The sequence below is a fragment of the Bacillus sp. AM1(2019) genome (genome assembly GCF_009906915.1).
Lineage (GTDB): Bacteria > Bacillota > Bacilli > Bacillales > Bacillaceae > Bacillus > Bacillus velezensis.
In genome coordinates this window covers 3,800,858-3,916,200 of record NZ_CP047644.1, presented here as the reverse complement: position 1 = coordinate 3,916,200, position 115,343 = coordinate 3,800,858, and the positions used below count along the sequence as shown (strand labels likewise).

The 115,343-nt window shown below is 46.4% G+C and carries 120 protein-coding genes and 1 pseudogene (2 of these 121 running past the window's edge); 91 read left to right on the top strand and 30 right to left on the bottom strand.

Going from position 1 to position 115,343, the window contains the following annotated elements; translation table 11 throughout:
- Positions 1–70 carry the start of a GlsB/YeaQ/YmgE family stress response membrane protein gene (locus GNE05_RS19500; protein WP_014419187.1) on the bottom strand. It extends 176 nt beyond the left edge of the window, so only the first 70 of its 246 coding nucleotides appear in the window; its start codon is at positions 68–70; its stop codon lies off the left edge, out of view.
- A gap of 503 nt (positions 71–573) precedes the next feature.
- Between GNE05_RS19500 and qoxA the strand changes: the two genes are divergently transcribed.
- Genes qoxA through qoxD form a run of 4 tightly spaced genes read left to right on the top strand, consistent with a single transcriptional unit; the run spans position 574 to position 4,515 of the window.
- Positions 574–1,539, top strand: coding sequence for a cytochrome aa3 quinol oxidase subunit II (gene qoxA / locus GNE05_RS19495; RefSeq protein WP_012118744.1), 966 nt, complete (start codon positions 574–576; stop codon positions 1,537–1,539).
- Between the two features lie 27 nt (positions 1,540–1,566).
- Complete coding sequence (qoxB, locus tag GNE05_RS19490) at positions 1,567–3,516, top strand: cytochrome aa3 quinol oxidase subunit I (RefSeq protein ID WP_014419186.1); 1,950 nt, start codon at positions 1,567–1,569, stop codon at positions 3,514–3,516.
- 14 nt (positions 3,517–3,530) lie between these two features.
- Positions 3,531–4,145, top strand: a complete 615-nt coding sequence (qoxC, locus tag GNE05_RS19485) for a cytochrome aa3 quinol oxidase subunit III (RefSeq protein WP_003150930.1) — start codon at positions 3,531–3,533, stop codon at positions 4,143–4,145.
- Between the two features lies 1 nt (position 4,146).
- Positions 4,147–4,515, top strand: coding sequence for a cytochrome aa3 quinol oxidase subunit IV (qoxD, locus tag GNE05_RS19480; RefSeq protein ID WP_014419185.1), 369 nt, complete (start codon positions 4,147–4,149; stop codon positions 4,513–4,515).
- 43 nt (positions 4,516–4,558) lie between these two features.
- Here the strand turns inward: qoxD and ywcE are convergent, their stop codons facing one another.
- Positions 4,559–4,819, bottom strand: a complete 261-nt coding sequence (gene ywcE, locus GNE05_RS19475) for a spore morphogenesis/germination protein YwcE (protein ID WP_007614574.1) — start codon at positions 4,817–4,819, stop codon at positions 4,559–4,561.
- A gap of 291 nt (positions 4,820–5,110) precedes the next feature.
- Between ywcE and GNE05_RS19470 the strand changes: the two genes are divergently transcribed.
- The 4 genes from GNE05_RS19470 to GNE05_RS19455 all read left to right on the top strand — a co-directional run bounded on the left by GNE05_RS19470 (position 5,111) and on the right by GNE05_RS19455 (position 8,975).
- On the top strand, positions 5,111–5,569 hold the full coding sequence (locus GNE05_RS19470; RefSeq protein WP_029972914.1) for a GNAT family N-acetyltransferase: 459 nt from the start codon (positions 5,111–5,113) through the stop codon (positions 5,567–5,569).
- Between the two features lie 201 nt (positions 5,570–5,770).
- Positions 5,771–6,958 carry an FtsW/RodA/SpoVE family cell cycle protein gene (locus tag GNE05_RS19465; RefSeq protein ID WP_014419183.1) on the top strand — a complete coding sequence of 396 codons (1,188 nt, stop codon included), beginning with the start codon at positions 5,771–5,773 and terminating at the stop codon, positions 6,956–6,958.
- A 102-nt stretch (positions 6,959–7,060) separates the two neighbouring features.
- Positions 7,061–7,810 carry an oxygen-insensitive NADPH nitroreductase gene (gene nfsA / locus GNE05_RS19460; protein WP_137987911.1) on the top strand — a complete coding sequence of 250 codons (750 nt, stop codon included), beginning with the start codon at positions 7,061–7,063 and terminating at the stop codon, positions 7,808–7,810.
- A gap of 163 nt (positions 7,811–7,973) precedes the next feature.
- A complete protein-coding gene (locus GNE05_RS19455) occupies positions 7,974–8,975 on the top strand; it encodes an LLM class flavin-dependent oxidoreductase (protein ID WP_053573941.1) in 1,002 nt (333 codons plus the stop codon).
- A 41-nt stretch (positions 8,976–9,016) separates the two neighbouring features.
- On the opposite strand, the gene GNE05_RS19450 is transcribed toward GNE05_RS19455, so the two are convergent.
- Complete coding sequence (locus GNE05_RS19450; protein WP_160183113.1) at positions 9,017–11,428, bottom strand: S8 family peptidase; 2,412 nt, start codon at positions 11,426–11,428, stop codon at positions 9,017–9,019.
- A 525-nt stretch (positions 11,429–11,953) separates the two neighbouring features.
- On the opposite strand from GNE05_RS19450, the gene GNE05_RS19445 reads away from it, so the two are divergent.
- The 5 genes from GNE05_RS19445 (at position 11,954) to GNE05_RS19425 (ending at position 16,499) form a co-directional block, all read left to right on the top strand.
- Positions 11,954–12,268: a hypothetical protein gene (locus GNE05_RS19445; protein ID WP_003150952.1), complete on the top strand. Its 315-nt coding sequence runs from the start codon at positions 11,954–11,956 to the stop codon at positions 12,266–12,268.
- Between the two features lie 23 nt (positions 12,269–12,291).
- Entirely contained in the window at positions 12,292–13,122 is an 831-nt protein-coding gene (locus tag GNE05_RS19440; protein WP_014419179.1) for a PRD domain-containing protein, read from the top strand.
- A 219-nt stretch (positions 13,123–13,341) separates the two neighbouring features.
- Complete coding sequence (locus GNE05_RS19435; RefSeq protein WP_014419178.1) at positions 13,342–14,724, top strand: sucrose-specific PTS transporter subunit IIBC; 1,383 nt, start codon at positions 13,342–13,344, stop codon at positions 14,722–14,724.
- Positions 14,721–16,160: a sucrose-6-phosphate hydrolase gene (locus tag GNE05_RS19430; protein WP_160183112.1), complete on the top strand. Its 1,440-nt coding sequence runs from the start codon at positions 14,721–14,723 to the stop codon at positions 16,158–16,160. The genes GNE05_RS19435 and GNE05_RS19430 overlap by 4 nt, the downstream gene beginning before the upstream one ends.
- A gap of 63 nt (positions 16,161–16,223) precedes the next feature.
- A complete protein-coding gene (locus tag GNE05_RS19425; protein ID WP_236654852.1) occupies positions 16,224–16,499 on the top strand; it encodes a hypothetical protein in 276 nt (91 codons plus the stop codon).
- Positions 16,500–16,529: 30 nt separating this feature from the next.
- Here GNE05_RS19425 and GNE05_RS19420 read toward each other — a convergent pair whose 3' ends face one another.
- Entirely contained in the window at positions 16,530–17,342 is an 813-nt protein-coding gene (locus GNE05_RS19420; RefSeq protein WP_095271322.1) for a bifunctional hydroxymethylpyrimidine kinase/phosphomethylpyrimidine kinase, read from the bottom strand.
- Positions 17,343–17,491: 149 nt separating this feature from the next.
- Between GNE05_RS19420 and GNE05_RS19415 the strand changes: the two genes are divergently transcribed.
- From GNE05_RS19415 to GNE05_RS19380, 8 genes are all read left to right on the top strand, one after another.
- Positions 17,492–17,830, top strand: a complete 339-nt coding sequence (locus tag GNE05_RS19415; RefSeq protein WP_003150960.1) for a PadR family transcriptional regulator — start codon at positions 17,492–17,494, stop codon at positions 17,828–17,830.
- Complete coding sequence (locus tag GNE05_RS19410) at positions 17,823–18,458, top strand: permease prefix domain 1-containing protein (protein WP_160183110.1); 636 nt, start codon at positions 17,823–17,825, stop codon at positions 18,456–18,458. The genes GNE05_RS19415 and GNE05_RS19410 overlap by 8 nt, the downstream gene beginning before the upstream one ends.
- Positions 18,459–18,502: 44 nt before the next feature.
- Positions 18,503–19,030, top strand: a complete 528-nt coding sequence (locus tag GNE05_RS19405) for a hypothetical protein (protein WP_046560132.1) — start codon at positions 18,503–18,505, stop codon at positions 19,028–19,030.
- Between the two features lie 84 nt (positions 19,031–19,114).
- Positions 19,115–19,921 carry a glycosyltransferase family 2 protein gene (locus tag GNE05_RS19400; protein ID WP_007407698.1) on the top strand — a complete coding sequence of 269 codons (807 nt, stop codon included), beginning with the start codon at positions 19,115–19,117 and terminating at the stop codon, positions 19,919–19,921.
- Positions 19,922–19,935: 14 nt separating this feature from the next.
- A complete protein-coding gene (locus GNE05_RS19395; protein WP_021494756.1) occupies positions 19,936–20,619 on the top strand; it encodes a uracil-DNA glycosylase in 684 nt (227 codons plus the stop codon).
- Positions 20,620–20,678: 59 nt separating this feature from the next.
- A complete protein-coding gene (locus tag GNE05_RS19390) occupies positions 20,679–21,101 on the top strand; it encodes a YwdI family protein (protein ID WP_160183220.1) in 423 nt (140 codons plus the stop codon).
- Positions 21,102–21,119: 18 nt separating this feature from the next.
- On the top strand, positions 21,120–22,439 hold the full coding sequence (locus tag GNE05_RS19385) for a purine/pyrimidine permease (protein ID WP_003150968.1): 1,320 nt from the start codon (positions 21,120–21,122) through the stop codon (positions 22,437–22,439).
- A gap of 63 nt (positions 22,440–22,502) precedes the next feature.
- Positions 22,503–22,874 carry a DUF423 domain-containing protein gene (locus tag GNE05_RS19380; protein ID WP_003150969.1) on the top strand — a complete coding sequence of 124 codons (372 nt, stop codon included), beginning with the start codon at positions 22,503–22,505 and terminating at the stop codon, positions 22,872–22,874.
- A gap of 46 nt (positions 22,875–22,920) precedes the next feature.
- On the opposite strand, the gene gerQ is transcribed toward GNE05_RS19380, so the two are convergent.
- Positions 22,921–23,517: a spore coat protein GerQ gene (gene gerQ, locus GNE05_RS19375; protein ID WP_014419171.1), complete on the bottom strand. Its 597-nt coding sequence runs from the start codon at positions 23,515–23,517 to the stop codon at positions 22,921–22,923.
- A gap of 280 nt (positions 23,518–23,797) precedes the next feature.
- On the opposite strand from gerQ, the gene GNE05_RS19370 reads away from it, so the two are divergent.
- The 20 genes from GNE05_RS19370 (at position 23,798) to GNE05_RS19275 (ending at position 45,186) form a co-directional block, all read left to right on the top strand.
- Positions 23,798–24,568, top strand: coding sequence for a glycosyltransferase family 2 protein (locus tag GNE05_RS19370; RefSeq protein ID WP_003150972.1), 771 nt, complete (start codon positions 23,798–23,800; stop codon positions 24,566–24,568).
- Positions 24,569–24,572: 4 nt separating this feature from the next.
- Entirely contained in the window at positions 24,573–25,997 is a 1,425-nt protein-coding gene (locus GNE05_RS19365) for a capsular polysaccharide export protein, LipB/KpsS family (protein WP_160183109.1), read from the top strand.
- A 22-nt stretch (positions 25,998–26,019) separates the two neighbouring features.
- Positions 26,020–27,189, top strand: coding sequence for a DegT/DnrJ/EryC1/StrS family aminotransferase (locus tag GNE05_RS19360; protein ID WP_160183108.1), 1,170 nt, complete (start codon positions 26,020–26,022; stop codon positions 27,187–27,189).
- Entirely contained in the window at positions 27,190–28,053 is an 864-nt protein-coding gene (locus GNE05_RS19355) for a GNAT family N-acetyltransferase (RefSeq protein WP_072176926.1), read from the top strand. It abuts the gene before it with no gap.
- Positions 28,053–29,174 (top strand): N-acetylneuraminate synthase family protein, encoded by a 1,122-nt coding sequence (locus GNE05_RS19350; protein WP_160183107.1) that lies wholly within the window; start codon positions 28,053–28,055, stop codon positions 29,172–29,174. Before GNE05_RS19355 ends, GNE05_RS19350 begins: the two co-directional genes overlap by 1 nt.
- Entirely contained in the window at positions 29,167–29,907 is a 741-nt protein-coding gene (locus GNE05_RS19345; RefSeq protein ID WP_201741799.1) for a cytidylyltransferase domain-containing protein, read from the top strand. Before GNE05_RS19350 ends, GNE05_RS19345 begins: the two co-directional genes overlap by 8 nt.
- 1 nt (position 29,908) lies before the next feature.
- A complete protein-coding gene (locus GNE05_RS19340) occupies positions 29,909–30,913 on the top strand; it encodes a PseG/SpsG family protein (RefSeq protein ID WP_160183105.1) in 1,005 nt (334 codons plus the stop codon).
- A 27-nt stretch (positions 30,914–30,940) separates the two neighbouring features.
- Positions 30,941–31,678 carry a sugar phosphate nucleotidyltransferase gene (locus tag GNE05_RS19335; RefSeq protein WP_029972897.1) on the top strand — a complete coding sequence of 246 codons (738 nt, stop codon included), beginning with the start codon at positions 30,941–30,943 and terminating at the stop codon, positions 31,676–31,678.
- A 2-nt stretch (positions 31,679–31,680) separates the two neighbouring features.
- On the top strand, positions 31,681–32,628 hold the full coding sequence (gene rfbB / locus GNE05_RS19330; RefSeq protein WP_160183104.1) for a dTDP-glucose 4,6-dehydratase: 948 nt from the start codon (positions 31,681–31,683) through the stop codon (positions 32,626–32,628).
- Positions 32,629–32,648: 20 nt separating this feature from the next.
- The gene (gene rfbD, locus GNE05_RS19325; protein ID WP_015418465.1) at positions 32,649–33,497 is read left to right on the top strand and encodes a dTDP-4-dehydrorhamnose reductase; all 849 of its coding nucleotides are present in this window, start codon (positions 32,649–32,651) and stop codon (positions 33,495–33,497) included.
- Positions 33,494–33,949, top strand: a complete 456-nt coding sequence (locus GNE05_RS19320; protein WP_003150986.1) for a dTDP-4-dehydrorhamnose 3,5-epimerase family protein — start codon at positions 33,494–33,496, stop codon at positions 33,947–33,949. Before rfbD ends, GNE05_RS19320 begins: the two co-directional genes overlap by 4 nt.
- A 358-nt stretch (positions 33,950–34,307) precedes the next feature.
- Positions 34,308–35,234: an ABC transporter ATP-binding protein gene (locus GNE05_RS19315; RefSeq protein WP_025649399.1), complete on the top strand. Its 927-nt coding sequence runs from the start codon at positions 34,308–34,310 to the stop codon at positions 35,232–35,234.
- Between the two features lie 64 nt (positions 35,235–35,298).
- Positions 35,299–36,003, top strand: a complete 705-nt coding sequence (locus GNE05_RS19310; RefSeq protein ID WP_053285333.1) for an ABC transporter permease — start codon at positions 35,299–35,301, stop codon at positions 36,001–36,003.
- Between the two features lie 20 nt (positions 36,004–36,023).
- Entirely contained in the window at positions 36,024–36,890 is an 867-nt protein-coding gene (locus GNE05_RS19305) for a DUF4097 family beta strand repeat-containing protein (protein WP_160183103.1), read from the top strand.
- A gap of 190 nt (positions 36,891–37,080) precedes the next feature.
- Positions 37,081–37,779 carry a response regulator transcription factor gene (locus GNE05_RS19300; protein ID WP_160183102.1) on the top strand — a complete coding sequence of 233 codons (699 nt, stop codon included), beginning with the start codon at positions 37,081–37,083 and terminating at the stop codon, positions 37,777–37,779.
- A gap of 1 nt (position 37,780) precedes the next feature.
- Positions 37,781–38,716, top strand: coding sequence for a sensor histidine kinase (locus GNE05_RS19295; protein ID WP_160183101.1), 936 nt, complete (start codon positions 37,781–37,783; stop codon positions 38,714–38,716).
- Between the two features lie 231 nt (positions 38,717–38,947).
- Positions 38,948–40,234: a Glu/Leu/Phe/Val family dehydrogenase gene (locus GNE05_RS19290; protein WP_014419156.1), complete on the top strand. Its 1,287-nt coding sequence runs from the start codon at positions 38,948–38,950 to the stop codon at positions 40,232–40,234.
- Positions 40,235–40,441: 207 nt separating this feature from the next.
- A complete protein-coding gene (gene pruA / locus GNE05_RS19285) occupies positions 40,442–41,989 on the top strand; it encodes an L-glutamate gamma-semialdehyde dehydrogenase (RefSeq protein ID WP_022553947.1) in 1,548 nt (515 codons plus the stop codon).
- 71 nt (positions 41,990–42,060) lie between these two features.
- Positions 42,061–43,743 carry a M20 family metallopeptidase gene (locus GNE05_RS19280; protein WP_022553946.1) on the top strand — a complete coding sequence of 561 codons (1,683 nt, stop codon included), beginning with the start codon at positions 42,061–42,063 and terminating at the stop codon, positions 43,741–43,743.
- A 24-nt stretch (positions 43,744–43,767) separates the two neighbouring features.
- Entirely contained in the window at positions 43,768–45,186 is a 1,419-nt protein-coding gene (locus tag GNE05_RS19275) for an amino acid permease (protein WP_012118711.1), read from the top strand.
- A 32-nt stretch (positions 45,187–45,218) separates the two neighbouring features.
- Here the strand turns inward: GNE05_RS19275 and GNE05_RS19270 are convergent, their stop codons facing one another.
- Positions 45,219–46,421, bottom strand: a complete 1,203-nt coding sequence (locus GNE05_RS19270; protein ID WP_014419153.1) for a multidrug effflux MFS transporter — start codon at positions 46,419–46,421, stop codon at positions 45,219–45,221.
- A gap of 222 nt (positions 46,422–46,643) precedes the next feature.
- On the opposite strand from GNE05_RS19270, the gene GNE05_RS19265 reads away from it, so the two are divergent.
- The 7 genes from GNE05_RS19265 (at position 46,644) to GNE05_RS19235 (ending at position 53,942) form a co-directional block, all read left to right on the top strand.
- Entirely contained in the window at positions 46,644–47,882 is a 1,239-nt protein-coding gene (locus GNE05_RS19265; protein WP_021494769.1) for an MFS transporter, read from the top strand.
- Between the two features lie 161 nt (positions 47,883–48,043).
- Positions 48,044–48,658 carry a bacilysin biosynthesis protein BacA gene (locus GNE05_RS19260; protein ID WP_017418682.1) on the top strand — a complete coding sequence of 205 codons (615 nt, stop codon included), beginning with the start codon at positions 48,044–48,046 and terminating at the stop codon, positions 48,656–48,658.
- Positions 48,648–49,358, top strand: a complete 711-nt coding sequence (locus GNE05_RS19255; protein ID WP_003151000.1) for a 3-((4R)-4-hydroxycyclohexa-1,5-dien-1-yl)-2-oxopropanoate isomerase — start codon at positions 48,648–48,650, stop codon at positions 49,356–49,358. The genes GNE05_RS19260 and GNE05_RS19255 overlap by 11 nt, the downstream gene beginning before the upstream one ends.
- Entirely contained in the window at positions 49,355–50,116 is a 762-nt protein-coding gene (gene bacC / locus GNE05_RS19250) for a dihydroanticapsin 7-dehydrogenase (protein WP_160183100.1), read from the top strand. The genes GNE05_RS19255 and bacC overlap by 4 nt, the downstream gene beginning before the upstream one ends.
- Before the next feature lie 17 nt (positions 50,117–50,133).
- Positions 50,134–51,552, top strand: a complete 1,419-nt coding sequence (locus GNE05_RS19245; RefSeq protein WP_014419149.1) for an alanine--anticapsin ligase — start codon at positions 50,134–50,136, stop codon at positions 51,550–51,552.
- Positions 51,549–52,730 (top strand): bacilysin exporter BacE, encoded by a 1,182-nt coding sequence (locus GNE05_RS19240; protein ID WP_007407671.1) that lies wholly within the window; start codon positions 51,549–51,551, stop codon positions 52,728–52,730. Before GNE05_RS19245 ends, GNE05_RS19240 begins: the two co-directional genes overlap by 4 nt.
- 12 nt (positions 52,731–52,742) lie before the next feature.
- Positions 52,743–53,942, top strand: coding sequence for a transaminase BacF (locus tag GNE05_RS19235; protein WP_021494772.1), 1,200 nt, complete (start codon positions 52,743–52,745; stop codon positions 53,940–53,942).
- Between the two features lie 16 nt (positions 53,943–53,958).
- On the opposite strand, the gene GNE05_RS19230 is transcribed toward GNE05_RS19235, so the two are convergent.
- Positions 53,959–54,738, bottom strand: coding sequence for an NADPH-dependent reductase BacG (locus GNE05_RS19230; RefSeq protein WP_007407669.1), 780 nt, complete (start codon positions 54,736–54,738; stop codon positions 53,959–53,961).
- A 281-nt stretch (positions 54,739–55,019) separates the two neighbouring features.
- On the opposite strand from GNE05_RS19230, the gene GNE05_RS19225 reads away from it, so the two are divergent.
- The 4 genes from GNE05_RS19225 to GNE05_RS19210 all read left to right on the top strand — a co-directional run bounded on the left by GNE05_RS19225 (position 55,020) and on the right by GNE05_RS19210 (position 56,999).
- Positions 55,020–55,430, top strand: a complete 411-nt coding sequence (locus tag GNE05_RS19225; protein WP_160183099.1) for a thioredoxin family protein — start codon at positions 55,020–55,022, stop codon at positions 55,428–55,430.
- A complete protein-coding gene (locus GNE05_RS21575; protein ID WP_366935525.1) occupies positions 55,354–55,821 on the top strand; it encodes a MauE/DoxX family redox-associated membrane protein in 468 nt (155 codons plus the stop codon). The genes GNE05_RS19225 and GNE05_RS21575 overlap by 77 nt, the downstream gene beginning before the upstream one ends.
- Positions 55,822–55,893: 72 nt before the next feature.
- The gene (locus GNE05_RS19215) at positions 55,894–56,652 is read left to right on the top strand and encodes a hypothetical protein (protein ID WP_160183097.1); all 759 of its coding nucleotides are present in this window, start codon (positions 55,894–55,896) and stop codon (positions 56,650–56,652) included.
- 152 nt (positions 56,653–56,804) lie between these two features.
- Positions 56,805–56,999: a response regulator transcription factor gene (locus GNE05_RS19210; RefSeq protein ID WP_017418691.1), complete on the top strand. Its 195-nt coding sequence runs from the start codon at positions 56,805–56,807 to the stop codon at positions 56,997–56,999.
- Positions 57,000–57,396: 397 nt separating this feature from the next.
- On the opposite strand, the gene GNE05_RS19205 is transcribed toward GNE05_RS19210, so the two are convergent.
- Together GNE05_RS19205 and hemQ are read right to left on the bottom strand one after the other, a co-directional pair.
- Positions 57,397–57,594, bottom strand: a complete 198-nt coding sequence (locus tag GNE05_RS19205) for a helix-turn-helix transcriptional regulator (protein ID WP_017418693.1) — start codon at positions 57,592–57,594, stop codon at positions 57,397–57,399.
- A 143-nt stretch (positions 57,595–57,737) separates the two neighbouring features.
- Positions 57,738–58,502, bottom strand: a complete 765-nt coding sequence (gene hemQ / locus GNE05_RS19200; protein ID WP_003151011.1) for a hydrogen peroxide-dependent heme synthase — start codon at positions 58,500–58,502, stop codon at positions 57,738–57,740.
- A gap of 256 nt (positions 58,503–58,758) precedes the next feature.
- On the opposite strand from hemQ, the gene pta reads away from it, so the two are divergent.
- Entirely contained in the window at positions 58,759–59,730 is a 972-nt protein-coding gene (gene pta / locus GNE05_RS19195) for a phosphate acetyltransferase (RefSeq protein WP_003151012.1), read from the top strand.
- A 37-nt stretch (positions 59,731–59,767) separates the two neighbouring features.
- Here the strand turns inward: pta and GNE05_RS19190 are convergent, their stop codons facing one another.
- A complete protein-coding gene (locus GNE05_RS19190; RefSeq protein WP_160183096.1) occupies positions 59,768–60,745 on the bottom strand; it encodes a YeiH family protein in 978 nt (325 codons plus the stop codon).
- 115 nt (positions 60,746–60,860) lie between these two features.
- Between GNE05_RS19190 and GNE05_RS19185 the strand changes: the two genes are divergently transcribed.
- From GNE05_RS19185 to GNE05_RS19160, 6 genes are all read left to right on the top strand, one after another.
- Positions 60,861–61,760, top strand: a complete 900-nt coding sequence (locus GNE05_RS19185; protein ID WP_007407666.1) for a cysJI operon transcriptional regulator CysL — start codon at positions 60,861–60,863, stop codon at positions 61,758–61,760.
- Between the two features lie 46 nt (positions 61,761–61,806).
- A complete protein-coding gene (locus GNE05_RS19180) occupies positions 61,807–62,670 on the top strand; it encodes an octanoyl-[GcvH]:protein N-octanoyltransferase (RefSeq protein ID WP_014419142.1) in 864 nt (287 codons plus the stop codon).
- Between the two features lie 153 nt (positions 62,671–62,823).
- The gene (locus tag GNE05_RS19175; RefSeq protein ID WP_003151018.1) at positions 62,824–63,003 is read left to right on the top strand and encodes a hypothetical protein; all 180 of its coding nucleotides are present in this window, start codon (positions 62,824–62,826) and stop codon (positions 63,001–63,003) included.
- Between the two features lie 48 nt (positions 63,004–63,051).
- Positions 63,052–63,975: a DUF6895 family protein gene (locus GNE05_RS19170; RefSeq protein WP_014721963.1), complete on the top strand. Its 924-nt coding sequence runs from the start codon at positions 63,052–63,054 to the stop codon at positions 63,973–63,975.
- On the top strand, positions 63,944–64,741 hold the full coding sequence (locus GNE05_RS19165; RefSeq protein ID WP_160183095.1) for a hypothetical protein: 798 nt from the start codon (positions 63,944–63,946) through the stop codon (positions 64,739–64,741). The genes GNE05_RS19170 and GNE05_RS19165 overlap by 32 nt, the downstream gene beginning before the upstream one ends.
- Positions 64,732–65,568, top strand: coding sequence for a hypothetical protein (locus GNE05_RS19160; RefSeq protein ID WP_160183094.1), 837 nt, complete (start codon positions 64,732–64,734; stop codon positions 65,566–65,568). The genes GNE05_RS19165 and GNE05_RS19160 overlap by 10 nt, the downstream gene beginning before the upstream one ends.
- Here GNE05_RS19160 and GNE05_RS19155 read toward each other — a convergent pair.
- From GNE05_RS19155 to GNE05_RS19135, 5 genes are all read right to left on the bottom strand, one after another.
- Entirely contained in the window at positions 65,558–66,511 is a 954-nt protein-coding gene (locus tag GNE05_RS19155) for an ABC transporter permease (RefSeq protein ID WP_014419138.1), read from the bottom strand. The genes GNE05_RS19160 and GNE05_RS19155 overlap by 11 nt on opposite strands.
- Positions 66,508–67,428, bottom strand: a complete 921-nt coding sequence (locus tag GNE05_RS19150) for an ATP-binding cassette domain-containing protein (protein ID WP_088056390.1) — start codon at positions 67,426–67,428, stop codon at positions 66,508–66,510. The genes GNE05_RS19155 and GNE05_RS19150 overlap by 4 nt, the downstream gene beginning before the upstream one ends.
- A gap of 97 nt (positions 67,429–67,525) precedes the next feature.
- Positions 67,526–68,080 carry an HAAS signaling domain-containing protein gene (locus GNE05_RS19145; RefSeq protein ID WP_022553942.1) on the bottom strand — a complete coding sequence of 185 codons (555 nt, stop codon included), beginning with the start codon at positions 68,078–68,080 and terminating at the stop codon, positions 67,526–67,528.
- A complete protein-coding gene (locus GNE05_RS19140) occupies positions 68,081–68,395 on the bottom strand; it encodes a PadR family transcriptional regulator (RefSeq protein WP_026092292.1) in 315 nt (104 codons plus the stop codon).
- A gap of 260 nt (positions 68,396–68,655) precedes the next feature.
- Positions 68,656–69,429 carry an RsfA family transcriptional regulator gene (locus tag GNE05_RS19135; RefSeq protein WP_012118695.1) on the bottom strand — a complete coding sequence of 258 codons (774 nt, stop codon included), beginning with the start codon at positions 69,427–69,429 and terminating at the stop codon, positions 68,656–68,658.
- 202 nt (positions 69,430–69,631) lie between these two features.
- On the opposite strand from GNE05_RS19135, the gene GNE05_RS19130 reads away from it, so the two are divergent.
- The 3 genes from GNE05_RS19130 to GNE05_RS19120 all read left to right on the top strand — a co-directional run bounded on the left by GNE05_RS19130 (position 69,632) and on the right by GNE05_RS19120 (position 71,857).
- Positions 69,632–69,856, top strand: a complete 225-nt coding sequence (locus GNE05_RS19130) for a YuzB family protein (protein WP_003151034.1) — start codon at positions 69,632–69,634, stop codon at positions 69,854–69,856.
- Positions 69,857–70,015: 159 nt separating this feature from the next.
- Positions 70,016–71,317 carry an HD domain-containing protein gene (locus tag GNE05_RS19125; RefSeq protein ID WP_003151035.1) on the top strand — a complete coding sequence of 434 codons (1,302 nt, stop codon included), beginning with the start codon at positions 70,016–70,018 and terminating at the stop codon, positions 71,315–71,317.
- Positions 71,318–71,356: 39 nt separating this feature from the next.
- Entirely contained in the window at positions 71,357–71,857 is a 501-nt protein-coding gene (locus GNE05_RS19120; RefSeq protein WP_007407653.1) for a YwgA family protein, read from the top strand.
- Between the two features lie 64 nt (positions 71,858–71,921).
- Here the strand turns inward: GNE05_RS19120 and GNE05_RS19115 are convergent, their stop codons facing one another.
- On the bottom strand, positions 71,922–73,316 hold the full coding sequence (locus GNE05_RS19115; protein WP_050496158.1) for an amino acid permease: 1,395 nt from the start codon (positions 73,314–73,316) through the stop codon (positions 71,922–71,924).
- Between the two features lie 368 nt (positions 73,317–73,684).
- Between GNE05_RS19115 and GNE05_RS19105 the strand changes: the two genes are divergently transcribed.
- The gene (locus GNE05_RS19105; protein ID WP_007407650.1) at positions 73,685–74,104 is read left to right on the top strand and encodes a MarR family winged helix-turn-helix transcriptional regulator; all 420 of its coding nucleotides are present in this window, start codon (positions 73,685–73,687) and stop codon (positions 74,102–74,104) included.
- 37 nt (positions 74,105–74,141) lie between these two features.
- Here GNE05_RS19105 and GNE05_RS19100 read toward each other — a convergent pair whose 3' ends face one another.
- On the bottom strand, positions 74,142–74,330 hold the full coding sequence (locus GNE05_RS19100; protein ID WP_003151042.1) for a 2-hydroxymuconate tautomerase: 189 nt from the start codon (positions 74,328–74,330) through the stop codon (positions 74,142–74,144).
- 105 nt (positions 74,331–74,435) lie between these two features.
- Here GNE05_RS19100 and GNE05_RS19095 point away from each other — a divergent pair, with 105 nt between their 5' ends.
- The 3 genes from GNE05_RS19095 to GNE05_RS19085 all read left to right on the top strand — a co-directional run bounded on the left by GNE05_RS19095 (position 74,436) and on the right by GNE05_RS19085 (position 76,201).
- The gene (locus GNE05_RS19095; protein WP_003151043.1) at positions 74,436–75,095 is read left to right on the top strand and encodes a site-2 protease family protein; all 660 of its coding nucleotides are present in this window, start codon (positions 74,436–74,438) and stop codon (positions 75,093–75,095) included.
- A gap of 12 nt (positions 75,096–75,107) precedes the next feature.
- Positions 75,108–75,626 (top strand): YwhD family protein, encoded by a 519-nt coding sequence (locus tag GNE05_RS19090; protein WP_007407649.1) that lies wholly within the window; start codon positions 75,108–75,110, stop codon positions 75,624–75,626.
- Between the two features lie 143 nt (positions 75,627–75,769).
- Positions 75,770–76,201, top strand: coding sequence for a hypothetical protein (locus GNE05_RS19085; protein ID WP_088056391.1), 432 nt, complete (start codon positions 75,770–75,772; stop codon positions 76,199–76,201).
- Positions 76,202–76,225: 24 nt separating this feature from the next.
- Here GNE05_RS19085 and GNE05_RS19080 read toward each other — a convergent pair whose 3' ends face one another.
- Entirely contained in the window at positions 76,226–78,298 is a 2,073-nt protein-coding gene (locus GNE05_RS19080; protein WP_014419133.1) for a transglycosylase domain-containing protein, read from the bottom strand.
- Between the two features lie 199 nt (positions 78,299–78,497).
- On the opposite strand from GNE05_RS19080, the gene speE reads away from it, so the two are divergent.
- From speE to GNE05_RS19065, 3 genes are all read left to right on the top strand, one after another.
- Positions 78,498–79,328 (top strand): spermidine synthase, encoded by an 831-nt coding sequence (gene speE, locus GNE05_RS19075; RefSeq protein WP_003151052.1) that lies wholly within the window; start codon positions 78,498–78,500, stop codon positions 79,326–79,328.
- A 58-nt stretch (positions 79,329–79,386) separates the two neighbouring features.
- A complete protein-coding gene (speB, locus tag GNE05_RS19070; RefSeq protein ID WP_160183093.1) occupies positions 79,387–80,259 on the top strand; it encodes an agmatinase in 873 nt (290 codons plus the stop codon).
- A gap of 154 nt (positions 80,260–80,413) precedes the next feature.
- Complete coding sequence (locus GNE05_RS19065; protein WP_003151056.1) at positions 80,414–80,632, top strand: helix-turn-helix transcriptional regulator; 219 nt, start codon at positions 80,414–80,416, stop codon at positions 80,630–80,632.
- Positions 80,633–81,222: 590 nt separating this feature from the next.
- On the opposite strand, the gene GNE05_RS19055 is transcribed toward GNE05_RS19065, so the two are convergent.
- The 7 genes from GNE05_RS19055 to GNE05_RS19025 all read right to left on the bottom strand — a co-directional run bounded on the left by GNE05_RS19055 (position 81,223) and on the right by GNE05_RS19025 (position 84,333).
- Positions 81,223–81,735, bottom strand: a complete 513-nt coding sequence (locus tag GNE05_RS19055) for a stage II sporulation protein M (RefSeq protein WP_031304384.1) — start codon at positions 81,733–81,735, stop codon at positions 81,223–81,225.
- Positions 81,736–81,778: 43 nt separating this feature from the next.
- Positions 81,779–82,060, bottom strand: a complete 282-nt coding sequence (locus GNE05_RS19050; RefSeq protein ID WP_007407643.1) for a hypothetical protein — start codon at positions 82,058–82,060, stop codon at positions 81,779–81,781.
- 186 nt (positions 82,061–82,246) lie between these two features.
- Positions 82,247–82,432, bottom strand: a complete 186-nt coding sequence (locus tag GNE05_RS19045) for a DUF4177 domain-containing protein (RefSeq protein WP_007407642.1) — start codon at positions 82,430–82,432, stop codon at positions 82,247–82,249.
- Between the two features lie 34 nt (positions 82,433–82,466).
- On the bottom strand, positions 82,467–82,670 hold the full coding sequence (locus GNE05_RS19040; RefSeq protein WP_007407641.1) for a hypothetical protein: 204 nt from the start codon (positions 82,668–82,670) through the stop codon (positions 82,467–82,469).
- Between the two features lie 13 nt (positions 82,671–82,683).
- Complete coding sequence (locus GNE05_RS19035) at positions 82,684–82,887, bottom strand: helix-turn-helix transcriptional regulator (protein WP_003151064.1); 204 nt, start codon at positions 82,885–82,887, stop codon at positions 82,684–82,686.
- Between the two features lie 197 nt (positions 82,888–83,084).
- Positions 83,085–83,204: a PhrC/PhrF family phosphatase-inhibitory pheromone gene (locus tag GNE05_RS19030; protein ID WP_021494790.1), complete on the bottom strand. Its 120-nt coding sequence runs from the start codon at positions 83,202–83,204 to the stop codon at positions 83,085–83,087.
- Entirely contained in the window at positions 83,188–84,333 is a 1,146-nt protein-coding gene (locus GNE05_RS19025; protein ID WP_014419129.1) for a response regulator aspartate phosphatase, read from the bottom strand. Before GNE05_RS19025 ends, GNE05_RS19030 begins: the two co-directional genes overlap by 17 nt.
- Before the next feature lie 291 nt (positions 84,334–84,624).
- Between GNE05_RS19025 and GNE05_RS19020 the strand changes: the two genes are divergently transcribed.
- The 4 genes from GNE05_RS19020 (at position 84,625) to GNE05_RS19005 (ending at position 88,858) form a co-directional block, all read left to right on the top strand.
- On the top strand, positions 84,625–85,053 hold the full coding sequence (locus tag GNE05_RS19020) for a YwiB family protein (RefSeq protein WP_014419128.1): 429 nt from the start codon (positions 84,625–84,627) through the stop codon (positions 85,051–85,053).
- Complete coding sequence (argS, locus tag GNE05_RS19015; protein ID WP_014419127.1) at positions 85,050–86,720, top strand: arginine--tRNA ligase; 1,671 nt, start codon at positions 85,050–85,052, stop codon at positions 86,718–86,720. The genes GNE05_RS19020 and argS overlap by 4 nt, the downstream gene beginning before the upstream one ends.
- Before the next feature lie 133 nt (positions 86,721–86,853).
- Positions 86,854–88,044, top strand: coding sequence for a nitrate transporter NarK (narK, locus tag GNE05_RS19010; protein WP_154817753.1), 1,191 nt, complete (start codon positions 86,854–86,856; stop codon positions 88,042–88,044).
- Between the two features lie 97 nt (positions 88,045–88,141).
- On the top strand, positions 88,142–88,858 hold the full coding sequence (locus GNE05_RS19005; RefSeq protein ID WP_007407631.1) for a fumarate/nitrate reduction transcriptional regulator Fnr: 717 nt from the start codon (positions 88,142–88,144) through the stop codon (positions 88,856–88,858).
- Between the two features lie 30 nt (positions 88,859–88,888).
- On the opposite strand, the gene GNE05_RS19000 is transcribed toward GNE05_RS19005, so the two are convergent.
- Positions 88,889–89,608: a YwiC-like family protein gene (locus tag GNE05_RS19000; protein ID WP_154817752.1), complete on the bottom strand. Its 720-nt coding sequence runs from the start codon at positions 89,606–89,608 to the stop codon at positions 88,889–88,891.
- Positions 89,609–89,750: 142 nt separating this feature from the next.
- Between GNE05_RS19000 and GNE05_RS18995 the strand changes: the two genes are divergently transcribed.
- From GNE05_RS18995 to GNE05_RS18960, 8 genes are all read left to right on the top strand, one after another.
- Positions 89,751–90,227, top strand: coding sequence for a cyclic nucleotide-binding domain-containing protein (locus tag GNE05_RS18995; RefSeq protein ID WP_022553929.1), 477 nt, complete (start codon positions 89,751–89,753; stop codon positions 90,225–90,227).
- A 176-nt stretch (positions 90,228–90,403) separates the two neighbouring features.
- Positions 90,404–94,090 (top strand): nitrate reductase subunit alpha, encoded by a 3,687-nt coding sequence (locus GNE05_RS18990; RefSeq protein ID WP_160183092.1) that lies wholly within the window; start codon positions 90,404–90,406, stop codon positions 94,088–94,090.
- On the top strand, positions 94,080–95,543 hold the full coding sequence (gene narH, locus GNE05_RS18985) for a nitrate reductase subunit beta (RefSeq protein ID WP_160183091.1): 1,464 nt from the start codon (positions 94,080–94,082) through the stop codon (positions 95,541–95,543). The genes GNE05_RS18990 and narH overlap by 11 nt, the downstream gene beginning before the upstream one ends.
- A gap of 25 nt (positions 95,544–95,568) precedes the next feature.
- Positions 95,569–96,126, top strand: a complete 558-nt coding sequence (gene narJ, locus GNE05_RS18980) for a nitrate reductase molybdenum cofactor assembly chaperone (RefSeq protein ID WP_160183090.1) — start codon at positions 95,569–95,571, stop codon at positions 96,124–96,126.
- Entirely contained in the window at positions 96,123–96,794 is a 672-nt protein-coding gene (narI, locus tag GNE05_RS18975; RefSeq protein WP_007407624.1) for a respiratory nitrate reductase subunit gamma, read from the top strand. The genes narJ and narI overlap by 4 nt, the downstream gene beginning before the upstream one ends.
- Positions 96,795–96,933: 139 nt before the next feature.
- Positions 96,934–97,563, top strand: coding sequence for a YitT family protein (locus tag GNE05_RS18970; protein ID WP_160183089.1), 630 nt, complete (start codon positions 96,934–96,936; stop codon positions 97,561–97,563).
- A gap of 95 nt (positions 97,564–97,658) precedes the next feature.
- Positions 97,659–99,161: a cardiolipin synthase gene (gene cls, locus GNE05_RS18965; protein WP_021494799.1), complete on the top strand. Its 1,503-nt coding sequence runs from the start codon at positions 97,659–97,661 to the stop codon at positions 99,159–99,161.
- A gap of 80 nt (positions 99,162–99,241) precedes the next feature.
- Positions 99,242–100,969: an ABC transporter ATP-binding protein gene (locus tag GNE05_RS18960; protein ID WP_160183088.1), complete on the top strand. Its 1,728-nt coding sequence runs from the start codon at positions 99,242–99,244 to the stop codon at positions 100,967–100,969.
- 67 nt (positions 100,970–101,036) lie between these two features.
- Here GNE05_RS18960 and GNE05_RS18955 read toward each other — a convergent pair whose 3' ends face one another.
- The 3 genes from GNE05_RS18955 to cls (GNE05_RS18945) all read right to left on the bottom strand — a co-directional run bounded on the left by GNE05_RS18955 (position 101,037) and on the right by cls (GNE05_RS18945) (position 103,552).
- Positions 101,037–101,309 carry a hypothetical protein gene (locus tag GNE05_RS18955; RefSeq protein ID WP_003151087.1) on the bottom strand — a complete coding sequence of 91 codons (273 nt, stop codon included), beginning with the start codon at positions 101,307–101,309 and terminating at the stop codon, positions 101,037–101,039.
- A 68-nt stretch (positions 101,310–101,377) separates the two neighbouring features.
- A complete protein-coding gene (gene uvsE, locus GNE05_RS18950) occupies positions 101,378–102,340 on the bottom strand; it encodes a UV DNA damage repair endonuclease UvsE (RefSeq protein WP_154817746.1) in 963 nt (320 codons plus the stop codon).
- A gap of 12 nt (positions 102,341–102,352) precedes the next feature.
- On the bottom strand, positions 102,353–103,552 hold the full coding sequence (gene cls / locus GNE05_RS18945) for a cardiolipin synthase (RefSeq protein WP_160183087.1): 1,200 nt from the start codon (positions 103,550–103,552) through the stop codon (positions 102,353–102,355).
- Between the two features lie 138 nt (positions 103,553–103,690).
- Here cls (GNE05_RS18945) and GNE05_RS18940 point away from each other — a divergent pair, with 138 nt between their 5' ends.
- From GNE05_RS18940 to pyrG, 3 genes are all read left to right on the top strand, one after another.
- Positions 103,691–105,799: a (Fe-S)-binding protein gene (locus tag GNE05_RS18940; protein WP_160183086.1), complete on the top strand. Its 2,109-nt coding sequence runs from the start codon at positions 103,691–103,693 to the stop codon at positions 105,797–105,799.
- A 227-nt stretch (positions 105,800–106,026) separates the two neighbouring features.
- The gene (gene rpoE, locus GNE05_RS18935) at positions 106,027–106,554 is read left to right on the top strand and encodes a DNA-directed RNA polymerase subunit delta (protein ID WP_014419114.1); all 528 of its coding nucleotides are present in this window, start codon (positions 106,027–106,029) and stop codon (positions 106,552–106,554) included.
- A gap of 240 nt (positions 106,555–106,794) precedes the next feature.
- Positions 106,795–108,402, top strand: a complete 1,608-nt coding sequence (gene pyrG, locus GNE05_RS18930; RefSeq protein WP_003151098.1) for a glutamine hydrolyzing CTP synthase — start codon at positions 106,795–106,797, stop codon at positions 108,400–108,402.
- 47 nt (positions 108,403–108,449) lie between these two features.
- Here the strand turns inward: pyrG and GNE05_RS18925 are convergent, their stop codons facing one another.
- A complete protein-coding gene (locus GNE05_RS18925) occupies positions 108,450–108,971 on the bottom strand; it encodes a DUF2529 domain-containing protein (protein ID WP_014419112.1) in 522 nt (173 codons plus the stop codon).
- Positions 108,972–109,135: 164 nt separating this feature from the next.
- On the opposite strand from GNE05_RS18925, the gene spo0F reads away from it, so the two are divergent.
- From spo0F to rho, 7 genes and pseudogenes are all read left to right on the top strand, one after another.
- Positions 109,136–109,510: a sporulation initiation phosphotransferase Spo0F gene (spo0F, locus tag GNE05_RS18920; protein WP_012118670.1), complete on the top strand. Its 375-nt coding sequence runs from the start codon at positions 109,136–109,138 to the stop codon at positions 109,508–109,510.
- Positions 109,511–109,685: 175 nt separating this feature from the next.
- The gene (locus GNE05_RS18915; protein ID WP_003151102.1) at positions 109,686–110,543 is read left to right on the top strand and encodes a class II fructose-bisphosphate aldolase; all 858 of its coding nucleotides are present in this window, start codon (positions 109,686–109,688) and stop codon (positions 110,541–110,543) included.
- Positions 110,544–110,661: 118 nt separating this feature from the next.
- The gene (fsa, locus tag GNE05_RS18910; protein WP_003151103.1) at positions 110,662–111,300 is read left to right on the top strand and encodes a fructose-6-phosphate aldolase; all 639 of its coding nucleotides are present in this window, start codon (positions 110,662–110,664) and stop codon (positions 111,298–111,300) included.
- A gap of 309 nt (positions 111,301–111,609) precedes the next feature.
- Positions 111,610–112,899, top strand: a complete 1,290-nt coding sequence (locus GNE05_RS18905; RefSeq protein WP_007407612.1) for a UDP-N-acetylglucosamine 1-carboxyvinyltransferase — start codon at positions 111,610–111,612, stop codon at positions 112,897–112,899.
- A gap of 33 nt (positions 112,900–112,932) precedes the next feature.
- On the top strand, positions 112,933–113,898 hold the full coding sequence (gene glpX, locus GNE05_RS18900) for a class II fructose-bisphosphatase (RefSeq protein WP_003151105.1): 966 nt from the start codon (positions 112,933–112,935) through the stop codon (positions 113,896–113,898).
- Positions 113,899–114,099: 201 nt separating this feature from the next.
- Positions 114,100–114,308: pseudogene (locus GNE05_RS21570) on the top strand (hypothetical protein).
- A protein-coding gene (gene rho / locus GNE05_RS18895; RefSeq protein ID WP_003151107.1) for a transcription termination factor Rho crosses the window boundary here: on the top strand, positions 114,305–115,343 show its 5' portion. The gene runs 248 nt beyond the window's last position; the window shows 1,039 of its 1,287 coding nt (coding positions 1–1,039); its start codon is at positions 114,305–114,307; the stop codon falls past the right edge of the window. The pseudogene GNE05_RS21570 and the gene rho overlap by 4 nt, the downstream one beginning before the upstream one ends.

Genomic DNA, 115,343 nt, shown 5'->3' with positions numbered 1-115,343 from the left:
TGCCTTTTACAAATAAACTTCCGATCCAGCCGATAATAATAGCGACAATCAGAGATACGATAAAACTCATAAATATCACTTCCTATTTTTTATTATTTATGCCTATATGTTTCCTTCGTTTTGTCCATATTAAACATATGAATGCGTTTTTTATAATGAACATACTCAAGGCGCGTTCCGGTCTTTTTTTTCACAATGCGTTGCGTTAAAATGGAAACCGTGTGAAAAGGTGTGAGCGAAGGAAAAAATATTTCTTTTGTAGAATGTTTAACAAAATGAAACTTTTTGTTGACCAGCGATTTTTATTATGGTAAACCTTTATTTGGTATTATTCGTTCTCACTATCTTTTTTCTCTATATATGCTAAATGATCTAAAACTTTTTATGTTTGATTTGCGCAAGTGGAAAAAGTTCATGCATTTTTTGACGATTTTGTGACATTAGGTCGAAAAAAAGATGAACTTTAGAAAAAAATAAAGCTAATAAGGGCAGATTTTGATAGCATAACAAGGTAGATAGAGAAAAGATTTTGAGAAAGTACATTTCAGATTCACTACATCAATAGGAAGGATGGTGATCTTCTTGTTCAGAGCATTTAAACCGTTACTTTTATTAGCGATGTTGGCTGTTGTTTTCGTACTGGGCGGATGCAGCGACATTTCCGTTTTAGATCCGAAAGGACCTGTAGCAGACCAGCAGAAAGATCTGATTCTCTTGTCAATCGGATTTATGCTGTTCATTGTCGGCGTCGTATTCGTACTATTTACAATCATTTTAGTGAAATACCGCGACCGCAAAGGCAAAGACAGCGGAAATTACAAGCCCGAGATGCACGGCAACACGTTCTTAGAAGTAGTCTGGACAGTGATCCCAATTTTAATTGTTATTGCACTTTCTGTGCCTACCGTACAGACGATATATTCGTTAGAAAAAGCGCCTGAAGCGACAAAGGATAAAGAGCCTCTTGTTGTTTATGCTACTTCGGTAGACTGGAAATGGGTATTCAGCTACCCAGAGCAGGATATTGAGACGGTTAACTACCTGAACATTCCTGTAGACCGTCCGGTTTTATTTAAAATTTCTTCAGCCGATTCAATGGCATCGCTATGGATTCCTCAGCTTGGGGGACAAAAATACGCGATGGCGGGAATGCTGATGGATCAATACTTACAGGCTGACAAAGTGGGAACATATGAAGGCCGCAACGCGAACTTCACCGGCGAACACTTTGCCGACCAGAAATTCAACGTAAAAGCTGTTACGCAAAAAGACTTTAACAGCTGGGTGAAAAAAGCCCAAAGCGATTCTCCAAAGCTGACGAAAGAGAAGTATGACGAACTGATGCTTCCGGAGAATGTCGGAAAATTAACGTTCTCTTCTACACACTTAAAATACGTTGACCACGGCCAAGATGCCGAATATGCGATGGAGGCGCGCAAACGCCTTGGCTACAAAGCCGTATCACCGCACTCTAAAACAGATCCGTGGGAAAATGTAAAGAAAAACGAATTTAAAGTATCCGACGATAAACAAGATTGAAATTGAACAAGAAAGGAGGAAGCCCGAATGAAATTGAGATGGGATGAATTTTTTGTAACAGGTGACCCATTAATTCTGGGCGCACAAGTTTCCATTGCGCTTTCCACTATTGCTATCATCGTTGTACTCACATACTTCAAAAAGTGGAAATGGCTCTGGTCTGAATGGCTTACGTCTGTAGACCATAAGAAACTTGGAATCATGTACATTATCTCTGCTGTTATCATGCTGTTCCGCGGCGGGGTCGACGGCTTGATGATGCGCGCCCAGTTAGCGCTTCCTAATAACAGTTTTTTAGACTCAAACCACTATAATGAGATCTTTACGACTCACGGTACGATCATGATTATCTTCATGGCGATGCCGTTTTTAATCGGTCTGATCAACGTTGTCGTACCTTTGCAGATCGGTGCGCGCGACGTAGCATTCCCTTACTTGAACAACCTGAGTTTCTGGACGTTCTTCGTAGGTGCGATGCTTTTCAATATTTCTTTCGTTATCGGAGGTTCTCCGAACGCAGGCTGGACGAGTTACATGCCGCTGGCAAGCAACGACATGAGTCCCGGGCCTGGTGAGAACTTCTACCTGCTCGGTCTTCAGATTGCCGGTATCGGTACGCTGATGACGGGTATCAACTTTATGGTGACGATCCTGAAAATGCGTACGAAAGGCATGACGCTGATGCGTATGCCGATGTTCACATGGACGACGCTGATTACAATGGTTATTATCGTATTCGCCTTCCCTGTTTTGACAGTGGCATTGGCGCTGTTATCATTTGACCGTTTGTTCGGCGCTCACTTTTTCACGCTGGAAGCCGGCGGTATGCCGATGCTTTGGGCTAACTTGTTCTGGATTTGGGGACACCCTGAAGTATATATCGTTATCTTACCGGCATTCGGTATTTTCTCTGAAATTATTTCAGCGTTTGCAAGAAAGCAGTTATTCGGTTACAAAGCGATGGTCGGCTCAATTATCGCCATTTCCGTCCTGAGTTTCCTTGTATGGACTCACCACTTCTTCACAATGGGGAACAGTGCGTCTGTTAACTCTTTCTTCTCGATTACAACGATGGCGATTTCGGTTCCGACCGGGGTTAAAATCTTTAACTGGCTCTTTACGATGTATAAAGGCCGAATCAGTTTTACAACACCGATGCTGTGGGCGCTTGCGTTCATCCCGAACTTCGTTATCGGCGGGGTAACAGGGGTTATGCTTGCGATGGCTGCAGCGGATTATCAATACCATAATACGTACTTCCTCGTATCTCACTTCCACTATGTGCTGATCGCGGGTACGGTATTTGCATGTTTCGCAGGTTTTATTTTCTGGTATCCGAAAATGTTCGGCCACAAGCTGAACGAAAGAATCGGAAAATGGTTCTTCTGGATCTTTATGATCGGATTTAATGTATGTTTCTTCCCTCAATACTTCTTGGGGCTGCAAGGTATGCCTCGCCGTATTTACACATACGGACCGAATGACGGATGGACTGCATTGAACTTTATTTCAACTGTCGGAGCCTTCATGATGGGTGTCGGATTCTTAATCCTTTGCTACAACATCTACTACAGCTTCCGCTACTCTACTCGCGAGATCAGCGGAGATTCATGGGGCGTGGGACGTACGCTTGAGTGGGCGACTTCATCTGCGATTCCGCCGCATTACAACTTTGCGGTGCTTCCTGAAGTGAAATCTCAAGATGCGTACCTGCAATTGAAAGAAGACAAAACGGATATTCATCCGGAAAGCAAGTTCAAGAAAATCCATATGCCGCACAACTCCGGAAGACCGCTTATTATGTCAGTGGCGTTCGGTATTGCAGGCTTCGGACTTGTATTTGAATGGTTCTGGATGGGCATTGTCGGCTTGATCGGCATTCTGCTTTGCATGGTGCTTCGTTCATTTGAATATGACAATGGCTACTATATACCTGTTGAAGAAATAAAAGAGACGGAAAGAAAGATTTCCGAATAAAGGAGGCGTGATTTATGGAACATGCAGAACACGGCAATTCTAACGCGCCTATGGAATATCAATCTGAAACCGGCAGACTCAATATTCTCGGGTTTTGGATCTTTTTAGGGGCAGAGATTGTGTTGTTCTCAACACTATTTGCAACCTTCTTCGTTCTTCAAAGAAGAACAGCAGGAGGAGTCTTACCGGCTGAATTATTTGAAGTGAAGCTTGTCATGATCATGACATTCCTGCTTCTGATCAGCAGTTTCACCTGCGGGATCGCTGTTCATGAAATGCGTCGCGGAAGTTTAAAAGGCGTCGTCATTTGGACGATCATTACGCTTCTTCTCGGCGCGGGCTTTGTCGGATGTGAGCTTAACGAGTTCATCCACTATGTACATGAAGGAGCATCTCTCGGTACAAGTGCTTTCTGGTCTGGATTCTTCGTCCTTCTGGGAACGCACGGAACGCACGTAACGATCGGTATCTTCTGGATTGCCGGCATCTTACTGCAATTGAAGAAACGCGGATTAACGCCGCAGACGTCTTCAAAAATCTTTATCTCAAGTTTATACTGGCACTTCTTAGACGTTGTTTGGATCTTCATCTTTACAGGCGTCTATCTCATCGGATTGGGGGGACTATAATATGGCAAACAAATCTGCTGAACACAGCCACTTTCCGTGGAAGCATATCGTAGGTTTTGCGTTGTCTATTATTCTGACCCTGCTGGCCCTTTGGGTTGCGGTATATACGGAATTAAGCCCATCAGCAAAACTCTGGATCATTTTCGGATTCGCATTTATCCAAGCCGGTCTTCAGCTTCTCATGTTCATGCACATGACAGAAAGTGAAAACGGCGGAATTCAAGTCGGAAACACGCTCTTCGGATTTTTCGGAGCGATTGTTATCATCCTTGGTTCCATCTGGATCTTTGCGGCGCACTACCATCACGGTGACCATATGGATGGAAACCCTCCTGGCGGTGCGAAGCAACATTCCGAACATCAGGAATAAAAAGAAACCCTCTTCGTTTATGCGAAGAGGGTTTTTTGTGCCTTTATTGGCTTCTTCTCCGGCGCAGGCGCGGAAGGCCGTAAATGATAAAGGCGGCGATATGGGCAACGATGACGTTGGCGGCAAACAGGATGATCATGAGTGTATGGCCGAGAGGGGATAGGCTGCTGGTTGCGTAAAAGTAGAAGAAAACCCACATGAGAATAATTGGCGGTATGGCCGAAAGAGCCACTTTTTTGTTATCCAGCCAGATAAAGAGGGGTGTTGCGCTTGCGACCAGTAAATAAGCAAAAAACATGTCCATCTTACGTGTCTCCTTTCATTTTATGGGAGCGTTTCCAAAATGAAATACAGAGAATAAAATGTGTCTGTTTTGTGGTCGTTTTTTGAACATTTTGTTACAATTATTATACCATGTTTTCCAATTTTTGATACCGCTTTTTCGAGAAATGTATTGCAACTATTGCCTCATTTTTGGATAGGTACAAGAAACCGGAAAGGCCAAATACCCTGTCACATTTCCGGACAATGGAATGGCGCAGGCTGTGAACCTTTGCTATGGTCAAAGAAACATGCACAGCAAGGGTGGTTTGAAGTGGACGTAAGGAAAGAAGATGTCACAGCACCGGATGTCATTGCGCTTTTGCAGGATCATCTGAAGAGCATGACCATGCATTCTCCTCCGGAAAGTATACATGCGCTCAATGCGGACCGGCTGCGTCAGCCTGACGTTACGTTTTGGAGTGCGAGGGAAAACGGCATCCTGCTCGGCTGCGGTGCCTTAAAGGAGCTAAACAGCCGGCACGGTGAGATCAAATCAATGAAAACCTCTCCGCATCATGTCAGAAAAGGCGCAGCCAACCGGATCCTCCGCCATATGCTTGAAGAAGCAAGGCGGCGGGGCTATCAGCGGATCAGCTTAGAAACCGGTTCTATGGAGGCTTTTCTCCCCGCCAGACGCCTGTATGAAAAAGCCGGGTTTCAATATTGTGATCCGTTTGCACATTATAAAGAGAACCCGAACAGCTTGTTTATGACGTTAAACATAAGCTGAACCCCCTTTTCTGATGAGAAGGGGTTTTTTATCGGAAAAGTTTCATCATGACCGAAACATTTCCTTTTCTGACACGTCATATGTCGTGTAGTCCCCAAACCGTAAAAAATAAAAAGGAAGCAACCTCATCATGTTTTCTTGAACTGTGTTCATGTATAATAAACAATAGTGACTTCCGATGAAAATGTAAGGCGGGATAGAATGAGTCGATATAAGAAACAGCAAAATCCCTATTATCAGGGGGATTTGATTTTTATATTTGGTGTGTTTTTAATAATTAGTGTTGCGGCGATTTATGCGGCCGGACAGTTCGGGCAGTACGGAGGCAGTGCCTGGATGAAACAGATTGTCTTCTATGTTATAGGTGCGGGATTCATCGGATTATTGCTGTACTTTGATTTAGAGCAGCTTGAGAAACTGAGTCTGTACGTATTGATTGCCGGCGTGCTGTCGCTGCTCCTTTTGCGTGTGGCGCCGGAATCCATCGCGCCGATTAAAAACGGAGCGAAGAGCTGGTTTCAAATCGGAAACTTTACCCTCCAGCCCTCTGAGTTTACGAAAATAGGAATTATGATGATGGTCGCGTCCATTATATCGAAGGCGGGCCCGAAGGATCAAAGATCACTTCGGGAAGATGTGAATCTGCTCTTGAAAATTGCGGCATGGACGGTCATTCCGCTCGGGCTGATCGTTTTGCAGGATGCCGGAACGGGTGCGATCTGTCTGTTTATCGTTATGGTGATGGTGTTTATGTCGGGTGTAAACTGGAAGCTGATCACCATCATCGGCGGTTCGGCCGCGCTTGTGCTTGGCCTTTTCTTAGTTCTCGTGATTGAATTTCCCCATGTGGCGAATTCAATCGGCATTGCGGATTATCAAATTAACCGGATTACATCGTGGATGTCTGACTCCAGTGCGGCAACGACTCAGGCAGAGAGCGATAAAAGCTGGCAGGTGGATCAGGCCGTTATGGCGATCGGATCGGGCGGCATTACCGGAAACGGCGTTCATAATCTGAAGGTGTACGTACCTGAGGGACAGACCGACTTTATCTTTGCGATTTTGGGTGAAAGTTTTGGATTTTTAGGCTGCGCCATTGCGGTTGTCATGTTTTTCTTTTTAATTTACAGACTTGTGGTGCTGATTGACCGCTTGCATGCGTTTAACCGATTTGGAGCGTTTTTTTGCGTAGGATTTACTGCACTTATCGTGATTCACACCTTCCAGAACATCGGGATGAATATCGGCATTATGCCGGTTACCGGTATTCCGCTGCTGTTTGTCAGTTATGGGGGGAGCTCGGTGCTTTCTACATTAATCAGCTTCGGGATCGTATATAACGCAAGTGTGCAGCTGACGAAATATAAAAGCTACTTGTTCAATTCTTAATGTGAGACGGCTCGTTTTTCGGGCTGTCTTTTTTTGTTTAGAGCATTTCGCTTTTGACATGATTCCCTTTCGGATATGATATATAAAGAAGGAGGCTTTTATATGAACAATACCATCGAAACTATACTTAATCATCGGTCGATCCGATCATTTACTGACGAGCTTCTGACAGCAGAAGAGATAGATACATTAGTGAAAAGCGCCCAGGCGGCGTCAACGTCCAGTTACGTGCAGGCTTACTCCATCATCGGTGTAACCGATAAAGAGAAAAAGCGGAAGCTGGCGGCACTGGCCGGAAACCAGCCTTACGTCGAAAATAACGGGCACTTGTTTGTGTTCTGCGCTGATTTGTATCGTCATAAAAAACTTGCTGAGGAAAAAGGTGAAAACATTACCGAGCTTCTTGAGAATACGGAAATGTTTATGGTCAGCGTCATTGATGCCGCACTTGCCGCACAAAACGTAAGTGTTGCCGCGGAATCAATGGGACTTGGCATTTGTTATATCGGAGGCATTCGAAATGAACTTGATCAGGTGACAGAAGTGCTTGGAACACCTGACCATGTGCTGCCGCTGTTCGGCTTGGTAGTCGGTCATCCCGCTCATCCGTCCGGTCAAAAGCCGCGCCTGCCGAAACAAGCCGTATATCATGAAAACACGTACGATACGAATGAAGAACACTTCCGCAGTTATATGAAGGAATATGATGAAACCATTTCCGCTTATTATGATAAACGGACAAACGGCAAGCGGGTTGAAACGTGGTCTGATCAAATCCTCCAGTTCATGAATCAAAAACCGAGAACCTATTTAAATCAATATGTAAAAGATAAAGGTTTTCAAAAGAATTAAGAAAAAACCTCTCCTGACCGGGAGAGGTTTTTTTATGTTTCACGTGTAACATATTTCGACAAAATGGAACAAGGTATATAAATGTTTATCATCAGGGATGCTTATAAGCATACAGAAAGAAAAAACGGCTTAGCAGTGGTACGATGTTGATGAGGTGACAGTGATGATTTCATTAAGCATATTAGATCAATCTCCTGTATCAGAAGGGAGTTCTGCGGAAAGTGCTCTGCGGAATACAGTAAGACTGGCGCAGGAGGCGGAAAAGCTCGGATATAAGAGGTTTTGGGTGTCAGAGCATCATTTTTCAGAGCGGTTGGCGGGTTCAAGCCCTGAAGTGCTGATCAGCCATATTGCGGCGAAAACGAATGAGATTCGTGTAGGATCGGGCGGTGTCATGCTTCCGCATTACAGCGCATATAAGGTGGCGGAGAATTTCCGCGTGCTTGAAGGTTTGACGCCGGGCAGAATCGATCTCGGATTGGGACGGGCGCCGGGCGGAATGCCGATCGCATCATGGGCGCTGAATGACGGCGGGAAGCGGAATGCTGATCAATATCCGCAGCAGATTCGTGAGCTGGCGATGTATTTGCATGATGCAGCCGATGACAATCACCGTTTTCCGAATCTGACTGCATCACCCCTTATTAAGACGGCGCCTGAAGTCTGGCTTCTCGGTTCATCGGGGGAAAGCGCGCTTCTGAGCGCAGAAACGGGAGCAGGCTATATGTTTGCCCATTTTATTAATGGAGAAGGCGGAGAAAGCACGACGGCACAATATAAGCGCAGATTTAAACCTTCTCTATTAGGAAAAGAACCAAAAACGGCCGTGGCGGTGTTTGTGCTGTGCGCGGATACGGAGGAGAAAGCGGAGGAACTCGCGGCTGTCATGGATTATACACTGCTTGCGGGTGAACAGGGGATTCCGCTTCACGGCGTACCGTCTTACGAAACCGTCCGCGGAAATACGTATACACCGTATGAACAAAGACGAATTGCCGATAATCGGAATCGAATGATCATCGGAACGAAGCTGCAAGTGAAAGAACAGATTCTGGCTCTCAGTAAAGCATACGGAACAGAAGAAGTGATGGCTGTAACCATTACTCATCATTTTGAAGATAAACTTCAGTCATACCGCCTGCTTCGAGAAGCTTTTGCCGAATGATCAGAAAGAAACCCTGCTGATGCTCCAGCAGGGTTGTTCGGTTATTCAATGATAAAAGGTTTTTCAGTCAGCACCTGGCTTGATTTCCCTTTGTTCGCGGCATAGGCCAGCATATAATATTCTCCTGCCGGCAGTGCGGTGTCACCATTGACTTTGCCGTTCCAGTCGAAATATTGATAGCCTTTATCCTGCTTTTTATAAATGCCGGCTTGGCCGGCAAAGTCAAGATTACTGTCATATACAAGGAAGGCAAGCTCTTCAGCTCCCGCCGGAAGATAGGTTTCAATTTGGTAGGTTCCCTGCGTTGTGCCGTCCTGCACGTCGATTGACGTCACGCGCGGATAGTCCGGCTCTTTTACAATCAGCAGCGTCGGCACTTTTGCGACTGTTTTTCCGCCTTCACGCACTGTGACGGTTCCCTCATAGGTGCCTGCCTTTACTTTTTTGGCATTGACCTTTACTTTCGCATTGACCTTTCCGGTTTGATGAGCGGGGATCACGACCCGGTCTGTGCCCGAAACGGTAATGCCCGTGCCGTTGAAAGAGTACTCGAGCTGATATGATTTTCTGATGGACGATTGGTTTTCAATCGTAAAGGTTTCTTTTTTCGTTTCATTGCCTTTGTCTTTCATAAACGTTCCGTAAGAATAACTTCCCGGGGCGACAAGGGAGTCTGCTTTGATCGCCTTCATGATTCTGATGCTTCCGGCGCCTTGCGCATTATGCGGGTATACGTCACCGTCCGCGTCCGTTAAGGTTTCCGCGGTGTTCATGAGAGCGGCTTTTATTTGTTCCGGGCTCCATTTCGGTTTGGCCTGCTTGATAACGGCAGCTGCGCCGGCTACATGCGGGGAAGCCATGCTCGTTCCCTGCTTCGATCCGTAGCCGTACGGGTCGGCCGGATCATGGGTCGGAATGGTGCTGACGATGTTTACGCCGGGAGCGGAGACGTCAGGTTTAATCATCCACGTGTCCATAACCGGACCGCGTGACGAAAAGTCTGCCATTTGTTCAGTGAGCGATTTAGCCACGGATAAATTGAATGTCGCTTTTGTGCCGCCCGCTTTTAATTGGCTGACGAGTTTTTCGCCGTCTTCTGATGAAAGCTTAATCGTCGGCACTGACATGCCCGGTACGTTGGCTTCAATTTCTCCCGGGGCATTGTTATACACAACCATACCGATCGCGCCCGCTTTTTTGGCGTTGTCGGCTTTATCGACAAAGGCGATGCTGCCCCGTTTGACGACAGCGACTTTTCCTTTCAGATCTTTGCCTTCAAAATCCTTTTGCTCGCCGATACCCGCCTCTATGAGCTCTGTTTCTTTTTTATTCAGTGCTTTTATGTCATCTTCTTTGTTGTAGCCCATTACTTTCGCTGAGGAATAGGAACCGAAGGAGACGGCGTACTCGTTCAGCGGCAGCTGGGTCGCTCCGACGGAGATGGCTTCTCTGGACGTTCCCGGAGAGCCGACGGTCCAATTGTTCGGCCCGCTGTTTCCGTTTGATGTAACGGCCGTGACGCCTTCTGACATAGCCCAGTCAAGCGCCGTGCTTGTCGCCCAGTCTGGGTTATTCACAGAATTGCCGAGAGAGAGGTTCATGACATCCGCTCCGTCCTGTACGGCGCGTTCGATGCCGGCGATGACGTTCTCCGTTGTTCCGCTTCCGCCCGGACCGAGCACACGGTAGGCAAGGAGTGTAGCATCCGGCGCGACGCCTTTAATCGTTCCGTTTGCCGCTACCGTGCCCGCGACATGGGTTCCGTGGTCAGTCGACGCGCCTCTCGGATCACCGGACGGCGTTTCTTCAGGATCGTAGTCGTTATCCACAAAATCGTATCCTTTATATTGTCCGAAATTTTTCTTTAAGTCAGGGTGTTTATATTCGACACCGGTGTCAATAATGGCAACCTTGACGCCTTTACCCGTATAGCCGAGCTTCCACGCGTCATTTGCCCCTATATAAGGCGCGCTGTCATCCATCTGCGGAGACACGGCATCCTTAGATAGGGTGATGTCTTTATCTTTGAGCTGATCGGTATGATAGGTGACATTCGGATAAACCGCTTTGACATCCTGATCACTCAGCAGTTTGGGGATTTCATTTGCCGGGAGTTTCATGGAGAAGCCGGAAAACACTTGCTCATATTCCCTGTTGATTTTTCCGTGTTTAATGGTTTTGAGCGCTTTCTTTTTCACTTTTGCGCGTTCGCTTTTCAGCTGGCTTTTTGTCTGTGCTTTGCCGAGTTCCTTTGCTTCCGCCAGTGACTTTTCCTTCAGCTCCACGATGACTGTCGTTTGTTTGCCGGTGGTCATATCAATGTCACCGAACACCTCAGCCTTCTCAAGATCAGGAGTTTGCGGTTTTGAAGCCGGCGCAGCCTGTGAACTTGTGGATAAGGTAAAGGATAAGACAAAAGCCGGAAGCAGATAACGGATGATTCCTTTTTTCAATCGTGTTTCCCCCTTTTTCTTTATCTAAATTAGAAATCTAGTATATATTTCTTGAAAATTCAAAATAATCCTTGTGACATATGACTCATTTATGGAAATTGGTCTGTGAATAAGGAGGGAGTTATACACAGAATCCTGTGTATAACTGAATAAATTTGTGTATATATATTGTTGGGAACGAGTGTTCCTATACAAAATATAGATCGAGTTTGTGGATATGTGGATATACCCTGTGTTTAAGCTGTGCTTAACCAAGGGATAAGGTGTGTATAACTTTTTTTATCGGCTTTTCCATTTTTCAGGTCATTTCCATCAGCTTTCAACAAAACTTCTGAAAACTAGTTTGTTTTTTCACTCATATTGTGACAAACAATTCGCCCGGCCGCGTCTATCATAGAGTCATAGGGTTGCTAGACCCGCTAGTTTTTAGCGGAGAAGGATCGGCCGCCTTTTCCGTTAAAGCGGAGAGAAAAACAGGCCTGCGAACAAGCTGTCTGTCAAAAAGAAGCGGAGGGATGATTTGCAATGAAACGTTTGCTAGTATCTTTACGGGTGTGGATGGTCTTTCTGATGAACTGGATGGCGCCGGGTAACGGAAGATATCCATTAGCCGCCGTGTACGGAAACCAAGCGGCTTATCATAAGAAAGCGAAGCGGACGGCTGGGGCTTTTTCGTTTGTGAGCCGTGTCCGATCGGCGGATTTGACCGATGAAACGAAATCGGCCCGCGGCAGGCTGGATAAAAACCGATGGATGCCTGTCCGCAAAGAATTGCCGAAACGGGAGCGCGCGGGTCCGGCACCTTTACATCATATGAAAAAGAGGGTACAATCCCACTAAACATATGAACGGGAGCGAACCTCTTGAGAATAGACAAAGTATTAAACAACAATGCGGCGTTAATAAAAGAAGACGGACGGGAAAAGATCGTAATGGGTCCCGGAATCGCTTTTCAAAAGAGAAAAAATGATGTGATTCAAAAGCATAAAATTGAAAAAATATTTGTCGTGCACGACGAAAATGAAAAGTTCAAACAAGTGTTAGAAACGCTTCCCGAAGAGCATATAGAGGCGGCTGAAGATATCATCAGCCATGCGGAGGGAGAGCTTGCGGCACCTTTGAACGATCACATCCACATTGCGCTGGCGGACCATTTATCCTTTGCGATCGAAAGGATTCAAAACGGCCTTCAGGTGCATAACCGATTGCTTCATGAAATTAAGGCGCTTTATAAAAAAGAATATGAGATCGGCCGCTGGGCGGTTGAACACGTGAAACAAACCCTCGGTATATCATTGCCTGATGATGAGGCGGGGTATATCGCGCTTCATATCCACACTGCCAAGGCGGATGCCAAAAGCATGTATTCGGCGATGAAGCATACAACCATGATCAAAGAAATGATCGAAAAGATCGAATCCTTTTTCGAACAGAAGGTGGATGAAGACAGTATTTCCTATCAGCGCCTCGTCACGCACTTACGGTATGCGGTCAGCCGGTTGGACTCAAATGAAGCACTCCATTCCATGGACGAGGAGATGCTTTATTTCATCCAAAAAAAGTATCCGTTTGCTTATCGGTGTGCGCTTGAACTGGCGGCGTTTTTAAAAACTGAATATGATTTGGAACTGCCGGAATCCGAGGCCGGCTATATCACGCTGCATGTCCAGCGTCTGCAAAAAAACCCGGAATAACGCGTCTGTTTCGAGAAACAGACTTTTTTTTTGAAAACATATTGACGAAAGCGCTATCATGGAATAGAATGAAAGCGCATTAAAAAAACTGAATCCGGCGGGATTGTGACTGGTAATGCAGGCAAGACCTAAAATTTGCGTACATGAAAAAGGGATCATGCTGACCTTTTTCATTGGCGAATTTTAGGTCTTTTTTGATTTTAGAAAGGGGGATACATAATGAATTATCAAGAAACGGCAAAACAGCTTATCAAACACATCGGAGGGAAATCAAATATCATCAGCGCGACACATTGCGCCACACGGCTCAGGCTCGTCATTCAAGATGAACAGAAGATCAGCCAGGCCGGCATTGAAGAGACAGAAGGAGTAAAAGGGGCTTTCAGCAGCTCGGGGCAATATCAGATTATATTCGGCACCGGCCTCGTGAATAAAGTGTATGACGCTTTTTCAAAAGAAGCCGATTTGGAGCGGGAGGATCGTGAGACACATCAGGACGCAGCGAAAAAAAAGCTGAATCCGGCCGCAAGATTTGCGAAGACACTGTCTAACATATTCGTTCCCATCATTCCGGCTATCGTGGCAAGCGGACTTTTAATGGGGCTGCTCGGCATGATGAAGGCTTTTCACTGGGTGTCTGAACAATCATCGCTGTTTAAGCTTCTAGACATGTTTTCAAGCGCGGCGTTTATCTTCCTGCCCGTATTCATCGGGTTCAGCGCGGCGAAGGAATTTGGCGGTAATGCCTTTCTCGGTGCCGTGCTCGGGGGAATTATGATCCATCCGGCGCTTTTGAATCCGTGGGGGCTTGCGGATGTACCGCCTGATTTTATGCAGCTCTTCGGCTTCGACATTGCGCTGCTCGGCTACCAAGGGACGGTCATCCCCGTACTGTTAGCCGTTTACATTATGAGCAAAGTGGAAAAGGGCACGAGAAAAATTGTGCCTCACGCATTCGATTTATTGGTCACGCCGTTTGTCACGGTGATTGTCACAGGATTTATCACCTTTATCGCAATCGGTCCGCTTGGCAGGGCGATCGGATCAGGCATAACCGTCTCGCTGACGTATGTGTATGATCATGCGGGCATTGTTGCCGGACTGCTTTTCGGAGGTCTTTATCCGCTTATTGTGCTTACCGGTGTGCATCACAGCTTTCATGCGATTGAGGCCGGCCTCATCGCTGATTTGGGCAGAAACTATATCCTTCCTATCTGGTCGATGGCGAATGTCGCTCAGGGCGCGGCGGGACTGGCTGTATTTTTCCTGACGAAAAAAGCGAAAATGAAAGAAATCGCTTTGCCTGCCGCATTTTCCGCTTTTCTCGGCGTAACCGAACCAGTCATTTTCGGTGTGAACCTAAGATACCGCAAGCCGTTTATCGCGGGAATGATCGGCGGAGCGCTGGGCGGAGCCTATGTCGTGGTGACCGGTGTCGCCGCCAATGCCTACGGTCTGACCGGAATTCCGATGATTGCCATCACGGCTCCGCTCGGTTTAGGAAATCTTATAAACTATCTGATCGGAATGGGCATCGCCTCTGTCTCGGCGTTTATTGCCGCTTATATTATGGGAGCTAAAGAAAAGGAGGCCGTCAAATGAGGACACCGGATCAAGAGCTGCGCCTGCAGGCTGAGGAAGCGAAAAAGAAGCGGCAAGAAACAGCCGCGTCAGATCCATACCGCCAGAACTATCATATTATGCCGCCGGTCGGGCTTTTAAATGATCCGAACGGCGTGATTCAATGGAACGGCGTATATCACTTGTTTTTTCAATGGCAGCCATTTCATACGGGGCACGGCGCGAAATTTTGGGCGCATGTGACGACGAAGGATTTCGTTAATTGGAAAGAGGAAGAAATCGCGCTTGCGCCGGGTGAGTGGTATGACAAAAACGGCTGTTATTCCGGAAGCGCCATCGAAAAAGACGGGCGGCTCTGCCTAATGTACACAGGCAATGTCCGTGACGGAGAAGGCAATCGGGAAACGTATCAATGCCTCGCCGTATCCGAAGACGGGATCGTGTTTGAAAAAAAAGGAGTCGTCGCGCGTCTCCCGGAAGGCTATACCGCTCATTTCCGTGATCCGAAGGTATGGAAGAAAGACGGAGCGTATTACATGGTGCTCGGCGCGCAGACAGAAAAGCTCACCGGAAGCGCTGTGTTGTTTACATCAGAGAATTTGACGGATTGGACGTTTCTCGGTGCGATTGCGGGGGCGGACTCCGGCGGTCTCGGGTCATTCGGCTATATGTGGGAATGTCCCGACCTGTTTTCCCTTGACGGAACCGACGTGCTGCTCGTATGTCCGCAGGGGCTTGAAGCCGACGGGATAAAATATCATAACAGTCACCAGGCGGGCTATTTCCTCGGCAGGCTGCATACAGAGCCGCCAGAATTTAAGCACGGTGAATTTACGGAGCTTGACAGAGGATTTGATTTTTACGCGGCGCAGACGCTGGAAGATGATAAGGGACGGAGAATTCTGTTCGCGTGGATGGGCGTTCCGGATCAGCATGAGGACAAACATCCGACACATGCGTATCACTGGATTCACTGCTTAACGATGCCGAGACAGCTGTCACTGTCCAACGGCAGAATCATACAGCGTCCGCTTCCGGAAATGAAATTACGCCGCACGGATGAGCAAAAGCGCCGTCTTCAATTGAATTGCTCGTCTGTAAGCCTGCCGGTGAAAGATGCATCCCAGGCTGAAGTGCTGCTGGAAGACATCACTTGCGAATCCGGTTTTGAAATCTCAATTCGGGACGCGGCCCGGTTTATATTTCATCAGGAAGAGGGGCTGGCTGTGCTGGAGCGCACCGCTTTCAGCGGAGAAGAAAAAGAAACGAGAAGCTGCGCCGTCAGCGGGGTGCATTCCGTGCAGCTCTTTCTGGATGCATCCTCCATCGAATTGTTTTTGAATGATGGAGAAGAGGTATTCAGCGCCAGATATTTTCCTTTCCCGGGAAATGATGACGTAACCGTCACTTCGATAGGAAAAACGGAAATAAATGGCTCGATTTGGACGCTTTTGTAGAAAATCGTTCTTTTTTCTTATGTGAAACCTATGCCATCTGTGCTATTCTTCAAACGAAAGACTATGATTCCAGGAATAAAAGGAGTTGTTTTCTCAGTTTTGAAAAATCAGAAGATGACGCCGAAATGTTTACTTGTCAAAGCCGCAGAGCAAGTGGAAGATAAGCGGGAAGAATATAAAGAAGTATTGCTTCAGCTGAATCGCATGCTCAAGAGGGCTGAGCCGCACAATGAATGGAGTGAACGGCTGATGCATACATATGAACAGATGAAGGAATATGCGCTGTTTGTGCAATCGATTGAGATGTTTTTACGGTCATCCGCGAAAAAAATGAAATAATCCCCCTCGATCATGAGGGGGATATTTATTTTATTTTCCGCTAAGACGCATCGCCGAATGTTTAGTCGGTCCGATGTATTGGTTCAGCGGGAAGGATTCTTTGATTGCCGCGGTGATAAATTCTTTCGCCGCATAGATGGCTTCCTTCACTTCAGCGCCTTTGGCCAGTTCTGCCGTCACGGCGGCGGAGAATGTGCATCCGGCTCCGTGCGTGTAAGGTGTATCAATCATTTCGCTTTCTAATACTTCCGCGGTTTCTCCGTCATACAGCACGTCGATCGCTTTTTCATGTTTCAATTTGCCTCCGCCTGTAATCAATACATATTTCGCGCCGAGTTTGTGAATTTTCTTGGCCGCTTCTTTCATGTCTTCCACCGTTTTTAATTCATCCATACCGCTCAGCTGGCTTGCTTCAAACAGGTTTGGCGTGATGACGGTTGCCAGCGGCGCCAATTGGGTGCGAAGCGCTTCGGCATGCTCCGGATACAGCACTTCGTTCGCTCCTTTGCAGACCATGACAGGATCGATAACGACATTCTTCAGCTGTTTTTCTTTAATCGTTTTCGCCGCAAGCTCTATGATCTCCACGGTAGGGAGCATTCCCGTTTTCATGGCGTCTACGCCGATTCCGTCAACAATCGTCGCCAGCTGTGCGCGAATCGTATCAGCATCGATCGGAAATACTTGATGATCCCAGCTGTTCTCCGGGTCCATTGCTACGATCACGGTCAAAGCCGTCATTCCGTATACGTTTTTTTCTTGAAATGTTTTTAAATCGGCCTGAATTCCCGCGCCGCCGCTGGAATCAGAACCGGCAATAGTAAGTGCTTTGTGCATTGACATATCAATGGCCTCCATCAGTGTTTTATATCTCATTATAGTTAGATTTTCTCCCGATCACAATACGGAAGGCTTGGAGGAATGATTTGACAGCCGCGGGGGATGTGCGTACAATACCTACATAAGATTACTAGGTAAGGGTGAAAAAATAAATGCTCAACAGGGAGCTTGTAAAGGGAAGCACGGTCATTCTGGTGCTGACGCTGCTGAATGAACGGCCCATGTACGGGTATGAACTTGTGAAAGAAATGGAGAAAAGAAGCGGGAATGAACTGCAAATGAAGGAAGGCACGCTGTACCCATCGCTTCATAAGCTTGAACGCCAAAGCTATATTTCTTCTTACTGGGAAAAGCAGACCAAAGGGCCGGACCGAAAATATTACCGGATCACCGATGAAGGAAAAAACATTCTAGCCGAACGGACGAAGGAATGGAATCTGTTCTCTGCTCTGATGGACCGGATGCTGAAGCGGGGCGGGCAGAATGGATAAAGACCTTTATGTGCAGGAAATCAGAAAAGGGCTGGAAGGCAAGGCCGGAAGCCGTGAATTATTAAAGGAAATCGAAAGCCATATTCATCATGCCATATGTGATCATCTGGAAAAAGGCAAAACCGAAAGCGAAGCGATGGCGCTTATTCTGCGGGAAGTGGGGACTCCGTCTGAGATTATCTCTGCTTTTCAAAAAGCTTCGGCGGTGCCCGCGCGGACTTTTATGTTCTTTTATCTGTTCTGCAACTGCGGTCTTTTTGTGATGGGGGCGATGATTACGATGATGCACGCGTGGAAGATTCATCCCGCTGTTGACGCGCTGTGGAAAGGGATTTCCGTGTCAGTATGGCTGATTATGATCGGTTATGTGCTGTATTGGTTCCAAATCGGCTATCAAGCTGGCAAGGAGTTCGGGGCTGGCGGCAAAAAGCTTGCTGAGCGGACGGTATGGGCTTCAATGGTGCCGAATCTATGTTTTATGTTTGTCTTTTTGTTCAATCTGGTTCCGGCTGGGCTGTTTCCTTCGGCGGTCACACCGAGTTTTGCGGCAGTATGCGCTGTTGTGACGGTATGTTTTCCGTTTTGCGGCAAAATAGGTTTTTATGCAGGCAGGCAGAGACTTGCCTGATCTTTTTCACTATATACATAGGGAATCTATATAGGGGTGTTAAAATGAGATTAGGTTCGTGGATGTACGGCGCGTGCGCCCAAATAGCCGTTACCGTATTTACCGTCTGCGGCTTGGTTCTTGCATTGCCCGTTGGGAGTCTTTTTATTATGGTTCTGAATGGGATGCAAGACGCTATTTTTGTTGTTTTCAGTATTTTGCTTCTTCTATTGTTTTATGCGCTGGGATGGATTTGGGCCGTTTCGTTTGCGCGTGAGTGGAAGGTGAAACTTTTCGAGCTGCAGATCAGTTCGCTCATTCCGCTGGCGGGTATATTATACTTGTACATTGACAGCGGAGTGAGTATACCGGAACTGATTCATGATTGGCATGAGGATGGATGTGCGCTTGTCCCGCCGGCTTTTGTCTGCTTGTGCACATGCTATGCGATGGTGTTGGTGCCTGTTTATCAATCAAAACTTTGGAACGCCATGGAGGCGGGCAGACTTAATGCCAAGGCGGTATGCACTGTTTGGGGAGACCTTCTGATCATTCTCGTTTTGCTGGCGGGCATGACCTGGATTTGTTTCTGAATGGGCCGAAATCAAAAATCCCCCCTGATCTCTCCGCCGCTTTATGTTTTAATAGAACATGAGAAAAAGCAGAAGGAGCGGGTCATGAATATATCAATTGTCATAGTCACGTATAACCGGATTCCGGCTTTGTGTGAGCTGCTGGAGTCGATTTCCATGCAGACCATAAAGCCTTATGAAGTCATCATCGTAAATGATGCCGGGGAATCGGTCGAACAAGCGAAGCAGCTGTACAGCGATCTGCCGATTCAGATTATTGATTTAGAACAGAATGCCGGACATGTGGAAGCGCGGAACGCAGGTGTGAAAAAAGCGTCGGGTGATTGTATCATGCTGTGCGATGATGATGATTTCATTACGCCGGGCCATTTGGAAAGAATGGCGGCTGCACTTGCTGATGCGGATTTTGTCCATTCTGACGCGGAAATTGTGTCATTTGAAGAACGGGGCGGCACGAGATACCCGGTGTCACGAAAGCCGTTCGCCTATACGGCGGATTATGCGGATATGCGGGTGTTTTCCACGTACGTTCCGTCGGGCAGCATGTACAGGCGTTCTCTGCATGACACGTTAGGGTATTTTGATCCGGATGTCCATAATTATTGGGACTGGGACTTTTATTTGCGCGCCGCGAAACAGCACCGTGTGAAGCGTGTTCCTTGCGCGAGCGTCATATATGCGTTTTTTGAGGGAGGCGGCAATCAGTCCGCGGATCTCGGCGGCAAACGGAAGCGGTACTTAGACCGGTTAAGCGAAAAGCACGGGCTTGGGGAGCTCCCGACGAAAAACTTCGCGGTTCTTCTTGAAGAGCCGGACATGAAGAGGCGGGAGGCGCCGACTGACATTGTGTGGGACGGAAAGCCCGTCCATTCAAGACTGCACAGTTCATAAGGGGGACGGACAGTTTGAAACAGCTTTTAAAGGACAGCTGGTGGAATCAGCTGAAAGATGAATTTGACAAACCGTATTATCAAGAGCTGAGAGAGATGCTGAAACAAGAATACAGCAGCCAAACGATTTATCCTGACAGCCATGATATTTTTAACGCCTTGCATTATACGCCCTATGAGGATGTAAAAGCGGTCATTCTCGGACAGGACCCGTATCACGGGCCAGGACAGGCGCACGGGCTTAGTTTTTCCGTTCAGCCCGGGGTCAGACAGCCGCCGTCTTTGAAAAATATTTTCATAGAGCTTCAGGAAGATATCGGCTGCTCCGTACCGAACCACGGATCGCTCGTCAGCTGGGCGAAGCAGGGAGTGCTTTTGTTAAACACAGTGCTTACGGTTCGCCGCGGTCAGGCCAATTCCCACAAAGGCAAGGGATGGGAGCGGCTCACTGACCGCATCATTGATGTGGTGAATGAAAGAGAGAAGCCGATTGTCTTTATCCTGTGGGGGCGTCACGCGCAGATGAAAAAAGAGCGCATTGACACATCGAAACACATTATTATTGAATCGACTCATCCGAGCCCGTTTTCGGCAAGGAACGGTTTTTTCGGGAGCAGACCGTTTTCCCGTACAAACGCCGCCCTTGAAAAAATGGGGGAGCAGCCGATCGATTGGTGCATCCCCGACCTGCCGCAATAAACGTTTTTTTTGAGGCGCTTCCGCCCGGCGGAAGCGTCTTTTTTGACGTTCCGGGCGGTATGCGGTCAGAAAAAATAACAAACTCAATTCTGCGATTCGCTCAGAAATTTGATAAAATGCAGGAAGAAGACAAATTACTGCTGGAGGATTTACTCATGAACATACATATTTCTGCTCTGATTCAGAAGATGGAAGAAGAACTGAGGCAGGCGAAAACGGCGACCCGCACCGAGGAGGTCAAAATGCACGCGGCCGCCATCCGCTCTCTGTGTGATGTCGTGCTCGGCACTCAGACGCACACCGCTCCGGCGCCTGTGCAGAATCCGATTCCGAAAGCGGCGCCGAAACCTTCCGCGTCTCCTTCGACAGACCCGCTGCTGCTTGAAAAAATGATGGGCAGCGCCGGGCTGAACCAATATCAGAAAAAAGCGAAAGACGAACGTGAGGAAGACGGAAACGGGGATTCCATTTTCGATTTTTAACAGGAGAGGTTGATTGACTTGAAACTGATACTCGGGGGTTTGCAATGGACGGCATTTATGATTGCGGCTGCGATTGTAGTTCCTGTCGCCATCGCACAATCATTTCACTTGAACCATGCCGATTCTGCCGCATTGATTCAGAGCACATTTTTTGTGCTTGGCGTCGCTGCGGTCATCCAATGTCTCCAGGGACATCGTCTGCCGATTAATGAAAGCCCGGCAGGCTTATGGTGGGGCGTATACACGATTTACGGCGGACTGACGGGCACGGTGTTTGCGACATTCGGCGAGACGCTGCGGGCGCTGCAGGGGGCGCTGTTATTAAGCGCTGTCTTTTTCTTTTTGTTCAGCCTTTTTAAAGTGATTGAACGGCTGGCCGTGCTGTTTACGCCGGTTGTGACCGGTGTGTATCTGCTGCTGTTGGTCATGCAGCTGAGTCAGCCGATTGTGAAAGGCCTTTTGGGCATCGGCTATTTAAAAAACAGCGTCGACGGCCTTGTATTCGGGCTCGCCATGGTTGTGACGGCGGCGATGTTCATCATGTCCCGATCAAATGTTACGTTCTTAAGACAGTATGCGATTCTCCTTTCGCTTGCCGGCGGATGGATCTTATTCGCCGTCTTCGGCGCTGCCAAACCGATTCAGATACCGGATCGCGTGATTCAGCTGCCGGTTCTTTTTCCGTTTGGAAAACCCGTGTTTGACAGCGGCTTGATCATTACGTCACTCTTCATTACCGTGCTTTTGATTGTCAACATGCTCGCGAGCATCCGGGTTGTAGAAGCGGCGGTGAAAAAATTCGGCGGCACCGTTGGGAAACGGCGTGAGCGTCCGGCAGGGTTTGCGGCTTCGATCAGCCACCTTTTGAGCGGGCTGTCAGGGGGCATTGCGCCTGTGCCGATTTCAGGGGCGGCCGGTTTTATTGAGACGACGAAGCTTCCTTCGAAAAAGCCGTTTCTTTTGGGAAGTGTATTTGTCATGATCATCAGTATGATCCCGCTATTTATGAATGCGTTTGCGAGTCTGCCCTCACCGGTCGGCTTTGCGGTAAACTTCGTCGTTTTCTCCACGATGGCGGGTCTTGCCTTTACAGAGTTTGACTCTTATGAGAAAGCGGAGCAAAAACGAATCCGCTCCATTATCGGTCTGGCGCTCCTCACGGGGGTCGGCGTAATGTTTGTGCCGGAGAGCGCGTTATCAGGGATGCATCCGATCCTGATTTCGCTCTTAAGCAACGGCCTTGTGCTCGGGACGCTGCTGGCGATAGCGATTGACCGAATCCAGCTTATCAAAAAGAAAAAATCCGACAATCTCGTGTCATCGGATGACGGACGTTGAATTTTGCCGATGTTGGGTTATGATTGAATTGGAAACTTTAACGAAAAGGCGGGAGAAAAATAGATGAAAGTGTTTATTATTCTTGGTGCGATTAACGCTTTATTGGCCGTGGCGCTGGGCGCTTTCGGCGCGCATGGGCTTGAAGGGAAAATCCCCGATAAATATTTGCAGGTGTGGCACACAGGCGTGCAATATCATATGTATCACGCGCTCGGTCTTCTGGCTGTCGCGTTTTTGGCCGAAAAGCTTTCTGGCGCAGGCAGTGTTTCTGTTGCGGGCTGGCTGATGTTTGCAGGCATCGTTCTGTTTTCAGGAAGCCTGTACGTATTGAGCGTGACGCAGATTTCCATTCTCGGCGCGATTACACCGCTCGGCGGCGTGGCGTTTATCATCTCTTGGATTATGATTATCGTCGCGGCCGTCAAATATTTATAAAGAAAAAAAGCCAATCCTCTGTCAAGTGAGCGATTGGCTTTTTGATTTATCTCGGAGAATAAGAAGACATGGAGTACGGATAAGTATAAGCGATTTCCTCATCAAACGTGATGTAATCAAGGTAAATGGTCAGAAGCAGATAGCGGGTGCCCGTTTTCGGATCGCTGATGATGATATGGTCACGTCCCGCCGCCTGAATCACACCGCGGAAAATCTTTGAATTCCATTCTTTGCTGTTTTCAAATGTCATATAAATCGTCGCCGTTTTGCCCCGGTTCAACCGCAGAATATTTTCAATGTATGACTCTTCAATCGGCAGCATGCCGGGAACGTTTTGTGACGATGATGGACCTGACGGAATCTGAAAGCTGCCGCCGCCCTGCTGCTGCGGCTGGCCGGGGAACCCCCCGCCGAAGCCCTGCTGGCCCTGCTGCTGCGGCTGGCCGGGAAACCCCCCGCCGAAGCCCTGCTGACCTTGCTGCATCGGCATTGTCATTTGCTGCTGCATCGGCATCATTTGCGATCCTTGGCCGCCCTGAGGCTGCGGATAAGGATTAGGCCCGAGCTGCGGCTGGTATCCTTGCATATCCATTCCCATCCCCATCCCTTGCATTTGCTGATATTGATTCTTTTTCGGTTTCATATTGTTCCTCCTTTGATGAAAACCTCTTCATGCTGAAACCTCCTGACAAGTATCAGACAGCCGACAGAGAAGCTGCTGTTTTTATCTATTCCACCATATGAGCCCGCAGAAAGATTTATGCGAAAAAAGAAAATACGCTCCAATGAGTCCGGACATCAGAGCCGGCTTTTTTTGTGCGCGCAATGCTGACTTTTCACATAATAGTCTGTATTCCTATCGCATCTTCCGCATAATGAACATATGATAGCGGTAGTTTCAGGTGCGAAAAGGGGGTGACGAGTTGCCTAAAGTGTCAGTGATCATGACGAGCTATAACAAAAGTGACTATGTGGCCCGCTCTATTAAAAGTATTCTGTCTCAGACGTTTACGGACTTTGAGCTGTTCATTATGGATGACAACTCAAATGAAGCGACATTGGCGGAAATACGTCCTTTTCTCACGGATGACCGCGTCCGGTTTTATCAAAGCGATGTATCGGGCGTCAAAGAAAGAACGGAAAAAACACGCTACGCCGCCTTGATTAATCAGGCAATAGAAATGGCGGAGGGCGAGTACGTGACATATGCGACCGACGACAACACGTATGTGCCGGAACGGCTTGAGAAAATGGTGAAAGAGCTTGATGAAGACCCGGAAAAAGCCGTCGTGTATTCAAGTTCCAAAACCTATCATCTGAATCAGCGGAAAGAGACGGTGAAGGAGACGGCCAGGCCCGCCGAACGGATCGTGTGGAACGCGCCGTGCGCCATTGACCATTGTTCGGTCATGCACCGGTTTTCCGTGCTGGAACAGGTCAAATCGGCATTCGGTTCCTATTGGGATGAAAGCCCCGCGTTTTACCGGATCGGTGACGCCCGTTTCTTCTGGAGAGTGAATCATTTTTATCCGTTTTACCCGATTTCTGAGGAGCTTGATATCAATTATATTACCGATCAATCCATCCATTATCAGCTTTTCGCGGCGGAGAAAAACGAGTTTGTGAACAGCCTTCCGCAGCAGACCACGTGCCGGGAGCTGAGGGAATCATTAAAAAAGCTTGGAAAGGGGTGAGGGCTTGTCGGCATACTTAGCGAATTATTGGGTGCTGTACCGGCAGTATATTGACCTTTTTCAGTCACTTCGCTACAAAGACATCCCGCTCGCATTGATCAGTAATTTTTATCAATATATCAGTCCGGCGCTTCGGGAGAGCATGGAGCAGAACCCAGAGCTTTTCGGTCCGGCTGATCAGCATATTCCTGAAGCCGGTATACAGCCATATTATGATCAAAAAAGGCAAAACATTAAGAAAACAGATGAGAAACCGGTAAACGGAAAAGTCATTCTGCATTTCGATCATATTCGGTTCACCGAGAGAAACTACCGGCAGTTTGATCCGGCAAAAACAGCGGTACTGGCCAGATGGAGTCTGCCTGACCACTACGGGCTGCCCGTTATCTGCAAATTGGAGCTGACGGGAATGGGGCAAAAAGGGAACCCCGTCCCTTATATTGAAAAAGCCCATTCCATTTTGAAAGAGCTTCACAGCCATCCCGCTTTCGGAAACAGAGAATTTCAGGAACGTTTGTATAAAGACATTCCATTATTTATTGAAGCGATTGACGCCGTTGATATTTTGTTTGCGGCCGAGAAGATTTCCGCCGTTGTAGTCGGCACGACGGAGGATATTTACAGCCGTGTGCTGGCGCTGATGTCAGCGAAAAAAAACGCCGTCAGCATCTGTCTGCAGCACGGAGCGCTCATGGGAGATGAAGCGTTTCTGCCCGTATTTACGGACTATCAGGCTGTATTCGGGGCTTATGAAGCGGAGTGGTATAAAGCAAAAGGCTGCAGGGATGAACAAATCATCATCACGGGGCATCCCCGTTTCGACGAGATTTTCTCAAGAGAGCCGATAGATCAAGACACGTTTTACCGCAAACTTTCTTTTCTCCCGTCACAGCGGACGGTGCTGATCGCCACGCAGCCGTTTTCTGATGAATTTTATACGGGCGTGCTTGAAGAGCTTGCCGGCCAAAAGAACATGCAGCTCATTATTAAACCGCATCCGTGGGAAATCGGCAAAAACAAGCTGGATGCTTACAATCAGGTGCTGCGGAAATATAAAGCAGGCAAAATCATCAAAAAAGAGATGGAGCTGTATGATATTCTACCGTATGTTGACGCTGCGGTGACACAGACATCAACGGTCGGTCTTGAAGCGATGCTGTTTCAAAAGCCCGTGCTGATCGGAAAATCAGCGGGAACCCGCCGATACCCTTATTATCATTCACTTGGAGAATTTGTTTTTGAGGACCCGCAGGCACTTGCTCAGGAATTAATCCGGATATGCGAAAGCCCCGCGGAATATCAAAAAGCGGAACAGGCGCGCCGTGCTTTTGTCGCCGCGAACTACCCGGTTCAGGATTCGCTTGCCGCTTTATGCCAAGTGCTTCAGGAAAAAACCGGAGTCAGCTTCAGACGGGTTGACCCTTCATAAAAAAGATAGGAGCGCAAAGAAAATGGTGCAAAAAAGATCAGCTTTTCTTCCTTATTCATTGCCCATGATCGGGAAGGACGAAATTCAGGAGGTTATTGATACGCTTGAATCGGGCTGGCTTTCAAAGGGACCGAAAGTAGAGGCGTTTGAAAAAGCCTTTGCCAACTGGACGGGGGCAAAGCACGCGATCGCGCTGAACTCATGTACCGCCGCTTTGTTTTTGGCCCTGAAAGCGAAAGGAATCGGTCCCGGTGACGAGGTCATCACGTCTGCCGTGACATTCAGTTCAACAGCCAATACAATCGTGCACACAGGCGCCGTTCCGGTGTTTGTTGACATCGATCCGCTTACGCTGAATGCGGACCCTAAAAACATTGAGGCGGCCGTCACCCCGCGGACAAAAGCGATTGTACCCGTTCATTTCGCCGGCCAGTCATGTGATATGGATCGGATTCTGGACATTGCCGAAAAGCATCAGTTATTTGTCTTAGAGGATGCCGCACATGCCGTGTATACCACTTATAAACAGAAAATGATCGGATCAATCGGTGATGCGACGGCATTCAGCTTCTACGCGACAAAAAACCTGGCAACCGGTGAAGGCGGCATGCTGACGACGGACGATGACGGGCTTGCCGATCAGATCAGGGTGCTCAGCCTTCACGGCATGAGCAAAGGCGCGTGGAACCGCTATTCTTCAAACGGAAGCTGGTACTACGAGGTCGAAACGCCCGGCTATAAAATGAATATGTTTGATCTTCAGGCAGCGCTTGGGCTTCATCAGCTGAAACGGATTGACAGCATGCAGCAAAGAAGAGCCGACATTGCGAGCCGCTACCAAGACGCCTTCAGACACATGAAAGGGCTGACCGTCCCGCATGTCAGTGATGACGGGCGGCATGCATGGCATCTGTATGTTCTTCAAATAGAGGAGCAGGAGGCCGGGGTCAGCCGGAACGATCTGATTTCCGCTTTAAAAGACCAATATCATATCGGCACAAGTGTTCATTTTATTCCGGTTCCGTTCCATCCGTATTATCAAAAAACGTACGGATATAAGGAAACTGACTTTCCGGCCGCGGCAGCGTATTATCACCGCACCGTGTCACTCCCTCTTTATCCGTCAATGACAGATGACGACGTTGAATACGTCATTGCAGCCGTTACGGATATCGTCAAAGGGGCTGATTAGGTGTACAGACTGAGGGAAAATCTTGCTCAGGACATGATTCATGCCTTCCTGCATCAGAAGGGCATCCAGCCGGAAGCCTATGAATCGTCGCTCTGTTTATTGGAAGAAAACAGCCTTCAAGGCGTGATTTTATATGAAAACTCTTCGTGGGAAAGTCAATTGTTCCGAAAAAATATCATCAATGTGAAGATTGCAGCCGCAAACAGCACCGGACAGCTCAAAAGGCTGTTTCAGGAATTTTACGCGGCAAGGCGGGCGGCAGGCACTGATTTTATATTTATTAAAATACCGGCTGAAGATATCGGGGCGATGCAGGTCGTTCAGCAGCTTCCGAACGCTTATTTTGTAGGGAGTCTGCTCAAGCTCGTCAGCCCGGTGCGTGTATATAACAGCACGCCGCCGTTTGAGATTACAGAAGCCGGACCCGGCGACATGGAAGCGATCAGCCGGCTGGCCCGCGACGCCTTTACAAAAAGCAGGTATTACCAAGATCCCCGCCTCAGCTATGAAAGTGCAAACCGCCTGTTTGAAGAGTGGGCGCGGAATAACGCGGGAGGCAGAGCTTCGTTACAATTCGCCGCCACATATAAGGGAGAGACCGTGGGCTTTGTTCAGGGGCTGTCTAAAGGCGATGAATTCGTCCTTGATCTGATGGCGGTAAAGCCGGGCTTTGAAGGAAAAGGAGCGGGATTCCATTTAGCGGCGCACGTGATTGAACAATCATTGCGCTTTCAGCATAAGACTGTATCAGCGGGAACGCAGCTCCACAATGTAAGAGCCATCCGCCTGTATGAAAGAATGGGATTTAAAGCGGATGCGTCCTATTACTACTATCATGTGTGGCCCGGGAAGGAGGCGGACTGATGGCATCATGCAAAATCGGAACGAAGTCAATCGGCGAAGGTTCGCCCGTATTCATCATCGCCGAAGCCGGAATTAATCATGACGGAAAACTGAGCCAGGCGTTTGAATTGATAGATGCGGCCAGTGAGGCCGGCGCGGACGCGGTCAAGTTCCAAATGTTTCAGGCTGACAAAATGTATCAGAAAGACCCCGGCTTGTACAAAACCGCTGCGGGAAAAAACGTCTCTATTTTTTCTTTGGTGCAATCCATGGAAATGCCCGCCGAGTGGATCGAACCGCTGCTTGAATATTGTAAGAAAAAAGGCGTGCTGTTTTTAAGTACGGTATGTGACGAAGGCTCTGCCGACTTACTGTATGCGACTTCCCCTTCAGCCTTTAAAATCGCCTCCTACGAGCTGAACCATCTGCCGTTATTGAAATATGTCGCGGGGCTGAAGACCCCGATTATTTTTTCCACCGCGGGCGCTGATATTTCAGATATTCAGGAGGCTTATCAAACCATTACCGGCGAGGGGAACACAGAAATTGCGATCATGCATTGTGTGGCGAAATATCCCGCGCCGCCTGAATACAGCAATCTGAGCGTCATTCCCATGCTTGCCGCCGCATTCCCGGATGCAGTGATCGGTTTCTCCGATCACAGCGCCCATCCGTATGATGTGCCGTGCGCGGCTGTCAGGCTCGGAGCGAAACTGATTGAAAAGCATTTTACGATCGATAAAAACCTGCCCGGTGCTGATCACTCCTTCGCTCTCAATCCGGATGAATTAAAAGAAATGGTTGCGGCGATCCGCTCAGTTGAAGCGGAGCTGCGGCAGGGGCATCATGCTCCGGTGCCGGAAGTGCTGTCGGGAAGCTCCCATAAAACGACGACCCCGATTGAAGGGGATATCAGAAGGTTCGCTTACAGAGGCATTTTTTCAACAGCGCCGATTCAAAAAGGCGAATGTTTTACGGCGGAAAACCTTGCCGTCCTTCGTCCCGGCCAAAAACCGCAGGGGCTTCACCCGAGATATTTTGAGCTTTTAACTGCCGGGGCGCGTGCGGTCAGGGATATCCCCGCCGACACGGGCATCACTTGGGATGACCTTTTGACGAAAGGCAGCCCATATGATGACTGACATTTTGTTTATCATTCAGGCGCGGATGGGAAGCGGGCGTCTTCCCGGTAAAGTGCTGAAACCGATCGGCGGGTATACGATCCTCGATATGATTGTCAAAAGGGTTCGGCAAAGCGAGTATTATGATCAATCGCGGGATAATCTGATCGTCGCCGCGTCTGACAGCAAGACCGACGACATTCTGTCTGCGCACTGCATCAGCAACCACTACCGTGTGCACCGCGGCAGCGAGCAGCGTGTGCTTGACCGGTTTGCACAAGTCATCGAACAAGTAAAACCGGACATCGCCATCAGACTGACGGGGGATAACCCGTTTGTCGACCCTTCGCTGCTTGATTTTCTGATTCAATCGCATTTAAATCAGCACGCAGACTACACGTATATCTGCGGTACACCGCTTGGCATCGGCGGCGAGGCGGTTAACGCGCGCCTTTTAACGGAGATCAATGCCGACAAAACGCTGGCGGACAAATATCAGGAACATGTCACCCTTTTGATAAGAGAATCTCCTGAGAAGTACCGGCTTCTCTTTCCTGAGCCCCCGCAGGAACTCCGGGCTCCTCACTTGCGGCTGACCGTCGATACAGAAGAGGACTACAGGCTGGCCCGCGAGCTGTACGTAAAAGCGGGCTCGCGTCCTGATATTCCGGCAAGAGAATTGATCCATCTGCTGAATAGTGATCCGGAGCTCAGGGCCATTAATCAAATGATCCGGCAAAAAGAGGCTGATTAGCATGCGGGTTTTGATTTTCGCGGACGGGGGCCGTGACATCGGCATGGGGCACGCGGTCCGGATGAAGCTGCTTGCCGATGCCATTAAGAACAATTGCTCAATAACGTTCTACACAAATAAAGAGGCTTCTTCTTATCTGTCTTCTGATCAATGGGAAGTGATCATCAAGCCTGATAAGGGACAGAAGGAATTTATTGTCCGGGAAATAAACAGGCAGGCTCCTGACCTTCTCATATTCGATCTGCTCGATATGCCGTGTGAATGGTTAGAGGAAGTCAAAAAGCATTCATCGGCACGTATCGTTTTATTTGAAGAAAAACGGGAACATGTCATTCATTTATGCGATGCCGTTATAAACGGCATTTACGGAGGGCTGAAAAGCCGGACGGTTCAAATGGGCAGCGCCGTGGTATATGAAGGCCCGGAATATATCATTCTTCATCCGGGTTTTGAAAAAGCAAAGCAGCTCTATCAGCTGAGAAAAGAATGCCGGACCATATTGGTCTCATTAGGAGGAAGCGACCCGAAGAAGCTTGTCTTTAAAGTGATGGAAGCATGCCGCCGCATCCCCGATATTCAGCGAAAACGAGTGATCATCGTCATGGGCGGCGCCGCGCCTCATGCTGATGACGTGCGCGCGCATCTTACACAAATGCCTTATGCCGAGATGGTAAGGCAGACAAATGACATGGCCGCGCTTCTTTCGAGGGCTGATATGGCCGTCGTGTCCGGCGGGATCACTTTATATGAGACCATTTGTACGGGTGTGCCCTGCATCGTACTTTCTCAAGTGGAGCATCAAACTGAGACGGCGGAAAAATTCGCCGCACGGGGGGCCGCCGTTCATCTCGGCCTTGGTGAATGCATATCAGCGGACGTTCTCGCACGGCATATGTCTGACATGGCCGCTGATTATCCGATGCGGTCCGGACTTCATCAAAACGGAAAGCCGCTGGTTGACGGCAGGGGCATCAAACGGGCGGCGGCGATTCTTTATGATTTGTGATAAAACCACACGTAAGGAAGTGTTCATGTGAAAGGTGTTATCTTAGCCGGAGGCACCGGCTCACGCCTTATGCCGCTGACAAAAGCGGTCAATAAGCATTTACTCCCTGTCGGTCCATATCCGATGATTTACTGGTCGATCATGAAGCTGGAAGAAGCGGGGATTACGGATATCTTGCTGATTACGCAAAAAGAATATATTCCGCAATTTCATAAACTTCTCGAAACCGGAGAAGAACTCGGCGTCTCAATCACATATCAGGTTCAGCCAGCCGCATCCGGCATTTCCGACGGTTTATCATACGCAAAGCGGTTTACCGGGCGCGACCCGTTTGTCCTGCTTTTGGGAGATAATATTTTTGAAGATTCATTAAAACCTTATACGGAGCGTTTCGCAAAGCAGGGAAAAGGAGCGAAAGTGCTGCTGAAAGAAGTGGACGATCCGGAGCGCTTCGGCATCGCCGAGATTGATGAGGAAAACAAACGGATCAAGTCGATCATTGAAAAGCCGGAGCAGCCGCCGACCAGACTATGCGTCACAGGGATCTACATGTACGACGCAGAAGTGTTTTCTTATATTGAACAGATTTCCCCTTCAAAACGCGGCGAACTGGAAATTACAGATGTCAATAATTTATACATTGAACACAGTGAGCTGACGTATGATGTGTTAACGGGCTGGTGGGTGGATGCGGGCACGCATGAATCGCTCTACCTCGCCGGAAGCCTGGCGCATCAGGCAATACAGAAAGGACAGGAGCATTAATCATGCCAAAATCATATTTAATTACAGGCGGCGCCGGATTTATCGGCCTTACCTTCACAAAGATGATGCTGAAAGAAACGGACGCGCAGATTACCGTCCTGGATAATCTCACGTATGCAAGCAGGCCGCTTGAAATAGAAGCCTTAAAAAAGAACGGCCGTTTCCGTTTTATCAAAGGTGACATTTCTAAAAAAGAGGACATTGACAAAGTCTTTTCCCACATGTATGACGCTGTCATTCATTTTGCGGCTGAATCCCATGTGGACAGAAGCATAAATCAGGCAGAGCCGTTCATCACAACAAATGTGATGGGCACATACCGACTGGCGGACGCGGTGTTGCAGGGAAAAGCCGGCAGGCTGATTCACATTTCCACAGATGAGGTGTACGGAGATTTGGCGCCGGATGATCCCGCTTTTACAGAGACGACGCCGCTTTCTCCGAACAATCCGTATTCCGCCAGCAAGGCAAGCTCAGACCTGCTCGTCATGTCTTATGTGAAAACTCATAAGCTTCCAGCCATCATTACAAGATGCAGCAACAATTACGGGCCGTACCAGCATCACGAGAAAATGATTCCGACCATTATCAGGCATGGCGTAAACGGCACGCCGGTTCCGCTGTACGGCGACGGATTGCAGATCAGAGACTGGCTGTTTGCCGAAGACCATTGCCGCGCCATTAAGCTCGTCCTGGAAAAAGGAACACTCGGTGACATTTACAATATCGGCGGAGGAAATGAACGGACGAATAAAGAGCTTGCGTCATTTATCATGAAGGAGCTCGGTGTCGAGGAACGGTTTGCTCATGTCGAAGACAGAAAAGGGCATGACCGCCGCTACGCCATCAATGCTTCAAAGCTGAAAAATGAGCTGGGATGGCGGCAGGACGTCACATTTGAAGAAGGAATGAGAAGAACCATTCGCTGGTATACAGACAGCCAAGACTAATCGGAAAGAAGGTGATCCGATTGACGAAGGTATTAGTAACCGGAGCGGCCGGCCAGCTGGGGCGGGAGTTATGCCGCCAGCTGAAGCGGGAAGGGTATGAAGTGATCGCCTTGACAAAAGCGATGATGAACATATCCGACCAGCGTTCGGTGCGGCACTCGTTCAGCCATTACAAGCCGGATATCGTCGTCAATACGGCGGCATACACCTCCGTTGACAAATGTGAAACGGAGCTCGACAAAGCGTATTTAATAAACGGAATCGGCGCTTATTATGCCGCGCTTGAGGCTGAAAACACCGGCGCGAAATTCATTCACATCAGCACCGATTACGTCTTCAGCGGCAAAGGAACACGGCCATACCAGACCGACGATCCCGCAGATCCGGGCACGATTTACGGAAAAAGCAAAAAACTCGGCGAAGAACTGATCCGGTTAACGGGAAAAAACCACACCATTATCAGAACATCGTGGGTGTACGGCAGCGGCGGGCACAACTTTGTCAATACGATGCTGAAACTTGCGGATACACATGATCAGGTGCGTGTCGTTAACGATCAAGTCGGCGCACCGACGTACACAAAGGATTTAGCCGAAACGGTGATCGGTCTGTTTGACAGGCCGCCGGGCTTATATCACGCCGCAAACAGCGGAGTGTGCAGCTGGTATGAATTTGCCAAGGCTATTTTTGAAGAAAGCGGCAGAACCGCCGCCGTGCTGCCCGTCACGACGGAGGAATACGGAAATGAGACGCCGCGCCCCGCTTATTCGGTGTTGAGTCTTGAGTCGATTGAACGGCAGGGGCTCGGCATGAGGCATTGGCGGGAAGCGCTGCATGATTATTTACAAAGGGAGGGACAGTGCAAGTGATCGAAGGCGTAAAAATCAAAAAGCTGATCAAACACAGCGATGACCGGGGTTTTTTCTCAGAACTCGTCCGTGACGATGAACATCTCTTAGAGCGTTTCGGGCAGGCTTCCTGGTCCAAAAGCTATCCCGGCGTCATTAAAGCATTTCACTATCATGAGAAACAGGATGACCTGTGGTTTTTTCCGACGGGTCACGCCCAGGTCGTGCTCCATGACCTTCGCGAAGAGTCGGCAACCAAGGGAGAAACGGATGTCTACTACATGGGAGAAGACAATCCGATGCTCCTTCTCATTCCCAAAGGCGTCGCACACGGGTACAGAGTGCTGGGCGAAACCCCGCTGACCATTATTTATTTCACGACGATGTCCTACAATCCGGATCAGCCTGACGAAAAAAGAATTCCGTGGAATGATGACACCATCGGATTTGACTGGCAGACGGCTCACCGGTAGCGCACAAGACGAAGACAGCGGATGTCTTCGTTTTTTTGTGCTGATGTTAGCATTTGCTGTGAATGGAGCTAGTGAATAAGATACGACCGTCGACTATCATGATTGCTGGCCTGAAGGACAATTTCATCAAAAATGTCTTGGAAGATGTCGGTTAATCCTTAATGGAACCAAAAATTAAAAGATTCTTATTTTCTTCTCCTATGAAGAACATACATCCTAAAAAACAATAAATGATTTATAGAATGGGGATAGGATTAGGATTTAATTAGAAAAATCTTAAGAAAAAAGTAATATTTGCTTAAGGGAAAAGAGAACTTTCCTTTATATAGTAGGAGTATATATGGAAAGGGGAAAGCGAATGACATACATCTTAAAAACGAGTCAGCTTACAAAAACATTTAAAGGAAAAGAAGTTGTTTCCGGGGTTAATATGCACGTGAAAAAAGGGGAGATTTATGGATTCTTGGGTCCCAATGGTGCAGGTAAAACAACCATTATGAAAATGATTACCAATTTAATCAAGCCAACAAGTGGGGAAATAGAAATTTTCGGTGAGAAATTAACAGATACGTCATTTGAAGTTTTAAAACGAATGGGCACCATTATTGAATATCCCATTTTCTATGACAACCTCACTGCTAAAGAAAATTTAGATTTCCATTGTGAATATATGGGCTATTACGATAAAAAATCCATTGACCACGCTATCGAGCTTGTAAAGTTACATAATATTGATAATAAAAAAGTGAAAGAGTTTTCTTTAGGAATGAAACAAAGGTTAGGAATAGCCAGAGCTATTTCTACAAGACCAGAACTTCTCATTTTAGACGAGCCGATTAACGGTCTGGATCCAATAGGTATAAAAGAGTTGAGGGATCTCTTTAAGTTACTTTGCAGAGAATATGGAATTACATTATTAGTCTCCAGTCACATTTTAGCCGAAATGGAACAAATGTCAGATACTGTTGGTATCATACAGAATGGCAAGTTAATAAAAGAAGTTTCTATGAAGAGTATAAACGGAAAACAAACAGAGTATGTGGAGGTAAAAGTCCAAAATATAAAAAAAGCGTTATATATTTTAGAGCAAAATCTGGGGATAAGAAATTTTAAAATGATTGACCAGCAATTAATTCGTATCTATGAAACAGCAGTTACACAACAAGAAATCTCTAAAGCACTTATTCTGAATGACATTGGTATAGAAAGTATAAATAAAAAACACAGTTCTTTAGAAGAATACTTCTTAAATTCTATGAATGGGGAGGGAATACACACTAGATAGATTGCCTGTCTGTGTTATGCACCTATTTGCATTGTCTTAAATTCTTCTGCTGGAGGCTATTAGCATGTTAAAACTTATGAAATTAGAGTACAAAAAACATCACTTATCACAGTATTTTAAATGGGTGGCACTTTGGATATTCATCATCTTTGCCTTAGTGGCTCTTATGGGATGGGAATCTAAAAATGAAAATGAACTTATGTTTCGTGATTATGCAGATTTTATATCTCTAACTAATATTTTAATCAGAATTGTGTTTATTTGTTTTTCTGCTGTGATTTTATCCCGTTTAGTTATTGATGAATATAAAAATAAAACAATACAATTGCTGTTTACTTATCCTTTACAAAGAAAAAAATTAATGCAAGCTAAACTATCTATTGTCTTCCTATTCTGCTTTGTAAGTATTGTTATTGCTACGTTTGTTATTAACTTGTTAATTCTCTTCGTGAGTCCGCACTTATATTTATTCGAGAAGCCTGTTGAAATGAGTGAAGTTATTTCCGCTATGCCATCGACTCTTCTCACCGCTTTTATGATGGGAGGAGTGAGTCTGATTCCTTTATTTTTCGGCATGAGAAAAAAATCAACTTCTGCTACAATCACTTGGGCTGTCATAATCGGGGTCTTTATCAATGCAACAGTTTCCGACGGAGGAGAAACAGTCAGTTTAAGTCAATTTATTATCATTCCAATTATACTTTGTTTATTTGGTTTTTTAGTGGGTTATCTTTCTTACCGTAAGGTGGATCAGAAAGATTTATTGTAGATAAAAGGAGAAATTATACAATGAAGAAGATTATAGCATCATGTGCAGTGTTAATCGTAATCGGCGGAATTGTTTTAAGCCTTTATAAGACAGATACAAAAAACTTTAAAAAGAACGTGTCCTACAATGTTGAAAAAATTGATACTTTAAAAGTATATACTGACTCATGGGATGTGAAGTTTAAAAAGAGTAATTTAAATAAGGTAACAATATCTGCTGAGGGGAAACAGAAAGATAAGGCTCCAGTTACATTTCAAGAAAATGGGAGAGATTTGGTCGTTAGTCAAAAAGAACAAAAGAATGGCGGCTTTTTGGATGGATTTACTTTTGGGAAGCAGGACGGCACAATCTATATTAATGTTCCCGATTCAGGTATGAACAATATTGAAATAACCAATAAAGATGGGAATATACAATTAAGTGAAATTTCAGCTGAACATATTGTCGCTGATAATCATTCCGGTGATGAAAAAATCAATAATGTTTCGGCTCATACTGGAAAGTTTTCATCCAAGGATGGGGCGTTAAGCGTTGAAAATAGTTCTTTTGAGAAATTAAATATAACATCTGCAAGCGGCGATAACGAGATGAAGGAAATACATAGTTCCAATATAAAGGTTACTTCTAAAGATGGAGCGGTTTCAATCAAGGACATAACAGAAGGAAAATCTTTATCAGTAAATACGAAATCAGGAGATATAGGTGTATCTTATAAAAAAGCGCCAACTTCACTTGCTGTTTTTGCTCAGAGTAATTCTGATGTAACGTTTGATCTAGATGGGCTTAATAAGAGCCATGATGGCGTAAAACTGAAAAAAGGTGAAATTGGCGCAGGAAGTAATAAAGTGAGTCTATCTAGTGAAGATGGTTCGATAAAGGTGAGATAAAAAGAGAAAAACACAAGACAACAATTCCCGTATTGAAGAATGGTTGTCTTATTTGTTTGTATTTAAAATGTTTTGGAATATTTATCTCCTTTTGTATAAAAAATAATTATAATGAGATTAATTATCTGTATAATGATTGAAATAAACAGTGAATTAAGAATATCAGTTTTATATTTAAGGAGCGGAAAGCTTGGGTTACAAAATATTAATTGTAGAAGACGACCAATTCATAAGCGATATGGTAAGCGAAAGCTTAACGAAAGAAGGGTTTGAAGTAACAGCAGCTTTTGATGGTGAAGAAGCTTTAGACATATTGAACACCCAAAAGTTTGAGGTTATATTGTTGGATTTAATGCTTCCGAAGATAGATGGGATGGAATGTTTAAGAATGATTCGTTCCAAAAGCATGGTTCCCGTTCTTATCATGTCTGCAAAAGATGAAGATGTAGATAAGGCACTTGGTCTCGGCCTCGGGGCTGATGATTATATTTCTAAACCTTTTTCTATGCTGGAGGTAATAGCCAGAATTAAAGCAACCATTAGAAGAGAAAGACACTATAAGAGCTCCCTGTCTTCAGAGGAAGAAAAAATCATTAAAATAGGTGATTTAAGTGTTGACCTGCATGGCTTTTCTGTTAAAAAATTCAATGAAAAGATTAATCTCACGGCAAAAGAATTTAATATTTTAAAACTCTTTATTTCTAATCCTTCACAAGTATATACTAAGTCTCAACTTTATAAATCCGTATGGGAAGATGAGTATCATGGAGATGAGAATGTAATTAATGTTCATATTAGACGGCTTAGAGAGAAAATTGAGGACGATCCATCTCATCCAATGTACATAAAAACTTTGTGGGGAATCGGTTATAAGTTGGGAGATTTTTAAATTGTTTTATATGTTGGTTATTTTATTCATATGCTCTGCAGCAGTAAATATATTTCTTTTCCGAAGCCGATTAAATCTAAGGACTGAGATTAAATATATAAGAAATAAACTTCGAAAAGTTGTTAATGAAGAGACAGGCGAAAGATTATTGCTTAACACGGAAGATAAATATATAAAATCCTTGTTAATTCAAATAAACCGTCTTTTAGACCATAATCAAAAGATCAAAGGGAACTACAATAGTATTGAACTGTCCATGCGAAAAATGTTATCAAATATTTCACACGATTTAAAGACGCCTTTAACAGTTATACTAGGTTATATTGAAATGATAAATAACGATAAAAGTCTGACTTCGGAAAAGGTTATGAGTTTACTAAAAACAGTTAATTTAAAAACGGTCCAGGTATTAGCGTTAATAAACCGTTTTTTTGAACTTGTAAAATTAGAGTCAGGAGATAAAAAATTAAATTCTTCACGAATTGACATATGTGAAGTCAGCCGAAAAATAATTTTGGATTACTACGAAATTTTAATCAGCAAAGAATTTGAAGTAGTGATTGATATACCCGATGATTCTGTCTTTGTTAGCGGAGATGAAGATGCAATTGAGAGGGTTCTGAATAATTTAATTACGAATGCAATTCAATATGGTTCCGATGGTAAGATGGTGGGTTTAAAGATCAGAATAACTGATAATGATGTTTTTGTAGAAATATCAGATAAAGGAAAAGGAATAAATGAAATGCATAAAGACCGTGTCTTTGAACGAATGTACACATTGGAGGACTCGAGAAATACCAATTATCAGGGAAGCGGATTGGGGCTGACGATTACTAAGAGATTAGTAGAGCAAATGGAAGGAAGTATATCTCTAAATAGTGTCCCCTTCAAAGAAACAACGTTTTCTGTACGTTTAAGACGTATTAAATTTTAATAAATGCAGTAAGGTTTCTTCTGTATACGTCTTCAAATCCCCTTTCTCTTTAATCTGAGAGGCTGACAACAGCCTCTTTTTTTACACACAAAAACCTGGCATGAATCTTGCATATAAAAAGGGGCGTAACGACAATGTGAAAGGGATTGATGGGTTTTGGTGTAAAAGCGCTTACATTTTGTTCTGCCGGTAATTGAAGCTTACACGTAAAATACGATGAGGTGATAAAACATGTCAGCCAACCCGCTTTCTAAAAGCAATCAGAAAGATGAAGAAAAAGAAGTTCTTAATTTGTTCTTGTCCACACAATCGATCATAAAAGAGGCCCTGCGCAAACTGGGCTATCCTGACAATATGTATGAACTGATGAAAGAGCCGATGCGGCTTTTGACCGTACGCATTCCCGTCAAAATGGACAATGGCTCAGTACAGGTTTTCACGGGCTACCGCTCACAGCATAATGACGCAGTCGGCCCGACAAAAGGAGGCGTGCGGTTTCATCCGGAAGTCAGTGAAGAAGAGGTTAAGGCGCTTTCGGTCTGGATGACTTTAAAATGCGGCATCACAAATCTTCCTTACGGGGGCGGAAAAGGCGGCATCATCTGTGATCCGCGGACGATGTCATTCGGAGAGCTGGAACGGCTGAGCCGCGGATATGTGCGCGCGATCAGCCAGATCGTCGGTCCGACAAAGGATATTCCGGCTCCCGACGTATATACCAACTCGCAGATTATGGCATGGATGATGGACGAATACAGCCGCCTGAGAGAATTTGATTCACCGGGATTCATTACGGGCAAACCGATCGTTCTCGGCGGTTCACAGGGGCGGGAGACGGCGACCGCGCAAGGCGTCACGATTTGTATTGAGGAAGCCGTTAAGAAAAAAGGGATTCCATTGGAAAATGCGCGGATCATCATTCAGGGGTTCGGAAATGCGGGGAGCTTTCTCGCTAAATTTATGCATGACGCCGGCGCCAAGGTGATCGGCATCTCAGACGCCCACGGCGCTTTGTATGACCCTGACGGCCTTGACATTGATTACCTGCTGGATAAGCGGGACAGCTTCGGCACGGTGACGAATCTCTTCTCGGATGTCATAACGAACCGGGAGCTGCTGGAAAAGGACTGTGATATTCTCGTGCCTGCCGCAATCTCCAATCAGATTACGGCTGAAAACGCCCATCACATTAAAGCCTCAATCATTGTGGAGGCGGCGAACGGGCCGACAACGATAGACGCCACGAAAATCCTGAATGAAAGAGGCGTGCTTCTCGTGCCGGATATTTTGGCAAGCGCCGGCGGCGTGACGGTGTCTTATTTTGAATGGGTGCAAAATAATCAAGGCTTTTACTGGTCTGAGGAGGAAGTCGCCGGAAAACTGCGCAGCGTCATGGTGAATTCGTTTGAATCCATTTATCAGACAGCGCATACCCACAAAGTCGATATGCGTTTGGCCGCCTATATGACGGGCATCAGAAAGTCGGCTGAAGCGGCCCGGTTCCGCGGCTGGGTATAAGTGTTATCCGCAAAGAGATTTTGCGTCAGTTATATAGCAGATCGCAAAATTTCTTTGCGTTTTCAGATTGCAGCTGACAGATTCGGACAAGCTTCGTCCGCTTTCGGCAAAGATTTTCTTATTTTTATCACAAATTGCTATGCTGGTATGCTTCTTGCATCTTCATAAAGCGTGAGCACACATTACAAAATACGGGGAGGAATTCTAATGACAGTTTCATACGCACACGAACCATTTACAAATTTTCAGGAAGAGACAAATAAACAATCGTTTCAGGAAGCGCTGGCTTATGTGAATTCACAGCTCGGCAAGCATTATCCGCTTATCATCAACGGTGAAGCGATTGAAACGGATAAAAAGATCATTTCCGTCAATCCGGCAGATAAAAAAGAAGTGATCGGTTCTGTATCGGCAGCCGGAAAAGAACTTGCGGAAAAGGCCATGCTGGCTGCGCTGCAGGCATTTCAAACATGGAAAAAAGTACGGCCGGAACACCGCGCGAATGTGCTGTTTAAAGCGGCGGCGATCATCCGCAGAAGAAAGCACGAATTCTCCGCGTATCTAGTGAAAGAAGCCGGAAAACCGTGGAAGGAAGCGGATGCTGATACGGCGGAAGCGATCGACTTTTTAGAGTATTATGCCCGTCAGATGCTGAAACTGAAAGACGGTTCCCCTGTAAAGAGCCGTGACGGAGAATTTAATCAGTATCACTATGAGCCGCTTGGGGTGGGAATCGTCATTTCTCCATTCAACTTCCCGCTTGCGATCATGGCGGGAACGGCGGCGGCAGCCATCGTAACAGGCAACACGATACTGCTGAAACCGGCGGATGCGGCGCCTGTCGTGGCGGCGAAATTTGTTGAAGTGATGAAAGAAGCGGGCCTGCCGGACGGCGTGCTCCAATTCATACCGGGCGACGGAGGAGAAATCGGCGACTATCTGGTTGAGCATCCGAAGACGAGATTTGTGTCGTTTACAGGCTCCCGCGCGGTCGGATGCCGCATCTATGAACGCGCCGCAAAAGTACAGCCGGGCCAAAAGTGGCTGAAACGGGTCATTGCCGAAATGGGAGGGAAAGATACGGTGCTTGTAGACAGAGATGCTGATCTTGATCTTGCCGCTTCCTCAATCGTGTATTCCGCCTTCGGATTCTCAGGCCAAAAATGTTCAGCCGGTTCGCGTGCGGTCATTCATCAGGACGTCTATGATGAAGTTGTTGAAAAAGCCGTCGCTTTAACAAAATCACTCACCGTCGGAAGTCCGGAAGATTTTGATACATACATGGGGCCAGTCATCCACGAAGCATCTTATAATAAAGTCATGAGGTATATCGAAATCGGCAAAACAGAAGGAAAACTCCTGACGGGAGGCGAAGGTGATGATTCAAAAGGATACTTTATTCAGCCGACCATTTTTGCGGATGTTGATGAAAACGCCCGCCTGATGCAGGAGGAAATTTTCGGGCCGGTCGTCGCGATCTCAAAAGCCCGTGATTTCGACCATATGCTTGAGATTGCCAATAATACCGATTACGGACTGACGGGCGCTCTGTTATCGAAAACCCGCGCGCACATTGAACGCGCCCGCGAAGATTTTCACGTCGGGAATCTATACTTCAACCGCGGATGTACGGGAGCGATTGTCGGATACCAGCCGTTCGGCGGCTTCAATATGTCAGGAACCGATTCAAAAGCCGGAGGACCTGACTATCTGATTCTTCATATGCAGGCAAAAACAACGTCTGAAGCCTATTAATCTTTCGGAAATAGCGCGATGAAAAAGAGAGTCGCGCTATTTTCTCTATATTAGGGTAAGGAGGATGGAACATGTATCAGCAGCTCAGCAAAATGCTTCCGGAGGAGAAAATAGAAGCCATTACAAAATCACTGGTAGCGTTAAACAGCATCAACGGCACATTGGGAGAAGGAAAAAAAGCCGACTATATCAAAGATATGATCAAGAGCTTTCCCTACTTTCAGGAGAACCCGTCACATGTGTGGGAGCAGGCGATTCCTGAGGACCCTTACGGCCGCAAAAATATTTTCGCATTTATTGAGGGAAACGGCGACAGCCTGAATACGGTCATTTATCACGCTCATCTTGATACGGTCGGCATCGAGGATTTCGGCCCTTTAAAAGATATCGCTTTTGATTCCGACCGTCTCGCGGAGTATTTCTCAAACTATGAATTTGATCGTGATGTGCAGCGGGACGCCCGCTCAGGCGAGTGGATGTTCGGAAGGGGTTCGGTTGATATGCAAAGCGGTATTGCCGTTCATCTCGCCAATCTGCTTCACTTTTCTGAGCGGCGCGATCAGCTGCCGGGCCATATTCTGTTCATGGCAAACCCGGATGAAGAAAGCCAGCATTCCGGCATTTTAACGAGCATTTCTGAATTAAAACGGCTGAAACAAGAAAAGCAGCTTCGTTATTTAGCAGCGATTAATAACGATTTTATCACCCCGCTGTATGAAGGTGACACGACAAGGTACATCTACACGGGCGCGGCAGGGAAGCTTTTGCCTTGCTTTGCGATTTACGGGCGGGAGGTGCATGTCGGAGATACGCTGTCCGGCATCGACCCGAATTTGATCGCGTCAGAAATCACCAGAAGAATTCACAACAATATTCATATGGCGGAAAACATTGAAGGGGAGCTTGTGCTTCCGCCGACCTGCCTCTACCAGCGTGACAACAAGGAAGCGTATAACGTGCAGACCGCCGTCAGCAGCTATGTCTATTTTAATTATTTTATTTACGAGAAAACCGCCAAAGAAGTCATGGATCAGCTGACTGCGGTGGCTGACGAAGCCTGCAAAGAGACAGAACGAAAATTATCTGATTATTACGACGAATACTGTGAGAGAACGAGCCTGCCGAAAAAAGAGATGTCATGGAACGTTCAAGTGTACAGTCTGGAAGATTATCTGAAAAGGCTGAGAAGCCGCGGGATAGACCCGGCGCAGTGTATCGAGCAGGCATTTAAAACATATGAACATCTTGAACTGCGGATGAGATGCTTTAAAGCCGTCGAGGAACTGCAAAAACTCGATCCTGAGCAGGGAGCCAAGGTCATTATTTTCTATGCGCCGCCTTACCTTCCGCACAATTATCTGAAGGAAGAGAGCACACGGGACCGGCTTTTGCAGCATGTCATTCAAGAAGCCGTCGATAAAACAGCGGCGTCAACCGGAGAAACCTTCGCCTTTAAAAAGTTTTTCCCTTATTTAGCGGACGGAAGCTTTTTATCGCTGCATGAAACAGACGCAGAGGTCTCCGCCTTTACCGATAATTTTCCGGGCTGGGATGTCATCGGGACGATTCCTTTTAAAGAAATCAGGGAATTGAATATTCCGTCGGTCAATATAGGGGTATACGGAAAGGACGGCCATAAATGGACGGAACGCGTGTACAAGCCGTACACATTCCATGTGCTGCCGGAGCTCATTCAGCAGACGACAATGCACCTTTTGCACAGCTACCGATTAGACATACGCACAAATGGCTGACATAACGGAATAAGGGGGATGTATATGCAGGGAGATACCAATCAAACTGAATTGCAGCGCACGATGAAGGGCCGGCATTTGTTTATGATCGCCCTCGGCGGCGTGATCGGGACGGGGCTTTTTCTGGGCTCCGGTTTTACGATCAGTGAAGCGGGACCGATCGGCGCGATATTGGCTTATGTGATCGGCGGATTTTTAATGTATCTGGTGATGCTTTGTTTGGGGGAGCTCGCGGTCGCCATGCCGGTCGCAGGATCATTTCAGGCGTATGCCGCAAAGTTTCTCGGGCCGTCGACGGGTTTTACGATCGGATGGATGTACGCATTCAGCTGGGCCAATACAGTGGGGCTTGAACTGACGTCGGCGGGGATTTTAATGCAGCGGTGGTTTCCGGCCGTTCCGATTTGGGTGTGGTGCCTTGTATTCGGCGTCGTCATTTTTTCCATTAACGCGCTGTCTGCGCGGAGTTTTGCGGAAATGGAATTTTGGTTTTCCAGCATTAAGGTCATGGCCATTGTATTGTTTATTATTCTCGGCTGCGCTGCGGTATTCGGCTTTGTCGGTTTTAACGGCGGGCAGACGGCTCCGTATCTGTCAAACTTTACGACGGACAAAGGGCTTTTCCCGAACGGCGCCCAAGCCGTGCTGTTTACCCTTGTCATGGTGAATTTTTCATTCCAGGGCACCGAACTGGTCGGAATCGCCTCGGGAGAAAGCGAAAATCCGGAAAAAACGCTTCCCCGCTCGATCCGAAACGTCATATGGCGGACGCTGTTTTTCTTCGTGCTGGCGATGTTTGTTCTCGTGTCCATTTTGCCGTACCAAACGGCAGGCGTCATCGAAAGTCCGTTTGTGGCTGTGTTGGATAAAATCGGCGTTCCCTATGCGGCTGATATCATGAACTTTGTCATTCTGACCGCCATGCTGTCGGTGGCGAATTCCGGGCTGTACGCTTCGTCCAGAATGATGTGGTCCCTGTCAAAAACTAAGATGGGCCCCGCTTCCTTAACGAAACTGACGAAAAAAGGCGTGCCTCTGAAAGCTCTTTCCATCACCATCGCTATCTCCGGTTTATCCCTGCTGACAAGTGTATTCGCGGCTGAAACGGTGTATGTGTGGCTCATTTCCATCTCCGGTATGATTACCGTCGTCGCGTGGATGTCAATCTGCGCTTCTCAATTCGTTTTCCGGAGACGCTTTCTCGCTGAAGGAGGAAATCTGAAAGACCTGGCATTTAAAACGCCTCTTTATCCGATCGTGCCGATTCTCGGATTTTCGGTTTACGGTCTTATCTTAATCAGTCTCATCTTTATTCCCGACCAGCGTATCGGTCTGTACTGCGGCGTCCCGCTGATGATCATCTGTTACGCGTATTATCACTTCGGTATCAAAAAACGCCTGAAGCGTGAGCCGGCTTCTTCGGAAAAAGGCGCTGCCGGATAAGAAAAAAAGCCCTTCGCTTAAAGCGGCGGGCTTTACTTTGTTTTCCGTTTGGCCGACAGCACATAGGATAGAACGGCACAGAACTCAAAACCGAAAATGCTGACGGCCATCGGCCAGGCATTTTCTTCTCCGGCAATACCGACAAGGGGAGCGGCAGCCGCACCCCCGATAAAGGGCAGGAGTCCGAGAAGAGCCGCAGCGCTTCCCGCGCCTTTCTCCTGTTTCTGCATAGCCAAAGAAAATCCCGTCGTCGTGACGATCCCGACAGAAGAAACAATGATGAATAAAGAAATGCAGACCGCCGTCAGGCCTAAACCAAACGCAAGTGATAAAAGCAAAGCGATGCTTCCGATGACGGCGATCAACAGCCCGGAGACAAACAGCTTCCGTTCATCATGTGTTTTAGCCATCCGTCCGGTGATTTGGGTGGCGCATATGATTCCCGCACCGTTTACGGCGAACAGCAGGCTGAACATTTGCGCTGATACGCCGTAGATGTTTTGCAGTACAAACGGCGACCCGGCAATGTATGCGAACATGCCGGTCATCACAAATGCCTGGCTGAGCGCAAATCCCATAAACATCCGGTCGCCAAGCAGGCCGCGAAACGTCATCAGCGTCTCCCGGAGTCCGCCGCTTGTCCGCTTTTCCGGCGGGAGTGATTCAGGCAACGCCGTAAGCACGGCGGCAGAAATGATACAGCCGATCACCGCCAGCACGATAAATACGATTTTCCAGCCGGCGAACTGAAGGATAAATCCCCCTGTAATCGGCGCTAAAATCGGCGCCGCCCCATTGACGAGCATCAGTAATGAGAAAAAAGCTGTCAATTCTTTTCCGGAATACATATCGCGTGCGGAAGCCCGTGCGATGACGATTCCGGCCGCCCCGGTGAATCCTTGAATAAACCTCATGACAATTAAAAACGAAACAGAAGGGCTGAAGGCGCATAATAAAGAAGACAGCGTATAAAGCAGCAATGACAGAATCAGCGGCTTCCGGCGCCCGATCATATCACTGAGCGGCCCGACAACGATCTGCCCGACCGCCAGCCCCAAAAGACAGAACGTCAGGCTCAGCTGCGCAAGTGACGCTGTCGTATGAAGATCGGCCGCCACTTCAGGCAAAGCGGGCAGATACATATCGAGCGAAAGCGGCCCGAATGAAGCGAGCGTCCCGAGAATCAGTACCATGCCGAGGCCTGCGCGGGCGGCCTTTGAATCAGCGTTATTCATTCCATGACCCCCACCTTAACAAATGATTCTATCACTATAGCATAACCGGACGGCGTATTTTATATTATTTGTTGAATATAAACTAAATATTTTATTTAAAATCTGAATGTAAATAAAAAATCAGAATTAGTTTTCATATGAAATGTAAAATGAAACATAAGGATGCTAAACTATAAAACAACAAAAAGTAGAAAAGTTTTACGGAAGAGGTGTTCACAGAGCATGAACAGCAAACAAACCGATCACATCGAAACGAAACGCCGATTTCCGATCTGTCTCGCGCTTGCTTTGACATTAGGCGTATTTGCCGCCGGTTCTGAAGAGCTGGTGATTTCTCCGCTGCTTCCGGATTTGGCGCGGGCTTTCAGCTCGGATGTCAGTGTGCTGGCGCTTTCCATCAGTATTTACGGAGTGATGATTTTTATCGGCGCTCCGCTTCTCGTTCCGCTGGGAGATAAATATTCCCGGGAACTCAGCCTGCTGGCGGGGCTGCTTATATTTACGGCCGGCACGGTGATCTGCGCGCTGGCGCACAATCTCTTTTTCTTCTTTCTGGGCAGGGCGCTTTCCGGGCTTGCGGCGGGTGCGTTTGTGCCGACAGCATATGCGGTGGTCGGCGACCGTGTGCCTTATGCGTACCGCGGCAAGGTGATGGGTCTGATCGTGTCAAGCTGGTCGCTCGCTTTGATTTTCGGCGTTCCGATCGGCTCTTTTATCGGCGGTGTTTTGAATTGGCGGTGGACGTTTTGGATTTTCGCCCTGATGTCTGTCCTCGTTGCTTCGCTCATTTTCATTGAGGCGCGCCGCAGTACGGCGGATGGGGATAAAACAGAAGAGGAAAACGGACGGCAGGCAGGCACTTTCCGGGATGCGCTGAAGGTGCCCCGTGTCCCTGTATACCTCACGATCACTTTTTGCAACATGATCGGTTTTTACGGCATGTATTCCTTTCTCGGCACATATCTTCACCGCGTGCTGCCGGGGGGGAATACAGCTTCAGGGCTGCTGATCATGGTGTACGGAATCGGTTTTTCCATGAGCGTGTTCACCGGAAAAATCGCAGATAAGGCGGGGAAAATGCGCTCTTTGATCGCGGCATTGGCCGTGATCAGCATATGGCTTTCCTGTCTCGCCTATGCGCCGTCATCAATGCCGTTTTTGGTCATCGGGTTATTCGTCTGGGGATTGATGCAAAGCCTGACGGTGACCTTGCTCAGCACCATTTTAAGTGATTGCTCACAGAGCCGCCGGGGTAAAATCATGGCATTTTACAGTCTGGCGTCCAATTTGGCCGTGACCTTGGGTTCGGCTGTCATGGGTCCGGTCTACGTCGGATACGGATATGCAGCTGTCGGATTTATCTGTGCGGCCGTCACCCTCATCGGCTTTGTCCTCAGCGTTTTCGCATACAGAAGGTATGGAAAATATGAGCATCGGACCGACCAATCATTGTATCGGTAAAATAAAGTTTCTATAATTTTGTAAATGTTAATTTTTAGCACCCTATTTCATAGGGTGTTTTCTAATATATAGGAATAATTATCAATATTTTCAAATAATATTGACAGCTTGAACGTCTATGGATAATATTTACTTAAAATTTAACAGATTGGTTGGTGCTCATGATTATATTGGATAATAGCATTCAAACGAAAAGCAAGGCTTATTCAATATCTAAACTGATTACGATCAACACGCTCGGTCCTGAAGGGACAAGCAGTGAGTACGCAGCAAAAAACTTCATCACCAATTTTACCCTTCTCCAAGGGGTGAACAGTAAATTATCACTGCATGATACATTTGAATCGTGCATTGAAAAAACGCTTCAAAGTCCGCTGGAATACACAATTGTGCCTCACGCGTATGACGGCATTAAGCACTTCTACATGAGACCGGATCTGCAGCTTCTGCAAATTTTCAGGTGCGACACCCCGATGTACGGCCTGGCTGTCCGGCCCGGTTTTGAATATACGGATGACATGCTTGATAAGGCTGTCATCGTATCCCACCCGTCTCCTATCAATTTGATTAAGTATTTTACCCGTAAAGATGTCACGTTTGATCTGGTGAACTCAACGAGCGCAGCCGCGAAAAGAGTGAAGGACGGTTTGTCCGACATCGCGCTGACAAATGAGCTGGCAAGACAAAAGTACGGCCTTCACTTTGTCAAAACATTTAAAAGCATTCCCATGAGCTGGTCATTATTCGGAAAAGGAGAGATTCATGATGAAAACTGAACAAGATTTGCAGGAACTTTATTTCCCGACGCCTAAATTAATAGAATGGGATAACGGAGTAAGACAATATTCGTCCGTCAGAGGCGATACGGAAGTTCTGCTTTCTTACGTTCCGCCGCATACAAACGTGGAACCGCATCAGCATAAGGAAGTCCAAATCGGCCTTGTCGTTTCCGGCGAGCTGTCCATGACTGTCGGAGATGTCACAAGAAAGATGACCGCGCTGGAATCAGCCTATATCGCGCCTCCTAACGTGCCTCACGGCGCAAGAAATGAGACGGATCAAGAAGTGATCGCCATTGATATTAAACGCCTGAAAGCCGGTGAAACCTACACAAGCCCCGAGGACTATTTTTTGAATATTTTTAAAACGAGAGACTTATTGCCTGGGATGGAAGTCACGTTCTTCGTGGAAGACTGGGTGGAAATCATGCTTGCCAACATTCCGGGCAATGGAGGAGAAATGCCGTTTCATAAACACCGCAATGAACAGATCGGCATCTGCATCGGCGGCGGCTATGATATGACCATTGAAGGCTGCAAAGTGGATATGACATTCGGCACAGCTTATTTCTGCGATCCGAGAGAAGATCACGGCGCCATCAACAGATTTGAAAAAGATTCAAAATCAGTCAATATCTTTTTCCCTCCGCGCTATAACAGAGCAAAAGCGAAAAAATTAGAGGCGAAAGAGTCATGAACCTGACGGATAAAACCGTCCTCATCACAGGGGGCGCATCAGGCATCGGTTATGCCGCGGTTCAGGCGTTTCTGAATCAGCAGGCGAATGTGGTCGTCGCGGATATTGATGAGGCGCAGGGAGAAGCGATGATCCGGAAAGAAAACAATGACAGGCTGCATTTTGTGCATACGGATATTACAGATGAACCGGCATGTCAAAACGCCATCCGGTCAGCGGTAGACAAGTTCGGCGGATTGGATGTGTTAATCAATAACGCCGGCATCGAAATTGTCGCGCCGATTCATGAGATGGAGCTGAGCAATTGGAACAAGGTGCTCAACGTCAATCTGACGGGCATGTTTCTTATGAGCAAGCACGCGCTCAAGTATATGCTCAAAAGCGGCAAGGGCAATATCATTAACACGTGCTCCGTCGGAGGAGTCGTTGCATGGCCCGACATTCCCGCATATAACGCCTCTAAAGGCGGCGTATTGCAGCTGACGCGTTCGATGGCCGTCGATTACGCCAAACACAACATCCGCGTCAATTGCGTGTGCCCGGGAATCATTGACACACCTTTGAATGAAAAGTCGTTCCTTGAAAACAACGAAGGCACGCTTGAAGAAATCAAAAAAGAAAAAGCGAAAGTCAATCCGCTGCTGAGACTCGGCAAGCCTGAAGAAATAGCGAACGTCATGCTGTTTCTCGCGTCGGATTTATCAAGCTATATGACCGGAAGCGCGATCACCGCAGACGGTGGATACACCGCACAATAGAGAAGGAGTGTTTACATATGGAGAGAAAAACAGTATTGGTTATCGCTGACCTTGGGGGATGCCCGCCGCATATGTTTTATAAAAGCGCTGCTGAAAAATATAACCTGGTCAGTTTTATTCCGAGGCCTTTTGCAATTACAGCCTCTCATGCAGCTTTGATTGAAAAATACTCGGTCGCGGTCATTAAAGATAAAGACTATTTTAAGAGTCTGGCTGATTTTGAGCATCCCGATTCGATTTACTGGGCTCATGAAGATCATGACAAACCTGAGGAAGAAGTAGTCGAAGAAATCGTCAAGGTGGCCGGCATGTTCGCGGTTGACGCCATTACGACCAACAATGAACTGTTTATCGCTCCGATGGCAAAAGCGTGTGAACGTCTCGGCCTGCGGGGAGCGGGCGTACAGGCCGCTGAAAATGCCAGAGATAAAAACAAAATGAGAGCCGCCTTCAACCGGGCCGGCGTCAAATCCATCAAAAACAAACGGGTGACGACGCTGGAAGATTTCCGCGCCGCGCTTCAGGAAATCGGAACGCCGCTCATTCTGAAGCCTACATATCTGGCGAGCTCCATCGGCGTGACGCTTATCAAAGAGATGGAAACGGCCGAAGCCGAATTTAACAGAGTCAATGAATACCTGAAGTCGATCAACGTACCGAAAGCGGTCACGTTTGAAGCGCCGTTTATCGCGGAAGAATTTTTGCAGGGCGAGTATGACGACTGGTACGAAACAAGCGGTTATTCCGACTATATCAGCATAGAAGGCATCATGGCCGACGGGGAATACTTCCCTGTCGCGATTCATGATAAAACACCGCAAATCGGATTCACGGAGACATCGCATATTACGCCGTCCATCCTGGATGATGACGCGAAGCGGAAAATCGTCGAAGCAGCCAAAAAGGCGAATGAAGGACTAGGCCTCGAAAACTGCGCAACACATACAGAGATTAAATTAATGAAAAACCGGGAAGCCGGACTGATTGAATCAGCGGCACGATTTGCGGGCTGGAACATGATTCCGAATATTAAAAAGGTCTTCGGCGTCGATATGGCGCAGCTGTTATTGGATGTTCTCTGTTTCGGAAAAGAAGCCGATCTGCCGAAAGGATTATTGGAGCAGGAGCCATGCTATGTCGCCGACTGCCACTTGTATCCTCAGCATTTCAAAGAGAACGGCCAGCTGCCTGAGACGGCTGTCGATTTCGTCATTGAAAGCATTGACATTCCCGACGGCGTCTTAAAGGGAGACACCGAAATCGTTTCTTTCTCGGCGGCCGAGGCGGGTACGTCCGTGGATCTGCGGCTGTTCGAAGCGTTCAACAGCATTGCGGCGTTCGAGCTGAAAGGAAGCAATTCGGGTGACGTGGCCGAATCAATCAAACAAATTCAGCAGCAGGCGAAGCTGACTGCAAAGTATGCGTTACCGGTATGAAACAGCTGAAACCGAACTCTAAGTATTTGCTTTTCGGGCAGGCGCTTTCGTTTATGGGAGACTATTGCGTTCTCCCGGCCCTGCTCATTTTGTCTACATACTATCACGACTACTGGGTGACGTCCGGCGTCATCGCGGTCCGCAGTATTCCGATGGTGTTTCAGCCGTTTTTAGGCGTGCTCGTGGACCGGCTCGACAGGGTGAAAATCATGCTGTGGACGGATGTGATCAGAGGCGTCATCTTTTTGGGGCTGACATTTCTCCCGAAAGGCGAATATCCGCTGCTTTTTCTGGCGCTGCTGTTTGTTTCTTACGGAAGCGGCGTGTTTTTTAACCCGGCACGTCTCGCGGTCATGTCGTCTTTAGAAGCTGATATTAAAAATATCAACACTTTGTTTGCAAAAGCCACGACGATTTCGATTATTGTCGGCGCTGCAGCCGGCGGACTTTTTCTGTTAGGCGGTTCTGTGGAGCTTGCCGTCGCGTTTAACGGGGTGACCTATCTTGTCTCCGCGTTTTTCATCAGCCGCATTAAGCTTCAATACGTGCCGATTCAGTCAGAAAACGTAAGGGAAGCTTTTCAGTCGTTTAAAGAAGGCCTGAAGGAAATCAAAACAAATGCTTTTGTGTTAAACGCCATGTTCACGATGATTACGATGGCGCTTTTGTGGGGTGTCGTCTACAGCTATTTCCCGATTGTCAGCCGCTTTTTAGGCGACGGGGAAATCGGCAATTTCATCCTGACGTTCTGCATCGGCTTCGGCGGCTTTATCGGCGCCGCTCTTGTCAGCAAATGGGGCTTTAACAACAATAAAGGGCTGATGTATTTTACAGTGTTATCGATCGTCTCGCTTGCGCTGTTTTTGTTTACCCCGATTTTCGCCGTGTCAGTCATTGCCGCCATTCTTTTCTTTATCGCAATGGAATACGGTGAGGTGCTGGCGAAGGTCAAAGTTCAGGAGAACGCGGCGAACCAGATTCAGGGCCGGATTTTTTCGGTGGCGGAGGCCTCCATCGGATTGTGCATCGCCGTCGGTTCCATGCTGATCAACATTGTAGACGCGGCAGTCATCATGGCGTTTATCGTCCTTTTGGTCAGCGGGCTGTTTCTGCATACAAAACTGGTCAATAAATCCTTTTCAGAACGGAATAACGAATCAGAGCAAATTCATTTATAAGGAGCCTTTCAGATGGAAATCATACCGTCCGACGTCATCAAGACACTTCCGAAACAGGAATTTTCGCTCGTTTTTCAAAAGGTAAAAGAGATGGAGAAAACGGGAGCCCAGATCATTAACCTCGGGCAGGGGAATCCCGATCTCCCCACACCGCCGCATATCGTTGAAACATTGCGGGAGGCTGCGCTGAATCCTTCGTATCACGGATACGGCCCGTTCAGAGGCTATCCGTTTCTGAAAGAAGCCATCGCGGAATTTTATGAGAGAGAGTACGGGGTATCGGTCAATCCGGAGACAGAAGTCGCGCTGTTCGGCGGAGGGAAAGCTGGTTTGTACGTTTTGACACAATGCCTGCTGAATCCCGGCGATATCGCCTTAGTCCCGAACCCCGGCTACCCTGAGTATTTATCGGGCATTACAATGGCCAGAGCGGAGCTGCATGAGATGCCGCTTCATCCGGAAAACGGCTATTTGCCGGATTTTGAGCGGATTGATCCCGCCGTCCTGAAAAAAGCCAAGCTGATGTTTTTGAATTACCCGAATAACCCGACGGGCGCGACTGCGGATCAGGCGTTTTATGAAAAAGCGGCAGCGTTTGCAAAAAAACATGACATCCACCTTATTCACGATTTTGCATACGGCGCGTTCGAATTTGATCAGAATCCGGCCAGCTTTCTTCAGGCGAAAGAAGCGAAAACGGTCGGCGCGGAGCTTTATTCATTTTCGAAAACCTTCAATATGGCAGGCTGGAGAATGGCATTTGCCGTGGGGAATGAGAAAATCATTCAGGCGGTCAATGAGTTTCAGGATCACGTCTTCGTCGGCATGTTCGGCGGTCTTCAGCAGGCGGCAGCGGCGGCGCTGTCAGGAAATCCTGAGCATACGGAGCGTCTGAAGCGCACATATAAAGAACGGATTGACTTTTTCACGGCGTTATGTGAAAAGGAATTAGGCTGGAGCATTGAAAAACCGAAAGGGACTTTTTATGTATGGGCTGAAATTCCGAATGAATTCGAGTCTTCACACCAGTTTTCGGACTATCTGCTGGAGCATGCCCATGTTGTCGTGACGCCCGGCGAGATTTTCGGCAGCGGCGGAAAGCGTTATGTCAGAATATCAATGGTGGCAAAGCAGGGCGATTTAAGGGAATTCGTGCTGCGGATTCAAAAGCTCGGTTTGTCCTTTCCTTCATTACAAGAAACATCCCGCTGAGAGCGGGATGTTTTTATTATATGCTTTTCATGCTGCCGCCGTCGGCTGATACTTGCTGTCCGGTAATATAGGAGGCTTCTTCAGAGGCAAGAAAGGCAGCCAGCGCCGCGGTTTCTTCCGCAGTTCCGACACGCTTCATCGGGACGCCTGAGGCAATCCGTTCTTCCGCTTCCGCTTTAGAAATGCCGTTTTGCTTCATGACATTCTTCACGAATTGGTGATAACGGTCTGTGGCGATAAACCCGGGATTCAGACAGTTGACAGTAATGTGAAAAGGCGCAAGCTGAATGGCGATGTTTTTGCTGGCATTAATTAAAGCGGCGTTCATCATGCTGTTGGTAAACATATTGGCGCCGGGTTCTTTCCATAGGTTTCCGACGATATTAATGATTCTGCCGAATTCGTGCTGTTTCATGATTGCTGCGGCCGTTTTCATAGAGTCGATATAGGCGATCGTTTTATTCGTAAAGGTATTTGTCATATCCTCTATATCGCAGTTTTCAAAGGTATCCGGCGAGCCGCCCGGAATGTTGTTGATCAATACATCAAGCCGTCCGCATTGTGATCTGATCTCTTCAAAAATGCCGGCTCTTGTCTTCTGGTCCGACATATCCCCGGCCAGAACGGTGACGCCCGCATCCGGATGTTTGGCGAGGATCTCTTCTTTTACCGATTCGATATTTTCGGGAACTCGTGAATTAATGACGGTATGAAAGCCATTGTCCGCCAGTTTCAGAGCGATCGCTTTGCCGATCCCCTGACTGGCTCCCATAATAAACGCGGTTCGTTTTGACAACTGTCTGCACCCCTTTACCAAAATGGAATCTCCTTTACATCGTAAAAAAAAATGATAAAAATAGCAAATTTTATTTAAATTCTGACAAATAAAAAAATAATAAGTGAACTTAACCTTAGTTGAAATAAAAATTTCATTAATCAGTATAGAATCAATTTTGAAATAATATATAAAATGGTAAAAAATGACCTTTTATAAAAAGAATCCTTACGTTAGCATATAAAATATTCAAAAAACAAACTGGGAAAGAGAATAAAAAATTAAAAAGGAGGTTAGTTTTAATGAAAAAAAAGGAGCGCATAATTATTGTAATATCAATCCTCATAATATTTTGTTCATTGATAGCAGTTGCATCAAATATCTATCAAAAAAAAGATAATTTATATGCTGGGCAGGCTACTACAAATGAAGTGAGAAATGCAATAAAAGATCAAAATCACGTATTTGTATACTATTATCAAATAAATTGTCTTCATTGTAAAAGGGTTTCACCATATCTTATTCCGATGGGAAAGAGAATAAACGGAAAATTCCTTATATTAAACATCGAAGGTGATCAAAAATCTTGGGAAAGTTATAAGATAAATCAAACACCGACATTAGTCGTTTATAAAAATGGAAGGGAAACTAATAGAATTGAAGGGGAACAGACTAAGAATAAATATAAAAACTTTTTTAATTCGGAAAGTTGAGCATGTATCCGTAGCAATCATATCAATAATAATGCTGTATTCTGGTTTTATGAAATTATTTGACGTATATAGTTTTATATTTTCACTACAATATTATCAATACATACCCGAGTCAATGTATCTAATAGTAGGGTTTGCAGTCCCCATTATTGAAATAATGATTGCGTTTTTGATCTGGGTGAAACGATTTCGATATTTTTTTGTAATATTTTATAAACTGTTAATCACAATATTTCTTATTCTGTTAATGGCTAATTTCGGTAGATATTTTCCGTATGGTTGTGGTTGTTTTGGTAATGGAAACGCAGAAACTATTGGTTATTCAACGATTTTCAGAGAGGTTTTGTTTTTGATCCCAAGTTCTTTGTACTTAATCTTAAGGAAATATTGAATATATAAATATTTTCGGTTAACCGCAATTTTTTTATATTATGATTACAAAAAAAGGAAAGGGAGAGATCGTATGATTAAAAAAATTTGGGATGCAAAGCACTACCTACTGTTGACTTTATCAATTTTATTGGCAATTTCGTGTATATTGCCTAATTTTGCATCAGCGGATTATGAACCAGGAGATGAAAAATTAAGTAGAGCATCCAAATCTGAAACATTAAAAATTGATGACTGGATTAAAGATTGGGGAAAAAAAGATGAAAAACTGGCGTTGATGAAGAAGTACAGCAAAAACATAAAGTTTGATAACAGCAAAAGACATGTGATGAAAGTTGAGAATTATGGAACTAAAACGCTTTATTATGCATATTATCCTTTAAAAGGAGAAAACGTCGAAAAAGATAGCAATTTTATCGTTATACTAGATGAAAATGGTAAAGTTATAGAAGACTACTCTTTATTTGGTGTAAGGGAGAAATCAGGCAAAGTTGCTTCAAAGGTGATTAAAAATAAAAAACTCATTTATAATGCTGAAATTAATAAATCTGGAGAAGTTGAATCAGGTTTTGTTATTAAAGACAATGGTGAAAAAGTTGATTTAACAAAAAGCATGTCTTCTCAGGGGTTTAAGCAATGGTGGAACTGCTTTAATTCTTGTTTATCGGGACAAGGAGTTGCTTCGTGGGCAATCGCTGCATTAGCCACACTATGTGGTGTTGCTTGTGCTAGCACTGCTGGTGCTGGTTGCTATGCTTGTCTGTTGGCAGCTGATGTTGCAACTGGTTCTGTAATAGGAGTTTGTTATGGACGATGTAAAAGTAAATTTTAAATTTGTAAAATTAGCAGGGCAATCCCCTGCTAATTTTTTATAAAGATCAAGTAAATATTGGGCTCAGTCAATCGTTTTTAAATTATAAATATAAGGAGCCTAATGTATGGTAGCGTGGCTCCAAAGATTTTGTTTTAAAGGGGTTTTCAAAGGTGAACAATATAACGAAAACAGAGAGTGAAATCATTGATCTAATAGCTAAAGAAAAATCCAATATAGAAATAGCTGAACAATTAGGTTATTCTCAAAGAGCTATTGAATATCATATAGCAAAAATACGTAAAAAGTTAAATGTACGTTCTCGAGTTGGAATAATAGTAAAAGCTTTCAAAAAAGAATTAATTTAACTAACTTTCAGTATTAATTGTTAGTATTTCTTATTTAGAATGAGGATCGATATAAATGCTGTACTGATAACTAACGAGGAAAATAAGAGTAAAATCTGTTCTTTGTCTAGGTTGATTAAATTAAAATAAAATATTGTCAAGAAAATGAAAAGATAAATTAAGGTCAGCATAAAAGTATAGGCTAAGCTCTTCTGTATTATAAACTTTCCTCGTTCATCTCTTTTTAGTGGTAATGATGGGAAGGTAGCCCATAGAACAAAGCTTATTATTGAAAGAGTTAAGATGGGAAAAGTTATTGAAGGTAATTTTGTTTGCGTAAATATTGATAGTGCTATAAAAGCTCCCGAGACGATAATGAAAAAAACAAAAGATATTAAAAAAAAGTTCTTCTTCATTTCTATTCCTCCTCTAACAAAAATATATTCTCTACACTTTCCTTGAAAATCTTTGCTATTTTCAAAGCTAAGGGCAGGGAGGGATTATATTTCCCATTCTCAATTGAAATGATGGTTTGTCTGGACACTTTTAATTTCAAGGCTAACGTTTCCTGTGAATAAGAATGCCTCTGTCTAATTTCTTTTAACCGATTTTTCACTCATATTTCACCTCATTTCGATACAACAATTGCTCAGTAAGTAAAGCGCGCTTTACGTAAAGTAAACTTTACATCAGGTTCAATATTTTGTCAATAGTTTTTTGAAAAAAGCCTGATTTTTAAAATCAGGCTTTAACAACTTATTACACGTGCAAAAACTTCGGAAGCGTGTCGAGAGACAAGCGGTTTCCGACAAAAAATGAACCGAATTCGCCGTAGCGCGCGCTGACTTCATCAAAGCGCATTTCGTAAACAAGTTTTTTGAACTGAAGCACATCATCGCTGAAGAGCGTGACGCCCCATTCGTAATCGTCAAAACCGACAGATCCCGTGATAATCTGTTTGACTTTGCCGGCATAGCTCCGTCCGATCAAGCCGTGGCTTCTCATCAGATTTCTGCGTTCATCCATAGAAAGCATGTACCAGTTGTCATTGCCGCTTCTTCTTTTATCCATCGGATAGAAGCAGACGTATTTCGCTTCAGGCAGCTCAGGATACAGGCGGGCGCGGACATGCGGATTTTCATACGGATCGCCTTCTCCGCTTGCGAGGTAGTTGCTCAGCTCAACCACGGACACGTAAGAATAAGCCGGGATTGTAAATTCAGCAAGCTTTGATTTGTTAAATTCAAGCTCGATTTCGTTCAGCTCTTCCATTGTCGGGCGAAGAATCATCAGCATGAAATCAGCTTTCTGTCCGACGATGCTGTAGATGGTTTGCGAGCCTTTGCCTTCTTTTTGGGCGACGCCCCATTTTTCAAGCAGTCCCGTAAATTCGTGAATAATCGACAGGCGCTCATCGCTGGATAACATCTTCCATGACGTCCAGTCCATTGTGCGGAAATCGTGAAGCGCGTACCAGCCGTCAAGCGTTTGGGCGGCTTCGTTCGTTTTTTGCTGCTCACTCATGTATCTTCACTCCTATATCTTTTCATTGATGCCTTCACTATATCACAGTTTAACCGTTTCGGCTGTGGAGAAACCTTGAATAATCCGAAGCCTTGTGTCAGAAACTATGCCGTGAACAAACGGTCAATTAAATTAGTTAGAAAAATAAGATTTCTTTTTGAAAGCGCTATAATAGAAGTTGGTTATTTGAATTTAGCTGGAAGAAGAGTATGCTGTAAAAGTAAGCGTTTTTTGTCAACATAGAGGAGGGTATATCGTGGCAGATTTATTTACAAAAGTACAAGAAAAAGTCGCAGGAAAAGATGTGAAAATCGTATTTCCTGAAGGGTTGGACGAACGTATCCTGGTTGCGGTCAACAACTTGGCGGGCAACAAGGTATTAAAGCCGATCGTAGTCGGCAATAAAGAAGACATTCAAGCAAAAGCGAAAGAATTAAATCTTACGCTTGACGGCGTGGACATTTTTGACCCGCATACATATGAAGGCATGGAAGAACTCGTTCAGGCTTTCGTAGAACGCCGCAAAGGCAAAGCGACGGAAGAACAGGCCCGCAAAGCTTTGCTGGACGAAAACTATTTCGGCACGATGCTTGTGTACAAAGGTCTCGCAGACGGACTTGTCAGCGGAGCTGCACATTCTACAGCCGATACGGTGCGCCCTGCACTGCAAATCATCAAAACAAAAGAAGGCGTGAAAAAAACATCAGGCGTCTTCATCATGGCCCGCGGTGACGAGCAATATGTATTCGCTGATTGCGCGATCAACATTGCCCCTGACAGCCAGGACCTTGCCGAAATTGCCATTGAAAGCGCCAATACGGCTCAAATGTTTGACATTGACCCGCGCGTTGCCATGCTCAGCTTCTCTACAAAAGGATCGGCGAAATCAGATGAGACGGACAAAGTGGCTGAAGCCGTGAAAATTGCGAAGGAAAAAGCACCTGAGCTTACGCTGGACGGCGAATTCCAATTCGACGCTGCATTTGTGCCGTCTGTCGCGGAGAAAAAAGCGCCGGACTCCGACATTAAAGGAGACGCGAATGTATTTGTATTCCCAAGCCTTGAAGCAGGAAACATCGGCTACAAAATCGCTCAGCGCTTAGGCGGCTTCGAAGCGGTCGGACCGATTCTGCAAGGATTAAATATGCCTGTAAACGATCTTTCCAGAGGATGTAATGCGGAAGACGTCTACAATCTTGCGTTAATTACGGCTGCTCAAGCGCTGTAATCCGCAAATGCCGGCCTTTACGAGGGCCGGCATTTTTTTATAGAAAGAACGTCACTGCGGCCCAGCCGAACAGGGACAAACAGAGAGAACCGATCAAGCCTGCTGCGAGCGCCCGCCATCCGTTATGACGAAACGCCGATATATGGACTTTCAAACCGAGACCCGCCATCGCCATGCCGATTAAAACATAAGACACTTGAACAAGAAACGCGGAAAACGAGGCTGAAATAACGCCTGATGTATGGATGGCGCTCATTCCAAGAAATCCGAAGATAAACCAAGGGATGGGGAGCGAAGCGGCAGAAGCCGTCTCTGACTTTCCGCTGCGGCGCGCCCGCATTCCGAGCATGAATGCGGCCGGGACGAGCAGCGCGACCCGGGTCAGTTTGACGATCACCGCCATCTCGACAGCTGCTTTTCCTCCGGCGCTGCCGGCCGCCGCCGCATGCGCCACCTCGTGAAGCGTTGCCCCGCAAAAGGCTCCGTAAGCCGCAGGAGAAAAGCCTAATCCATGATAAGCAAGAGAATATACAACAGTAAAAATGGTTCCTAATAACGAAACGGCGGCCGCGCTGATGGCGGCTGCATTTTCATTTGATCTGATCTGCGGCGCGATCGCGGCAATGGCAGCCGCTCCGCAGATCGCTGTGCCGCAGGCTGTCAGCGTGCTGAGTGTCTGATCTATACGGAACAGCCGGGACAGTCCATATACAACGGCACCCGCAAACATCATACAGCAGACGGCAATTGCAAATACGTGCCAGCCCGCATGATAGATATCCGCCAGATTCAGTCTCATACCAAGCAGGATGATGCCTGCTTTCAGCAAGTATTTGCTTGAGAACGCGATCCCCGGCTCTAATGCCGCCCGCTGTCCGAATACGGCACGCCAGAGCATGCCGATCAGCATTGCAAGGACAAGCATTCCGAACATATGCAAAAACGGCAGGCGGCTGACATAGAAAGCCGCAAACGCAATTCCTGCGGTAACTGAAACACCTTTTACCATCTTCATCTCAGTCACTTCCCATTATCTTGATAACTCCACTTTACTGCGGTCTTAATCATTAGTAAAATATATTTATATGATCTAAACGATTAGGAAAAAAAATGATTAGGGGCGATGCTTTTTGTATTATGGTGAACTGAAAACATTCATTGCCGTCGTGGAAGAAAAAAACTTTACAAAGGCGGCGCAGAAGCTGATGATTTCTCAGCCGAGCGTCAGCCTCCACATCAAAAACCTGGAGAAAGAATTTCAAACCGCTTTGCTGAACCGCTCTCCGAAGCACTTTACGACTACGCCGACGGGGGACATTCTCTATCAGCGCGCCAAGCAGATGGTCTTTTTGTACGAACAGGCGAAATCCGAAATTTACGCCCATCATCATTATGTCAAAGGGAAGCTCAAAATCGCCGCGAGCTTTACCATCGGCGAATATATTCTGCCGCCGCTTCTCGCAAAGCTTCATAACGAGTATCCCGAGCTGAACCTGGACGTCATGATCGGAAACACGGAGGAGGTCAGCGAAGCGGTTCGGATGCTTCAAGCCGATATCGGATTAATTGAAGGGCATACGGGGAAAAACGAGCTCGACATTCAGCCGTTTATGGAGGATGAATTGTGCATTGCCGCACCGAACGGACACCCGCTCGCCGGCAGAAAAAACATCCCGGCTGCCGAATTGCAAAATCAAGCGTGGGTGACGAGGGAGAAGGGTTCGGGAACGAGGGAATATTTAGACCACGTTCTTCAATCAAACGGACTGCGGCCGAAATCCATGATGACGATCAGCAGCAACCAGGGCGTCAAAGAAGCCGTGATCAGCGGAATGGGTCTTTCCGTTCTGTCAAAAAGCGTGCTGCAAAAGGATCTGCTTCACGGCAGCATTTCCGTGCTTGAGATAAAAGGATTCTCCTTAAAACGGAAGCTGTCTATCATCCAATCTTCCATTATGGAGAACACAAAAAACAAAGAAATCTTCATCGCTCTTTTGAAAAGCCAATTTCAATCATCTCAAGCGGAGTGATATAATAAATGCATGGAAAGCCTATGACGAAAGGGATTTAATATAGATGGGAAAGCAACCGATTGATTTACTGATGCAGCCGAGCTGGAGAATCATTGACCAATCCAGCCTCGGCCCTTATTTTGATGCGAAGCAGTCATTCGCAATGGATGATACGCTGTGCGCCTCCGTAGGCAAAGGGGAATCGCCTGCGACGGCACGCTCCTGGGTGCACCACCGGACGATCGTGCTCGGCATTCAGGACACGCGTCTGCCGTTTTTAGAGGACGGCGTGAAATTGCTGGAGGACGAAGGCTACAGTGTCATTGTCCGCAATTCCGGAGGCCTCGCCGTCGTACTGGACGAAGGCGTATTGAATATCTCGCTTATTTTTGAAGATGAGAAAAAAGGCATCGACATCGACAGAGGCTACGAGGCGATGACAGAGCTGGTGCGGCGGATGCTGCGTCCGCACAATGCTGAAATTGAAGCATATGAAATTAAAGGATCGTACTGTCCGGGCAGCTACGATCTCAGCATCGGCGGCCGAAAATTCGCGGGAATCTCACAAAGGCGCCTGCGGGGCGGAACCGCGGTTCAGATTTATCTCTGCGCCGATAAAAGCGGAAGCGAACGCGCCGATCTGATCAGACGTTTCTATCAAGCCGCTTTAAAAGACAAAAGCAACGATACAAAAGGCGTATATCCCGATATCCGGCCCGAAACGATGGCTTCATTAAGCGAATTGCTGCAAACGGACATTACCGTGCAAGACTTAATGCTGGCGCTTTTGACCGAACTGAAGGAACTCAGCGGCCGCCTGTATGCAGCCGGATTATCGCCGGAAGAAGAGAAGGTATTTGAAAAAAATCTGACCCGAATGCTGGAACGGAATGAGAAGGTGTTCGGCACGCAGGAAAGCTTGGACTAAGTCCGGGCTTTTTTTTGTTTTTGGTAATTATATACTATTTAGTTATAGTGAAAAAGAAGTGTTATATGAAAACTAGTTTACATTATATACCTTATTTGATTAATATATTTATGTAGGTTCCAAATAATTCTATAAACTGAAGGAGATGGAGATATGAACTTTAAAAAAATAAAAGAAGAAAAAAGAATCACGATCCCGACGCATTTGTTAGCCGGAGATGCGGAACAATCAGGCAATTCTTTCGCTTGGAGCGGCTGGGTGCTTGTAGTGCCGAGCCAAGAAGACAATCAAAACCCGAATTTGAATTTCTCTGATTTAGCCGCTCAAAAGTAGGATAATCACTGTTTGGAGCCTACACATCTGAGACGAGGCGGTGAGAGTGTGACACAAGAGTATATAAGAGAAATTAAGCGGGGAGCACTGTCATGGATTGTTAAAAATATCCATTACTTTGATATGAATCATAAAGTAGCGAATGATTTCAGGTGGCGCCTTAAAACATTTATAGAACTCATTTTTCTTACCAATTACCTGATCAGAAATCAGGCAGATGATAAGGAAGTTGCTGTTTTAACGGAGTTTATTACAGAAAGGCTCCGTAATGATCAGCTTGAAGAATTTATTCATTTTGATCCGGACGGTCTCGCCGGATTGGCTATTGCGGGTGAATTTCTTACCTTGACTGATCATCCGTCACGGGCTTCGGTGATATGGGAGCTGGAAAAATTCACGGCAGCGCGTTTTGATCGCAGCCTTGCTAAAATTCCCTTTCGGAAAATGGATCTGAAGTACAGTCTGCAAAGAGCAGGCGTAACCTCGGAAATAACGGATTTTTCTGACTTATATCACTACACAGCAGCTGGTCAGGATATCCCAAATACATATATGACGGATCATGATGCGTACAGCATCACTCATACGATTTTTTATATAACAGACATGGGATGTTCTTCGCTTACGGATAAAGAGTATCATCTGCCGTCCTTAAAAGAAAAGGTCCTGAAATTTCTCGGGATCTATATCTGTCTTGAGAATTTAGATATTACCAGTGAATTATTGATGTGCAGCTCTTTTTTACATATCGACATGGATAAGGACAACCATAAACCGCTCTATGAAGCAGCCTGGAATAAAATCTATCAGGGCCGAATGAAAGAGGGGAATGTCCCGAGCATCACCTATCAACATAAACCCGGTTTGAAAGGTGAACAGCGAAGAGAAGATGTGTTCAAACATTGCTATCATACAACACTTGTCGCCGCGGGTGCCGCGCATGCCTGTCTTAGAGCAGAAAGGAACGATTAACTTGAACAGATTAGCTGAAGAGGCGGATCAATTTTTATTATCTTTTGCTGAACAATCGCTTCCGGATCAAAAGAGCATTGAGCTGTTTGCCGGCTTCTGCAAATACTGCAGGAAGACGAGCCATTCTTCCGCTGTAAAAGAACATACTGAAAGGATTGCCTTCGCTTTCGTTGATAAGTCATGCTGGGAAGATCTGTTTCACTGTAACACGGCCATTGTCAATGAGTTGATTCATATCTATTTAACGGCAAAAGCTTATAAAAAGAAGCAGGGAATGGATTCGGATGATCAAGTCATACGTCACGGATTGCAAAACGGCTATCTTATAAAAAAAGAATGGCCTTATTTTAAATACGCCGAATTCGCTGGTTTGCTGAGCGAGCTGGGAATGTCAACTGACCATGAAAAAGTGCGCTTTTACAAGAATTCGATGTTTCAGCCTTTGCTCCATGACGCATGGAAAAGAACAGCTGAAAACGAGCTGGAGTTTGTCGAGTACTGTCTTCTTCATTTGAATGAGGGAGAGCATCTGCTTCATCCCGGCTTGAAGGCGTCCATTCAAAAATGGCTTGTGTTTTGTCTCGGCAGCCGAAAAATGAAACAGCTGTGCAATATGTTATTTATCCAATCGTGTATCGATCCATTTTTTTATGGCTGTCAAGCGGCTCTTCATCATATAAATAACGAGAATCCATCCATTCATTGTGCTCCGGCTCTTCTGCCGGCGATTGAGATTCTGAATCTGGAGTGTGGAACATGCGGATAGTCAAGGAACATTTTAATATAAAAAAAACAGAAGAATGGCTGCTGGGTCTTTGGAAGAACATTCAGCTGCAGCCGGAAGAAATGGAAGCAGATGATCTCATGCACCTGTTTTGCGGTTTAGCGGCATGTCATCACTTTGAAAAAAGAAAGGATACAGAAGAAGTCATTCTATTCTTAGACCGTTATTTTGGAGAAAAAACGCACGAATGCCATCCGGTCCTGTTCGCGTATGCGTATCATATATACCGCAGGATGGATGCCGCAAAAAGCATCTTTTTTCATAACGGACTTGAACAAATGGTCCGCGGTTTACAAGAGGAACTGAAATCAGAGCCTTCCTCTATGATCCTCATGGTGTTAGGGGCTTATTTTGGGGCGATGACTCCGGAAGAACTGATCGTGTTCTTAGAAACCGTAATGAAACGTGAGGCCGATTTGCTCATGGCACCGGGCGGCATCCAGGAAGAACAGGCGGATGCCCTTTATGCCGTCACTTATTTGCAAATGAAAGAATTGCAGCCTTTTCTCACGGAATGGTACAAAACATCAGACTTTGCTTTTTCAGGTTTAATGTTAGCCGAGTGCAGAAAGTATCACATTGACGCCGTTGCAAAATACACAGCCATTATGAAATTTCTCCAATTCGATGAGGCGCTTTTTATACGGGAAGGGCGGGAATTTCTACGCTTTCAGCAGCGAAGCAGCGGGAGCTTCGGTTATTTGAATCCATTAGCGATGGACCAAGGGGCGGTCAGCGGCAAATTGCTGGACCGGCAGTATTTCCTGCCGTCCGCTCATTATGCCGCCGCCTCTCTGTCTATGCTGTAATGTCTCTCTTTTGAAAGACGGAAAAAGAAATCAATAAACAAATAAGAAAGTAGATCGCTATAACCGTCACGGAATAGGGGATGTTTAACGTTGAAATCGCATCACCCGCGCTTTTATTTACATAAGCAACGAGGTTTAAATGCGGAAAGAGCGTAAATTTATACCACGTAAATTGGGCAAGCAAATCAGTTCCGCCCAATATACTGCCGGCAAACAGCAGTAAAATCGATAAGCAGAGGGAGAGCGCCTGGCTTTTGCACAATACTGACAAAGTGAACGCAATGGTGACAATGCTTATAATTGATATGAAACGCAAAAGCAGAATGATTCCGGATGCTTTGATTGAACTGATGGTATACAGACTGTCATTTAAATGAGTATAGACGAGCGGATATGAAGCATTGGAAAAACCGAATAACACGCCGCCGATCAGCAAACAGCTCACACAGTAAAATAAGTAAATCATACCGGTAAACAGAAGGGAGGCCAGAAATTTCGATGTTAAAATCCGCCATCTTCGGTTCGGGCTTGTAGCGATAAACTTAATCGTCCCAAGGGCAAACTCTTTAGAAACAACCCCGCTGACGGTTAAAATCGCGGTTAAGCTTACGAAAATCTCAAGCCCGTTTGAAGTAACCGTGCCGAAAAACCTCCAGCCGTTCCATTCATAAGGGTTGATGTTATGCTCCAAATAATAGTCTTTATTCTTAACATCAGCAGAATAATAAACGCCTGTCGTTTCAGCCGGTTTATCAATTTCTTCCTGTTTTTTTTCGGCGAGAAGCCGTTCTTTCCAATTGTTATCCGAGGAAGCATCTAACTCATGATTCATAATAAGGCCGGCCAGCAAAACGATGAGAAACAGGAAAAAAAGAGATAAAAGTGTGCCTTTTTTTCGGGTTATTTTTATGAATTCGTTCTGCGCCAGATGAAATATGCTCATACCGCGTCCTCCTGATCTGTAATCATCATGTATTTCTCTTCCAATGACAAAGTTCTTGCAGAAACGCGGGAAATCAGAATTTCTTTCTCTGCCAAAGATTTAATGACATACGGGATGGTATCTTCTTCCGCTTCCAATTCAATGACGCGGCTGTCTTTTTGCTGTACTTGAAGAATACCTTCCCGCTCTAATATTTCTTTCGCCCTTGCCGGATGATCGACCGTGACGGTAAACAGCTTTTTCTGACCAAGGTCATGTCTGTTCTTCATGTCTTCAATTCCTAAAATCCGTCCCTTTTTAATATAGGCAACCCTATCACAAATTTCCTCCATTTCAGACAATAAATGGCTTGATAATAAAATAGAAACCCCTTGCTTCGCTAAATCGGAAAGAATGGTGCGCAATTCTTTCATACCTTTAGGATCGAGGCCGTTCATCGGTTCATCCAGAATTAATAACCCGGGATTGTGAAGAAGAGAATAAGCGAGCCCCAAGCGCTGTTTCATGCCTAATGAGAAATGTTTCACTTTTTTGCTGGCAGCCTGATCTAGTCCGACTTTTGCAAGGGTATTCATAAGGTCATCCGTTTTCAGCGAGGTGCTCCGCAGTCTGGTGAAATATTTCAGGTTTTGCAAAGCGGTCATATTCGGATACATATCCGGGCCTTCAATGATAACCCCGATATGTCTCATAAAATATTCAAAGTCGCTGTCCGGTCTGCCTCTGAATGAAATGGCTCCTTCTGTTTTTTTAATAAGCTGTACGATCATTCTGAAAATAGTGGTTTTTCCTGAGCCGTTCGGCCCTAAAAGGCCGAATATCTCGCCTTTTCTCACATCGAAAGAAATTGACTGTACAATAGGGGTATGATTGATTGTTTTAGAGACATCTTTTAATATCAGGGCTGGTTCAGTCATGATATTTGCACACCTTCCTTATGATTTAGGGTAAAAGCCGTCAAAACCGAAGAACATGCTTCCGATCAGGCCGGCAGCGATTAAAATGAGAGCAATGCTATACCACATTTTTCGATTCAATGGTTTCCCTCCTTACAACGCTGACATTCCATTTGAAATAGCGCAAAAAGATGCGGAATATCAGTTTCGAAAGATCAAATCCGGCCATAAACACCGCCATACCCGCTCCAAGAACCATACATCCGTTAAAAATGGCTGTTACAATCGGCACTTTTACAAGGAGAAAGAATGATCCGGTCATCAGCATCAGGCCGATCGCCATCAAACTTAACACCGCAACAGAGGCAAAAAGAAACGGTGTCAGCATAAACATGAAGTTGAACATGCCCATACCCAGCATCAGGCCGAATGCTTTGAAAAAGGAGCGCCATGTTTTCTGCTCCTCGGCATCACTGATGAAAATATCCGCTTTTAAGGCGCGCGCAAGTGTTTTGGGGTTTCCTAAATTGCCGGCGATTTGTTCATCGCTTTTTCCTTCAGCGCCGCCCATTTGGAATATTTCGCCGATATCGGCGAGTATCTCTTTTTGCTCAAATTCCGGCAGATCTTTTATTTCCCGCCGGAGATGTTTTAAATATTGGTCTTTACACATTCATTTTCCCTCCTTAATGATGCTGTTCACTTTTTCGGACAGGTCAAGCCATTCCGATTTTAATGTTTGATGATAAAAGGCGCCTTCTTCTGTTACTTTGTAATATTTGCGTGATGGGCCTTGATCGGAAGCTGCTGTATACGTTTTTAGGCAGTTATTTTTTGTGAGTCTTCGTAATATGGGGTAGATGGTGCCCTCCGATACAGGGAACGTTTCACTTATGATCTTGATTAATTCATAACCATATAAATCTTCATAAAGAAGCAGGGACAACACACAAAGTTCCAACGCTCCTTTTCGTAATTGGCTACTCATTTACTATCATTCCCATCATATCTAATAATTGTATTCTCTATACAGTGTATTGCACAGTAGCTAATCGATCAATAATTCCCAAGAACCATTTGGGATGAGGAATTGAATCTTTATGCTTATGTGCGGGCGGGGACCGAGATGCGCAGCCCTTGCGGAAAGAAGGCCTCCTGAACAATGTTTACATTAGTATAGATCAGGATTCGCGTCATTGACAAATGGCAAAAACCCCTTTTTCCATGACAAGGAAAGGGGTTTTTCCGTTATTCGGCCATTTTTTCTAAATTGCCGTTCCGGTCCATTTTAAAGGACGGAGAGGCATGTTCATCGTCTTCAAATAAAACTAGTTTTCTGGCTCTGTTCATAATTTTCACCAAGGTTTCGTAGTCTTCCTGAATGGTTTTTTGATCTTTTTCAAGCTTTTCGACGGCCGCTTCCAGCTGCTCGGTTTTAGACTGAAGTTCTTGGTTTTCCCGTTTTAAACGGTCATTTTCCATTTGCAGGGCGGAAGTTTGCTTTCCGCTGCCTTCATAGCTCTGCAGAAATTGAATGACGTCTGCCATTGTGAGCTCCGCCTTTTGGCTCGGCTGCTGAGGCGCCAGCAAATGTGATAAACTAGCTAACTCTTCCTTGAAGCTTTCATCGACATAAGGCATATGTTCGCCGGACATGACGGCTTGCCGATCCTCTTTTGGCGCTTCCGTTTGAACCGTCTCTTCGGCTGCGGTTTCCTGCATGATGTCCGCATCCGGTGCAGGCGGCTGGTATAATAGTTTCTTCTTGGCGGGCTGGCCGTTTCCGAGCGCGCGCATCCGCTGTTTCCGCTGTTTTTTGGCAAGCTGAAGCGCTTTTTCATATTGATGGCGGACGACGGCATTCCACCTGAATCCGCACGCTGCCGACGTTCTGTTTAATTTATCGCCTACCTCTTCAAAGGCGTTCAGCTGCGTGCTTCCTTCCCGAACGTGACGGAGCACGGTTTCCGCAAGCAGCAGGTCATTTTCCTCCGACCAGGCGTCCTGTCTTTGTTTTGTCAATGTTCTCAACCCCCAATATCTTTGATGGTATTAGAATGTCCAGATTGGAAAATATTTATACAAATTGGCTGAAAGAATGAGAGATACGCAGAGCCTTGCAGGATAAGATGAATCCTTGTACAATGAGATGTGATGTGATTTTTTTCGTTTTTAAAATTAAGATTTAACATAGAGGAACATTGAATGAAGGGAAGCGTACATCATGGCTAATGAATTCCGAGTGTGTGATGATTGCCAGGCCACCAATATTAAGACTTTGCTGCCGCGTTTGAAAGAAGCTGACCCGGATGCAAAAGTGGAGGTCGGATGTCAGTCATATTGCGGGCCCGGACGCAAAAAATCGTTTGCTTTCGTAAACAACCGCCCGCTGTCGGCGCCGACTGAGGACGAGCTGATTGAGAAAGTGAAAAAGAAGATCAAAAAGTAAATGTGTATTTTACGACAGCCTCGCCCGATGGGTCAGGCTTTTTTGCTTCAAAAAATCAATGACGGAAAACTGGAACAAAACGCCGGACAAATTCAAGGATGTTTTCAAATTACAGAGCCGATATAATAGAATCACGGCTAAAAAAAAGAGGGAATGACGATGGCGTATCCAAACGGAAAATTATCAGAAGAAAAAGTGTTTAAAGATCCCGTTCACCGCTATGTTCATGTGCGGGACAAGCTGATCTGGGATTTGATCGGCACCCGTGAATTTCAGCGGCTGCGCCGGATCAAACAGCTCGGTACGACGTATTTGACGTTTCACGGCGCGGAACACAGCCGTTTTAACCATTCTCTCGGCGTCTATGAGATTGTCAGACGAATGGTTGATGATGTTTTTAAAGGGCGTCCTGAATGGGATGACAATGAACGCGAACTCTGTCTCAGCGCTGCGCTTTTGCACGATTTGGGACATGGGCCGTTTTCGCATTCCTTTGAAAAGGTTTTTCATCTGGATCATGAAGACTATACGAGGGAAATCATTCTCGGCGACACCGAGGTGAATCAGGTTCTCAGAAAGGCGGGACCGGGATTTCCGCAGGATGTTGCTGAAGTCATTGCCAAAACATACAAAAACAAACAGGTGGTCAGCCTGATTTCGAGCCAGATTGACGCCGACAGGATGGATTACCTTCAGCGGGACGCATACTATACGGGCGTCAGCTACGGACATTTTGATATGGAACGGATTTTAAGGGTGATGCGTCCGCGAGAGGATCAGATCGTCATTAAGCAAAGCGGCATGCACGCCGTCGAAGACTATATTATGAGCCGCTATCAAATGTACTGGCAGGTGTATTTTCATCCCGTGACGAGAAGCGCTGAAGTCATTTTGACGAAAATTCTCCACCGTGCGAAGCAGCTCCATGAAGAAGGGTATATATTCACTCATGCTCCCGTTCATTTTTATTCCATTTTTGAAGGGAAGCTGACGCTTGCGGATTATCTGAAGCTTGATGAAGCCATCATTTTATATTACTTCCAGGCTTGGGAGGAAGAAGAGGACCCGATTCTGTCCGACTTGTGCCGCCGCTTTATTAACCGCCAGCTGTTTCAATATGCCGAATTTAACCCCAATGAGGAAATGTCGGCTTATTTTGAACTGACCGCTCTGTTTAAAGAGGCGGGAATTGATCCCAATTACTATTTAGTGGTCGATTCTTCATCGGATCTGCCGTATGATTTTTACCGGCCGGGTGAAGAGGAGGAGCGTCTGCCGATTCACCTGTTAACGCAGAACGGCCAGATCAAAGAGCTGTCCAGGCAGTCCGCCATTGTCGAATCCATTTCGGGCAAACGCCGGACGGACCATAAGCTCTACTATCCGATGGACCTCATTTGTGACGATTCAGAAAACCCTGAAGCAAAATTAAAAATCCGGCAGCTGCTGGGACTGACATAGAAGGATTTTGGTAAAGAAGGAAAAGGAGATGTCGGGAATTTGTTGAAAGAACATGCAAAACTGATGAAGGTGTTCTCGGATTCTGGAGAAATCATCGGGCGGAAAAAGCTGCAGAAAATCATTTATATCGCGAAGAAAATGCAGTATCCTTTCTACGAAAAATATGATTTTCATTTTTACGGCCCGTATTCCGAAGAACTGACGCTTCGAATTGAAGAGCTGTGCAATCTTGGGTTTCTGGATGAGGTGAAGGAAAAAAAGGGCGGCTACTTTCAATACCGGTACTCGCTGACGGAGACGGGAGCCGAGTTTTTACATCATGCGGAGCTTACGATGCCGGATATGAAGAAGTACATCGACAGCGTCAACAGCCGCTCATCCCGGTTTCTGGAGCTGGTGTCTACGATTTTGTATTTTGACGGCCTTGAAGCTGAGGAAAAGAAAGAGAAAGTGTTTACGATAAAAAGCAAACAGAAATATACAGATGAAGAATATGATGAGGCGCTTCACTACATAGAAGAGCTGAAACATATTTGTTAAAGGCGATGGCTTTCGTCTTTTTTGATGAAAAAACCAGGCCGCGATAAAGCGGGCCTGGTTTTGTTTATTGTCTCAATTTGCTGTGCTTGTACGAATATAAAAAGTAAACGATGACGCCGATGATCAGCCAGACGGCAAAATAAAGCCACGTTTTCAGCGGCAGATTGACCATTAAAAACAAACAGCAGATAATGGCCAAAATCGGCAGTACTGGTACAAAAGGCACTTTAAATCCCCGCGGCAGATCCTTATGGGTGCGGCGCAGAATCAGCACGGACAGACTGACCATGGCAAATGTCAATAGCGCGCCGATGTTTGAGAGATCTGACAGCTCTTTCAGATCAACAAAACCCGCGATGCAGGCGCTGATCAGTCCGATCAGCCATGTATTAAAGATCGGCGCTCCCGATTTCTTTCCGACAATGGTAAAGACTTTCGGCAGCATTCCGTCTCTTGCCATCGCAAAAGATATACGGGTCGCCGCATATGTATGGGCGAGAACGACGGCCATCAGTCCGATCACCGCACCGGCAGCGATAACGCCCGCCACCGCGTTTTGTCCGACAGTCTGTAACACATATGACATGGCTTCCGGCACATTAAGCTGTGAATACGGAACCATACCCGTCATGACGAGACAGACGATGACGTATACCAATGTACAGATCACCAGTGAACCGATAATACCGATCGGCAGGTTGCGCTGCGGTTTTTTGACTTCTTCAGCCGAAGCGGAAATCGCGTCAAACCCGAGAAACGCAAAAAAGACGGCAGAAGCCCCTGTAATGACGCCTTTGATTCCAAAAGGCATAAAAGGATGCCAATTGCCCGGCTTTACAAAAAAGCTTCCTGTGATGATAAACAGCAAAACAATTCCGATTTTTACGAGAACCATTACATTATTAAAGGTTTTGCTCTCCTTGGAGCCGCGTGACAGAACGACGGCAATTAATAGAGTAATGATGATGGCAGGAAGGTTGACGATGCCCCCCTGGCTCGGCACGTGCAGCAGACTGTCCGGCAAAGGCATGCCGATTTCGGCTAACAGATTATTAAAATAACTTGACCAGCCGCTTGCCACCGCCGACGCCGTCACCATATAAACGGATAAGAGCGTCCAGCCCATTAAATGGCCGACAATTTCTCCCATGGTGGTATAAGAGTAAATATAGGCGCTTCCGTAAACCGGGAGAACAGAAGCGATTTCGGCGTAACATAATGCTGCAAGGCTGCAGACAACGGCTGCAATGATAAAAGAAAAGATTACGGAAGGCCCGGCGTTTTTCGCGGCCGTAATGCCTGTAAGAACCATGACGCCCGTCCCGATGACGGCGCCGATGCCCAGTAATGTTAAATCAAATCCACCCATCGTTTTGGCAGTCTGCCTGTTTCTGCTTTGTTCAAGCAGCTGGGTGATGTCTTTTTTTTGTAGGATATTCCGCAACACGCATCCCTCCATCCAAAAGCAAAAGCCAAGAGGGACTCTTTGGCTTTTACCCGTGTCACATTCTGTGTAATCGACAATCCTGTGTTCTGTTTCCCCGTCTGTTCCGTTTCTTTTCCAGTCATATTGTCTGCCGCATCCGATCAGATTATCCTTTCTGTCAAACGCAGTCACCCTTAATGATTTTACCTGAATCATGTCTATAAAACCAGCATTGCATAAAAGGGATGGGTGAAAAAGTAGGAGATAATAGTCTGTATAGGGCAGGATAAAAGTTGCGGGCTTTCCGGCCGAAATTTTGACTTTCCCCGCGAGGTATCAGTAAAATGTAATAAAAAACAATCAAATGATGATGGATGCATCTTGAAATGGGGAGTTTCTGCATGGAGCACGATATATTGCAAGCAAATGTACTGGATTACGCGCTCACGAAATATTTAAAGAGCACGAAAAAGCTTGATGAGGCGACAATTCCGAAGAGTATAAACAATATCAGAGGATTTATTCTCAGGATTATTTACCGGCACGGCACGTGCACGATTAAAGATATATTGCAGGAAGTCACATTATCGCCTTCAGCCACGACAACCGCTCTGAATCATTTAGAAAAAGAAGGTTTCGTGGAAAGGTCGAGAAATAACGAAGACCGGCGCACGGTATGGATGACGCTTTCCGAATCGGGAAAAATGGCGGCCATGCAAATGATTGAAAACCGGCAGATGCTCATTGACGAGCTGTTCGAAGCGTTGACAGAAGAAGAAAAGAATACCTTTTTCAGCCTCGTTGAAAAAGTAATGAAATAAGCCGGCCTGACATAGCAGCGCCGGCAGTTATCAAGGATTACTCCGTATCGCTGATCCGTTTGCCGGCGACGGCGTAATGATCCTTTCTCATTTCTTCAATCATGACAATGATCTTTTCTTCGGCTGCGCCTGTCGTTTCTTTTACGGCTTCTGTCACTTTTTCAACCAGATTCCGTTTTTGTTCATCTGTGCGGCCTTCAAGCATTTTAACGGTTACGAGCGGCATGGTGCTGATCCTCCTTTATCGTTTCCTCTCTTTGGAAGAGAGGTCACTTATAGTATACTGAATGAAGGACAATCTTGCATTTTTTAAAAAAGGGGATTTTTACATTTGGACAGATTTTTATATTATCCGCTGGAGCTTATGCCCTATGTCGTGATTACGCTGATCGTGGCATTTACGATGCATGAACTGGCGCACGCGTATGTTGCGTATCGGTTCGGAGACGATACCGCGGCGAGACAGGGCAGATTAACGCTCAATCCGATTAAACATCTTGATGTTTTCGGAACGATTCTAATTTTGGTCGCGGGTTTCGGCTGGGCCCGTCCGGTGCCGGTGAACCGCCGCGCCTTTAAAAGACCGCGGCTGGCGGGAGTGCTGGTTTCCGTCGCCGGGCCTGTAAGCAACCTGCTTCTTGCCTTTATCGGTTTCTTTTTGCTAGTGTTGATGCATGCTTACGGAATGGAGCTGCTTTCTGCATTCAGCATGGGGCTTGACCGCTTTTTCTCTATTTGGATTCAGCTGAATCTCGCGCTGTGTTTATTCAACCTGCTGCCGCTTCCTCCGCTTGACGGCTACCGGATTATTGAGGATCTCGTGCCGCCGCGGGTGCGCGCCAAAATGACTCAGTTTGAGAGTTACGGGATTATCGTGTTTCTCGTGCTGTTTGTGACACCGGTCGGCTCCTATGTCGTGTGGCCGCTGTTAAGCGAGGGGAGAGACTGGATTCTCAAGGTATTTGCCATTATATTTCAACCGCTTTTGTAGGAGGGTATTTTCATGGAAGAAAAAAAGAAGAAAACAATCGGATTTAATATTATTAAAAGTGATCCGACCGACGGACATGGCGGTTTTGGCGCCGGGGCGCTGAGCCTTGACAATATTTCTCCGGTATTTGTCGATGTGGAAGAGAAGGAAGCCTTCGTTGACATCGGCGCAATGCATGCCCGCAGTGTCGTTGAAAAAGGCATCAAATTCCTGCCGAACAAAGATGAAGTGCCGAACGGAAAACCGTACTGGCTCGTGTGGGTCACCATCGACAGAAAAGAAGAAGGCCCTTATTACGCGGGTGTGACGGCTTGTGAAATGACTGTGGACAGAAGTATCCGCAGAGGCTATAAGTCATTGCCGGAGCATGTGAATTTAATGGATAAATCAATGAAGCGCTGCATTATCGTGGACAAAATGGACGCCAGCTCAAAGCAGGTGCTTGCTGAATTTCTGCAGAAGCATGACCAGGGGCTCTGGGAACGTTCATCTGATGAATTGAAAACAGGTCTGCTTCCGGAAGAAAAATAATTTGTGAACTTTTTGTGAACTTTATAAATATTTGCACTATTTTACATTTGTACTGAGTAAACTGTTGATACAGAATCAGGACATGGAAAGTCCCGAGCCGAACCAAGACTCGGGGTTTTTCATGTTTACGCGGAGGTTTCATCATGTTCACCGTCTTTGAAATCGGGCCTTGGGTCATTGAAGCAGATGCGGCGGCAACGAGAAAACAATACGAAAAATCATGGCCTGATCCTTGCGATTGCGGGCACTGCCGGAACTTTTCCGAGGCGGTGAGTCTTCTTCCCGCCGAGAAAACAAGGCTGTTTACGCAGTTTGGGATTCGTCCGGCTGTCTGTCACGATTTGGGGGAGCATGGAAAGGAAAACGGCCTGCATCATTATGCGGGCAGCTATCCGATTGTCGGCAGGTTTAGGGAAGGCTGGCCGAAGTTTCATATCGAGAGGGCGGGAGACATCCGCTTTTCGTTTTCATTGCCGAGTACAACATTTTTTATACCGAAGGGTTTTCCTGACCCTATTATCCATCTCGACTTCTCTCTTTTGCTCCCATGGGTGCTTGAGGAAGACGCGGATTAAAGCCCGGCGCGCAATGCACCGGGCTCAGTCTTTTTTGCCGAGCCACTTATCCCACCATTTTTTGCGCGGAGCTTCTTTGCGGGCGGGGGCGTGTTCCTTTTCTTTTTTAGACGGTTCCGGTCCGTAGCATACATCCGCGGGCTCAGTGCCTGCGATGAAATACGTATAATGCTTTGCGGCGCAGCCGGGTCCCGAAGTGTAGCCGGAAGCGGGATCGATATAGACGCCCGTGACGCCCTTCGGCGGTTTAAGCGCTATTTCCGGTTCTCCTTCGAGCGCCTTCTCCATAAAGTCCGCCCAAATCGTCTTCGCATAGCTTTTTTCTTCTACTGAATCAATCGTGCTGCTTTTGTCATAGCCTGTCCATACACCGGCGGCAAGAGCCGGGTTAAAGCCGATCATCCAGCTGTCTGCGCTCGTCGTGCCTGATTTACCGCCATAGGTTCGGGTCAGCCGGTCAGAAATGGTGCGTCCCGTGACGGAAGTATAGCCGTTTAAATCCTGATCAAACATGCCCGTCATCATGCTCGCCGTCACAAAAGCGGCTTTTTTATCAAGCGTCTGCTGATGTCCGCGCGGCTGTTCATACAAGACATTGCCGGCGGTATCCGTCACTTTTGTGATAAAGGAAGGGGTGATTTGTTTTCCCCCGTTTGCGAGCATCGCGTAGGCATTAACCATCTCAATCGGGCGCACGGGTTCAGTTCCGAGCGCCAGAGACGGAAGGGGCTTTAAATGTTCGCTGATGCCGAATTCCTTTGCCGCCGACACGAGCTTATTCATGCCGAGAAAGAGATGGGTCTTCACGGCATAAATGTTGTCTGATAACGCAAGTGCCTGAAGCAGCGTAATCGGTTTATTGGCGTAGTAGCCGTTGTAATTGCTTGGAGAATAAGTATCTCCGTTGTCGTCAATCTGGAACTCTGTGGCTTCGCTTTTCATCAGCGTGACCGGTGTAAAGCCGCTTTGAATCGCTTTGTAGTACAAAAGCGGCTTGATCGTGGAAGCAGGCTGCCGTTTCGCCTGTGTCGCCCGGTCAAACGGGCTTTTTTCGTAGTCACGTCCGCCGAGAAGCGCAAGCACGCGCCCTGTTGCCGGATCAATCGCGGAAAAGCCGACCTGAATGTCAGAGCCGGTACGGATCGTATGTGCCACAGTGTTTTCCGCAATCCGCTGCATGCGCTTATCAAGCGTCGTATAAACACGCAATCCGCTCGTTGCCAGCTGTTCGCGCGTCATGCCGAGCTTTTTCCCGAGTTCTTTCATCGCATCATCGTAAAAATAAGGCGCCGTTTTCGCCGCGGTTCTGTTTTTCAGCGGCTGATAGGCAAGCGGCGTTTTCTTAAGCCTTTCCGCCTTTTCTTTTGAGATCATTTTTTGGCCGATCATCAGTCGGAGAATGGTTTCCTGGCGCTGTTTGGCCTTCTTTTCGCTGACATATGGCGAATAGCCGGACGGGCCTTTCGGTATGCCCGCCAAAAGCACGGCTTCCGCATCGTTCAGATCTTTGGCGTGTTTGCCGAAATACAGGCGCGAGGCGGCTTCAATTCCGTATGCACCGTGGCCGTAATATATCGTATTTACATAACCTTCTAAAATCTCGTTTTTAGAATAGTTCTGTTCAAGGCGGATCGTGTAAAATGCTTCGTTCCATTTTCGTTTCCATGTCTTATCATGCTCAAGGTAGAGATTTCTCGCGTATTGCTGGGTGATGGTGCTTGCGCCCTGAACCTTGGCCATTGCCTTTATGTCAGCCAGCGCGGCGGCGGCCATCCGCCGGTAATCAAAACCGTGATGATTGTAAAAGTTTTGATCCTCCACCGCAATGGCGGCCTGCACCGCTATCGGATTGATATCTTTTAACCGGACCCAGTAGCGCTTTTCCCCGAAATCGGTCTCACCTAGCTTTGAGCCGTCATTTGCATAAAGAATCGTAGACTGAGGAACCCGGACGGAGGGGGCGCCCTGCCATTTCGCTGCAAGAAGAACGGATGTGAAGCAGACGCCGGCCAGCATTCCGCCGATCAGTGTCAGAAAGATGCAGGCGCGGATGATTTTGAACGTGATTCTGAGCTGTTTTCCAGATACTTTATCCACTTTTGGGAACCCCCTTTTTCATGATTCTATTATTATGTGAAAAAAGGGGGTTTTTTAAACATATCAAACCGGACACTTCTTTACTTTTTCCCCTCCATCCTCTATACTTTTTCCTTAGGTGAAAATGAGATTTTAACCGGAATAAAAGCGATACAGACGCTTACAATAAATGAAATAAGCCTTGAAAGGGAGATGACAATTGAGCGAGCTTTGGTATACGGAGAAGCAGACGAAGAATTTCGGCATTACATTAAAGGTGAAACAAACTTTACATACGGAACAGACGGAATTTCAGCATCTGGAAATGGTGGAGACAGAAGAATTCGGCAACATGCTGTTCTTAGACGGAATGGTCATGACTTCTGAAAAAGACGAATTCGTCTATCATGAAATGGTTGCGCACGTCCCGTTATTTACGCATCCGAATCCGGAAAACGTCCTCGTTGTCGGCGGCGGAGACGGCGGTGTCATCAGAGAGATTCTGAAGCACCCAAGCGTAAAAAAAGCGACGCTTGTCGACATTGACGGCAAGGTTATTGAATACTCTAAAAAATTCCTTCCGTCCATTGCGGGCAAGCTTGATGATCCGCGCGTCGACGTGAGAGTCGATGACGGTTTCATGCACATCGCGAAATCAGAGAATGAGTATGACGTCATCATGGTTGATTCAACAGAACCGGTCGGACCGGCCGTCAATCTGTTCTCAAAAGGCTTCTATGCCGGAATTTCCAAGGCGTTAAAAGAAGACGGCATCTTCGTCGCGCAGACGGACAACCCGTGGTTTACACCGGAGCTGATTACAAACGTACAGCGTGACGTGAAAGAAATCTTCCCGATCACCCGTCTGTATACGGCTAATATCCCGACGTACCCGAGCGGCCTGTGGACATTTACAATCGGTTCTAAAAAGTACGATCCGCTTGAAGTGGAGGACAGCCGTTTCTTTGACATCGACACGAAATATTACACAAAAGAGCTTCACAAAGCGGCATTTGTTCTTCCGAAATTTGTGAGCGACTTAATCAAATAAAAACGTATGGCGCAGGAGCGAATCTTGCGCTTTTTTACAGGAAAGCGAGGGTTTTATCATGAGGTTTGATGAAGCATATTCAGGAAAAGTATTTATCGCAAGCCGCGCCGACTGGAAAGAGGCGGACGCCATCCTTTACGGCATGCCGATGGATTGGACGGTCAGCTACCGTCCGGGTTCGCGTTTCGGCCCGGGGAGAATCCGCGAGGTGTCTATCGGTCTTGAAGAATACAGCCCGTATCTCGACCGTGACTTGGCTGATTTGAATTTCTTTGACGCCGGCGATATTCCGCTTCCGTTCGGCAATCCGCAAAGAAGCCTTGATATGATTGAAGAATACGTGGACAGCATTTTAGAAAAAGGAAAGTTCCCGCTCGGCATGGGAGGGGAGCACCTTGTATCATGGCCTGTCATAAAAGCCATGTATAAGAAATTTCCGGACCTTGCCATCATTCATTTTGACGCGCACACCGACCTGCGCACGGATTATGAAGGCGAACCGCTTTCCCACTCTACTCCGATCCGCAAAGCGGCCGAGCTCATCGGGCCGCAAAACGTATTTTCATTCGGCATCCGTTCCGGAATGAAGGAAGAATTTGAATGGGCGAAAGAAAACGGCATGCACATTTCTAAGTTTGAAGTGCTTGAGCCGCTGAAAAAAGTGCTGCCGCAGCTTGCGGGACGCCCTGTTTATGTCACGATCGATATCGACGTGCTTGACCCCGCTCATGCGCCGGGAACGGGCACGGTTGACGCAGGAGGCATCACGTCTAAAGAATTGCTCGCGTCCATCCATGAAATCGCGCGATCAGAAGTCAATGTAAAAGGCGCTGACCTTGTAGAAGTCGCGCCGGTCTATGACCACTCAGAACAAACCGCAAACACGGCAAGCAAGATGATTCGTGAAATGCTGCTTGGGTTTGTGAAATAAAAGAATTTCCCCCGCTTGAAACACGCGGGGGCTTTTTATATTGTATATAAACTACTTAGAAGTTAGTTATTTTACCATTAATAATTGATGTCATTGATAAAAATTATATAATAGGGTATTATTTAGTAAATACATCTTTAGAAAGGAAGTTAGAATGAAAACAGCAGTAGAAAATGAATTGGAATTAAAAAAGATTGAAATTTCAGTAATTAAACTGATAATTGCTGAAAAACCTAATAAAGAGATCGCTAAGTCATTAAACTACTCGCAGCGTAATGTCGAATATATCATAGCCGGTCTCTGTAAAAAGTGGAATGTGAGTACTAGAGTCGGTATTGTTTCGGAAGCATATAAAAGGAATTGTATACAGTGAACGATATGAAAGAAAAACCCCTATTGAGGGGGTTTATTTATATATGCTAAAAAAACATTCTATACAGGAATGCCGTAAAAATAAAAACTGAGATTGTCAGGTAGTTCAAATTTGTTCTCCATTTCAGAAGAATAAACAAAAGAAATAAGTATGCAATATTGAACAAATCAAAGATAGAAAAAATCAAATGATTACTTGTGAAAAATAAACTAGTGTTTGGATGTTCTGCGAAAATATTTTTGAATGATATAAGTAAAAACTTAATTGCGACCGGGATGTTAGAAAACATAAATAGGGAATAAAAAGTTTTGATCTTAATTTGAGCGCCAAGAAAATTTATAATGAGAAATAATACAAATCCTTCAAAAATCACCCCGAACATTAAAAGAAACAGTGCGGCTATTGCAATGATATAATCTAAATGTTTTACTTGCTCAACAACTTGTATAGGGATGTTTTTGGGAATTAAACTTTTCATAAAAGGTAATAGGGAACTTAAATAAAAAGCTAGCCCGATAATATAAAACAAAAATGAGGACAAAAAATTAATGTTTCGGTCCTTAAATGAAGATAATTCAATTTGCATAATCCTAAGAGACTCCTTTTATAAAGATAGGTGTAATAAATGTTTCTAACATAGCTGCTATCATTAAACCGAGAAATATAATACCAATATATTTAAAAGTGAATTTTAAATTTATTTTGAGGAGTAATAAATCCAAAGTTAATTTCATTCCTACAGAAGCTGCAAGAAGCAATACCGGGACTTCAATTATTCCATGGGGTATAACAAGCAGTAAAAGGTTTAAATTGTCTTTGATGTTTCCTATGGCATTTCCTAAAATTAATCCATTAATAATTAAAACTGCAATCGTGCCAAGTGACAGCGTCAACGGGCCTAAAAAAACAAGCAGACTCGCTACTTTAATATTATTAAAGAAAATCTGAAAAAAATCCGGACGGATATTTCGATTTAGATTATTTACATTTGAAGCGGGATCTGTATAAAAATAAGCTGTAAATAAAGCAATTAAAAATAAGATCAGACAGAGTATGTACAATTTGACTAAAACGTTCTTTTTAAACAAAGTATTTTCATCCATTCGTTTAAGGGACTGCCAGGGATATTGAATTTAATGTTTTATGTTAAGCTGCTGCTGTACTTGCTGCAGCCAATTGTTCTAAAACGGCTAATGGCAAGCCTGCACCAAGAGATCCTAAAACAGTAATGATAGCCAGGACTGAACCCGTTGCGGTGATAGCACTGACAATCCAACTAGGAGCTATTATTCCAGCTCTGTTTAAAATATCGATGACATCCATGCTTAAATGATTATGTTTTATACTGAAAAGAGCGAGAACAATGATTCCTGATGCTACTAATGTAAAAATCGCTTTACTATTTTGTGTTTTTAAAAGTAGACTCATTTTTTCCTCCAATTTTTTCAATATCCCCAGCAAGTTAAATAATAAAATATATTGGAAGCTATTTGAATTGCGGATTTCCGAAAAAAATAGTTAAGAGGTGAAATCCGTTAAGGTATCTGCTGGCTTATTTCAGTACAAAGAAAGCCGGACCATATGTATGATCCGGCTTTCTTTGTACTGAAACATTTATACTTTTTTTTCAAGAATAATATCAAAATAATCGGCTGCCCCATAACCTGAAATAGGAGGAGCAAATATTTGGACCAGCTTCCATCCTTGCTGCGAATACTTTTCAATAATTTCTTTATAGTCTTCTTTAGGCTTTCCTTTCCACCGGTTTACTTCTACTTTTATGAACTTATATTCGTACATTGCTGTATAATCCTCCGGAAGTGTATTGGAATTGTTACCTTGTTTTTCGATTATGATAAACTTGAATCCATAAATAGAGCGCGCAGCCTATTAAAAGTATTGGAAATTGCCATCCTGTATTTCCGTTTTTAAAATAATCTATTAATGACCATATCAGTAAAGCGACAGTATAAAAACTAAATGCTATTCTGGCGGCTATACCCGATTGGTGTTTTTGCATCTCATCCATTTTCTTCATAAGAACCGCTCCCTTAATTTTTTTTGGCGTTATAGTTGAATACTTTATCTATTCCCGTATTTAATGCGTGAGCTATCGAAAAAGCCAGACTTAAAGTCGGGTCATATTTATTATTTTCAATTGCATTGATGGTTTGTCTGGTCACATTGCAGAGCTTAGCCAGATCATTTTGTGAAATATCAGCTGCTGTTCTAAGTTTTTTTATATTGTTATCCACTAAAACCCTCCTTAAATATTTTTGTTTTTATTTTAAATTTTCAAATTTATATATATTTATTTTAAATAATATATGTATATGTGTCAAATACTTTTTACATATTTGAATTTTAAGGGATACTTTTTGTTTTTGCAAATTAGTTGTTTATATAAAAAACGGCTTGCAGTTTAACCTGCAAGCCTAAAAGTAATCATTATTTAAATCATTCCGCGCTGAGCAACTTCAAATTGATGTTCCGGTGCACTTGCAATGTCGGCTGAAACAAAAATAGTGCCTATCGCTAAGCAAGTAAGTGCTAATTTATACTTCAATTTCATACAACTTCACACCTCCTTGAATCTGCTGTCTTGTTTCTTCCACCTTTAAAAAATATGCGGAAGCCTTCTCGAAATTTTCTCTTTCATGATAATATTTTGCCACATCTAAGGCAAAATCTTCAAGATCAGCATACATCAATTTATCTCTGAGAAAGTCAAAACATTCCATGATTGCTTCTTCATCAGGCTCACCGACATATAAAGATTCTAAAAATTCATACTCGACTATATATAGGGAATCTTCTGCCTCCTCTGCATAAGATACCCCTTTGTCATGATATTGTCTGGCTATGGCCGTATTTCCGATTTTATAATGTATTTGTGTGATTAAGAAATAGGCTTGCGGGAGAGAAGTGATGATGTTCCCATCTTCAAAAACAGCTATTGCCCGTTTTATGTAGTCAATGGCTGGTTTGTAATTTTCTTGGCTGTTAAAACAAAGTCCGATATTATATAGAGTCCGGCCCATTAATTGAGGCTGCTGTTCTGCCTCTGCCATGGCATAAGCTTTTTTAAAATGCTGAATTGCTTCATCATATTGCTTTAAGTCAAGAAAGTTGGTAGCGAACAATGAATGGCACTGAAGCACCCTTATATTATATGCCTCCTGCTTATGATAAATTTTATAAGCCTGCCGGGCATAATCCATAGAAAAATAAGTCTGCTTCATATAATAGTAGGACTCTGACATCTTAAAATAAAATTCAGCTTTCTCGATACAATCTTTGACAAAATCAAGCTTATATTCAGCTTTCTTAAAAAACTGAATCGCTGAAAGATATTCACGGCATTCCAGCTCATACATCCCCCGGAAAAAATTAAAATAATAATCAAGCCGTCCGGTCAGCCGGGCCTGCTTTTTATCAATATCCGCGAGCAGCTCCGATAGTCTCGGCTGTTCTTCTATCCGCTGCGATTCCAGCGGTTCGAGGTATTCGAGCATCAGATTGTGGCGGAATTCCATGAGAGAATAGTACAGATGTAGATCTTGATCATCTTCCAGGCCTGCAAGTTCTTCTTTGATTTCTCTCCGTAAGTACTCGGCGTCCGGGATGCTGAACCTTCGAATGTACATATACCATTCGTTGATTTTTTCTCCAACCGCTGAAGACGATAAAACACTCGCCACTATTCCGAATCCCTCCCTTCCACTTTATGTATATGACATATTTTATCATTTTCATTCGGAAGGATAGCGCAAAAATACCGCAAACTTTTCCCCGTTGACAAAGCCGTCCGCCGAAGGAACCGCATTTATCCCGCAGACCGGGATTTCCGGTTTTTTCATTTTCCTTAAAAATCATGTTTATCTTCAAAACCAATCAGCAAAGATGGTAAGATAGGAGGAAGCGGTTGAACTTTTTCCCTTGAAAACTTATACTATTCAGGTTAAGCGGGATGATGAAAAGGAAGTGTCAGCATGAGACAGGAGACACCAGTAGCCATTCATGTGCAATCATTCATACACAACGGCTCAGAAGAAGAGTCGGTTGAATTTACATCGAGTGGATTCTATTACGTGAGAAACGGCAAAACGTATCTTTCCTATCACGAAGAGCATGATTTGGGCAAGATTAAAACGGTCGTCAAGATCACAGAAAAAGAGATTCTCGTGATGAGATCGGGCGCCATCCAAATGAAACAGCGGTTCATTCCGGGGGCATCGACACTCACTCAATATAAACTGCCGTTCGGACAAATGGAGCTCCGTACGGAAACAAAAAACATACAAGCTGATGTCGGCGGTTCGGAAGGCTCCGTCAAAATGACATATAACATGACTGTAGGCGAAAACCAAGAACATGTACATAACATGACGATCCAATATAAGGAGGAAACAAAGGCATGAATATTGCGGAACAGATGAAGGACGTGCTGAAGGAAGAGATCAAAGCGGCCGTTCTGAAAGCGGGCCTGGCGGAAGAAAGCCAGATTCCAAGCGTACTGTTAGAAACGCCGAAAGAAAAAACACACGGTGATTATTCCACAAACATGGCGATGCAGCTGGCGAGAATCGCAAAAAAAGCGCCGCGACAAATCGCTGAGGAGATCGTGGCGTCATTTGATAAAGGCAAAGCTTCCATTGAAAAGATGGATATTGCGGGGCCCGGCTTTATCAACTTTTACATGAACAACAGCTACTTAACAAAACTGATTCCGTCCGTGCTTGAAGCGGGTGAACATTACGGAGAAACAAACATCGGACAAGGCGAAAAGATTCAGGTCGAATTCGTATCGGCCAACCCGACGGGAGATCTTCACTTAGGCCATGCGCGCGGCGCGGCGGTAGGTGACGCGCTGTGCAGCGTGCTTTCTAAAGCGGGCTATGATGTGAGCCGCGAATACTATATTAATGATGCGGGCAATCAGATTAACAACCTGGCGCTTTCCGTTGAAGTCCGTTATTTTGAAGCGCTCGGTCTCGAGAAACCGATGCCGGAAGACGGCTACCGCGGCGAGGATATTATCGCCATCGGGAAAAAGCTTGCCGAAGATTTCGGCGACCGTTTCGTACATGAAGAGGAGAGCGAACGTCAGGCGTTTTTCCGTGAATACGGCTTAAAGTACGAGCTTGATAAACTTCGCTCCGACCTGGAAAATTTCCGCGTGCCGTTTGACGTATGGTATTCTGAAACGTCACTGTACGAAAACGGAAAAATTGATCAGGCGCTCGAGGCGCTTCGCGAAAAGGGCCATGTATACGAAGAGGACGGCGCGACATGGTTCCGTTCCACAACGTTCGGCGACGATAAAGACCGTGTGCTGATCAAAAAAGACGGTTCATACACTTATTTGCTGCCGGATATCGCATACCATAAAGACAAACTTGACCGCGGATTCGACAAGCTCATCAATGTATGGGGCGCGGATCACCACGGGTATATTCCGCGTATGAAAGCGGCAATTGAAGCGCTCGGTTACAAGAAAGGCACATTGGAAGTTGAGATCATTCAGCTCGTTCATTTATACAAAAACGGCGAAAAAATGAAGATGAGCAAACGTACGGGGAAAGCCGTAACGATGCGCGACCTGATTGAAGAGGTCGGCCTTGACGCGGTTCGTTATTTCTTCGCGATGCGCAGTGCTGATACGCACATGGATTTTGACTTGGATCTTGCCGTATCTACATCTAACGAAAACCCTGTGTATTATGCGCAATACGCACATGCACGTATTTGCAGCATGCTTCGCCAAGGGGAGGAGCAGGGACTTAAACCGGCGGCAGATCTTGATTTCAGCCATATTCAATCAGAAAAAGAATATGACCTGCTGAAAACGATCGGCGGCTTCCCTGAGGCAGTGGCAGAAGCGGCGGAAAAACGCATTCCTCACCGTGTCACAAACTATATTTATGATCTGGCTTCCGCTCTGCACAGCTTCTACAATGCGGAGAAAGTCATCGATCCGGAAAATAAAGAGAAGAGCCGCGCGCGTCTCGCTTTAATGAAGGCGACGCAAATTACGCTGAACAATGCGCTTCAGCTGATCGGAGTATCCGCTCCGGAAAAAATGTAATGATGATCAAAGGACAAAGTCTTCGGGCTTTGTTCTTTTTTTGTATATAAAGCGTGTGATGTAATTCACAATCCCGCACACTGAGTTTTTGTATGATAAGACTGATATTGAATCAGTGAAAGGGGCAAGCCGAATGATCAATCGTCAACATATTCAATTATCGTTGCAGTCATTAAGCTTAGTGGCAGGGTTTATGGTGTGGGTGCTGATTTCATCGCTCATTTCTCAAATGACATCAGATATTCATTTAAGCAAAGGCGAGATTTCATTGGTGACGGCGATTCCCGTTATTCTCGGATCGCTTCTCCGTATTCCTTTAGGATATTTAACGAACAGGTATGGCGCGCGGCTGATGTTTATGATCAGCTTCATCCTGCTTTTGTTTCCTGTATTTTGGATCAGTATCGCGGATTCTTTATTTGATTTAATCGCGGGCGGCTTTTTCTTAGGGATCGGAGGAGCGGTATTCTCCATCGGAGTGACGTCCCTCCCGAAATATTATCCGAAAGAAAAGCACGGTGTCGTCAATGGGATTTACGGTGCCGGAAACATCGGGACCGCCGTTACTACCTTTGCGGCGCCGGTTATCGCTCAAGCCGCGGGATGGAAAGCAACCGTGCAGATGTATCTTGTTTTGCTGGCTGTTTTCGCATTACTGCACGTTTTGTTCGGCGACCGGCATGAGAAGAAAGTCAAAGTTTCCATAAAGACACAAATGAAAGCCGTTTACCGAAATCATGTGCTGTGGATGTTGAGCCTGTTTTATTTTATTACGTTCGGCGCCTTTGTCGCCTTTACCATCTATCTTCCGAATTTTTTGGTTGAGCATTTTGGGCTGAGCCCTGCGGACGCCGGTTTACGGACGGCCGGCTTTATTGCGGTCTCTACACTGCTCAGGCCTGTGGGAGGGTTTCTTGCAGATAAATTGAGTCCGCTCCGTATTCTGATGTTCGTTTTCGCAGGGCTTACGCTGTCAGGCGTCATGCTGTCATTCTCCCCGACGATCGGCCTTTATGCGTTTGGATCGCTGACAGTGGCAGTCTGCTCAGGGATTGGAAACGGGACGGTATTTAAACTGGTGCCTTTCTACTTTTCGAAGCAAGCGGGGATTGCCAACGGTATTGTGTCAGCTATGGGCGGACTGGGCGGTTTTTTCCCTCCGCTGATTCTGGCAAGTGTATTTCAGGCAACAGGCCAATACGCGATCGGGTTTATGGCGCTTTCAGAGGTCGCGTTAGCCAGCTTTGTTCTTGTGATCTGGATGTATTGGCAGGAAAGAATGAAAACACATACGGAGAGAAACGGTCAGAGCCTCAATTCATAATGATCCATTCACAAGATTGTTAGTTTTTTCTGGGTGAGTGCAAATCAAGTCACGTTACAATATACATACGCAACGTGACTTTCTTCGAGGTGAGCTCATGAATATTCTCTCTGTCCGAAAATCTGATAAAGAACTTCTTTCCCGCGAACTGCATGAATTGCTGGAATCGATCAGTACGAAAAGGAAAATGAAAAAACACACTTATTTGTTTCAAGAAGGAATGGATGCAAAAGAGCTTTATCTGATTCAATCAGGACTCATTGAAATCGGCAAGCTGACGTCTGACGGAAAAGACCTGACGCTTAGAATCTGCCAAAAAAACGATATTGTCGGGGAATTGACGCTATTCACAGATGAGCCGAGATATATGCTCAGTGCGAAAGTGTTAGAGGATGGCGAGGTGCTCGTCATTAATAAAAACAAGCTGGAAAAGGAATTGATCCAAAACGGTGTTTTGACGTTTGAATTTATGAAATGGATGAGCACCCATCTTCGAAAAATCCAGTCCAAAATCAGGGACCTGCTTCTTCACGGCAAAAAGGGGGCGCTCTATTCCACCCTTATCCGCTTATCAAACAGCTACGGGGTGGAACGAAGTGACGGGATTCTGATTAACATTGTGCTGACAAATCAGGATTTGGCTAAGTTTTGCGCGGCGGCAAGGGAGAGCGTCAACCGCATGCTGGGAGACCTCCGCAAACAAGGGGTTATTTCGATAGACGAAACCGGAAAAATTATTTTGCACAAGCGGGACTATTTACGATGCGAGATCGAGTGTGAAAATTGCCCGCTGGAGATTTGCAATATTGACTGAAAAAACAAGGGCAGCCGGTGTCCTTGTTTTTCAGCTTGTGATACATATACACATGACGGCGAAAAAGAAGCCGGCATTTACGATTTCCAGAATGCCGATCGTTTTCACCGGCCAGTCTCTTCCGTGAAAAAACCAGGCCCGCAGACTGCTTGGGATAAAAGCGAGAAACGCCCAGCCTGCCCCGAGAAGAGCCGATAAAAAGGGGAGCAAGAGGTGATATCCCCATGACCAGTATGCAAAGGTTCTGTTTTTTCTCTCCCGTATGACCGATTTCACATAAAAAGAACTCCCGATAAAAAATAAAGCAGACTGCAAGAAAATAAACCAAGCCCAGCCGTCAAGGGTTCCCGTTCCCAGCCAGCAGCTCGCAAGCCCGCCTGAACAAAAGAACAGAACACCCGCAATATCATTCGTGAGCGCCCGCTCGTTTTTTCGGCGGGCATAATGCGTATGTATGAGAAACAGCGGCAATAAAAAAACGCCGATCCAGACGAGCTGCGGCTTATGAAAGACAGAAATGATCAAAAAGCAGCAGGCCGGAAAACCGTAATACCATATCCACTTTTGATAAGGCTGAAGCTGTTTCTTTTTCAAAGCGAGCGAAACGGGATAAACCGCTAAGTATAGGAAAAGCCAGCCCAGAAAGAGCGGAATATGCCAGAAAACCGGGCCACCCTTGACCATGCCGAGTAAAAATGGAATCAGCAGCATCGCCCATGCGCCGTGCTGCTTCGGAATCATCGCCTTCATCGAAACCCTCCTTTTTATTTCATTATAAATGCAGACACTCTCCTGATAAGTGACTTTTATCATACAAGCTGTGAAATACATCACTGCCGCGCGGCCTCAATCGGGCTACACTAAAGCTATCCTTAGCACAGGAGGCTTTCCTATGAATCAGTGTGACTATTTATTATTTCTGAAACAACTTCCTATGTTTAATGAAGTGCCTCTGTCCATTGTCGAAACCTTGCTGAAAAACGGGACGTTTATCCGCGGCTCATCTGACCAATCTCCATCCTTTCTTCATTCACAATCCGTTTATATTGTATTAAAAGGCAATATCCGTTTTACGGACAGCAGGCTCCCTGAAGGGTCGCAAACCGTTGCGCTGTGGGAAAAAGGCGATGTGTTTCCGATTGATGAAAAAGGCGGGCTCTATTTATCGCCTTTTATCTCAGTCAATGCCTCACCGGATATTCTTGTACTTCATATTCCATATTCCGTATTTAAGCAAATGATGTCTTACCATCCGCGGCTGCAAATGAACTTTTTGGCGATGCTTCAGCAAAATGTCTTCTGTTCCTATCAGTTGTTTTTGCGGTATCTGCATACATCACGGGATGAAAACGCCGAACCCGGTTCTTAAACAGAACCGGTTTTTTTGATGACGCGGGCGTCCCCATATCGTTTGAAAATCCTTCCTGCTGCTCTGTGTGAACGTTTTGTGAAAAAAGCAGAGTGTGTGACATAGTTCACAAGTTGATGCGCCGTCTCTGTTTATAGTGTACATAGCATCACCTGACTCGGAAGGAGTGAACGATCATGAAGAAAAAGAAAATGAGTCCGTTGCTCAGGAGATTAAACTATTTTTCTCCTATCGAACATCATTCAAATCATCATAGCCAAACGACAAGCGAAGATCGTGATTGGGAGAATGTATACAGAAACAGATGGCAGTACGACAAAGTCGTTCGCTCCACCCACGGCGTCAACTGCACGGGTTCTTGCAGCTGGAATATTTATGTGAAAAACGGAATTGTCACGTGGGAAGGACAAAACTTGAATTATCCATCAACAGGCCCTGATATGCCTGATTTCGAACCGAGAGGCTGTCCGCGGGGGGCCAGTTTTTCTTGGTACATCTACAGCCCGCTCCGTGTGAAATATCCATATGTGCGAGGTGTGCTGATCAATTTGTGGCGGGAAGCATTGCAGGCGCATCAAAATCCGCTGGATGCCTGGAAATCGATTGTTGAAAATCCTGAAAAAGCGAAGTCCTATAAACAGGCAAGAGGGAAAGGCGGCTTTGTCCGCGCGGAATGGCCGGAAGTGCTGAAGCTGATTTCAGCCTCTCTGCTGTATACAGTGATGAAATACGGGCCTGACCGGAATGTCGGTTTTTCTCCGATTCCGGCGATGTCCATGATCAGCCATGCGTCAGGCTCGCGATTCATGTCGTTAATCGGCGGCCCAATGCTCAGTTTTTATGACTGGTATGCGGATCTTCCGCCGGCGTCCCCGCAAATTTGGGGCGACCAGACGGACGTTCCGGAGAGCAGTGATTGGTACAATTCAGGCTATATCATCACATGGGGCTCCAACGTTCCGTTAACGAGAACGCCTGATGCGCATTTTTTGGCGGAGGCCCGCTATAAAGGCGCTAAGGTCATTTCGATCAGCCCGGATTTTGCGGAATCCTCAAAGTTCGCAGATGACTGGCTGAGTATCCGCCAAGGGACTGACGGGGCGCTTGCGATGGCGATGGGTCACGTCATTTTGCAGGAATTTTACGTGAACCAAGAAACTGAACGTTTTATTGAGTACGCGAAGCAATACACCGATTTTCCATTCTTCGTCACTCTGTCAAAAGAGAACGGCGTGTATACAGCCGGGCGGTTTCTGCATGCGAAAGACATCGGGCGGCAGACAAAAAATGATCAGTGGAAGCCGGCGGTCTGGAATGAACAGACAGGTGCGTTTGCCATACCGCAAGGCACAATGGGCTCCCGCTGGGACGGGCAGCAGAAATGGAATCTGCATATGATCGACGAAGACACCGGGGAACCGATTGAACCGCGTCTCTCCGTGCTCGGAATAGAGGACGAAATCGGCATGGTGCGCATTCCGTATTTTTCAAATGACGGAAACAAAGTGCTTGAGCGGAATCTTCCTATTAAAAAATTGGATCTGAATGGTGAAGAAACGTACGTCACGACCGTGTTTGACTTGATATTGGCCAACTACGGCGTGAACCGGGGCATCGGCAGACAATCAGCCGCATCCTACGATGATCCCCGTCCGTTCACACCTGCCTGGCAGGAACAGATCACGGGAATTAAAAGAGAAGCCGTTATACAGATTGCCAGGGAGTTTGCCCAAAATGCGATCGATACAGACGGCAGATCCATGATTATCGTAGGGGCGGGGATCAACCACTGGTTCAACTCCGACACGATTTACCGTGCGGTGTTAAATCTTGTTTTACTCGTAGGCGCCCAAGGCGTAAACGGCGGAGGCTGGGCCCATTACGTGGGGCAGGAAAAGCTCCGTCCGGCTGAAGGGTGGCAGACGATTGCAACCGCAAAGGACTGGGAAGGCGTGCCTAAACTGCAAAACGGCACCTCATTTTTCTACTTTGCGACAGATCAGTGGCGTTATGAGGACCAGCCGATCAGTGATTTGGCATCACCGATTGCTGTGTCATCCCGCTACAAGCATCACGCCGATTACAATGTGCTGGCGGCGCGATTAGGGTGGCTTCCGTCTTACCCGACATTCAATCAAAACGGCATTGATCTGTACAAAGAAGCTGAGAAGGCGGGGGCGGCGACACCTGAAGACGTAGGTGCGTACGTGGCCTCACGGCTTCAAGAGAAAAAACTGAAATTCGCGATTGAAGACCCTGACAATGAAGTGAATTTCCCAAGAAATCTCTTCGTATGGCGGGCAAATCTGATCTCAAGCTCAGGGAAAGGGCATGAATATTTTCTCAAGCATCTGCTGGGGACGACGAACGGTTTGATGAATGACGACAGCGACAGCATCCGCCCTGAAGAAATCAAATGGCGGGAGCAGGCGCCGGAAGGCAAGCTCGACTTGTTAATCAATCTCGACTTTCGAATGGCGGGTACGGCGCTGTATTCCGATATCGTGCTGCCGGCGGCGACATGGTATGAAAAACACGATCTCAGCAGCACGGATATGCACCCGTTCATTCATCCTTTTGCTCCGGCCATCTCGGCGCCGTGGGAATCGAGGTCAGACTGGGATATTTTTAAGGCACTGTCAAAAGCCGTTTCCGATCTGGCGGAAGAAGTCGAGATGGAGCCGGTGAAAGAAGTGGTTGCGACGCCGCTCCTCCATGACACGATGCAGGAATTGGCCCAGCCATTCGGCAAAATCAATGACTGGAGCAAGGGCGAATGTGAAGCCATTCCGGGAAAAACGATGCCGAACATCCATGTCGTTGAACGGGATTACAAACACATTTTTCATAAAATGACCGCGCTCGGCCCTCATACGGCTTTAAAACCGAGCGGAACAAAAGGGATGAGCTGGTCGATTGCGGATGAATATGAATCACTCAAACAGAGACTGGGAGAAACCGATTCAAACAGCGTTGCCAAAGGATGCCCGAATATAAGTGAAGCGAAGCAGGCGGCGGAAGCGATTTTAACCCTGTCGTCCACCTCAAATGGAAAAGTCGCCGTGAAAGCATGGAAATCGCTTGAAAACATCACAAACCTGGAGCTGAAAGACCTGGCGGAAGAGCGCGAGGAAGAATGCTTTACGTTCGAGCAAATTACAGCCCAGCCGAAAACGGTCATCACCTCTCCGGCCTTTACCGGTTCAGAAAAAGGAGGGCGCAGGTATTCGCCGTTTACGACGAATGTGGAAAAATTAATTCCGTGGCGGACGCTGACCGGCAGACAATCCTATTATGTCGATCATGAACTGATGATGGAATTCGGTGAAACGATGGCGACATTTAAACCGATCCTTCAGCATCGTCCGTTCCTAAGCAAACGGCCTGATCAAGAGGGCAAAGAAATCGTCCTTAATTATTTGACGCCGCATAATAAATGGTCCGTCCACAGCATGTATTTTGATTCTCTGCCGATGCTGACGCTGTTCCGCGGCGGGCCGACCGTGTGGATGAATAAAGATGACGCAGAGGACACGGATATCAAAGACAACGATTGGATTGAATGCTTCAACCGAAACGGCGTTGTCGTCGCGAGAGCGGTTTTGTCTCATCGGATTCCTAAAGGAATGGCGTTTATGCACCATGCCCAGGACCGCCACATCAACGTGCCCGGCACAAAACTGACGAATAACCGCGGAGGCACCCATAACAGCCCGACAAGGATTCACGTCAAGCCGACCCAGATGATCGGGGGCTACGCCCAGCTCAGCTACGGCTTTAACTATTACGGTCCGACGGGGAATCAGCGCGACCTGAATGTCGTCATCCGCAAGCTGAAGGAGGTCGATTGGCTTGAAGATTAAAGCGCAAATCGGTATGGTCATGAACTTGGATAAATGCATCGGCTGCCACACGTGCAGCGTCACCTGTAAAAACACATGGACAAACCGTACCGGTGCGGAATATATGTACTTCAATAATGTAGAAACAAAGCCGGGCATCGGCTACCCGAAGCAATGGGAGGACCAGGACAAATATAAAGGCGGCTGGACATTGAAAAAAGGAAAGCTCGAGCTGAAATCAGGCTCGAAAACAAACCGGCTTGCAGGCCTTTTCTATAACCCGAACCAGCCGACGATTGATGACTACTATGAACCTTGGAACTATGATTATGAAACATTAACAAACAGCCCGCAGAAAAAACACCAGCCGGTGGCGCGCCCGAAATCGTCCTTAACGGGGGATTTCATGAATATCGAATGGGGCCCGAACTGGGAGGATGATCTCGCGGGCGGGCATATTACGGGTCTTGAAGATCCAAACGTGCAAAAGATGGAGGAATCGATCAAAACAGAATTCGATGAGGTCTTTATGATGTATCTGCCGCGTATTTGCGAGCACTGCATCAACCCGGCGTGCGTGTCATCCTGTCCGTCCGGCGCCATGTACAAACGCGAGGAGGACGGCATTGTGCTTGTGGATCAAAACGCATGCCGTTCATGGAGATATTGCGTCTCATCCTGTCCTTATAAAAAAGTCTATTTTAACTGGCAAACGAATAAAGCGGAAAAATGCACACTCTGCTTTCCACGCTTGGAGGCGGGGCTACCGACCATCTGCTCCGAAACGTGTGTGGGCAGAATCCGCTATCTCGGCGTCATGCTGTATGACGCGGACAAAGTGGAGGAAGCGGCCTCTGTTGAAAATGAAAAGAATCTCTACCAATCCCAACTGGACGTTTTTCTTGATCCGAATGATCCTGAGATTGCCAAACTGGCAAAAGAACAAGGCATCCCGGCTGAATGGATAGAGGCTGCGCAGCAATCGCCGATCTATAAAATGATCATCGACTGGAAGATTGCGCTTCCGCTTCACCCTGAGTACCGTACGCTGCCGATGGTTTGGTACATTCCGCCGCTCAGCCCGATTATGAATCTCTTTGAAGGAAAAGGAAGCCGGCAAACGGCGGAAGCGATTTTTCCGGCTATCGACCAAATGAGAATTCCGATTGACTATTTGGCGCAGCTATTAACGGCCGGTGATACGGATCATATTCGGTCAACGTTAAAGAAAATGTCCGTCATGCGCCAGTATATGAGGGCGGTTCAGACGAATAAATCCATCGACCCGGCATTGGTCTCCAGTGTCGGTTTAACAGAACAGCAAATTGAAGACATGTATCGGCTGCTGGCAATCGCCAAATATGATGACCGTTTTGTGATCCCGAGCAGTCATCGAGAAGAAGTGTCAGATTTATATGCTGAACAAGGGAGCTGCGGCTTATCATTTTCAGGCGGCCCGGGCTCTTGTTTCTAATTTTTCATAAATGAGGTGTAATAACATGAACACCACAGACCGGCAAATGACGTTCTCCGCTCTTTCCGTTCTTCTCTCATATCCGGAGGAAGAGTGGAGAACCGAGATTCCCGATTGGAAGGCTCTTATCCATGACATCACCAATCAGCAAATCCGGGAGAAATTGCTGCACTTTTTAGAGGCGGCAGCCGGCTTTTCTCCGCAAGCGCTGATTGAACACTATGTGTATACGTTCGATTTCGGAAAAAAAACGAATATGTACGTCACCTACTTTAACTCAGGCGAACAAAGGGAACGCGGCATTGAATTGCTGCATTTAAAAAATACCTACCAGCAATCCGGTTTCCTGCCGACAGAGAAAGAACTGCCTGATTACCTGCCGCTGATGCTGGAATTCGCCGCAGTTGCGGAGATTGAAGCGGTGAGAAGCGTGTTTGAAAAATACCTGTCCAATGTGAGAGAGCTGGCTTCCCGCCTCGAAAAAAATGACAGCATCTATGCTGAGCTGCTGCACGTGCTGCAGGCCGCACTGGAAAACATCGGTGTACGTGAAAGCATTGAAGAAGGGGCTGTTCAGGCATGAGCGGGCAGATCCTGTGGGGCGTTATGCCATACATTGTATTGACGATCTTTATCGGCGGGCATATTTACCGCTATCAGCATGACCAATTCGGCTGGACGGCGAAATCAAGCGAGCTGTTAGAAAAGAAAAAACTCGCCGCTGGTAGCACACTTTTTCATTGGGGACTGCTGTGCGTTGTCGGCGGACATGTCATGGGAATTTTGATCCCGGAAGGCGTGTATGCTTCCCTTGGCATTTCCGAGCATATGTATCACAAAATGGCGATCGGCGCAGGCCTGCCGGCGGGGATTGCTGCATGTGCCGGACTTGTCATCCTGACATACAGAAGGCTGTTTGACAAAAGAATCCGCAAAACCAGCTCGCCATCGGATATCTTGACGCTTATTCTGCTGCTGTTCATGATGCTGTCGGGCGTTGCGGCCACATTTCTTAACATTGATTCGAAAGGCTTTGATTACAGGGCAACAGTCGGGCCGTGGTTCAGGGAAATTGTTTTGTTCCGGCCTGACGCTTCTTTGATGGAGAGTGTCCCGCTATGGTTTAAGTTTCATATCATCATAGGGTACGTCGTTTTTATCCTTTGGCCGTTTACAAGATTGGTTCACGTGTTCAGCCTGCCCCTCAAGTATTTGACCCGCAGCTATGTTGTCTATCGGAAACGCACGTAAAAATCCCCCCTGCAAGAGGGGGATTTTTTATGGTGAAAAAATAAAAACATAAGATATTTTCTGCCAAGGTAATGGCTGGGCGGCCGGGATTCCTGTTATGTTTTATTTGGAAATAACAGCAACAAAAGGAGAGTGAAGAATGAAGCGGATTTTCCTCATTTTAGCCGCCTGTCTGATGACAAGCGCCGGCGTCCTGACACTCAGACATTCTCATGTATTAACCGGCGGAACAGCGGGACTGTCACTAAGCCTGTCATACTTGTTTCATTCCTCGTTTGCGATTATCTTCTTTCTGATTAATATCCCGTTTTATATATTTTCTCTCATCAGAATGGGAATCAAATTCACTCTATCCACCGTTTTTGCAGTCACAGCGCTGACTCTGTTTACAGGCGCGGATCACTGGCTGCCGCCGGTCTCTGTTTCACCGCTTGCCGGGGCGATTTGCGGCGGGGCGCTGATCGGGTTCGGCCTGTCGCTCATGTTTTATCATCAGGCATCGCTCGGCGGCGCCAATATCCTCGCTTTATTTCTGCAAAAGCGCTGCGGATGGAATCCGGGTGCCGTTAATTTCCTCTTCGATTTTGGCGTCGTGCTGGCCGGCATTTTTTCCGTCGGGTTGCTGAAAGGGCTCTTCTCCTTAGTGTCGATAGCGGTCACCGGTCTGATCATCGGCATCTTCAAAAATAAAATCAAAGGCAGCTGCTCGCTCAATCCGGCATTGCTTCAAAACATCACACCCAGCCAATCACAGGAAGCGTCATCATAAGCCTTTCCGCTCGTGCGGAGAGGCTTTTTCATATGTTTACAAGCCGGAAAACAGAGGGTATACAGAGATATCGGATCAGATGGGAGAGAGTCGGGATGCTGAAAAGGAGACTGGAATTTTGCTTTTTATATATGATGCTTATCGGAGCATATGTCATATGGTTTTTTCCGGTTTCCAGGCTTGAGTTTTACGGAGGAGTGCTTTGCTATGCAAGCATTATTTTGTTCAGCATCTATTCGTTAATTCTTGAAAACCGCACCTCGCAGCACACGCTGTTATGGATTCATATTCTTGTGTTTTTTCCGATCGCCGGGTACTTATTTTACCTTTTTTCCGGCCAGCTTTATGAAAAAGGCAAGCTGTTCAGGTCGAAACGGACATACAACCGGGAAAAGCTGAGAACGATATTTGATATGGAACAAACTCCCGATCTGTCCGGGCTGAAAGGAAATCAGAAGCGTTTCTTTCAATATTCAATCAAGGCGTCCCATATGAATATCAATACAAAAAGCAGGCTGAAGGTGCTTAAAAACGGGGATGAAACATTTCCGGAGCTGTTTGAGGCGCTCCGGGAGGCCGCGTCATTTATACATATTGAGTATTACATGTTCAAATCAGACATGCTCGGGCACAAGATGATGGACATTATGATGGAAAAAGCGCGTCAAGGCGTGGAAGTGCGGTTTTTGTTCGACGCGGCCGGCAGCCTGAAGCTGGCCGGAAAAGATATTAAAAAACTGAAACGCGCGGGCGTGAACATCGTCCCGTTTCTGCCGCTGAAATACGGTTTTTTCAACCAAAAATTCAATTTCAGAAATCACCGCAAGATCGTCATCGTTGACGGGAAAGTCGGTTTTGTCGGCGGGCTGAATGTCGGCAAGGAGTATATCGGCAAAGACCAAGATGTCGGCTTTTGGCGGGACACCCATATGAAAGTCGAAGGAGAAATCGTTCAGACGCTTCACAGCATTTTTATGCTTGATTGGGAATACGTTTCAGATGAGGTGCTGATTGATCAGAAAGCATATACCCGCCCGGTTGCGGCAGAAAGCGGCGGCGTCTATCAAGTCGTTCCGACAGGCCCCGATATGAAGGAGCGGATGAGCGATCTGTATTATGCCATGATAGCGGCGGCCGAATCGTCTGTATGGATCGCGACGCCTTATTTCGTGCCGAATGAGCCGATCCGCACAGCGCTAAAGGAGGCTGCTGCCAGAGGCGTCCGGGTGCGTGTCATGGTGCCGGAAACCAATGACGGATTTTTAACCCAGTACGCGACGAGATCGTATTTCCCCGAGCTTCTTCGCGAAGGAATCGAAGTCTATTCCTATCAAAAAGGCTTTATGCATCAAAAGGTGCTCATCACTGACGGAAACCTCGCCTCTGTCGGGACGGCGAACATGGACATGAGAAGCTTTCAGCTGAACTTTGAAGTCAATGTCTTTTTTACAGATCAAGAGGCGATCAAAGATCTTGAAGCGCATTATCTGGAGGATATGAAGGAGTCTGAAAAAATCAGCCCCGTCCGTTTCTATAAGCGCACATTATGGGAAAGAACGAAGGAATCCTTCGCACGGTTATTTTCCGGCGTTTTATAAAAAACGCTTTTAAAACTCCTTGTGTATAGTATAATTGAGAAATATTATCATTAAGAACGAGGCACAAGGAGGACGGAATCGTGCTGCGACAATTTTTTTCTTATTATAAACCGTACAAGAAGCTGTTTTTTCTCGACTTCTTTTCTGCTATCGCCGGCGGATTGATGGAGCTGAGTTTTCCTCTGATTGTCAATTACTTTATCGATACATTGCTCCCGGGGCGGGATTGGAGTCTGATTATTTTGACTTCTGCGGCTTTATTCGGGGTGTACGCCCTCAGCTCGGCGCTTCAGTATGTTGTGACGTATTGGGGCCATATGCTCGGCATTAACATTGAAACCGATATGCGGAAAAAGCTTTTTGACCATCTGCAAAAGCTTTCGTTCAAATTTTACGATAACAACAAAACGGGCAGTTTAATGTCCAAGCTCACCAATGATTTGATGTATATCGGAGAAACCGCCCACCACGGGCCTGAAGACCTGTTTATCGCGATCATGACGATTTTGGGCGCGTTCGGTGTGATGCTGTTCATTAACTGGCAGCTCGCGCTGTTGACTTTTATCATTATGCCGGTCGTCATATGGCTTGCTTTGTATTTTAATAAAAAAATGACTTCGGCGTTTACAAAACTGAACAAAGACGTCGGAGACTTCAGCGCGAGGGTTGAAAACAATATCGGCGGCATCCGTCTTGTTCAGGCTTTCAGCAATGAAGCGTTTGAAACGCAGCGGTTTGATGTGAACAATCAGCGTTTCCGCAAAACAAAGCTGACGTCTTATAAAATCATGGCGAAAAACGGCTCGATCAGTTACATGCTGACAAGATTCGTCACGCTGTTCGTCCTGTTGTGCGGGACATGGTTCGTGATCCGCGGATCGCTATCTTACGGGGAATTTGTCGCTTTTGTGCTGCTGACGAACGTTCTGTTCCGTCCGATTGATAAAATCAATGCGATTATTGAGATGTATCCGAGAGGCATTGCCGGTTTTAAAAGCTTTATGGAGATACTGGAAACGGAGCCTGATATCAAGGACGCCCCGAACGCGAGACATGTGTCAGGTTTAAAAGGGAATATCCGCTATGAACAGGTGTCGTTCGGTTACGAAGAAAACAGTCCGGTTCTGTCGGGAATCAATTTGTCCATTCATGCCGGGGAGACAGTCGCATTCGTCGGGCCTTCGGGAGCGGGGAAATCAACGCTGACAAGTCTGCTGCCGCGCTTTTATGAGCCGTCTGAAGGCGTGATTTCCATCGACGGAATCGATATTAAGGACATGACGCTGTCATCTCTGCGCGGACAAATCGGCGTCGTCCAGCAGGATGTCTTTCTGTTTTCCGGCACATTGCGGGAAAACATTGCTTACGGGCGGCTGGACGCGTCTGAGGAAGAAATCTGGCAGGCCGTCCGCCAGGCGCATTTAGAGGATTTGGTAAACGGGTATCCCGACGGTTTAAACACGGTGATCGGCGAGCGCGGCGTGAAACTGTCAGGCGGGCAGAAGCAGCGGCTTTCCATCGCCAGAATGTTTTTGAAAAACCCGTCGATCTTAATTTTAGACGAGGCTACATCGGCCCTCGATACAGAAACGGAAGCCGCCATCCAAAAATCGCTGCAAGAGCTGTCTGAAGGACGCACAACGCTTGTGATCGCCCATCGGCTGGCTACGATTAAGGATGCGAACCGGATCGTCGTCGTCACGAAAGAAGGCATCGCTGAACAAGGGCATCATAAGGAACTGCTGGAATCCGGCGGCATGTACCAGAGACTTCATCAGGCGCAATTCGGCGAGCTGATACATCAATAAAAGAAAAAGGATAGACGAGCGGGGGCCGGGCAGCCTCCTGTCTATCCTTTTTTTATGTAGTCTGTATTTAATGGGCTTCTTTTTGCGCAGGTTCGATGATATGTTTGAAACGGTCAACAAGCTGCACCGCTTTCTTTCCTTCCACTACAATTAAATATTCTTGTTCTTTATGGGCCATTCTGAACGTTTCCAGCTCAATGATATCTTTGATTTTGCACATCGTTTTTTTAGAGTAGATATACAGCTCGTGGCCTCCCGTGTGGCAAAGCTGATAAAGCTGAAGCATGTTTCGTAAAGTGAACTTCTTAGCGGCTATTTTCAAAGATGTAATGTTTTTCATATGTTTTCTCCTCCGTCTGATGGTCTGTTATTTCGGAAATTCCCCATATAAACGGGTGATAAACCTGGTTATGCCTTCCACTTCAGCACTCCGCCCGCCAGGCGTTTGACTCCGCGGATGGCGCTTAATTCTTCGACGAGCCGGAGCAGCGCCCGGTCTTTCTCTTTCGCCTCAATCATAAAATCGATGTCCGTATCCCATTGTCTGAACCGCTCCAGCACCGGCAGAATAAAATTCGCATCCACATAGTCCGCATGACTGCGTACGGCTGATTCCGATTTTGGCGAGGAGAGATGGACCTTCGGCTTTAAGCCGATCCGCTGCCATGTTTTGATCATCCGCGGAAGAATGTCATCTAAATCAGCGTCATCGGTCGGATTGGCGTAAAAATGGTGATAATCAAACACAAACGGAATGCCTTCTTGCTCACATACACTGAGTGTTTCCTCGGACGTATACGTTTTATCATCGTTTTCCAAAGTCATCCGCCGTTTGATGACATCGGGAAGTTCTTTCAGATTCACGCGGAAACGGCCAAGCGCGCTTTGTTTGTCACCGTAAGCGCCTCCGACATGGATGTTGATGACGGAACGGTCCGCGATGCCCATTGCGTCCAGCATGTCATAGTGATAGGCCATATCCTTGACCGCATTTGCGGTAATCTCCTGTTTCGGGCTCGTAAAAAGCGTGAATTGGTTCGGATGAAAGCTAGTTCTGAGATCATATTTTCTGACCAGCCCGCCGATCTCACGGAACTCCTGACGAAACGGCGTAACAAAATCCCACAGCACATCCGGATGGGTGGCGAGCGGCACAATCGAGCTTGAGAATCTGTACAGCGGAATGCCGTGGCCGATCACATAGTGGATGGTGCGCAGCGTATTGGTAAGATTTGCTTTCGTCACAGAAAGCAGGGCCTCTTTCCGCTCACTGCGGGAAAGCTTGGTATAGCGCGCATATGTTAAGGTTTTGGCGGGGGACGCGTCCCAAAGGCACATGGCGTTTGCGACGAATCCGAATCTGAACAGCATATGGTTTCTCCTTTATAAAAAGTAAGATATGGCCTTTCCCAGCCATTCTGCAGGAAGCTGTCTGACGGAGCGCTGTTTCACTTTTTCTAATGTGAGAAGCTCGGATTTTTCAATGTCCTGCTTTATGGTTGAAAGCACTTCCTTTGTAAAGGCTTCATCATGAATGATGACATTCACCTCTTCATTCCAGAACAGGCTCCGTTTATCAAAATTCGGCGTGCCGATAATGCTGATGCGGTCATCTATAATGAAAGCTTTGACATGATAAAAGCCTTGATAATACCGATAGATGAGGCATCCGGCCTTCAGAAGCTCGGGATAATAAGTAAAAGCTGTTTCCCGAACGAGCGGGTGGTCTGACTTCATCGGCACGATCAAGATGACTTTGACGCCTTTTCGGCAGGCTGAAATAAGCGCTTCCTGAAGCTTTTTGCTCGGTACATAATAAGGCGTGCCGATAATGATTTTTTTCTCCGCCTTACGGATGCAGTTTTCATAATGCGATTCAAGCGAAAACCCGTCAGATGCATATGTCCTATGAGAGATATTCCCTTCGGATAATGCCGGATAAACCCCGGATGATCCGGGTGCTTTTCCGGTGTTTCGTTTCAGGTCGCTTACAAAAAGAGTCTGAAGATCCGCCGTGCCTTCGCCGGTTATCCGCAGGTGATAATCCTCCCAGTTTCCGAACTTCGCTTTTTTGCCGAGGTACTCTTCAGCGATATTAAAACCGCCGACATAGCCGATTTTGCCGTCAATGACGGTCACTTTCCGGTGATTCCGTTTTTGCAGCCTGAAAAATAGAAACGGAAATGCCGGTTTATTTAGAAAATGAACGTGAACGCCGGCTTTTTTCATCGTTTGAATAGAAGGCTTTTTCACTGGGCGGCTGCCCGCCCAATCGAGCAGAAGATATACGGAGACGCCGGCCTGGGCCTTTTCTTTCAATAAATGAAACATCTCATGGCTGACTTGGTCGTTCTTCATAATAAAAAACATCATATGAATAGAAGAGACGGCTTGGCGGATATCAGCCGTCATCTGCCGCACAAGCTCGCTGCCGCAGTGAATGAGTGTGATATCACTCTTTTTCGGGTCAAAAACGGGCTCATACGCCTGTTTTTTGTACGCCGCCCGGCCAAGCAGCATATCAAGCAGCATAAGTGCGATCAATATGATAAAAATGACAAGCAACACAAAAATGACCTTCATACCGACGCTCCTTTCCGAAGTATTCGTAGTGTGCCCTGAGAATGTGAATTTAATTATTGACTGAACACTCATTCATTATTTATGATAAAGTAAAGATATGACAATGAAGAGGGGTATCAGAACAAAGGGGGAGACAAGATGAACGCATTTCTCATGGTAAACGCGCTGCTGTTTTCAGCTGTAACCGCTTACGCCGTTTATTTATTCGTTTACCTGATCAGAACGAGGATCGCTTATATTAAGCTCGGCCAAAGGGAAGAATTTGATAAACGCCTGAAAGAACGTCTTCAGAAGATATGGGTGAATGTGTTCGGACAGAAAAAATTGCTGAAAGATAAAAAGAGCGGAATCATCCACGTTCTGTTTTTTTACGGTTTTATACTCGTTCAGTTCGGCGCAATTGATTTTATTCTGAAAGGGCTGCTTCCTGACCGCCATCTGCCGCTCGGTCCGCTTTATCCGGCGTTTAACTTTTTTCAGGAAATCGTCACCTTTCTGATTTTAATCGCCGTAGTCTGGGCGTTTTACCGGCGCTACATTGAAAAGCTCGTCAGACTGAAACGCGGGTTTAAAGCGGGGCTTGTCCTGCTGTTTATCGGCGGACTGATGGTGACGGTGCTTCTCGGGAACGCCATGAACCTTTTATGGCACGATCATTCTCTGTCTTGGACGGAACCGATCGCTTCCTCCATTGCGTTTGTGCTCGGCGGTCTTTCAGCGCCGGCGGCCGCCGCCGTGTTTTATGTTTCATGGTGGCTTCATCTGTTGTTTTTGCTCAGCTTTTTAGTGTACGTGCCGCAATCAAAGCATGCGCACTTAATTGCGGGTCCGGCGAATGTGTTCCTCAGCAGGCTGGATTCAAAAGGAAAGCTGGAAAAAATCGATTTCACCGATGAGACGAAAGAAAGCTACGGCGTCGGAAAGATTGAAGACTTCCGCCGCTCTCAGCTTGTCGACCTTTACGCCTGCGTCGAATGCGGCCGCTGTACAAATATGTGTCCGGCCTCCGGTACGGGCAAGATGCTCTCGCCGATGGACCTCATTTTAAAGCTCAGAGACCATTTGACGGAAAAAGGCGCTGCCGTGACGTCAAAATCTCCGTGGGTGCCCGCGCCCGTTTTTCAGCACACGAAAGCGAATCAGCTCGCCGCGGCTTCCTCAGGGGGAGGATCGCGTGAAGCGGCCGCAGCCATTGATTACAACCCGAGCTTAATCGGCGAGGTCATCACGGAAGAGGAGATTTGGGCGTGCACCACTTGCCGCAACTGTGAAGATCAATGTCCGGTCATGAATGAACACGTTGATAAAATTATCGATCTGCGCCGCTATCTTGTGCTTACGGAAGGGAAGATGGACAGCGACGCGCAGCGGGCCATGACAAGCATTGAAAGACAGGGAAACCCGTGGGGCTTAAACCGGAAAGAGCGGGAGAACTGGCGGGAGCAGGCCGATACAGAGATTCCGACAGTGAAAGAAATGAAAAAGCAAGACAAAGAGTTCGACTATTTGTTTTGGGTCGGCTCAATGGGTTCCTACGACAACAGGAGCCAAAAGATTGCCGTCTCATTTGCAAAGCTGCTTAATGAAGCGGGTGTATCCTTTGCGATTCTCGGCAATAAGGAAAAAAACTCAGGCGATACGCCGCGCCGTTTGGGCAACGAGTTTCTGTTCCAAGAGCTGGCGGAACACAACATCGGCGAATTTGAAAAACACGGAATCAAAAAAATCGTCACGATTGATCCGCACGCCTATAATATGTTCAAAAATGAATATCCTGATTTCGGATTCCGGGCCGAAGTCTATCATCATACTGAATTATTAGCCGAGCTTGTGTCACAGGGGAAACTAAAACCGCTTCACCCGGTGAATGAAACGATTACCTTCCATGACTCGTGCTATTTAGGAAGATACAATGAAGTGTATGAGCCGCCGAGAGCGATCTTAAAAGCCATTCCGGGCGTTCAATTGAAGGAAATGGAGCGCAGCCGCGAAAACGGGATGTGCTGCGGCGCCGGGGGAGGGCTCATGTGGATGGAAGAAGAAACGGGAGCGAGAATCAACACGGCCCGGACTGAGCAGGCGCTTTCTGTCAGTCCGACGGTCATCAGCTCCGGATGTCCTTACTGTCTGACTATGCTCGGTGACGGTACGAAAGCGAAAGAAGCCGAAGACGCGATCGGCACTTATGATGTCAGTGAATTGCTCGCCATGTCTGTATTCGGCGCTGAAAAACAAGAGTCTTTATAGAAAGAAGCGGGCCGCCGGCGCATATGCCGGCGGCTTTGTTTTCGCACATCAGCCGATTTATGAAGGGACGGCTCTAAAATTTCTTAAATTACGCTGTTAAGGGTAGCATATTCTGTTTTAATTTGTTTATAATGAGAGGTATGGTTTATGAACAAAACAATACAAATTCGTTCTTATTATAGGATAGAAACAGATACATATAAGTAATAGAAAGGGAGTGTCCGACCTTGAGTATCAAACAATATTCTCAGGAACAGCTGAAGCAGATGGCTTTAGTTGAAATCGCTCACGAAATTTTCTCAGAACATAAAAAACCGGTTCCGTTCCAGGAGCTGCTGAATGAAATGATCTCCTTGCTCGGTGTTACGAAAGAGGAACTGGGCGACCGTATCGCCCAATTTTATACAGACCTGAACATTGACGGCCGCTTTATTGCTCTGTCAGACCAGACGTGGGGGCTTCGCAGCTGGTATCCGTACGATCAGCTGGACGAAGAAACACAGCCGACTGTAAAAGCGAAAAAGAAAAAAGCGAAAAAAGTCGTTGAGGAAGATCTCGACCTTGATGAATTCGAGGAAGTTGATGAAGATGACATCGATCTCGATGAAATGGAAGAAGATATTGACCTTGACGCAGACAGCTTTGACGACGAAGATGTCGATGAAGAAGATGACGACGAGCTTGAGATCGAAGACGAGATGATTGAAGAAGATGAGGAAGATTATGATGATGAGGAAGAGGATCGCAAAGACTGATTTTATATCGGCAAAACGATCTTGACTTTCATTGTCGAACTATGTAGTATGTATTTTGGGCTCTTCAAAAAGAAGAGAATTCATAAGAGTGCTACGCTCCCTTTCAAGAAATTGAAAGGGAGCTTTCTTATTTTCATCTCCCAAATTCTTTTACACATCATTTGTTTTTAGTGAAATGATTTTCTATAAAACGGCACATTTTAAGGAATGTAGCGCAGACCGAAGAGAGGAGCAAACGAAATGACGAAATATATTTTTGTAACCGGGGGAGTTGTATCATCACTCGGAAAAGGAATTGTGGCTGCATCACTTGGCCGCCTTTTGAAAAACAGAGGCATGAGCGTCACTATCCAAAAATTTGACCCTTATATCAACGTTGACCCGGGAACGATGAGTCCGTACCAGCACGGTGAGGTATTCGTTACCGATGACGGCGCTGAGACTGACCTTGACTTAGGGCATTATGAGCGTTTCATTGACATTAATCTGAACAGATTCAGCAACGTGACGACCGGTAAAATCTATTCTGCCGTATTGAAAAAAGAGCGCCGCGGGGACTACCTCGGCGGAACGGTTCAGGTCATTCCGCACATCACAAATGAACTGAAAGACCGCGTGTACCGTGCAGGCAAAGAAACAAACGCAGATGTAGTCATTACTGAGATCGGCGGAACAGTGGGAGACATCGAATCCCTTCCGTTCCTTGAAGCCATCCGTCAAATGAAAAGCGACATCGGCCATGAAAACGTGATGTACATTCACTGTACGCTTGTTCCGTACATCAAAGCGGCGGGCGAGCTGAAAACAAAACCGACGCAGCACAGCGTAAAAGAGCTGAGAAGCCTCGGTATTCAGCCTAATATCATCGTCGTGCGCACGGAAATGCCTATTTCTCAAGATATGAAAGATAAAATCGCGCTCTTCTGTGATATTGACACGAAAGCGGTCATCGAGTGCGAAGATGCGGACAACCTTTACTCCATCCCGCTTAACCTTCAGGAGCAGGGACTCGATAAGCTTGTCTGCGATCATATGAAATTAGAATGCAAAGACCCGGATATGACGGAATGGAAAGACCTTGTCACGAAAGTGAAAAACTTGTCTAAAACCATTACAATCAGCCTCGTCGGTAAATACGTCGAGCTTCAGGACGCTTACATTTCAGTCGTTGAATCACTGCGCCACGCCGGCTATGCGTTTGACGCTGATGTGAAGATCAAATGGATTAACGCCGAAGAAGTGACAGAAAGCAATATTCAAGAGCTGACTGGCGGCACAGACGGAATCATCGTGCCCGGCGGTTTCGGAGACCGCGGCGTAGAAGGGAAAATCATCGCCGCCAAGTATGCGCGTGAGAATAAAATTCCGTTCTTCGGCATCTGCCTCGGTATGCAGATTGCATCCATTGAATATGCGCGAAACGTATTAGGTCTGGAAGGGGCTCACTCTGCGGAGATCGATCCGTCCACTCCTTATCCGATCATCGACCTTCTGCCAGAACAAAAAGATGTCGAGGATCTTGGAGGAACGCTTCGTCTCGGACTGTACCCTTGTAAGCTTCAGGAAGACACGAAAGCCTTCGAAGCGTATGCGGATGAAGTGGTATACGAACGCCACCGCCACCGTTATGAATTCAACAACGAATACAGACAGCAAATGGAAGAGAACGGTTTTGTGTTCTCAGGCACAAGCCCTGACGGCCGTCTTGTGGAAATCATCGAGCTGAAAGACCATCCTTGGTATGTCGCTTGCCAGTTCCACCCTGAGTTCAAATCAAGACCGACAAGACCTCAGCCTTTATTCAAAGACTTTATCGGCGCTTCCGTACAAGCTGCAGAACAGAAGTAATAAAAAAAGACTTGCCTCCTTTAAAAGCGGCAAGTCTTTTTTCTGCATCAGGTATATTCCTGCATCATTTCCTTTAATGTAAAGGACAGTGCGTGATAGACATACAGGCCTGTCATTAATGAAGGAAAGCCGTATCTTGTCCCGTCTTCATCAGGCAGAAGCGGCATTTTTAATTTGCTGTCAATATGAACATCACAAAATTCCTCAATCCCGGTTTGATCTTTGATGACAGGAGATACGCCAACGAGGCCGATCCCTTTTTCATAAAGCTTTTGAGCCAGCGCCTGTTCTTCAGCCGTGCCCGGACCTGAACAAAACATCAGCACCCTGTCGCTTTCTGTAATCGAATCAGCTGTATCCGGAAACGCTTTGACGGAAGGCATCGGTTCTGAGCCGAGTTCCGCCTCGCACAAAATGCCCTGCATCTCATTTGCGCCGTATAAATAAATGGTATGACCGCTGACGGCTGCCTGCGCCAGCAGGCGCGCGCCGTCTTCTATTGCTTCGGATTCCTTATCCTGAATGCGGGAAAAAATGCCTGCAAGCTGTGTCGTAAATATCTTTAACATGAGTGAAACCTCCTTTACACATACAAGAACAGTATACAACAAAAGAGAAAATGCTCAGAAAATGTCGGAAAGTAGACTATTATAATTAAAGGAAATGTGAAAATCAAACAGAATACATAAACAACTGCTTCCTTTTGACGAAAATGATAATATTGGGGTGTAAAATGATGAATGAAAAGATTTTAATCGTAGATGACCAATACGGTATACGCATATTGCTCAATGAAGTGTTTCATAAAGAAGGGTACCAGACGTTTCAGGCCGCCAACGGCATACAGGCGCTGGACATCGTAACGAAAGAACGGCCCGATCTCGTGCTTTTAGATATGAAAATCCCCGGCATGGACGGAATCGAAATTCTCAAGCGCATGAAGATGATTGACGAATCCATCCGCGTCATTATCATGACCGCTTACGGAGAACTCGATATGATTAAGGAATCAAAAGAGCTCGGAGCGCTGACCCATTTTGCGAAACCTTTTGACATTGATGAGATCAGAGACGCGGTGAAAAAATATTTACCTCTAAAATCGAATTAATAAAATTAGAAACAATTATGTCATTGTGTTGCCGATTTGTCGAAAAGTTGGTATCCTAGAGATGGAGAAAAAGCGATCTGTTGTTTTACATATGACAGGTTTTTATGGTCATGCTATAGGTGGAAAGCTTTTTTCGAGAAGAAGCAAATCAGGCTACATAAGGAGGACTTTCGACATGCCTTTAGTTTCAATGACGGAAATGTTGAATACAGCTAAAGAAAAAGGATATGCTGTTGGACAATTTAACTTAAATAACCTTGAGTTCACTCAAGCTATTTTACAAGCAGCAGAAGAGGAAAAATCCCCGGTTATTCTTGGTGTTTCAGAAGGCGCGGGACGCTACATGGGCGGCTTCAAAACAGTGGTTGCCATGGTTAAAGCTCTTATGGAAGAATACAAAGTGACAGTTCCTGTCGCCATTCACTTAGACCACGGTTCAAGCTTTGAATCTTGTGCGAAAGCGATTCATGCAGGTTTCACTTCTGTAATGATCGACGCATCTCACCACCCGTTTGAGGAAAACGTAGCAACTACAGCTAAAGTGGTTGAGCTTGCTCATTTCCATGGCGTTTCAGTTGAAGCTGAGCTTGGAACTGTAGGCGGACAGGAAGATGACGTGATCGCTGAAGGCGTAATCTATGCTGACCCTAAAGAGTGTCAAGAACTTGTAGAGCGCACTGGCATCGACTGCCTTGCACCTGCACTGGGTTCTGTTCACGGCCCTTACAAAGGCGAACCGAACCTCGGTTTCAAAGAAATGGAAGATATCGGCAAATCAACCGGCCTTCCGTTAGTACTTCACGGCGGTACAGGAATTCCGACTGCCGACATTAAAAAATCAATCTCACTTGGTACGGCTAAAATCAACGTAAACACTGAAAACCAAATTTCTTCTGCAAAAGCTGTCCGCGAAACATTGGCAGCTAAGCCGAACGAATACGATCCTCGTAAATATCTTGGACCTGCTCGTGAAGCGATCAAAGAAACGGTTATCGGCAAAATGCGTGAGTTCGGTTCTTCAAACCAAGCTTAATCCAATGTAACATCCATAAACCGCCTGACAGCATTGACAGGCGGTTTTATGTCTTACCTTTAGAAAGCGCAATCATGTTTTACAGTTCTGAAAATTTATTACTGGGGAGGCTTTCCTTATGTTATTTTTCATTGATACAGCAAACATTGACGAGATTAAAGAAGCTTATGAACTTGGCGTTCTTGCCGGAGTTACGACAAACCCTAGTTTAGTGGCGAAAGAAGCTGACGTGTCTTTCCATGACAGACTTCGTGAGATTACGGAAGTCGTGAGCGGATCAGTAAGCGCGGAAGTCATTTCCCTGAATGCTGAAGAAATGATTGAAGAAGGTAAAGAACTTGCAAAAATCGCACCGAATATCACGGTGAAAATCCCGATGACGTCTGAAGGGTTAAAAGCCGTAAAAGCGCTGAGCGACCTGAACATTAAAACAAACGTAACGCTCATTTTCAGCGCCAACCAAGCGCTTTTGGCGGCAAGAGCCGGGGCGACTTATGTATCTCCGTTCTTAGGCCGTCTGGATGACATCGGCCATAACGGTCTTGAACTGATTTCAGAAATAAGACAGATTTTTGACATTCATGACATTGATACACAAATCATCGCAGCTTCCATCCGTCATGCGCAGCACGTGACTGAAGCCGCTTTACGCGGTGCGCATATCGGTACGATGCCGCTGAAAGTCATTCACCAGCTGACGAAACATCCGTTAACGGATAAAGGCATCGAGCAATTCTTGGCAGACTGGAATAAATAAAGATAAATAGGGCGGCAAACCGGTTGCATCCGTTTGCCGCACCCTTATGTTTTCCTGTTTGGCAGCGGGCCTTCAGTATCAAAGTGAAGAGTGTGTTTCCCCGGAATGTGAACCCGGCGGGCCTCTGTGCATCCTGTGTTAAAAATGCCCCGCAAAGCTTCGCTATTTTCTTCCTGTTATTTTATAATGTCCTTGTATTCTTTCTCTTCGAATTGGCTACATTTTGGACAAGAGCTTTATTTGCAGAGACAGAATAAAATGCCATTTTATTTACGCTCCGCAGCTATCTTCTTATGGAAGGAGACTATCATGGAAAAGTTGAATATTGCCGGCGGCGATCCGTTAAACGGAACCGTACATATCAGCGGCGCGAAAAACAGCGCCGTCGCATTGATACCCGCAACCATTCTGGCAAATTCCGAAGTAACGATCGAAGGGCTTCCGGAGATCTCAGATATTGAAACGCTGCGTGACCTGCTGAAAGAAATCGGCGGAAACGTCCATTTTGAAAAAGGAGAAATGGTCGTCGACCCTTCCCCGATGATCAGCATGCCGCTTCCCAACGGCAAAGTGAAAAAACTCCGCGCTTCCTATTACTTAATGGGCGCGATGCTGGGCCGCTTCAAACAGGCGGTCATCGGACTGCCGGGCGGATGCCATCTCGGGCCGCGGCCGATTGACCAGCACATCAAAGGGTTTGAAGCGCTTGGGGCGGAAGTCACCAATGAACAAGGCGCGATTTATCTGCGCGCCGAAAGGCTGAGAGGCGCACGGATTTATTTAGATGTCGTCAGCGTCGGAGCGACGATCAATATCATGCTTGCCGCTGTACTGGCTGAAGGTAAAACCGTGATAGAAAACGCCGCCAAGGAACCTGAGATTATTGATGTGGCCACATTGCTCACCAGCATGGGCGCAAAGATCAAAGGCGCGGGAACCAATGTAATCAGAATCGACGGCGTAAAAGAGCTGCACGGATGCAGGCATACGATCATTCCGGACAGAATTGAGGCGGGCACCTTTATGATCGCCGGCGCCGCGATGGGGAAAGAAGTCATTATTGATAATGTCATACCGACTCACCTGGAGTCTTTAACGGCGAAGCTCAGGGAAATGGGTTTTCACATTGAGACGAGTGACGATCAGCTTCTTATGCTCGGCGGGCAGAAGCAGATAAAACCGGTCGACGTAAAAACGCTTGTTTACCCGGGATTTCCGACTGATCTTCAGCAGCCGATGACATCTCTGTTAACGAGAGCCAGCGGCACGAGCGTCGTAACCGACACCATCTACTCGGCCCGATTTAAACATATAGATGAGCTGAGACGGATGGGGGCCAACATGAAAGTGGAAGGCAGGTCGGCCATTATCACCGGTCCGGCCGAGCTTCAGGGCGCAAAAGTAAAGGCGAGCGATCTGCGTGCAGGCGCTTGTCTGGTCGTCGCCGGGCTCATGGCTGACGGCGTAACCGAAATTACCGGTCTCGAGCATTTAGACCGCGGCTACAGCAATCTTGAGAAAAAACTCGAAGGTCTGGGCGCCACAATCTGGCGGCAAAGGCTGACGGACGAAGAGATAGAACAGCTCCAAAATTCATAGAAATGCGGACTTTTGAGAGGAGATCGTGTTGAAATGGAAAGAAGCTTATCGATGGAATTGGTTCGAGTCACTGAAGCGGCGGCTTTAGCATCTGCCAGATGGATGGGCCGCGGGAAAAAAGATGAAGCTGATGATGCGGCGACAAGCGCAATGCGTGACGTGTTTGACACGGTGCCGATGAAAGGCACGGTCGTGATCGGGGAAGGCGAGATGGATGAAGCGCCGATGCTTTACATCGGCGAAAAGCTCGGAAACGGATACGGCCCGCGCGTCGATGTCGCCGTCGATCCTCTTGAAGGCACAAACATCGTAGCGAGCGGCGGCTGGAATGCGCTGACGGTGATCGCGGTCGCCGACCATGGAACACTGCTGAACGCCCCGGATATGTATATGGAAAAAATCGCGGTCGGTCCCGAAGCGGTAGGCTGCATCGATATCGAAGCGCCTGTCATTGATAACTTAAAAGCCGTTGCGAAAGCGAAAAACAAAGACATTGAAGATGTCGTGGCAACCATTTTAAATCGTGACAGACATGAAAAAATCATCTCTGAATTGCGTGAGGCGGGCGCCAGAATCAAACTGATCAACGACGGTGATGTCGCGGGCGCCATCAATACGGCCTTTGACCATACGGGAGTAGACATTCTCTTCGGTTCAGGCGGGGCTCCTGAAGGCGTGCTGTCTGCCGTTGCGTTAAAAGCGCTCGGCGGCGAAATCATAGGCAGGCTTCTGCCGCAAAGTGCGGAAGAGCAGGCCCGCTGTGAGCGAATGGGCCTTGATGTATCCAAAGTGCTCCGGATGGAGGACCTTGTGAGAGGGGATGACGCCATTTTTGCCGCAACGGGCGTCACGGACGGAGAGCTGCTGAAAGGCGTTCAGTTCAAAGGCTCCGTCGGTACGACTGAAAGTCTGGTCATCCGGGCGAAATCAGGAACGGTCCGATTCGTTGACGGAAGACACAGCCTGAAGAAAAAACCAAATCTTGTGATCCGGCCATAAATAGAGAAAAGCGGGACGGAAAGTCCCGCTTTTCTTTTGCAATAAAGAGTCAACCCTATCATTTATATGTCAAAGCATTATTTAAGTTGAATAATTTTTTGAAATGAGGTAAAAATAAAGAGTGCTGCGATTTTTCTGTGTCATTCCTTCTTTTGAGTACTGGGAAATTTTCAAATTCTACCGCATACAGACGATATAAATATTGATCTTCTCAAGTTTTTGTCCTCGCTTCCTTCAAAACTCATTAAGACATTCCTTTTTTAAAAAAGCGCCGATCATGGGTGGAAGTGTTACCGATAGAAGTTCCTGAACGTTTTATAAAAGAATGTGCTTTGGCGGAATCATGCGAAGCAGCCGATTTGAATGAAAACAGCAATACATTGACTATGAAAAGCGTGGTGTTTTTATGAAAGACGTATCTATTTCCTCTTTGGAAAATATGAAATTAAAAGAACTATATGAACTGGCCAGACATTATAAAATCTCCTACTACAGCAAACTGACTAAAAAAGAATTAATCTTTGCCATTCTGAAAGCCAACGCCGAGCAGGAGGATCTTCTGTTTATGGAAGGCGTGCTCGAAATCATCCAATCGGAAGGATTCGGCTTCCTCAGACCGATTAATTACTCGCCGAGCTCAGAAGACATCTACATTTCTGCTTCCCAGATCCGCCGCTTTGATTTAAGAAACGGTGACAAAGTATCCGGCAAGGTGCGTCCGCCGAAAGAAAACGAACGCTATTACGGACTTTTGCACGTTGAAGCGGTAAATGGAGATGATCCGGAATCTGCGAAAGAGCGCGTTCATTTTCCCGCGCTGACTCCGCTTTATCCGGACCGCCAAATGGTGCTTGAGACGAAACCGAATTATCTCTCAACAAGAATTCTCGATATGATGGCTCCCGTCGGTTTCGGCCAGCGCGGTCTGATCGTGGCGCCGCCGAAAGCCGGTAAAACCATGCTGTTGAAAGAAATCGCTAACAGCATTACGACAAATCAGCCTGATGCTGAATTGATCGTTCTCTTAATTGATGAAAGACCGGAAGAAGTAACGGATATTGAACGTTCCGTAGCGGGCGATGTCGTCAGCTCGACATTCGATGAAGTGCCGGAAAATCACATTAAGGTAGCGGAGCTTGTGCTTGAACGGGCGATGCGTCTCGTTGAACACAAAAAAGACGTTATCATTCTGATGGACAGCATTACCCGCCTGGCACGGGCCTACAACCTCGTTATCCCGCCAAGCGGACGTACGCTTTCCGGCGGGATTGACCCGGCTGCGTTCCATCGTCCGAAGCGCTTTTTCGGTGCCGCGCGAAACATTGAAGAGGGCGGCAGCCTGACCATTTTGGCGACGGCGCTCGTAGACACGGGCTCCCGGATGGATGACGTCATCTATGAAGAGTTTAAAGGAACGGGCAACATGGAGCTTCACCTTGACCGTT

Bases quoted from the DNA above. Each gene is read 5' to 3' on its own strand.
- narK (WP_154817753.1), top strand. From the start codon at position 86,854: ATGATCAATCGTCAACATATTCAATTATCGTTGCAGTCATTAAGCTTA.
- GNE05_RS19340 (WP_160183105.1), top strand. From the start codon at position 29,909: ATGCGGGTTTTGATTTTCGCGGACGGGGGCCGTGACATCGGCATGGGG.
- GNE05_RS19245 (WP_014419149.1), top strand. From the start codon at position 50,134: ATGGAGAGAAAAACAGTATTGGTTATCGCTGACCTTGGGGGATGCCCG.
- GNE05_RS19175 (WP_003151018.1), top strand. From the start codon at position 62,824: ATGAACTTTAAAAAAATAAAAGAAGAAAAAAGAATCACGATCCCGACG.
- GNE05_RS18925 (WP_014419112.1), bottom strand. From the start codon at position 108,971: ATGTTAAAGATATTTACGACACAGCTTGCAGGCATTTTTTCCCGCATT.
- GNE05_RS19155 (WP_014419138.1), bottom strand. From the start codon at position 66,511: ATGAGCATATTTCATCTGGCGCAGAACGAATTCATAAAAATAACCCGA.
- GNE05_RS18970 (WP_160183089.1), top strand. From the start codon at position 96,934: ATGAAGCGGATTTTCCTCATTTTAGCCGCCTGTCTGATGACAAGCGCC.
- GNE05_RS19090 (WP_007407649.1), top strand. From the start codon at position 75,108: ATGGAAGAAAAAAAGAAGAAAACAATCGGATTTAATATTATTAAAAGT.
- GNE05_RS19020 (WP_014419128.1), top strand. From the start codon at position 84,625: ATGAGACAGGAGACACCAGTAGCCATTCATGTGCAATCATTCATACAC.
- GNE05_RS19160 (WP_160183094.1), top strand. From the start codon at position 64,732: ATGCGGATAGTCAAGGAACATTTTAATATAAAAAAAACAGAAGAATGG.
- pyrG (WP_003151098.1), top strand. From the start codon at position 106,795: ATGACGAAATATATTTTTGTAACCGGGGGAGTTGTATCATCACTCGGA.
- GNE05_RS19390 (WP_160183220.1), top strand. From the start codon at position 20,679: ATGCGGTCAGAAAAAATAACAAACTCAATTCTGCGATTCGCTCAGAAA.
- bacC (WP_160183100.1), top strand. From the start codon at position 49,355: ATGAACCTGACGGATAAAACCGTCCTCATCACAGGGGGCGCATCAGGC.
- GNE05_RS19190 (WP_160183096.1), bottom strand. From the start codon at position 60,745: ATGAAGATGGTAAAAGGTGTTTCAGTTACCGCAGGAATTGCGTTTGCG.
- GNE05_RS21575 (WP_366935525.1), top strand. From the start codon at position 55,354: ATGGAAGGGAAACTAATAGAATTGAAGGGGAACAGACTAAGAATAAAT.
- GNE05_RS19150 (WP_088056390.1), bottom strand. From the start codon at position 67,428: ATGACTGAACCAGCCCTGATATTAAAAGATGTCTCTAAAACAATCAAT.
- qoxD (WP_014419185.1), top strand. From the start codon at position 4,147: ATGGCAAACAAATCTGCTGAACACAGCCACTTTCCGTGGAAGCATATC.
- qoxB (WP_014419186.1), top strand. From the start codon at position 1,567: ATGAAATTGAGATGGGATGAATTTTTTGTAACAGGTGACCCATTAATT.
- GNE05_RS19270 (WP_014419153.1), bottom strand. From the start codon at position 46,421: ATGAATAACGCTGATTCAAAGGCCGCCCGCGCAGGCCTCGGCATGGTA.
- GNE05_RS19105 (WP_007407650.1), top strand. From the start codon at position 73,685: ATGGAGCACGATATATTGCAAGCAAATGTACTGGATTACGCGCTCACG.
- GNE05_RS19315 (WP_025649399.1), top strand. From the start codon at position 34,308: ATGACATACATCTTAAAAACGAGTCAGCTTACAAAAACATTTAAAGGA.
- GNE05_RS19225 (WP_160183099.1), top strand. From the start codon at position 55,020: ATGAAAAAAAAGGAGCGCATAATTATTGTAATATCAATCCTCATAATA.
- GNE05_RS19140 (WP_026092292.1), bottom strand. From the start codon at position 68,395: ATGAGTAGCCAATTACGAAAAGGAGCGTTGGAACTTTGTGTGTTGTCC.
- GNE05_RS19045 (WP_007407642.1), bottom strand. From the start codon at position 82,432: ATGTACGAATATAAGTTCATAAAAGTAGAAGTAAACCGGTGGAAAGGA.
- GNE05_RS19310 (WP_053285333.1), top strand. From the start codon at position 35,299: ATGTTAAAACTTATGAAATTAGAGTACAAAAAACATCACTTATCACAG.
- GNE05_RS19215 (WP_160183097.1), top strand. From the start codon at position 55,894: ATGATTAAAAAAATTTGGGATGCAAAGCACTACCTACTGTTGACTTTA.
- GNE05_RS18995 (WP_022553929.1), top strand. From the start codon at position 89,751: ATGAATCAGTGTGACTATTTATTATTTCTGAAACAACTTCCTATGTTT.
- nfsA (WP_137987911.1), top strand. From the start codon at position 7,061: ATGAACAATACCATCGAAACTATACTTAATCATCGGTCGATCCGATCA.
- cls (WP_160183087.1), bottom strand. From the start codon at position 103,552: ATGAAGGTCATTTTTGTGTTGCTTGTCATTTTTATCATATTGATCGCA.
- gerQ (WP_014419171.1), bottom strand. From the start codon at position 23,517: ATGAAACCGAAAAAGAATCAATATCAGCAAATGCAAGGGATGGGGATG.
- GNE05_RS19435 (WP_014419178.1), top strand. From the start codon at position 13,342: ATGAATTATCAAGAAACGGCAAAACAGCTTATCAAACACATCGGAGGG.
- GNE05_RS19130 (WP_003151034.1), top strand. From the start codon at position 69,632: ATGGCTAATGAATTCCGAGTGTGTGATGATTGCCAGGCCACCAATATT.
- GNE05_RS18905 (WP_007407612.1), top strand. From the start codon at position 111,610: ATGGAAAAGTTGAATATTGCCGGCGGCGATCCGTTAAACGGAACCGTA.
- GNE05_RS19050 (WP_007407643.1), bottom strand. From the start codon at position 82,060: ATGAGTCTACTTTTAAAAACACAAAATAGTAAAGCGATTTTTACATTA.
- GNE05_RS19405 (WP_046560132.1), top strand. From the start codon at position 18,503: ATGAGATTAGGTTCGTGGATGTACGGCGCGTGCGCCCAAATAGCCGTT.
- GNE05_RS19360 (WP_160183108.1), top strand. From the start codon at position 26,020: ATGGTGCAAAAAAGATCAGCTTTTCTTCCTTATTCATTGCCCATGATC.
- GNE05_RS19260 (WP_017418682.1), top strand. From the start codon at position 48,044: ATGATTATATTGGATAATAGCATTCAAACGAAAAGCAAGGCTTATTCA.
- spo0F (WP_012118670.1), top strand. From the start codon at position 109,136: ATGATGAATGAAAAGATTTTAATCGTAGATGACCAATACGGTATACGC.
- GNE05_RS19235 (WP_021494772.1), top strand. From the start codon at position 52,743: ATGGAAATCATACCGTCCGACGTCATCAAGACACTTCCGAAACAGGAA.
- GNE05_RS18955 (WP_003151087.1), bottom strand. From the start codon at position 101,309: ATGAAAAACATTACATCTTTGAAAATAGCCGCTAAGAAGTTCACTTTA.
- GNE05_RS19100 (WP_003151042.1), bottom strand. From the start codon at position 74,330: ATGCCGCTCGTAACCGTTAAAATGCTTGAAGGCCGCACAGATGAACAA.
- GNE05_RS19415 (WP_003150960.1), top strand. From the start codon at position 17,492: ATGCTCAACAGGGAGCTTGTAAAGGGAAGCACGGTCATTCTGGTGCTG.
- cls (WP_021494799.1), top strand. From the start codon at position 97,659: ATGCTGAAAAGGAGACTGGAATTTTGCTTTTTATATATGATGCTTATC.
- GNE05_RS19380 (WP_003150969.1), top strand. From the start codon at position 22,503: ATGAAAGTGTTTATTATTCTTGGTGCGATTAACGCTTTATTGGCCGTG.
- GNE05_RS19115 (WP_050496158.1), bottom strand. From the start codon at position 73,316: ATGGAGGGATGCGTGTTGCGGAATATCCTACAAAAAAAAGACATCACC.
- GNE05_RS19180 (WP_014419142.1), top strand. From the start codon at position 61,807: ATGGGAAAGCAACCGATTGATTTACTGATGCAGCCGAGCTGGAGAATC.
- glpX (WP_003151105.1), top strand. From the start codon at position 112,933: ATGGAAAGAAGCTTATCGATGGAATTGGTTCGAGTCACTGAAGCGGCG.
- argS (WP_014419127.1), top strand. From the start codon at position 85,050: ATGAATATTGCGGAACAGATGAAGGACGTGCTGAAGGAAGAGATCAAA.
- speB (WP_160183093.1), top strand. From the start codon at position 79,387: ATGAGGTTTGATGAAGCATATTCAGGAAAAGTATTTATCGCAAGCCGC.
- GNE05_RS19350 (WP_160183107.1), top strand. From the start codon at position 28,053: ATGGCATCATGCAAAATCGGAACGAAGTCAATCGGCGAAGGTTCGCCC.
- GNE05_RS19125 (WP_003151035.1), top strand. From the start codon at position 70,016: ATGGCGTATCCAAACGGAAAATTATCAGAAGAAAAAGTGTTTAAAGAT.
- GNE05_RS19055 (WP_031304384.1), bottom strand. From the start codon at position 81,735: ATGGATGAAAATACTTTGTTTAAAAAGAACGTTTTAGTCAAATTGTAC.
- GNE05_RS19445 (WP_003150952.1), top strand. From the start codon at position 11,954: ATGAAACGTTTGCTAGTATCTTTACGGGTGTGGATGGTCTTTCTGATG.
- GNE05_RS19005 (WP_007407631.1), top strand. From the start codon at position 88,142: ATGAATATTCTCTCTGTCCGAAAATCTGATAAAGAACTTCTTTCCCGC.
- GNE05_RS19345 (WP_201741799.1), top strand. From the start codon at position 29,167: ATGACTGACATTTTGTTTATCATTCAGGCGCGGATGGGAAGCGGGCGT.
- GNE05_RS19255 (WP_003151000.1), top strand. From the start codon at position 48,648: ATGAAAACTGAACAAGATTTGCAGGAACTTTATTTCCCGACGCCTAAA.
- GNE05_RS19305 (WP_160183103.1), top strand. From the start codon at position 36,024: ATGAAGAAGATTATAGCATCATGTGCAGTGTTAATCGTAATCGGCGGA.
- narI (WP_007407624.1), top strand. From the start codon at position 96,123: ATGAGCGGGCAGATCCTGTGGGGCGTTATGCCATACATTGTATTGACG.
- GNE05_RS19425 (WP_236654852.1), top strand. From the start codon at position 16,224: ATGATTCCAGGAATAAAAGGAGTTGTTTTCTCAGTTTTGAAAAATCAG.
- GNE05_RS19000 (WP_154817752.1), bottom strand. From the start codon at position 89,608: ATGAAGGCGATGATTCCGAAGCAGCACGGCGCATGGGCGATGCTGCTG.
- GNE05_RS19400 (WP_007407698.1), top strand. From the start codon at position 19,115: ATGAATATATCAATTGTCATAGTCACGTATAACCGGATTCCGGCTTTG.
- ywcE (WP_007614574.1), bottom strand. From the start codon at position 4,819: ATGGACATGTTTTTTGCTTATTTACTGGTCGCAAGCGCAACACCCCTC.
- GNE05_RS19165 (WP_160183095.1), top strand. From the start codon at position 63,944: ATGCCTGTCTTAGAGCAGAAAGGAACGATTAACTTGAACAGATTAGCT.
- GNE05_RS19280 (WP_022553946.1), top strand. From the start codon at position 42,061: ATGTATCAGCAGCTCAGCAAAATGCTTCCGGAGGAGAAAATAGAAGCC.
- narJ (WP_160183090.1), top strand. From the start codon at position 95,569: ATGAACACCACAGACCGGCAAATGACGTTCTCCGCTCTTTCCGTTCTT.
- GNE05_RS19085 (WP_088056391.1), top strand. From the start codon at position 75,770: ATGTTCACCGTCTTTGAAATCGGGCCTTGGGTCATTGAAGCAGATGCG.
- GNE05_RS18915 (WP_003151102.1), top strand. From the start codon at position 109,686: ATGCCTTTAGTTTCAATGACGGAAATGTTGAATACAGCTAAAGAAAAA.
- GNE05_RS19410 (WP_160183110.1), top strand. From the start codon at position 17,823: ATGGATAAAGACCTTTATGTGCAGGAAATCAGAAAAGGGCTGGAAGGC.
- GNE05_RS19275 (WP_012118711.1), top strand. From the start codon at position 43,768: ATGCAGGGAGATACCAATCAAACTGAATTGCAGCGCACGATGAAGGGC.
- GNE05_RS18940 (WP_160183086.1), top strand. From the start codon at position 103,691: ATGAACGCATTTCTCATGGTAAACGCGCTGCTGTTTTCAGCTGTAACC.
- rfbB (WP_160183104.1), top strand. From the start codon at position 31,681: ATGCCAAAATCATATTTAATTACAGGCGGCGCCGGATTTATCGGCCTT.
- GNE05_RS19430 (WP_160183112.1), top strand. From the start codon at position 14,721: ATGAGGACACCGGATCAAGAGCTGCGCCTGCAGGCTGAGGAAGCGAAA.
- pruA (WP_022553947.1), top strand. From the start codon at position 40,442: ATGACAGTTTCATACGCACACGAACCATTTACAAATTTTCAGGAAGAG.
- uvsE (WP_154817746.1), bottom strand. From the start codon at position 102,340: ATGCTGTTCAGATTCGGATTCGTCGCAAACGCCATGTGCCTTTGGGAC.
- GNE05_RS19420 (WP_095271322.1), bottom strand. From the start codon at position 17,342: ATGTCAATGCACAAAGCACTTACTATTGCCGGTTCTGATTCCAGCGGC.
- fsa (WP_003151103.1), top strand. From the start codon at position 110,662: ATGTTATTTTTCATTGATACAGCAAACATTGACGAGATTAAAGAAGCT.
- GNE05_RS19290 (WP_014419156.1), top strand. From the start codon at position 38,948: ATGTCAGCCAACCCGCTTTCTAAAAGCAATCAGAAAGATGAAGAAAAA.
- GNE05_RS19465 (WP_014419183.1), top strand. From the start codon at position 5,771: ATGAGTCGATATAAGAAACAGCAAAATCCCTATTATCAGGGGGATTTG.
- GNE05_RS19065 (WP_003151056.1), top strand. From the start codon at position 80,414: ATGAAAACAGCAGTAGAAAATGAATTGGAATTAAAAAAGATTGAAATT.
- GNE05_RS19040 (WP_007407641.1), bottom strand. From the start codon at position 82,670: ATGAAGAAAATGGATGAGATGCAAAAACACCAATCGGGTATAGCCGCC.
- GNE05_RS19240 (WP_007407671.1), top strand. From the start codon at position 51,549: ATGAAACAGCTGAAACCGAACTCTAAGTATTTGCTTTTCGGGCAGGCG.
- GNE05_RS19145 (WP_022553942.1), bottom strand. From the start codon at position 68,080: ATGTGTAAAGACCAATATTTAAAACATCTCCGGCGGGAAATAAAAGAT.
- GNE05_RS18990 (WP_160183092.1), top strand. From the start codon at position 90,404: ATGAAGAAAAAGAAAATGAGTCCGTTGCTCAGGAGATTAAACTATTTT.
- GNE05_RS19265 (WP_021494769.1), top strand. From the start codon at position 46,644: ATGAACAGCAAACAAACCGATCACATCGAAACGAAACGCCGATTTCCG.
- GNE05_RS19030 (WP_021494790.1), bottom strand. From the start codon at position 83,204: ATGAAATTGAAGTATAAATTAGCACTTACTTGCTTAGCGATAGGCACT.
- hemQ (WP_003151011.1), bottom strand. From the start codon at position 58,502: ATGAGTGAGCAGCAAAAAACGAACGAAGCCGCCCAAACGCTTGACGGC.
- GNE05_RS19455 (WP_053573941.1), top strand. From the start codon at position 7,974: ATGATTTCATTAAGCATATTAGATCAATCTCCTGTATCAGAAGGGAGT.
- qoxC (WP_003150930.1), top strand. From the start codon at position 3,531: ATGGAACATGCAGAACACGGCAATTCTAACGCGCCTATGGAATATCAA.